At 34.5% G+C, this 115,343-nt stretch carries 100 protein-coding genes and 1 other annotated feature (2 of these 101 running past the window's edge); of the genes, 14 read left to right on the top strand and 86 right to left on the bottom strand.

Features of this window, described 5'->3' with window-relative positions; all coding sequences use genetic code 11:
* Positions 1–425 carry the 5' portion of a GTP pyrophosphokinase gene (locus CAR_RS03810; protein ID WP_041556806.1) on the bottom strand. 235 nt of this gene lie to the left of the window's left edge, so 425 of the gene's 660 nt are visible here — the first part of the coding sequence; its start codon is at positions 423–425; its stop codon lies off the left edge, out of view.
* Positions 426–584: 159 nt separating this feature from the next.
* Here CAR_RS03810 and CAR_RS03805 point away from each other — a divergent pair, with 159 nt between their 5' ends.
* Together CAR_RS03805 and CAR_RS03800 are read left to right on the top strand one after the other, a co-directional pair.
* Positions 585–1,157 carry a CYTH domain-containing protein gene (locus tag CAR_RS03805; protein WP_013710392.1) on the top strand — a complete coding sequence of 191 codons (573 nt, stop codon included), beginning with the start codon at positions 585–587 and terminating at the stop codon, positions 1,155–1,157.
* 185 nt (positions 1,158–1,342) lie between these two features.
* On the top strand, positions 1,343–2,032 hold the full coding sequence (locus CAR_RS03800; RefSeq protein WP_013710391.1) for a DsbA family protein: 690 nt from the start codon (positions 1,343–1,345) through the stop codon (positions 2,030–2,032).
* A 65-nt stretch (positions 2,033–2,097) separates the two neighbouring features.
* On the opposite strand, the gene pepF is transcribed toward CAR_RS03800, so the two are convergent.
* The 8 genes from pepF to opp3b all read right to left on the bottom strand — a co-directional run bounded on the left by pepF (position 2,098) and on the right by opp3b (position 10,996).
* Positions 2,098–3,912: an oligoendopeptidase F gene (gene pepF, locus CAR_RS03795; RefSeq protein ID WP_013710390.1), complete on the bottom strand. Its 1,815-nt coding sequence runs from the start codon at positions 3,910–3,912 to the stop codon at positions 2,098–2,100.
* Between the two features lie 83 nt (positions 3,913–3,995).
* Positions 3,996–5,171, bottom strand: coding sequence for a competence protein CoiA (locus CAR_RS03790; protein WP_013710389.1), 1,176 nt, complete (start codon positions 5,169–5,171; stop codon positions 3,996–3,998).
* A 127-nt stretch (positions 5,172–5,298) separates the two neighbouring features.
* Positions 5,299–5,970: an adaptor protein MecA gene (locus CAR_RS03785; RefSeq protein ID WP_013710388.1), complete on the bottom strand. Its 672-nt coding sequence runs from the start codon at positions 5,968–5,970 to the stop codon at positions 5,299–5,301.
* A 151-nt stretch (positions 5,971–6,121) separates the two neighbouring features.
* A complete protein-coding gene (gene spxA / locus CAR_RS03780) occupies positions 6,122–6,520 on the bottom strand; it encodes a transcriptional regulator SpxA (RefSeq protein ID WP_013710387.1) in 399 nt (132 codons plus the stop codon).
* Positions 6,521–6,956: 436 nt separating this feature from the next.
* Positions 6,957–7,898, bottom strand: a complete 942-nt coding sequence (locus tag CAR_RS03775; RefSeq protein ID WP_013710386.1) for an ABC transporter ATP-binding protein — start codon at positions 7,896–7,898, stop codon at positions 6,957–6,959.
* Entirely contained in the window at positions 7,888–8,985 is a 1,098-nt protein-coding gene (locus tag CAR_RS03770) for an ABC transporter ATP-binding protein (protein WP_013710385.1), read from the bottom strand. Before CAR_RS03770 ends, CAR_RS03775 begins: the two co-directional genes overlap by 11 nt.
* Positions 8,986–8,999: 14 nt before the next feature.
* Positions 9,000–10,049, bottom strand: coding sequence for an oligopeptide ABC transporter permease (opp3C, locus tag CAR_RS03765; protein WP_013710384.1), 1,050 nt, complete (start codon positions 10,047–10,049; stop codon positions 9,000–9,002).
* Positions 10,049–10,996 (bottom strand): oligopeptide ABC transporter permease, encoded by a 948-nt coding sequence (gene opp3b, locus CAR_RS03760; protein ID WP_013710383.1) that lies wholly within the window; start codon positions 10,994–10,996, stop codon positions 10,049–10,051. Before opp3b ends, opp3C begins: the two co-directional genes overlap by 1 nt.
* A gap of 277 nt (positions 10,997–11,273) precedes the next feature.
* Between opp3b and CAR_RS03755 the strand changes: the two genes are divergently transcribed.
* Together CAR_RS03755 and trpS are read left to right on the top strand one after the other, a co-directional pair.
* On the top strand, positions 11,274–11,645 hold the full coding sequence (locus tag CAR_RS03755; protein WP_013710382.1) for a DUF3899 domain-containing protein: 372 nt from the start codon (positions 11,274–11,276) through the stop codon (positions 11,643–11,645).
* A gap of 93 nt (positions 11,646–11,738) precedes the next feature.
* A complete protein-coding gene (trpS, locus tag CAR_RS03750) occupies positions 11,739–12,743 on the top strand; it encodes a tryptophan--tRNA ligase (RefSeq protein ID WP_013710381.1) in 1,005 nt (334 codons plus the stop codon).
* Between the two features lie 45 nt (positions 12,744–12,788).
* Here trpS and CAR_RS03745 read toward each other — a convergent pair whose 3' ends face one another.
* The 22 genes from CAR_RS03745 to pepA all read right to left on the bottom strand — a co-directional run bounded on the left by CAR_RS03745 (position 12,789) and on the right by pepA (position 40,459).
* Positions 12,789–13,808: a lipoate--protein ligase gene (locus tag CAR_RS03745; RefSeq protein ID WP_013710380.1), complete on the bottom strand. Its 1,020-nt coding sequence runs from the start codon at positions 13,806–13,808 to the stop codon at positions 12,789–12,791.
* A 51-nt stretch (positions 13,809–13,859) separates the two neighbouring features.
* Positions 13,860–14,606: an MBL fold metallo-hydrolase gene (locus CAR_RS03740; protein ID WP_013710379.1), complete on the bottom strand. Its 747-nt coding sequence runs from the start codon at positions 14,604–14,606 to the stop codon at positions 13,860–13,862.
* A 134-nt stretch (positions 14,607–14,740) separates the two neighbouring features.
* Positions 14,741–16,144 (bottom strand): protoporphyrinogen oxidase, encoded by a 1,404-nt coding sequence (gene hemG / locus CAR_RS03735; protein WP_013710378.1) that lies wholly within the window; start codon positions 16,142–16,144, stop codon positions 14,741–14,743.
* Positions 16,145–16,598: 454 nt separating this feature from the next.
* On the bottom strand, positions 16,599–17,684 hold the full coding sequence (locus CAR_RS03730) for a M42 family metallopeptidase (protein WP_013710377.1): 1,086 nt from the start codon (positions 17,682–17,684) through the stop codon (positions 16,599–16,601).
* A 176-nt stretch (positions 17,685–17,860) separates the two neighbouring features.
* A complete protein-coding gene (locus tag CAR_RS03725; RefSeq protein ID WP_013710376.1) occupies positions 17,861–19,519 on the bottom strand; it encodes a peptide ABC transporter substrate-binding protein in 1,659 nt (552 codons plus the stop codon).
* 180 nt (positions 19,520–19,699) lie between these two features.
* Positions 19,700–21,379: a peptide ABC transporter substrate-binding protein gene (locus CAR_RS03720; protein WP_013710375.1), complete on the bottom strand. Its 1,680-nt coding sequence runs from the start codon at positions 21,377–21,379 to the stop codon at positions 19,700–19,702.
* Between the two features lie 306 nt (positions 21,380–21,685).
* Positions 21,686–22,048 (bottom strand): 50S ribosomal protein L20, encoded by a 363-nt coding sequence (rplT, locus tag CAR_RS03715; protein ID WP_013710374.1) that lies wholly within the window; start codon positions 22,046–22,048, stop codon positions 21,686–21,688.
* 108 nt (positions 22,049–22,156) lie between these two features.
* The gene (rpmI, locus tag CAR_RS03710) at positions 22,157–22,354 is read right to left on the bottom strand and encodes a 50S ribosomal protein L35 (RefSeq protein ID WP_013710373.1); all 198 of its coding nucleotides are present in this window, start codon (positions 22,352–22,354) and stop codon (positions 22,157–22,159) included.
* A 25-nt stretch (positions 22,355–22,379) separates the two neighbouring features.
* Complete coding sequence (gene infC, locus CAR_RS03705; RefSeq protein ID WP_013710372.1) at positions 22,380–22,901, bottom strand: translation initiation factor IF-3; 522 nt, start codon at positions 22,899–22,901, stop codon at positions 22,380–22,382.
* A 28-nt stretch (positions 22,902–22,929) separates the two neighbouring features.
* Positions 22,930–23,072 (bottom strand) — a sequence feature (ribosomal protein L20 leader region).
* A 45-nt stretch (positions 23,073–23,117) separates the two neighbouring features.
* Positions 23,118–25,055 carry a threonine--tRNA ligase gene (gene thrS / locus CAR_RS03700; protein WP_013710371.1) on the bottom strand — a complete coding sequence of 646 codons (1,938 nt, stop codon included), beginning with the start codon at positions 25,053–25,055 and terminating at the stop codon, positions 23,118–23,120.
* A 382-nt stretch (positions 25,056–25,437) separates the two neighbouring features.
* Positions 25,438–26,367 (bottom strand): primosomal protein DnaI, encoded by a 930-nt coding sequence (dnaI, locus tag CAR_RS03695; protein WP_013710370.1) that lies wholly within the window; start codon positions 26,365–26,367, stop codon positions 25,438–25,440.
* Between the two features lie 2 nt (positions 26,368–26,369).
* Entirely contained in the window at positions 26,370–27,818 is a 1,449-nt protein-coding gene (locus tag CAR_RS03690) for a replication initiation and membrane attachment family protein (protein WP_041556151.1), read from the bottom strand.
* A 25-nt stretch (positions 27,819–27,843) separates the two neighbouring features.
* Complete coding sequence (gene nrdR / locus CAR_RS03685; RefSeq protein WP_013710368.1) at positions 27,844–28,311, bottom strand: transcriptional regulator NrdR; 468 nt, start codon at positions 28,309–28,311, stop codon at positions 27,844–27,846.
* A gap of 162 nt (positions 28,312–28,473) precedes the next feature.
* On the bottom strand, positions 28,474–29,073 hold the full coding sequence (coaE, locus tag CAR_RS03680; protein WP_013710367.1) for a dephospho-CoA kinase: 600 nt from the start codon (positions 29,071–29,073) through the stop codon (positions 28,474–28,476).
* A gap of 18 nt (positions 29,074–29,091) precedes the next feature.
* On the bottom strand, positions 29,092–29,928 hold the full coding sequence (gene mutM / locus CAR_RS03675; RefSeq protein WP_013710366.1) for a DNA-formamidopyrimidine glycosylase: 837 nt from the start codon (positions 29,926–29,928) through the stop codon (positions 29,092–29,094).
* Positions 29,929–29,998: 70 nt separating this feature from the next.
* Positions 29,999–32,659 carry a DNA polymerase I gene (polA, locus tag CAR_RS03670; protein WP_041556150.1) on the bottom strand — a complete coding sequence of 887 codons (2,661 nt, stop codon included), beginning with the start codon at positions 32,657–32,659 and terminating at the stop codon, positions 29,999–30,001.
* A gap of 258 nt (positions 32,660–32,917) precedes the next feature.
* Entirely contained in the window at positions 32,918–34,249 is a 1,332-nt protein-coding gene (murC, locus tag CAR_RS03665) for a UDP-N-acetylmuramate--L-alanine ligase (protein ID WP_013710364.1), read from the bottom strand.
* 405 nt (positions 34,250–34,654) lie between these two features.
* Positions 34,655–37,702, bottom strand: coding sequence for a DNA translocase FtsK (locus tag CAR_RS03660; RefSeq protein ID WP_013710363.1), 3,048 nt, complete (start codon positions 37,700–37,702; stop codon positions 34,655–34,657).
* Positions 37,703–37,905: 203 nt separating this feature from the next.
* A complete protein-coding gene (gene ytpR / locus CAR_RS03655; RefSeq protein WP_041556149.1) occupies positions 37,906–38,517 on the bottom strand; it encodes a YtpR family tRNA-binding protein in 612 nt (203 codons plus the stop codon).
* The gene (locus CAR_RS03650) at positions 38,510–39,004 is read right to left on the bottom strand and encodes a universal stress protein (protein ID WP_041556148.1); all 495 of its coding nucleotides are present in this window, start codon (positions 39,002–39,004) and stop codon (positions 38,510–38,512) included. Before CAR_RS03650 ends, ytpR begins: the two co-directional genes overlap by 8 nt.
* 33 nt (positions 39,005–39,037) lie before the next feature.
* Positions 39,038–39,355 carry a thioredoxin family protein gene (locus CAR_RS03645; protein WP_013710360.1) on the bottom strand — a complete coding sequence of 106 codons (318 nt, stop codon included), beginning with the start codon at positions 39,353–39,355 and terminating at the stop codon, positions 39,038–39,040.
* A 24-nt stretch (positions 39,356–39,379) separates the two neighbouring features.
* Entirely contained in the window at positions 39,380–40,459 is a 1,080-nt protein-coding gene (pepA, locus tag CAR_RS03640) for a glutamyl aminopeptidase (protein ID WP_013710359.1), read from the bottom strand.
* 177 nt (positions 40,460–40,636) lie between these two features.
* Here pepA and CAR_RS03635 point away from each other — a divergent pair, with 177 nt between their 5' ends.
* Entirely contained in the window at positions 40,637–40,975 is a 339-nt protein-coding gene (locus CAR_RS03635) for a PepSY domain-containing protein (RefSeq protein WP_013710358.1), read from the top strand.
* Positions 40,976–41,023: 48 nt separating this feature from the next.
* Here the strand turns inward: CAR_RS03635 and trmB are convergent, their stop codons facing one another.
* From trmB to CAR_RS03610, 5 genes are all read right to left on the bottom strand, one after another.
* Complete coding sequence (trmB, locus tag CAR_RS03630; RefSeq protein WP_041556147.1) at positions 41,024–41,674, bottom strand: tRNA (guanosine(46)-N7)-methyltransferase TrmB; 651 nt, start codon at positions 41,672–41,674, stop codon at positions 41,024–41,026.
* A gap of 122 nt (positions 41,675–41,796) precedes the next feature.
* Entirely contained in the window at positions 41,797–42,591 is a 795-nt protein-coding gene (locus CAR_RS03625) for a phosphotransferase family protein (RefSeq protein ID WP_013710356.1), read from the bottom strand.
* 418 nt (positions 42,592–43,009) lie between these two features.
* Entirely contained in the window at positions 43,010–43,870 is an 861-nt protein-coding gene (dat, locus tag CAR_RS03620) for a D-amino-acid transaminase (protein WP_013710355.1), read from the bottom strand.
* A 111-nt stretch (positions 43,871–43,981) separates the two neighbouring features.
* Positions 43,982–45,208, bottom strand: a complete 1,227-nt coding sequence (locus CAR_RS03615) for an ABC transporter permease (RefSeq protein WP_013710354.1) — start codon at positions 45,206–45,208, stop codon at positions 43,982–43,984.
* A complete protein-coding gene (locus CAR_RS03610; protein WP_013710353.1) occupies positions 45,205–45,942 on the bottom strand; it encodes an ABC transporter ATP-binding protein in 738 nt (245 codons plus the stop codon). The genes CAR_RS03615 and CAR_RS03610 overlap by 4 nt, the downstream gene beginning before the upstream one ends.
* Positions 45,943–46,135: 193 nt before the next feature.
* Between CAR_RS03610 and CAR_RS03605 the strand changes: the two genes are divergently transcribed.
* The 3 genes from CAR_RS03605 to CAR_RS03595 all read left to right on the top strand — a co-directional run bounded on the left by CAR_RS03605 (position 46,136) and on the right by CAR_RS03595 (position 48,226).
* On the top strand, positions 46,136–46,567 hold the full coding sequence (locus CAR_RS03605) for an HIT family protein (protein WP_013710352.1): 432 nt from the start codon (positions 46,136–46,138) through the stop codon (positions 46,565–46,567).
* Positions 46,567–46,920: a YtxH domain-containing protein gene (locus CAR_RS03600; protein ID WP_013710351.1), complete on the top strand. Its 354-nt coding sequence runs from the start codon at positions 46,567–46,569 to the stop codon at positions 46,918–46,920. The genes CAR_RS03605 and CAR_RS03600 overlap by 1 nt, the downstream gene beginning before the upstream one ends.
* 304 nt (positions 46,921–47,224) lie before the next feature.
* Positions 47,225–48,226, top strand: coding sequence for a peptidylprolyl isomerase (locus CAR_RS03595; protein ID WP_013710350.1), 1,002 nt, complete (start codon positions 47,225–47,227; stop codon positions 48,224–48,226).
* 73 nt (positions 48,227–48,299) lie between these two features.
* On the opposite strand, the gene CAR_RS03590 is transcribed toward CAR_RS03595, so the two are convergent.
* The 5 genes from CAR_RS03590 to CAR_RS03570 all read right to left on the bottom strand — a co-directional run bounded on the left by CAR_RS03590 (position 48,300) and on the right by CAR_RS03570 (position 56,093).
* Positions 48,300–49,268: a 3'-5' exoribonuclease YhaM family protein gene (locus CAR_RS03590; RefSeq protein WP_041556146.1), complete on the bottom strand. Its 969-nt coding sequence runs from the start codon at positions 49,266–49,268 to the stop codon at positions 48,300–48,302.
* Positions 49,269–49,302: 34 nt separating this feature from the next.
* Positions 49,303–52,146 (bottom strand): ATP-binding protein, encoded by a 2,844-nt coding sequence (locus tag CAR_RS03585; RefSeq protein WP_148229438.1) that lies wholly within the window; start codon positions 52,144–52,146, stop codon positions 49,303–49,305.
* Positions 52,130–53,374, bottom strand: a complete 1,245-nt coding sequence (locus tag CAR_RS03580) for a metallophosphoesterase family protein (RefSeq protein WP_041556145.1) — start codon at positions 53,372–53,374, stop codon at positions 52,130–52,132. The genes CAR_RS03585 and CAR_RS03580 overlap by 17 nt, the downstream gene beginning before the upstream one ends.
* Before the next feature lie 126 nt (positions 53,375–53,500).
* Complete coding sequence (locus tag CAR_RS03575) at positions 53,501–53,845, bottom strand: YlbF family regulator (RefSeq protein ID WP_013710346.1); 345 nt, start codon at positions 53,843–53,845, stop codon at positions 53,501–53,503.
* Positions 53,846–53,948: 103 nt separating this feature from the next.
* Entirely contained in the window at positions 53,949–56,093 is a 2,145-nt protein-coding gene (locus tag CAR_RS03570; RefSeq protein ID WP_041556144.1) for a PBP1A family penicillin-binding protein, read from the bottom strand.
* Between the two features lie 483 nt (positions 56,094–56,576).
* On the opposite strand from CAR_RS03570, the gene CAR_RS03565 reads away from it, so the two are divergent.
* Complete coding sequence (locus CAR_RS03565; RefSeq protein WP_013710344.1) at positions 56,577–57,914, top strand: hemolysin family protein; 1,338 nt, start codon at positions 56,577–56,579, stop codon at positions 57,912–57,914.
* Between the two features lie 79 nt (positions 57,915–57,993).
* Here the strand turns inward: CAR_RS03565 and CAR_RS03560 are convergent, their stop codons facing one another.
* From CAR_RS03560 to CAR_RS03390, 35 genes are all read right to left on the bottom strand, one after another.
* Positions 57,994–58,947 (bottom strand): DHH family phosphoesterase, encoded by a 954-nt coding sequence (locus CAR_RS03560; protein ID WP_013710343.1) that lies wholly within the window; start codon positions 58,945–58,947, stop codon positions 57,994–57,996.
* A gap of 12 nt (positions 58,948–58,959) precedes the next feature.
* A complete protein-coding gene (locus CAR_RS03555) occupies positions 58,960–60,291 on the bottom strand; it encodes a DRTGG domain-containing protein (RefSeq protein WP_013710342.1) in 1,332 nt (443 codons plus the stop codon).
* 15 nt (positions 60,292–60,306) lie between these two features.
* On the bottom strand, positions 60,307–60,996 hold the full coding sequence (locus CAR_RS03550; protein WP_013710341.1) for a metal-dependent hydrolase: 690 nt from the start codon (positions 60,994–60,996) through the stop codon (positions 60,307–60,309).
* Between the two features lie 103 nt (positions 60,997–61,099).
* Complete coding sequence (dinB, locus tag CAR_RS03545; protein ID WP_013710340.1) at positions 61,100–62,233, bottom strand: DNA polymerase IV; 1,134 nt, start codon at positions 62,231–62,233, stop codon at positions 61,100–61,102.
* A 159-nt stretch (positions 62,234–62,392) separates the two neighbouring features.
* Positions 62,393–63,307 (bottom strand): metal ABC transporter permease, encoded by a 915-nt coding sequence (locus CAR_RS03540; RefSeq protein WP_013710339.1) that lies wholly within the window; start codon positions 63,305–63,307, stop codon positions 62,393–62,395.
* A 2-nt stretch (positions 63,308–63,309) separates the two neighbouring features.
* On the bottom strand, positions 63,310–64,221 hold the full coding sequence (locus CAR_RS03535) for a metal ABC transporter permease (protein ID WP_013710338.1): 912 nt from the start codon (positions 64,219–64,221) through the stop codon (positions 63,310–63,312).
* Positions 64,222–64,992 (bottom strand): metal ABC transporter ATP-binding protein, encoded by a 771-nt coding sequence (locus CAR_RS03530; protein ID WP_013710337.1) that lies wholly within the window; start codon positions 64,990–64,992, stop codon positions 64,222–64,224.
* 26 nt (positions 64,993–65,018) lie between these two features.
* On the bottom strand, positions 65,019–65,951 hold the full coding sequence (locus CAR_RS03525; protein ID WP_013710336.1) for a metal ABC transporter solute-binding protein, Zn/Mn family: 933 nt from the start codon (positions 65,949–65,951) through the stop codon (positions 65,019–65,021).
* A gap of 14 nt (positions 65,952–65,965) precedes the next feature.
* Positions 65,966–66,613, bottom strand: coding sequence for a metal-dependent transcriptional regulator (locus tag CAR_RS03520; RefSeq protein ID WP_013710335.1), 648 nt, complete (start codon positions 66,611–66,613; stop codon positions 65,966–65,968).
* A 250-nt stretch (positions 66,614–66,863) separates the two neighbouring features.
* Complete coding sequence (gene adhE, locus CAR_RS03515; protein ID WP_041556143.1) at positions 66,864–69,494, bottom strand: bifunctional acetaldehyde-CoA/alcohol dehydrogenase; 2,631 nt, start codon at positions 69,492–69,494, stop codon at positions 66,864–66,866.
* A 222-nt stretch (positions 69,495–69,716) separates the two neighbouring features.
* Entirely contained in the window at positions 69,717–70,004 is a 288-nt protein-coding gene (locus CAR_RS03510; protein WP_041556142.1) for a post-transcriptional regulator, read from the bottom strand.
* 154 nt (positions 70,005–70,158) lie between these two features.
* Complete coding sequence (gene yajC, locus CAR_RS03505) at positions 70,159–70,503, bottom strand: preprotein translocase subunit YajC (RefSeq protein WP_041556141.1); 345 nt, start codon at positions 70,501–70,503, stop codon at positions 70,159–70,161.
* Between the two features lie 99 nt (positions 70,504–70,602).
* Positions 70,603–71,748, bottom strand: a complete 1,146-nt coding sequence (gene tgt / locus CAR_RS03500; RefSeq protein ID WP_013710331.1) for a tRNA guanosine(34) transglycosylase Tgt — start codon at positions 71,746–71,748, stop codon at positions 70,603–70,605.
* A 69-nt stretch (positions 71,749–71,817) separates the two neighbouring features.
* The gene (locus CAR_RS03495; protein ID WP_013710330.1) at positions 71,818–72,414 is read right to left on the bottom strand and encodes a TetR/AcrR family transcriptional regulator; all 597 of its coding nucleotides are present in this window, start codon (positions 72,412–72,414) and stop codon (positions 71,818–71,820) included.
* A 489-nt stretch (positions 72,415–72,903) separates the two neighbouring features.
* Positions 72,904–73,935: a tRNA preQ1(34) S-adenosylmethionine ribosyltransferase-isomerase QueA gene (gene queA / locus CAR_RS03490; protein WP_041556140.1), complete on the bottom strand. Its 1,032-nt coding sequence runs from the start codon at positions 73,933–73,935 to the stop codon at positions 72,904–72,906.
* Positions 73,936–73,945: 10 nt separating this feature from the next.
* A complete protein-coding gene (gene ruvB, locus CAR_RS03485; RefSeq protein WP_013710328.1) occupies positions 73,946–74,959 on the bottom strand; it encodes a Holliday junction branch migration DNA helicase RuvB in 1,014 nt (337 codons plus the stop codon).
* A gap of 34 nt (positions 74,960–74,993) precedes the next feature.
* Positions 74,994–75,608, bottom strand: a complete 615-nt coding sequence (ruvA, locus tag CAR_RS03480) for a Holliday junction branch migration protein RuvA (protein ID WP_041556139.1) — start codon at positions 75,606–75,608, stop codon at positions 74,994–74,996.
* 188 nt (positions 75,609–75,796) lie between these two features.
* Positions 75,797–76,234 (bottom strand): peptide-methionine (R)-S-oxide reductase MsrB, encoded by a 438-nt coding sequence (msrB, locus tag CAR_RS03475; RefSeq protein ID WP_041556138.1) that lies wholly within the window; start codon positions 76,232–76,234, stop codon positions 75,797–75,799.
* A gap of 81 nt (positions 76,235–76,315) precedes the next feature.
* Positions 76,316–78,298 carry a DNA mismatch repair endonuclease MutL gene (gene mutL / locus CAR_RS03470; RefSeq protein WP_041556137.1) on the bottom strand — a complete coding sequence of 661 codons (1,983 nt, stop codon included), beginning with the start codon at positions 78,296–78,298 and terminating at the stop codon, positions 76,316–76,318.
* A 28-nt stretch (positions 78,299–78,326) separates the two neighbouring features.
* Positions 78,327–80,951 carry a DNA mismatch repair protein MutS gene (gene mutS, locus CAR_RS03465; RefSeq protein ID WP_013710324.1) on the bottom strand — a complete coding sequence of 875 codons (2,625 nt, stop codon included), beginning with the start codon at positions 80,949–80,951 and terminating at the stop codon, positions 78,327–78,329.
* A gap of 50 nt (positions 80,952–81,001) precedes the next feature.
* A complete protein-coding gene (locus CAR_RS03460) occupies positions 81,002–81,808 on the bottom strand; it encodes a TIGR00282 family metallophosphoesterase (RefSeq protein WP_013710323.1) in 807 nt (268 codons plus the stop codon).
* 184 nt (positions 81,809–81,992) lie between these two features.
* A complete protein-coding gene (gene rny / locus CAR_RS03455) occupies positions 81,993–83,552 on the bottom strand; it encodes a ribonuclease Y (RefSeq protein ID WP_013710322.1) in 1,560 nt (519 codons plus the stop codon).
* Between the two features lie 306 nt (positions 83,553–83,858).
* The gene (gene recA, locus CAR_RS03450; RefSeq protein ID WP_013710321.1) at positions 83,859–84,902 is read right to left on the bottom strand and encodes a recombinase RecA; all 1,044 of its coding nucleotides are present in this window, start codon (positions 84,900–84,902) and stop codon (positions 83,859–83,861) included.
* 155 nt (positions 84,903–85,057) lie between these two features.
* The gene (locus CAR_RS03445; protein WP_013710320.1) at positions 85,058–86,320 is read right to left on the bottom strand and encodes a competence/damage-inducible protein A; all 1,263 of its coding nucleotides are present in this window, start codon (positions 86,318–86,320) and stop codon (positions 85,058–85,060) included.
* A gap of 179 nt (positions 86,321–86,499) precedes the next feature.
* Complete coding sequence (pgsA, locus tag CAR_RS03440; RefSeq protein ID WP_041556136.1) at positions 86,500–87,081, bottom strand: CDP-diacylglycerol--glycerol-3-phosphate 3-phosphatidyltransferase; 582 nt, start codon at positions 87,079–87,081, stop codon at positions 86,500–86,502.
* 90 nt (positions 87,082–87,171) lie between these two features.
* Positions 87,172–88,026: a helix-turn-helix domain-containing protein gene (locus CAR_RS03435; RefSeq protein WP_041556798.1), complete on the bottom strand. Its 855-nt coding sequence runs from the start codon at positions 88,024–88,026 to the stop codon at positions 87,172–87,174.
* A gap of 115 nt (positions 88,027–88,141) precedes the next feature.
* Complete coding sequence (gene ymfI / locus CAR_RS03430; protein ID WP_041556135.1) at positions 88,142–88,867, bottom strand: elongation factor P 5-aminopentanone reductase; 726 nt, start codon at positions 88,865–88,867, stop codon at positions 88,142–88,144.
* A complete protein-coding gene (gene yfmH, locus CAR_RS03425) occupies positions 88,864–90,165 on the bottom strand; it encodes an EF-P 5-aminopentanol modification-associated protein YfmH (RefSeq protein ID WP_013710316.1) in 1,302 nt (433 codons plus the stop codon). Before yfmH ends, ymfI begins: the two co-directional genes overlap by 4 nt.
* Positions 90,165–91,427, bottom strand: coding sequence for an EF-P 5-aminopentanol modification-associated protein YfmF (gene yfmF, locus CAR_RS03420; RefSeq protein WP_013710315.1), 1,263 nt, complete (start codon positions 91,425–91,427; stop codon positions 90,165–90,167). The genes yfmH and yfmF overlap by 1 nt, the downstream gene beginning before the upstream one ends.
* Positions 91,428–91,535: 108 nt before the next feature.
* Complete coding sequence (locus tag CAR_RS03415; protein WP_013710314.1) at positions 91,536–92,495, bottom strand: ABC transporter permease; 960 nt, start codon at positions 92,493–92,495, stop codon at positions 91,536–91,538.
* Between the two features lies 1 nt (position 92,496).
* Positions 92,497–93,564, bottom strand: coding sequence for an ABC transporter permease subunit (locus CAR_RS03410; protein WP_041556134.1), 1,068 nt, complete (start codon positions 93,562–93,564; stop codon positions 92,497–92,499).
* Entirely contained in the window at positions 93,554–95,104 is a 1,551-nt protein-coding gene (locus CAR_RS03405; RefSeq protein ID WP_443101009.1) for an ABC transporter ATP-binding protein, read from the bottom strand. Before CAR_RS03405 ends, CAR_RS03410 begins: the two co-directional genes overlap by 11 nt.
* A 240-nt stretch (positions 95,105–95,344) precedes the next feature.
* A complete protein-coding gene (locus tag CAR_RS03400; RefSeq protein WP_041556133.1) occupies positions 95,345–96,397 on the bottom strand; it encodes a BMP family lipoprotein in 1,053 nt (350 codons plus the stop codon).
* A gap of 260 nt (positions 96,398–96,657) precedes the next feature.
* On the bottom strand, positions 96,658–98,997 hold the full coding sequence (locus tag CAR_RS03395) for a DNA translocase FtsK (protein WP_013710310.1): 2,340 nt from the start codon (positions 98,995–98,997) through the stop codon (positions 96,658–96,660).
* Positions 98,998–99,121: 124 nt separating this feature from the next.
* Entirely contained in the window at positions 99,122–101,197 is a 2,076-nt protein-coding gene (locus CAR_RS03390) for a DNA topoisomerase 3 (RefSeq protein ID WP_013710309.1), read from the bottom strand.
* 207 nt (positions 101,198–101,404) lie between these two features.
* Here CAR_RS03390 and CAR_RS03385 point away from each other — a divergent pair, with 207 nt between their 5' ends.
* Complete coding sequence (locus CAR_RS03385; RefSeq protein ID WP_013710308.1) at positions 101,405–101,776, top strand: acylphosphatase; 372 nt, start codon at positions 101,405–101,407, stop codon at positions 101,774–101,776.
* 65 nt (positions 101,777–101,841) lie between these two features.
* Positions 101,842–102,765: a membrane protein insertase YidC gene (gene yidC / locus CAR_RS03380; RefSeq protein WP_013710307.1), complete on the top strand. Its 924-nt coding sequence runs from the start codon at positions 101,842–101,844 to the stop codon at positions 102,763–102,765.
* Between the two features lie 33 nt (positions 102,766–102,798).
* Here the strand turns inward: yidC and CAR_RS03375 are convergent, their stop codons facing one another.
* The 3 genes from CAR_RS03375 to gndA all read right to left on the bottom strand — a co-directional run bounded on the left by CAR_RS03375 (position 102,799) and on the right by gndA (position 106,756).
* Entirely contained in the window at positions 102,799–104,346 is a 1,548-nt protein-coding gene (locus tag CAR_RS03375) for a sensor histidine kinase (protein ID WP_041556132.1), read from the bottom strand.
* Positions 104,343–105,035 carry a response regulator transcription factor gene (locus CAR_RS03370; protein WP_013710305.1) on the bottom strand — a complete coding sequence of 231 codons (693 nt, stop codon included), beginning with the start codon at positions 105,033–105,035 and terminating at the stop codon, positions 104,343–104,345. The genes CAR_RS03375 and CAR_RS03370 overlap by 4 nt, the downstream gene beginning before the upstream one ends.
* A gap of 287 nt (positions 105,036–105,322) precedes the next feature.
* Positions 105,323–106,756: an NADP-dependent phosphogluconate dehydrogenase gene (gene gndA, locus CAR_RS03365; RefSeq protein WP_013710304.1), complete on the bottom strand. Its 1,434-nt coding sequence runs from the start codon at positions 106,754–106,756 to the stop codon at positions 105,323–105,325.
* Between the two features lie 338 nt (positions 106,757–107,094).
* Here gndA and CAR_RS03360 point away from each other — a divergent pair, with 338 nt between their 5' ends.
* The 3 genes from CAR_RS03360 to msrA all read left to right on the top strand — a co-directional run bounded on the left by CAR_RS03360 (position 107,095) and on the right by msrA (position 108,976).
* Positions 107,095–108,051 carry a magnesium transporter CorA family protein gene (locus CAR_RS03360; RefSeq protein WP_013710303.1) on the top strand — a complete coding sequence of 319 codons (957 nt, stop codon included), beginning with the start codon at positions 107,095–107,097 and terminating at the stop codon, positions 108,049–108,051.
* Between the two features lie 52 nt (positions 108,052–108,103).
* The gene (locus CAR_RS12890; RefSeq protein ID WP_238526708.1) at positions 108,104–108,256 is read left to right on the top strand and encodes a DUF4044 domain-containing protein; all 153 of its coding nucleotides are present in this window, start codon (positions 108,104–108,106) and stop codon (positions 108,254–108,256) included.
* Positions 108,257–108,325: 69 nt separating this feature from the next.
* On the top strand, positions 108,326–108,976 hold the full coding sequence (gene msrA, locus CAR_RS03355) for a peptide-methionine (S)-S-oxide reductase MsrA (RefSeq protein WP_013710302.1): 651 nt from the start codon (positions 108,326–108,328) through the stop codon (positions 108,974–108,976).
* A 91-nt stretch (positions 108,977–109,067) separates the two neighbouring features.
* Here msrA and recN read toward each other — a convergent pair whose 3' ends face one another.
* The 7 genes from recN to CAR_RS03320 form a co-directional block, all read right to left on the bottom strand.
* A complete protein-coding gene (recN, locus tag CAR_RS03350) occupies positions 109,068–110,786 on the bottom strand; it encodes a DNA repair protein RecN (protein WP_013710301.1) in 1,719 nt (572 codons plus the stop codon).
* 34 nt (positions 110,787–110,820) lie between these two features.
* Entirely contained in the window at positions 110,821–111,270 is a 450-nt protein-coding gene (gene argR / locus CAR_RS03345; RefSeq protein ID WP_013710300.1) for an arginine repressor, read from the bottom strand.
* 162 nt (positions 111,271–111,432) lie between these two features.
* A complete protein-coding gene (locus tag CAR_RS03340; RefSeq protein WP_013710299.1) occupies positions 111,433–112,260 on the bottom strand; it encodes a TlyA family RNA methyltransferase in 828 nt (275 codons plus the stop codon).
* 18 nt (positions 112,261–112,278) lie between these two features.
* Positions 112,279–113,178, bottom strand: coding sequence for a polyprenyl synthetase family protein (locus tag CAR_RS03335; RefSeq protein ID WP_013710298.1), 900 nt, complete (start codon positions 113,176–113,178; stop codon positions 112,279–112,281).
* Between the two features lie 15 nt (positions 113,179–113,193).
* On the bottom strand, positions 113,194–113,436 hold the full coding sequence (locus tag CAR_RS03330) for an exodeoxyribonuclease VII small subunit (RefSeq protein ID WP_013710297.1): 243 nt from the start codon (positions 113,434–113,436) through the stop codon (positions 113,194–113,196).
* Positions 113,433–114,773 (bottom strand): exodeoxyribonuclease VII large subunit, encoded by a 1,341-nt coding sequence (gene xseA / locus CAR_RS03325; protein WP_041556131.1) that lies wholly within the window; start codon positions 114,771–114,773, stop codon positions 113,433–113,435. The genes CAR_RS03330 and xseA overlap by 4 nt, the downstream gene beginning before the upstream one ends.
* A gap of 115 nt (positions 114,774–114,888) precedes the next feature.
* Positions 114,889–115,343, bottom strand: the 3' portion of a protein-coding gene (locus CAR_RS03320) for a bifunctional methylenetetrahydrofolate dehydrogenase/methenyltetrahydrofolate cyclohydrolase (RefSeq protein WP_041556130.1). The gene runs 412 nt beyond the window's last position; only the last 455 of its 867 coding nucleotides appear in the window; its start codon lies beyond the right edge, outside the window; its stop codon occupies positions 114,889–114,891.

The following is a 115,343-nucleotide window of genomic DNA, read 5'->3' as shown; positions in this document are numbered from 1 at the left end:
ACTTGTATCTCAACAAGGATTCTTTTTTCACCATGAATTAATTGCACTGGGTATTCGAACACAACATGATAGGAACGGTAACCACTTTCTTTCTTATTTGTGATATAATCTCGTTCTTCTATTATTTTCATGTCTTTCCGATTTCTTAACAAACTAACAACTTCATGAATATCCTCTACAAATTGACACATGATTCTTAGTCCTGCTATATCTTGCATTTCAGTCTCTAAATTTTCAAAAGAAATATTCCTTAATGCAGCTTTTCCAATAATACTATTCACTGGCTTTACTCTTCCAGTGACAAATTCAATTGGTACGTGCATGTTGCTTCTACTGTATTCTTTGCGAATACCTTTTAATTTAATTTTCAACTCTTCAACAGCCTGATTATAAGGTGTTAAAAATTTTTCCCAATTTTGATCCATCATTTTATACCCTCTTTTAGGAACTTATGATTTACACTATTTAAAGTGTGATACGGCTTCATTTTACCATATTTACCCTAAAAGAAGAAATATACTAAAATAGAAATTAAATGATAAAATAAATAGACTCACTAAATTGATTTAAAAGGAGAACAACTAATGGCTCAGCAAGTAGAAATTGAATTTAAAAATAGTTTAACAAAAAAAGAATATATCAATTTATTAAAGGATTTAAACCTGTCTGAAAATGATGGTTACGTTCAAGAAAATTATTATTACGATACTAAAGATTGGAAACTAAAAAATAGAAACTCGGCTTTACGTATTCGTTTATTTTCAACTTCTGCTGAATTAACCTTAAAAACACCTCTTGGGGAAGATTTATTAGAAACAACTGACTCTTTATCATTAAAAGAAGCAAAGCAATTTTTAAACTCGCAGTCTATTAAAACAGATGGCTATGTAGCAGCTAAACTTGCTGAACTACAGATTCATCCAGAAGATTTGTATGTATTCGGATCGTTAATAACAAAGCGGTGTGAAAAAAAGATTACTCAAGGACTTATCGTATTGGATGAGAGTTCATATGGTACAAAAAAGGATTATGAATTAGAATTTGAAGCGGCCTCTCGTAAAATGGGGAAAGTTTATTTTGAGCAGTTTTTAAAGAAGCATTCAATCAAAAAGAGACCCACCAAGAATAAAATTGTTCGAATGATGGAATCAATATAGTAGTTTATCAACGCTATTAAAGTATTTCATATAAAATGTGGCGACTTTGTTACAACTTATACGAAATTTTGTCCAAAATCAAGCCCCTTTATTATATTTTTTTAGCTATTTTTGATAAAGTGTATTTGTTAACAAAATAGACCACGTATATAAAAATCAAAATACTAAGGCTAAGGTGAAGATAAATGTTCTCAACTACAACACGTACTAAAAATGAATCCACTCATAATGAAATGATTGAAATTTATTTATTTATTAATCCAATTGACTCAAGTTGCTTACAAGCTGAAAAAGAAGTTTTAGACTTTGTTGAAAAATCTACTGGTAAAATACAAATTCACTTTATTCCAATTCATAATTTAAGTACCGTTACTCAGTATCTATCTACAAATAATTTATCAAAAAATGATTTAAAGTTACGTAATGCTATATGTTCTGTGACTTACGATATTTGTCTTTATTATTCTGCTGCTACTATGCAAGGAAAGAAAAAAGGACGCAATTTTTTACTAGAACTACAACATGCACTAATTGAACAAAATGAATCTTATTCAGAAACTCTTGTTTTAGAAGCAGCTAAAAAAGCTAAATTAGATATTCCAATGTTTCTTGAAGATAAAGAATTAGAATTCACAAAAACTTCTTTTGAAGCTGATCAAAAAGTAGCTCGTGAAATGAATGCTTTTAACGCTCCTTCTTGTGTACTATTTAGTGATCATCATAAAGATCATGGTTTCTTGATTGAAGAAGGTATCACAGTTGAATTACTTCAAGCCTTGCATAACCCTAACCCATTGATCGTCGAAGCAAGAAATCAAATGATTTCTAAAAAAGGTATTCGTTCAATTAATAAAGCTTCATTACAAGTACTGTAATCTTTAATTTTTCAATCTACACATCAAAAAAAACTGAGCCAGTTGGCTCAGTTTTTTTTCGTTTTTTACTTTAAGGTTTCAATAAGCTCTTCTAATTCATTTAATCTAGATTCAAAAACTTTCATAGCATCTTCTAGATAGGTTTTCTTAGTCATGTCTACCCCTGCTTTTTTCATTACCTCAATAGGATAATCACTGCTTCCAGATTTCAAATAATTTAAATAGTTGTCTAAAGCGCCTTCTTCACCTTTAACGATCTTATCGGCTAAAGCTGTAGCAGCTGAAAAGCCTGTTGAATATTGATAAACATAGTAATTGTAATAAAAATGAGGTATTCTAGTCCATTCGAAAGCAATTTCAGGATCTCTTACAACATCTGGCCCGTAATAACGGGCATTTAGATCACCGTAATAATTTGATAAAAACTCACTTGTTAAAGGTGTTCCCTTTGCATCTTCTTCATGAATAAAATGTTCGAATTCCGCGAACTGAGTTTGTCTAAATATAGTTCCTTTAAATCCATCTAAATAGTGATTCAGCACATAAGCTCTAACTTTTGGATCTTTTTGTGTTTCTAATAAATAATCTGTTAAAATATTTTCATTTGTAGTGGAGGCTATTTCTGCTAAGAAGATAGAATAATCACCATAGACATAGGGTTGATTCGTTCTTGTATAATAGCTGTGAACACTATGACCTAGTTCATGGACCAGCGTATACAAATGATTTAAAGAGTCATGCCAGTTTAATAAGATGTAAGGATTCGTATCGTATGATCCAGAAGAATAGGCACCGCTTCTTTTCCCTTCATTTTCAACACTATCGATCCAACGATTATTAAATGCTTTTTTCAGTACAGATAAGTACTCTTCACCAAGCGGTTCCAACGCTTTTAATGTTTCTGCTTCAGCATCTTTATACGTATATTTAATTCCTGCTTCACCACTTATTGGAGTATACATATCATACATATGAAGTTCTTCTACCTCTAGCAGCTCTTTTCTCAAAGCAACATAACGATGCAGCAAAGGTAAATGTTCATGAACAACATCTAATAATGTATCATGTACAGCTTCTGGTATATGATTGTTGCTTAATGCTTTCTCACGTGCAGATTGATAGTGATGAACTTTAGCATTGTAATTATGGTATTTAACATGTGAAGAGAGGGTACTTGAAAAAGTATTCTGTAAACCTTCATACACCTTATACAGGTGTTTGAAAGCTGATTCGCGAACAGAACGATCTGTACTTTCCATTAATTGTCCATATACACCGTGTGATAACTGAATATCGTTTCCTTCTTCGTCCTTAATGGTTGGGAAAGTTATATCTGCATTATTTAAAATGTTAAATGTGCGGCTTGAAGCATTAAAAATTTCTCCTGCCCCTGCTAACAATGCTTCTTCATTGGCACTCAAAACGTGTTTTCTAGCAGCTGTTAATTGCTCGATAAAATGTTTGTAAATTGCTAAATCTTCATTCTCACTAAAATAGTGGGCTATTTTTTCTTCTGACAATTCTAAAACTTCAGGTTCAAACCACGAAATGGCTTCGTTAGCCTGTGTAGCTAATTTACTGGCTTGTTCATACATTCCTTGATAGATTGAGTTTGTTGTGTCTTGATCATTTTTTAATTGAGCATAGACATACAATGTTTCCAATTGATTTGATAAATCTAAAATAGATTGAATAACTTTTAAAAACCTGTCTGATCCGTTATCAAGTGTTCCTTTATAAGATGTAACAAATCCTATTTTATCTTCAAGTTCTTTATAAGATTTTTTGAAGTCATCATCGGATTGAAAAATAACTTCTAGATTCCATGTCAATTCATTAGGTACTTCATTTCTTATTGGCAGTTTTTTTGATTTACTCATTAAAAGACCTCCTCGGAATTATCTTATCTTTAATCTTACCATAAACTGCCCTAAAATAAAGAAAATTCCTCTAGTCCTAATTCTTATGTATCCACAATAAGAGCCATATCTAACTTTAAAAATTCGGTAATCTTTTCATTTTCATTTTTATACCTCTGTGCCTCCTTTTGCACTATCCATTCTGAATGAGAAATAGCTATTAGTAAGCCGCGTTTGTTCAATAATGTGATAAAATGAGTGATGCACTTCCTTTTACTTTCATCGGAGATAAGAGGCATAATATAAAAATTAAGCTCATTATTTTTTATCATTGTTGTGGTTTTTTTGGCTATTTCTTTTTTGGATATAATTTCCCCACTATTTCTTTCCATTATCCATTCTAGAAACTGATATTTCCAAAAGTAAGAAAGTGTTTTAATAAATAATTGATTTTTCACGGGCAGATAAACTTCTAGAGGCAATGAAACCAATGAATCACCTTTTTTATAAATGTATTTTTGGAACGCCACTATTATCGGTACTTGATAGTTCCTCCCCCTATTTAAAAAATAATGACTTTGAATCAATTTTTTTTTAGGTTCTATTTGAGTAAATTTTGAGTAAACCATAAACTGGGGGATTATTGTATTTAAACTAGTGCTTTCATCCATCTTTAAATGACAACATTGAGAAATTATACATGATGAATTTCCTTCTTGACTGATACCATAATGGATGACAATATCGTTTGTTTCTACATGTAATTCTAAAAAGTAGCACCCTATTTTTTTATGTTCCTGTATGAATAGTCGTTGAAAACTTGTTAATTTATTTTTTAAATGGAAATTTTGTCCTAAGATCCAATAAACTCTATACCCATTTTTAGTATAGCCTAATGTTCGTTCCAGCATTCTTTCAGCAGAAAGAGCACTGCATTGAAACTCTATAGCTGTTGGTGTCTGTTCATCCAGCCAAATTAATAAATCTGGACGCTGCTTTAAATTTGGTAGATAGGCTTCAAGTTGACAAGGTATTTCTTGTTGTATGAACCAATGATAAAGTATTTTTTTACCTAAAATATGTTCTTCTGTTTCTCCTTCTGAAAAAATAGAGCAGTCATTTTTTTGAAAGTGAGTAAAATGAGCTTGTTTAATTAATCCTTTTTTAAGAAAAACCGGCTTTTTACAACTCGGACAGTAATAGTCCTTTTTTCGTTTTTTATTTTTCTGCTCATCTAATGCATTAACATACTGATTTCCCTTATTTACTGCAACTAGCATTATAATTAATCTCCTCTCTTTGCCTTCTATTTAAACTATCCGCAAAGAAGGTGAGAACTCTAATAACAAACAAAAAAAATCAAAGAAAGATGAACTTTCTTTGATTCCCAATTTAGTACTATTTAGTTTATTTAAAGTAATGACGTGTTAACTCTAAGGCATTTTTTTCCATGAGTATTTTCCCATGTTCTTCTAAAATCCCTTGAGTAACCGGTGTTTTTTCAGCAAACTCTAGTGCAAGAGCAATTTCTTCCTCAGCACTTCTTTCAGTCATTTCACTAATAAAAAAGACTAGATTTAAATAGTAGCTTTCTTTGTAAAGAAAGAGATTAGAGCGTGCCTTATCAACATGCATCATTTTTGATAATTCAATCATATCTTCAAATTGATTAAATCTCAAAACAACTTCTTTTGTTTCATCTTCAATGTGATTTACGGTTTCATCAATCTCAGCTTCGGATTTTTCTAAATTTTGTACCATTTGTTTTTTTATATATTGAGAGAATTCATCTGAGTTAAGATTCTCAGATGCTGAAGAAAAGTCTAATTGGTCGTTTAATGGACCACCTTTACTAATAAACAATTCTAGACCATTTCCATTTGGCAACACTTGAAATGTTATGGCATCAGATTCATGGAATTGTTCGTCAACATCCACTTCTTCTAAGATACTATAAAAGAAATTTTCAATTTGTTTGTGGTTTCCTAAAAGATCTAAAAATGTTACGCCTCTTTCTTCCAAATCAGCGTTCTCAATTAATACTCGGATGGTGTTTTCGTTAATGTGTTCCATTTCCATAGTCATACACCTCATTTCTCTTCTTCATCGTTAAAACATTTTAACTAATGAATAATCTATATAACCATTCTAAAGGAAATAAATAAAATGTAAAGTTAAAAGTGCCAAAAAAAACTACAACACCCTTGGGATGTGTAGTTTTACCTAATTGCTAATATCCAACTATCAGTTGTGCCTGTTTTAATTCAAGTGCTCTTACTTCACGAGGCAAGAAGCGACGGATTTCATCTTCGTTGTATCCAACCTGTAATCTCTTTTCATCTACCATGATTGGTCGACGTAAAAGTCCTGGGTTATCTTGAATCAAATCAAACAATTCATTTAAAGGTAAATCATCAAGATCAACATTTAGTTCTTGGAATACTTTAGAACGGGTCGAAATGATTTCTTCTGTACCATCTTCTGTCATTCTTAAGATCGATTTAATTTCACCAATCGTCAGTGGTTCTGAAAAAATATTTCTTTCTTTATAAGTAATATTGTTTTCCTCTAACCATGCTCTTGCTTTACGACATGATGTGCAACTAGGCGATGTATATAAAGTTACCATATGTTATTCTCTCCTTTTTTAATCAGATAGATCGTTCAAAAAAATTGAGGATTGTTAATGAAACTATGAAATGCCTTACAAGATTATTATAAAACATCCATTTTAAAATTACTACCCCTTTTGCCATTTTTTCGTCACTTGTTCTTAACTTTAACATTAATTTTACATAGTAAATTTTATTAGTTCACATTTGATCAAAGAAAACCCTTATTTAATAAAGCTTTTTTCCAAATAAGGATAATAATAATGAATATAAATAAGAATTCATTCTAAATAAAATAATGTTTTAAAACAAACATTGTTTTATTTAACTTGTATATCTCTACAAGTACTCTCTATTTCTAAAGTGCTTTTATGAAGTATTCATTCTATTTTAAAAACAACAAAAAAAGCTATAAATTAGACTTTATCAGTCTAATTTATAGCTTTTACTTAATTATTTAGCGTAGCTTGCTTTCTTTTCTTTCAAAGCAGCTACATCAGATTCTCTACAGTAAACATAATGTCCTTGAGAAATTTCACGTAACTCTTCAGGTTCTCCATTTGATTCACGAGGAATATAGGGAGTACGCACACGATTACGCTCATATTCAGGATCTGGTAAAGGTACAGCAGACAACAAACTTTCCGTATAAGGGTGCAATGGAGTATTGTATACTTCATCAGCAGGTGCTAACTCAAGTAATTTGCCGGTATTCATTACACCAATACGATCACTGATGTACTTAACCATTGATAAATCATGGGCAATAAACAAGAAAGTTAATTCTTGTGTTTTTTGTAACTCCATTAATAAATTGACAACTTGCGCTTGAATTGAAACATCTAATGCAGAAATCGGTTCATCAGCAATGATAAATTTAGGCTTAACTGCAAGAGCTCTAGCAATTCCAATACGTTGTCTTTGTCCACCTGAAAACTCATGTGGGTAACGAGAAGCATGGTCTGGATTTAAACCAACTGTTTTTAACAGTTCATTTACTTGGTTGTTTCTGTCTTCCGTAGAAGTAGCTAAACCATGAATATCGATACCTTCTGCGATAATATCGCGAACTTTCATTTTTGGATTCAAAGATGCATATGGATCTTGGAAGATCATTTGCATATCTCTTCTGAACTTCAACATATCTTTTTTACCAGAAATATCATGAACTTTGGTACCTTCAAAATCAATTTCTCCAGCTGTTGGATCATACAATCGAATGATTGAACGACCAGTTGTAGATTTACCTGAACCAGATTCACCAACTAAACCAAAAGTTTCACCTTTATAGATGTCAAAAGTAACATCATCTACGGCACGAACTTCATTTTTTGTTCCTTTGTTGAAATATTGTTTTAGACCTCTAACTTCTAAAATCTTTTCTCTATTTTCCATCTTCGTTTACCCCTCCTTTGACTTCAGTCTTAGCATTTTTTAAAGATGCATGGAGTGGGGCAAATTTTTCTTCATAAATTTTTTGACGTGCTTTAATTTCTGGTGGCGGTTCAACGGTAGGTGCATCGGGATGTAATAACCACGTTGCAGCTAGATGCGTTTCAGAAACTTTAAAGTATGGCGGTTCTAATTCTGTATCAATTTTCATTGCAAATGCATTTCGTGGAGCAAATGCATCCCCTTTTGGTGGGTCCAATAAATCTGGAGGAGTCCCTGGGATAGCATAAAGTGTTTCAGTAATTTCTAAGGTAGGCATAGAACTGATCAGTCCCCATGTATACGGGTGTTGAGGATTGTAAAAAATTTCATCCACTGTTCCAATTTCTATAATTTTACCTGCATACATAACTGCAACACGATCTGCAACGTTAGCTACTACGCCTAAATCATGTGTAATAAAAATAATAGAAGTCGCAATTTTCTTTTGTAGTTCTTTCATAAGATCTAAGATTTGCGCTTGAATCGTTACGTCTAAAGCTGTTGTTGGTTCATCAGCAATTAGTACTTCAGGATTACATGCAAGAGCAATCGCAATTACAATACGTTGTCTTTGCCCACCAGAAAATTGGTGAGGGTATTGTTTCATACGTCTTTCTGCATCAGGTAAACCAACTAAATTTAATAATTCTAACGCTCTTTTACTTGCATCTTCTTTGTTTAATTTTTGATGTAAACGAATAGGTTCAGAAATTTGTTTTCCAATGGTCATTGTTGGATTAAGAGATGTCATAGGATCTTGAAAAATCATCGCAATTTCTTTACCACGAATAGCTTGCATTTCTTTTTCAGATTTTTTTATAAGATCTTCACCATTAAAAAGGATTTCTCCATTTTCAACATTTGCATTTTGTGACAGCAATCGCATAATGCTACGAGTGGTAACTGATTTCCCTGAACCGGATTCCCCTACAATAGCTAATGTTTCGCCTTTTTTTAAATCGAAACTGACACCGCGGATAGCTTTTACTTTACCAGCATAGGTGTCGAACGTTATTTCTAAATCTTTAACTTCTAATACATTGCTCATTCATTTTCACCTCGCTAATCTTTCATTTTTGGATCAAATGCATCACGCAAACCATCTGCTAACAAGTTAAATGAAATCATTAAAATACAAATAACTGCTGCTGGATACCACATTAAATGAGGTAAGAAGCGGAATGTTTTGTATCCATCATTAATCAATGTTCCTAATGAAGCTGTTGGTGCAGGAATACCTATACCGATGAAACTCAAGAATGCCTCGAAGAAAATAGCAGACGGTATTGAGAACATGGTTTGAATAATGATAACACCTGATAAATTCGGAATTAAATGTTTAAATGCTATTTTTATTGAAGATTCACCTAAAGTACGGGCTGCTAAAATATATTCTTGATTCTTCAATTTCAACGTTTGTGCACGAACTACCCTGGCCATTGAAATCCACCCGGTAATAGCTAACGCAATAATAATAGACATAATACCTGGATCTAAAACCAAGAGCATCAAGATAACTACTACTAAGTTAGGAACGCCTGATAATATTTCTAAGACACGTTGCATGAAGTTATCAATTTTCCCGCCACACCATCCTGAAACTAAACCATAAGTTACACCTATCGTTAAGTCAAAAAATGCTGCAACAAACGCAATTATTAAGGAAACTCGAGTACCATAAAGAATACGTGAAAGTAAATCACGTCCTAAACTGTCTGTACCTAAAATATAGTACTGGCCTTCAGGAACGCCTTTTTCAGTATATTTATCGACACGTGTTTCGCCAACTGCTTGAGTTCCATTTAACCCATCAATTCCAATTCCTGGAATTTTAGGAGGTAAGCTTGCAAACTCTACTGTTTGAACATTTGGGTCATGCGGTGCAACAAGTGGTGCTGCAATTGTAAGAATAATCATAATTGTCAGAATAATCAGACTAACTACGGCCGCTTTATTTTTTTTCAATCTTCTCCATGAGTCTTGAATAAAACTTAATGAAGGTGCTGCAATTTTTTCGTTATCTTGAATACTTGACTCAGATGCTGGAGCAAACATGTCAGGAGACAGATTCTTTAGTTCATCTGCAACAGGAGTATTATCTTGATTATGCATTATTTGTCCCCTCCTTCTGTAGAAACACGAATACGTGGGTCAATTACTCCGTATAAAATATCTACAACTAAAATAATAAATACTAGCATAGCAGAATAAAGAATGGTTACACCCATAATAGTAGGGTAATCATTTGTCATAATTGATTTAACGAATTGTTCTCCAATTCCTGGAATAGCATAGATATTTTCTACAACCATTGAACCCGTCATTAAACCAACTGCCATAGGTCCTAAGATCGTAACTAATGGTATCAATGCATTACGAACACCATGTTTAAATGCTACTGTCCATCTGCTTAACCCTTTGGCTCTTGCCAATTCAACGTAATCACTACTCAATACATCTACCATTTCTGTTCTAATAAAACGAGCAGAATCGGCTAACGGAGATATCGTTAGAGCTAATGTTGGCAAAACAGATGAACTGAATCCGCCATCCCACAAAGCGATTGGGAACCATTGTAGATATACTCCAAAAATAAGTTGCAATAGTACGGCAATAACAAAGTTAGGAATAGATCTACCTAAAATTGCTGAAAATGTTGCTAATGTATCAATCCATGTGTTTTGATACATTGCTGCGATTACTCCTAAAACAATACCTAGTATTGTCCCAAGTGCGACTGCTTGAATACCTAGCTGCAAGGATGGCCCTATACGCGTAGATAGCAGTTTCGTTACGGGAGTATTGTTAAATTGGAATGACGTTCCTAGATCCCCTTTAAGTAATCCTCCGATGTACACTAAATACTGAACCGCAACCGGTTCATTTAATCCATATTGTTCATTCATAATATAGATTTGTTCTTCTGAAAGTTTATCCTGGTTACTATATGGAGTACCTGGTAAAAGCTTCATTAAGAAGAAAGTAATCGATGCAATTAAAAATAATGTCAATAACATGTATAATACACGTTTTCCTAAAAATCTCGCATAACTTTTCATCGATTAAAGCACCTCCAACAATTTTAATTTTAATTCTTCTACAAAAAAGAATATACTATATAGAATAGCTTGTCAAAAGCAATATTGCAAAACTTTTTTGAATTAAGCTATCATATTCCATCTAAAGATTAGAATATGATTAGAAAACAAGTAGAAAATGTGTTGTTTTACAAAAGATAAAGCATTACCTGTGCCTAATTTTATTCATACATTTTTCATTGTATTCCTTTATAATGGATTTAGAACGATTATTTATCTACTTCAAGGAGGAAATTAAGTGAAACAAAAATTTACACCTATCCGCATTTTTTTAGCTATACTCGTTTTATGTATACTATTAGAACTTATTATTTATAGAGAACTCTCATTCTATCATACTACAAATCTAACTTTTTACGGAGCTGCCTTCTTTCTTATTATTGGACTTTTTGGTGCATCTTTTTCTTCAGGATTTTTTGATTTTTTTAATTATAGTATGAGAAAAGCTGCTTTCAATATTCGAAAAGGTAGAAACTCAGATGAAGAATTAAATGTAGAACCACTTTCGAAAGTATTCGGAAAAGGGTATTACTTTTTTTTAAAAGTGGGCTCAGCCTTATTAATTGTCTGTATTCTTACTTTGTTAGCTTATTATCTTATTGAAAGATGATCATTTAGTAGTTGTTATGAACAAATTCTTTAATCCATCTTAAAATAGCGTATAATAATAGTAATGTATTTAGAATTAAGGGGTGTATAAATAATGAAGACAATTTTTTCAGGTATCCAGCCTAGTGGAACTCCTACTATTGGAAACTACATTGGAGCAATGAAACAGTTTATAGATTTACAAGAAAGTTATACGAGTTACTTTTGTATCGTGGATGAACATGCGATTACTGTACAACAAGAACCGTTGAAACTTAGACAACAAACGAAAAGTCTTGCTGCATTATACTTAGCTATCGGACTAGATCCAAAAAAAGCAACTATTTTTATTCAATCTGAAGTCTCTGCACACGCTGAAGCTGCTTGGATTGTCCAATGCAATACCAGTTTAGGTGAATTAGAACGGATGACTCAATTTAAAGATAAATCCGCAAAAAATAATCGTGCTGGCGTATCTGCTGGTTTATTGACTTATCCTCCTCTAATGGTAGCCGATATTATTCTTTACCAATCTGATTTAGTTCCTGTTGGGGATGACCAAAAACAACATTTAGAATTAACCAGAGATTTTGTTATTCGATTTAACAATAAATACGGTAATGGCAATCAATTGCTTACCATTCCAGAAGTAAACATACCAGAATCTGGTGGACGGATTATGAGTTTACAAGATCCCTTGAAAAAAATGAGTAAGTCTGATGAGAATAAAAAAAGTTTTATTTCAATGTTAGATGAACCCGCAATCATTCGCAAAAAAATCAAGAGTGCTGTAACAGATTCAAGTGGTGTGATTGAGTATGATCCTAAAAATAAACCTGGTATTTCTAATTTGTTAACCATCTATGCTTCGTTTACTAAGTTCAGTGTTGCTGAATTAGTAGATCGTTATCAAAATAGTGGGTATGGTCAATTTAAGGAAGACTTAGGAGAAGCCATTGTTTCAGTATTGGAACCTATTCAAAATAGACATGATGAATTGATCCATTCAGATGAGTTAGACTCTATTTTAGATGGTGGTGCAATTAAAGCAGGCACTGTAGCTAATAAAACACTTTTGAAAATGAGAAATGCTATTGGTTTAGGTAGAAAACGAAAATAGTAACCTAAAAAAAGTCGTTAGAATGAGTATTCTAACGACTTTTTTTTAGTATATTAAGTGAACTAATTCTTCTTTAGTGATATTTCCAAAGTAATTTTTAATATTTATTTCGTCAAGAGCCTCACCTATTGATGTTACATCATATTTAGTGCCGTTCAATTTTTCTTCAACATCGGATATATCTCCTAAACCAAAGAAATCTCCAAAAATACGGATATCTTGGATAAAACCTTTATCTACGTTCATTTTGAATTCTACTGAACCGATAGAAAAACGATGACGACGAACTAACTCAAATTTTGGTGATTTCCCATAGTTCCAATCCCAATTATTAAAATATTTTCCAGAAAGTTCTTCAATCTGTTTCCAGTCCTCATCCGTCAATTTGTACTCCTTAACTTCTGCAGGAGTATTGACATCAAAAATGTTCAGCAATAAACGGTCGCGGAATTCTTTTGTATTTAAGAATTGATAATCATCAGATAAATAGGGTTTTATATTTGTTACACGGCTTCTTATTGATTTAATTCCTTTTGACTCAATTTTATCTTTTCTCACTTTAAGAGCGTTCACGACTTCTTCGATATCGCTATCAAACATAATTGTACCATGTGCTGTCATTCGACCATTTTTTGAATACATAGCATTTCCAGAGAATTTTTGTCCATTAATCAACAAGTCATTTCTGCCTTCAAGCTTAGCACCTTCTACTCCCATTTTGTGTAAAGAATCAATTATAGGCTCTGTGAATTTTCCGAAATCGCGAAACGAATCCCCATCATCTTTTGTAATAAAACAAAAACAAAATACTCCGAAATCATGGTAAACGGCTCCACCACCTGAAAAACGACGGACTACGTGGATATTCTTTTTTTCAACGTAATCTGTATTAATTTCTTCGATCGTATTTTGATTTCTTCCAATTATAATAGAAGGTTCATTAATATAAAATAGTAAGATTGGTTCATCTAATACGACATTATTTAATAAGTGGTATTCAATCGCTAAGTTAATAGCAGGATCTGTTATTTCTTTTCCGTTGCGGACATTTTTAACATAATACATTTAATTTTCCTCATTCCTGACTTTAATCTTTATTTTCTATTGTTTCTTTTATTAAATTTCAATTGTAAGATCTTTTTTAGCCAACATGATTTCTGTCGCCGGCGTTTCATTAATAGCTTGAGCTTTTAAAAGCTGTAAGTCTCCTTCTTGAGGTAGATGCGTCAAAATAACTTTTTTCACATGAGCTTCCTTTGCAATCTTTCCTACTTCAGAAGCTGTCATGTGAACACGATGATTTTCCATTCCGTTAAAAAAATTCGTATCTGCTAATAAGACGTCAGCATCTTTACTAAAAGAAATAAAGTCAGATAAGTAACCAGAATCTGCGGTATAAATAAGAGTCTTTCCTGTTTTTATTTCCATGATTCTCATCGCGTAGCATTCTACTGGATGTAAAGTTTTCATAAAGTGGATTTCAAAAGGGCCAATATATATTTTTTCATTCTCTTCGTATTCTATCCCTTCGCTTACAAGGTCCATCGTTAATCGTTTAAAATTTTCCTTATCTCCTGCATGTCCATAAATTGGCAGCATTGGAGCCCGCTCAAGATCATTCTTCATCCGCTTCAATTGACGTGTAAATTGCAACACCCCTAAATCTGCAATATGATCATAGTGGTAATGTGATAAAATTACTGCATCTAACTGTAATGGATCTAAGTGATTTTCTAAAGCAATTAAAGAAGCACTTCCTGCATCAATTAATAGGTGATAATTTTCAGCTTCCAATAGATAAGAACTTGTTCCTGAATTATTCGTTGGATATCCGCCCCAAAAGCCTAAAATGGTTAATTTCATTTTTTATCCCTCGCTTCTGTTTTTTTTATCTTTTCTCTAATACCTTACACCAAGACAGCACAGTTTAAAATAAAAAAACCCTTTTTATAAAAAAAAGGAGTCTTTTATTTTATTATAAGCAATCTGATTTTATTTTAAACACAATTTTGTTTTTTTACAAGTTCAACTATGTTCTTACTTGTTTTATTTGCTTGGCCAATACACTGATTGATTCCAAAACCTTCTAGCCCAATCCCAGAAATATAAATGCCCGGATATTCATGGTTTAACATTTCTATCATTTCTTTTGTTTTTTCTTCTTGATCTACTGTGTACTGAGGTATCGCATCAGGCCAACGTTTTACAATTCGATTTATTGGCTTATCGGTAATACCAAGTATGATTTCCAAGTCTTTTAGTATCGATTTTTCTATTTCTTTATTACCCAATGTAACAAGTAGGTCTTCACCTTTTCTACCAAAACTTACTCCGATAAAGACATCTTCTTCATCTTTAAGAAATGGCCACTTCTTATTTAAAAAAACAATTGATGTTACGTAAGAATCATTTCTTCTAGGAGTCACTACACCAAAACCAGTTGGTTCATTTTTAATAGCTGATTTTTTAAATTTAAATAAAATATATCCAATAGACGCTGTTTCAACTTGGTCAAAAGTTTGTCCAAAAGTTTCATTTTTTATTAGTTTTGAATATTCGGTTACTGGTGTTGCAATACAAATTGCACCGACCCGCATCTGCTCTTTTCGATTAATATCAATAATATAAGTGCCTTCAGTATCTTCTTTAATTTCAAAAACTTTTTTACCTGTTTGAATATGTGGTTTTAGAATTTCAGTTAGTTTATCCGTTAAAACAGTTAATCCCTTTTGGAAAGTAACATAATTACCCGAACCATCCAATAATTCTGGATGGTGCTTAATACCATTCGATAAACTTCCATACTTTTGTTCTAATGAATAAATAACCTCTTTGGAAGATTTTATTCCCATTTCATCCAAATCACTAGCATAAACTTTTGAAAAGAAAGGCTCTACAATATGTTCTACTAATTCTTCTCCGAATCGATTTTTGAGATACCGACTCATTTGAATATCTTTATCTAAGGGTTTTAAGGGAAATAGATTGTCTTTAAAACTAGCCATTTTCCCATGGAATGTTAGTAAATCACTTTTCCAAATATCCATTTTCCTTACTGGAATACCTTTGTAAGTTGGGTAATTAAGATTATGCAACTTATTGTAAAAAAAGATATCTGGTTTATTTCCTTCACTATAAACTAACTGATCCATTAGACCTAGTTCTTTAATAAGATCCATTGCCTCGGGATAGCGAACATCGATTGATTCAGCACCTAGATCAAAGTAGTTGTCCCCAACCTTCATGGTGTAAATTTTACCACCTACTTTTAGAGCAGACTCTAATAAAATAAGTTCAAAAGGCAGCTGTTCATTTACAATTTGCTGTTTTATTCGATAAGCAGTAACTAGCCCTGTTATTCCGCCGCCTATTACTGCAATTCTCTTTTTGGCTCTCTTCATTTATTTCCCCCCTTTCGTATTTAATCCAATACTCTCATTTTACTTGTTATCCTAATAAAAAGAAACTTTATTCTAGTTTATCCATAAAAGATTAGTCAAAAGTTCATGAATCTGTCATAAAGAAAAGTGAATTTAGACGAAAAATAATAGGCTGGGACAAAAATCCCAGCCTATTATCTATATGCGAATGTTTATTCTAAAACGTGCTTCAAAAGCTGACCCGACGTCCACTTTGTCATGCCTGTAGTTGCTTTAGCTACGTACAGACATCATACACTTAGGCTTTAGCCTACAGTGCTTCTATTTAATGGTCGATGACCATACTGCGCTTATTCGCTTCAGTTGCCATAGCTCTTGCGAATTTATTCGCATTAGAGATATGGTGTGCGTTAGAAGATTCGGGCCTAAACACTTTTTATTCCACTCTCTTGTTTTTAAATCTCATCTTAAAATTTCAACTGTGGTATTTAATTTTTTCAACTGTATCGCTATCTAAACGCTTAATGACTTCTGTAACTAGTTTTACAGTATTCAAGTAATCGTCTTCATGAATAACTGAAGTATGAGAGTGTAAGTAACGCGTCGCAACCGTAATCGCTAATGCTGGTATACCATTTTTACTTACATGCTGACTTCCTGCATCTGTTCCTCCACCTGCAATCACAGTATATTGAAAAGGAATATTTAATTCTTCTGCAACTGAAACAACAAAGTCACGCAAGCCTTTGTGAGCTATCATGGAAGCATCATAAATGATAATTTGTGGGCCTTTTCCTAGTTTAGAATCTGCTTCTTTATCAGTCATTCCTGGAGTGTCTCCAGCTGTACCAGTGTCTAATGCAAAAGCAATATCTGGATCTACTAAATGAGTTGCTGTTTTTGCACCTCTTAACCCCACTTCTTCTTGTACATTTCCAACAGCAAATGCTTTATTAGGATGTCCTTCGGCTTTTAAATTTTCTAATACTTTTAAAGTAACAGCTGTTCCAATACGATTATCCCAAGCTTTAGCCAATATAAATTTAGATCCATTTAAGCGTCTAAACTCAGTATATGGCGTTACCATATCACCGGGCTTGATTCCCCATTGTGCGGCTTCTTCTTTTGATGAAGCTCCAATATCAATAAACATCTCTTGAACATCATATGCTTTATTGCGTACTTCGGCGGTTAAAACATGTGGTGGTTTACATCCAATTACTCCATGGATAACGTCATTTTTTCCTGTCGTAATTTGAACTTGTTGAGCCAACATCACTTGTGCCCACCAACCACCAATCGTTTGAAATTTAATAAAACCTTCTTCAGTGATGTTTGTTACCATAAAACCAACTTCATCTAGGTGTCCAGCGAACAATACTTTTGGGCCTGATTTATCTCCAACACTTTTGGCAATAACACTACCCAATCCATCAAAACTAACACTATCTGCATTAGGCTTTGCATACTTTACAAATACCTCTCTTACTTGTCCTTCGTTTCCTGAAATTCCTTTTGCATCTGTTAATTCTTTTAACATCTTTAGTTCTGTTTCTTCCATAATATAGGCCTCCAATTTAATTTATTCATTTTAATTATAACATTGTTTATAAAAATATAGTTTTCTTAAGCTGCTTTTTTGTATTGTACTACTTTCCATCGATAATAATAAAGAAAGAGCCAGGAACAGAAGTCCAGGCTCTTTCTTTTAATTGATATACTAATCTTCAACTTAAATTATTTTGTAACAGACGTCCATTTAAGCGACCATTCTGCTCCAACTAAATATGTTGTAAAATCTTGAACATATGGCTTTTCTAATACTGCATAAGCACGTTGATAAATTGGTGCAATACCAGCTTCATCCATTAATACTTTTTCTGCATCAAGCATATCTTGCCAACGTGATTCTAAATCAGTCACATTCGTTTGAGCACTTTCAATTAATGCATCATAATCAGCGCTGTTGTATCCAGACTTATTATTTCCATTTTCTGATTGGAACAACTCTAAGAAGTTAATAGGATCAGCATAATCTGCTCCCCACAATGCTAATTGAATGTCATAATCTTGATTGCTGTTAGCATCTAGACGTACTTTAAACGGTACATTTCTTAATGAGATATCTAATCCCGGTAAATTTTGTGTTAATTGTCCTTGTAAAAATTCAATTGATTTTTTAGCATTTTCAGTATCATCACTTAAAATTTCTAATGTTAAAGAATCTAATCCTAATTCTTGTAATCCTTTTTCCCAGTATTCTTGAGCTTTCTCAAGATCAAATGTCAATAAATCACCGTTTTGATCACGGTAGTCTTCTCCTGTTGATGGATCAACAGCTAATGATTGTGGAACAAGTCCGTTAGCTGGGATAGAACCGTTTTGAAGAACAGTATCAACATATGCTTGTTTATCAAAAGCCATCGCGATAGCTTTACGAATATTTTCATTAGCTAATGCGGTTTGTTCTCCATCACGTTCTTGGTTAAATTTAAGATAAGCTACAGTAGAAGTAGGTTGAGTTTTCAAATCTGGGTTACCTTGTTGTGTCTGAACATAATCACCTGATAGTATCATACGATCGATTGAACCTGTATCATATAAATTCAAAGCAGTTGAAGTTTCTTTGATAACATCAATATTAACTGCATCTAATTCAACAGTTTCTGCGTCCCAATAATCTTCGTTCTTGTTTAATACCCAGCTTAAGCCAGTTCCGTCCCATTCATCTAGTACAAAAGGTCCGTTATAAAGAACGTGATCACTATTTGATGCATAAGCATCACCCTGTTCTGTAACGTAAGCTTCATTTTGTGGGAAAAACATTGACAATGTTGTTAAACTTTCAAAATAAGGAACCGCTTTTTCTAATTGCACTTCAAATGTTTTATCATCAACAGCTGTTACACCTAGTTCAGATGGGTCCATTTCACCTTGTAAGACAGCAGTTGCGTTTAATACCACTCCATCAATCATATAAGAGTACTCTGCAGCTGTTTCAGGTGTTGCTAAGCGTGTCCATGCGAAAACAAAATCGTTAGCTGTTACAGGCTCATCATTTGACCACACTGCATCTTCTCTGATTTTAAATGTATAAGTTAATCCATCTTCGCTTATTTCTGGTTCTTCTGCTGCCATACCTAACACAAGTTCTCCATCTGGTCCTTGACGGTATAACCCTTCATTAACGTTATTCATTACATTGAAACTAACAGCATCCGTTGCTAGCACTGAGTCCATTGTTGGTAATTCAGCTGACTCAACTAGGTTTAATTCTTGTTTGTCGGTTCCATTTGTGTTTGTTGCCGATTCATCTTTGTTCCCACCGCAAGCTGCTAATAAACTAATAGAAGCTAGTGATAACCCCATTAACTGAAGATATTTTTTCTTTTCCACTTCTTTTCCTCCTAATGAATCATAATAAAGTTTAATTATAAAATATTCATAACTTCTTCATTTTATCATCATTTAAAAGAGAGAGAAATGAGTATTTACTTACTCTAATAGGAATCTTATCCTTCTCACATACTAAACACAAAAAAAGAGCGAATATACTTCGCTCTTTTTTTAAAAATTTTATTCTTTTCCGTCAATTGAAGCCCATTTGTATGAGTATTCTGCACCTGTTAAGTGACTTGAGAAATCTTTAAGATAATCTTTTTCTAAAACAGAGTATGCACGTTGATAAATTGGTGCAATTCCGCCTGTTTCCATTAAGATTTTTTCAGCTTCTAACATATCTTCCCAACGACCTTCTAAATCTGTTACATTTGTTTGAGCACTTTCAACTAATGCATCGTAATCAGGATTAGAGTAGCTAGATTTGTTGTTTCCATTTTCTGAATGGAATAATTCTAAGAAGTTGATTGGATCTGCGTAGTCAGCTCCCCAACCAGCCATTTCGATATCGTAATCTTGATTCGTATCTGCATCTAAACGAACTTTAAATGGAACATTTCTTAAGTTGATTTCTAAACCTGGTAGATTCGAAGTCAATTGTCCTTGCATAAATTCTAGAGATTTTTTAGCATTTTCAGTATCATCACCTAAAATTTCTAAAGTAAGAGAATCCACACCCAATTCGTCTAAACCTGCTGCAAAATACTCTTGCGCTTGTTCAACGTCATAAGTTAATAAATCTCCACTTTGTGCACGGAAATCTTCACCTGTTGCAGGATCAACAGCTAATTCAGCTGGAACTAACCCATTAGCTGGAATAGAACCGTTTTGAAGAACTGTGTCAGCAAAAGCTTGTTTATCATAAGCCATTGCAATAGCTTTACGAATATTTTCATTAGCTAAAGGAGTTTCTTCTCCATCACGTTCTTGGTTAAATTTAAAGTAGAAAACAGATGAAGTTGGTTGAGTTTTCAATTCAGGATCGCCTTGTTTTGTTTGTACATATTCACCTGATAATGTAATACGGTCAACTGCTCCTGTATCGTACAAGTTGATTGCAGTAGATGTTTCTTTAACTACATCAACATTTATTGCATCTAATACTACAGTTTCTGCATCCCAGTATTCTTCATTTTTATTTAATACCCAGCTTAAGCCAGTACCATCCCATTCGTCTAATACGAAAGGACCATTGTAAAGAACAGTATCACTATTTGTTGCATATTTTTCACCTTGTTCAGTTACAAAAGCTTCGTTTTGTGGTAAAAACATTGGAAGTGTTAGTAAATCTTTGAAGTAAGGCACAGCTTTTTCTAATTGAACTTCTAACGTTTTTTCATCAACAGCCGTAGCACCTAGTTCTGAAGGTTCCATTTCTCCCGTTAAAATTGCAGAAGCATTTTCAACAACACCATCAATCATGTATGAGTATTCAGCAGCTGTTTCAGGAGTTGCTAAACGCTGCCAAGCATAGACAAAATCACCGGCTGTTACAGGATCTCCATTAGACCAAACTGCATCTTCTTTAATTTTAAATGTATATGTTAAACCATCTTCACTCACTTCTGGTTCTTCAGCAGCCATTCCTAATTCAAGTTTATTCTCAGGATTTTGGCGATATAATCCTTCATTCACGTTATTTAAAACGGTACCACTTACTACATCTGTTGATTTTGCAGAATCCATATTTGGTAATTCAGCACTTTCAATCAGGTTCAGTACTTGCTCTTCAGAAGAGCCAGAAGTTGTTGATTCTGTATTTGCTGTTTCTCCATCGTTTCCACCACCACAAGCTGCTAAAACTAATGCAGATGTAGCTGTTAAACCTAATAAACTAACTAATTTACTCTTTTTCATATTAAATCCCCCTATTTCTTTTTCAATTCTTCTAATAATCAGTAACTCAATATTAGTTTACTCAAATTATATTATCATCTTATTATCACAATTTCAATACAAATTATTAAAATAGTGTAATAAAAAATTTATATTCTAATCCTATACTCATTCTTTTTCTAAAAAAAGCCTATACATATAGTTTTTCTAACTAGTTTTACTTATTAAAAATTTCGTTTTATTTGTTACAAATCTGACACATTTAATTTCAACATTATTCCATAAAAAAAAGCTATTTCACAGAATAGTGAAATAGCTTTTAGAATATTATTTGTTGTTCAATGCAGTTTTAGCTTGTTCAGCTAATGCTGTGAATGCAGCAGCATCTGTAACAGCGATTTCTGCTAACATTTTACGGTTAACATCGATTTCTGCTAATTTAAGACCATGCATAAATGTGCTGTAGCTCATGTTGTTTAAACGAGCAGCTGCATTAATACGAGCGATCCATAATTTACGGAAATCACGTTTCTTTTGACGACGGTCTCTGTAAGCATAAGTATATGATTTCATTACTTGTTGCTTAGCTGTTTTGAATAAAATATGTTTAGAACCGTAATACCCTTTTGCTAATTTTAATATTTTTTTACGACGTTTACGAGTAACCGTTCCACCTTTTACACGTGGCATATTAATTTCCTCCTCTAAGATGTTTTCTCTACAAGAAAACTCTTTTGACTAATTTAAACTACATTTGTTCATTTTTTTAAATGAACTAAAATACGCTAAGGTAAAAGATTACCATTTAGCTAATTGTTGACGGATACGTTTCATATCGCCAGAAGATACCATTGCTGATTTACGTAATTTACGTTTTTGTTTTTGTGATTTGTTTGCAAACATATGGCTTGTTTTAGCATGATGACGTTTTAATCCACCATTACCTGTTCTTTTGAACCGTTTTGCTGAACCACGGTGTGTTTTTTGTTTTGGCATTTGTTATTTCCTCCTCAAAATACTCTTACTTTTCATTCTTTGGTGCTAAAATTAAGAACATGCTGCGACCATCCATTTTAGCTGCTGATTCAATAGTTGAAATATCAGCTGTTTCTTTAGCTAAACGATCCAACACTTCTTTACCAATACTTTTATGAGTAATGGCACGACCTTTAAATCGGATTGAAGCCTTTACTTTATCTCCTTTTTCAAGGAACTTACGTGCGTTACGTAATTTAGTATTAAAATCATTTAAATCAATAGTAGGACTTAATCTTACTTCTTTGATACTAATGACTTTTTGATTTTTACGGGCTTCACGTTCTTTTTTCTGTTGCTCAAAACGGAATTTACCGTAGTCCATAATACGTGCTACAGGTGGTTTTGCTTTTGGAGCTACTAGTACTAAGTCTAAGTTTGCTTCTTCTGCAAGTTTTAACGCTTCACTTTTTGTAATTACACCAAGTTGTTCGCTATTACTACCAATAACGCGTAATTCACGTGCACGAATGCCGTCATTTACCATCATATCTTTTGCTATGGTCATACACCTCCATTAGATTTGAGAGAAAGAACAGCAGAAAAATAGACGAGTTCATTATGAACCCGCCTATAAATAATTTCTAACTCACACCGAATGCAAGTTATCATCGTTTATATCTAGCCCAGAGACACTTTCGTCAACTTAGGCGAGAAGCGGGTGCTTCTGCTTGATTTTCTCAACTTATTTATTATACTTTATTGAATCTATAATGTCAATCTATTAGTTGCTAAAGTTTTTTATTTCTGATGAAACTTTTTCTATATAATCATTTAACCCAATTGTTTCAGTCGCTTTTTCGCCATACTTACGTACCGCAACCGTATTATCTTGAACTTCGCTATCTCCAACAACTAATTGATAAGGTATTTTTTGTGTTTGAGAAGCACGTATTTTATACCCCATTTTTTCATTGCGTTCGTCAACATCTACGCGCATTCCAATACTTTCTAGTTGTTTTTTAATCTCATAAGCATAATCTGTATGCATATCTAAGTTAACTGGAATAATTGTCGCTTGAACTGGTGCTAACCAAGTAGGAAACGCTCCTTTGTACTCTTCAATCAAGTAAGCTACAAAACGCTCCATTGTAGAAACAATACCACGGTGAATAACCACAGGACGGTGATTATTTTCGCCATCTTCACCTACATATGTCAGGTCAAAACGTTCTGGAAGTAAAAAGTCTAGTTGGATTGTTGAAAGTGTCTCTTCAATTCCGATAGCTGTTTTTACTAATACATCTAGTTTAGGACCATAGAAAGCTGCTTCGCCTTCTGCTTCAAAATAGTCTAATTCCATGTCATCCATAGCTGCTTTAAGCATTGTTTGAGCTTTTTCCCACATACCATCATCATCATAGTATTTTTCTGTGTTATTAGGATCACGATAGCTTAATCGGAAACGGTAATCAGTAATGTTAAAATCACCGTAAACAGCTAACATCAACTCCAGTGTACGCTTGAATTCTTCTTCAATTTGATCTGGACGTACGAATGTATGTCCATCATTCAAAGTCATTTCACGTACTCGTTGTAATCCTGATAAAGCTCCACTCTTTTCATAGCGATGCATTTGTCCTAATTCAGCAATCCGAATAGGCAACTCACGGTAGCTGTGCACATCATTTTTGTATACCATCATATGGTGTGGGCAGTTCATTGGGCGCAAGACAAGCATTTCGCCATCACCCATATCCATAGGTGGGAACATATCTTCATGATAATGGTCCCAATGACCAGATGTTTTGTATAAGTTTACATCAGCCATAATAGGTGTGTAGACATGTTGGTAACCTAAACTGATTTCACGGTCAACGATGTAACGTTCAATTGTACGACGAATCGTAGCACCTTTTGGCAACCAGAACGGCAATCCAGATCCAACTTCAGGAGAAATCATGAATAAATCTAATTCTTTTCCTAATTTACGGTGATCACGTAACTTAGCTTCTTCACGCATTTTTATAAACTCTTTCAAGTCTTTTTTATCAAAGAATGCTGTTCCGTAAACCCGTTGCATCATTTTATTATCCGAGTTCCCTCTCCAGTAGGCACCTGCAAGAGATAACAGTTTAAACACTTGAATACGACCTGTAGATGGCACATGGACACCACGACATAAATCTACAAAATCGCCTTGGTCATATACTGTAATTTTTTCTGATTCAGGTAATGCTGTAATCAATTCTACTTTGTAAGGATCATCTTTGAAGATTTCTAACGCTTCTTCACGTGTAACTTCTTTACGAACAATAGGATTATTTTCTTTTACAATTGCCATCATTTCAGCTTCAATTTTTGGAATATCTTCATCTGTTATTGGTGCTTCAGAATCTGTGTCATAATAAAATCCAGTTGAAATGGCAGGACCCACTCCAAATTTTATATCTGGATACAAACGACGTAATGCATTTGCCATCAAGTGAGCAGTTGAATGACGCAAAATTTGTAATGCATCTTCATGATCTGGTGTAATGATTTCAATCTCACCATTTACTTCTAGCGGACGTACTAAATCCACTAATTCTCCGTTAAATTTACCAGCTAATGCTTTTTTGGCTAAACCTTTGCTGATACTTTCAGCAATATCTTTTGTAGATGAACCCATTGGAAACGATTTTACTGCTCCATCTGGAAACGTAATGTTAATTTCTGACATAGTTTATTCCTCCATATTCTAATTTTAAAATACCATCTTTGTTCAGCTAGAAAACAAAAAAGCCCCTTTTATAGTATATAAAATACCATAAAAGGGACGTTCATTACGTGGTTCCACCCAGATTCAGAATTTAGCAAACACTCTAAACTCACTCTAAGCTGTTAACGCTAGCTAAACGACCAACTGCTAATACGAAAAGGTTCACAGTGGCACTCGAAAGGGGTCAAAACAAGAACGAAATTAGAAAACTTTCAGCATTGTTTTCTTCTCTAAAAAAATCGTAACCAAGTTTTGGTGTCTTTCTCAATGATTTCTTTTATATCTATCATTAAAGCACTTTTTGATTCTAATTTCAAGGATAGGATGTGTATTTCTAATTTATTTATTGGAGATGACGTCGATTAGAACCCGTCATTTTCACTTCTTTAGCTAGATAACGAACTCTTTCCATAATTCTTTTTGCTTTTAATGGCTCATCTTCGCCTCTTTGCGTTACTCTTAAGTGTTCCTCTTCAAGTTGTTTCATATCAAAATTAGAAGAGAAAAAAGTAGGCCGTTGTTCTTGCATGCGGTACTGTAAAATAACTCCTAGTACATCATCTCTTATCCAACTAGACATAGAATCCGCACCAATATCGTCTAACATGAGTATTGGTGCTTTTTTTACAAACTCTAACTTTTCACCGGTATTATTCTTGCCAATAGACTGCTTCATTTCCACTGCAAATGACGGAAAGTGCATGAGCGTAGAAGGGAAACCGTTTTTAGCTAATTCATGTGCTAACGCACCTAAGAGATACGTTTTCCCTACACCAAATGATCCTTGTAAATACAAGCCTTTATGGTAGCCTTTAGGATTCGTCATATACGCATCAATAAAGTCATAAACCTCTGAAATCGCAAATCTTCGTTCATCAGTCAATTCAAAATCAGCTAGTTTTGCATTCCGAACATCTTTAGGCATATCCATGGAATAAATACGATTTTTAATTTCTAATTCTTTTTGCCTAGCGATCAACTCAGCAGAAGGCACATAAGTTACATCAATGTAATGGTAGTTTAAAATCAATTTAGGATGGTAACCTGGAGCCATCATACCTTTGTTTAAATGAAATTTCTTTTTTTCTTGTACATATTCATACAACTTAGCATAACTTTTTACAATAGCCTCATCGTTCAATTTTTGGCGATTGTCTTCAATAAATTGCATGACATCTGGATCATCTAATACTTCTTGGATTAATTCCTCATATTTATGATTCAAATTACGCTCTTTAATCATTCTTGTTAGACTTTCACCGATATCTTCCATCATTATTCACCTTCTTTGCCGAAATTTTGAATTCTTTTCAATCTTTCCATAAATGCATTTTGCTCTTCTTCACTCATCGGCTTTTCTTCCAATTGATTATTTCCTTCTTTAGCCCAATCGGGAAGCGTTTCTTTTCTTATAGTTGTTTGATTACCATAATTTGATTTGCCTCTGTTTTGCGTATACGATTTACTACGATTTTCTTGTTGTTGTCGTTTTTCAGCATTTTCAGAGTACATTTTTTTCACTTTTTGAATCGCTTCTTCAGGTGCAACAACTTTCTCTTGCGCCCAGTCATTCGCGATCTTATAGGCCAATTTTTGATCCAGTGTTGGGTTATTCCTTACAACTAGAATATAGTGAATCAAAATATTGATAACGGCCGTTGGCAAATTAGCTTTTTTGACAATTTCTTCTAATGTCCACTCTTCTGGTTTTGTGACAAACCCACCCTTTTGATCTTTAATAGAATTCATAAAATCAACCGGACTTATTTGCTCACTCACTTCAATAACGGCAATATCTTCTTTGGTTAACCCTCTATTAGTTAGCTCCGTTTCACGCATTTTTTGTTGGTTGGAATCTACTTCTATATCTTTTTCTACAACGTCTTTTAAAGAGATATTTTGTTGGTTTTTATTGTGGTAATCATCATACGCCAATTTTTTTAATCTTTTTTCGTCAATTTTACCCGTTTCGATATCCGAAGCATTTAATACGAATTGTTGCATAGCTAACTCATCTAAGCCATACAGCGTATGCAATACAAGTATTGTCTCTTCAATTTCTTTTGTGATCGAAGAACGGTTGACATATTGGTGATTTAATCCTGTATAAAAGAATTTCAAATCAAATGTTTTAGGATCAACTCTTGGTCTTGTAGAACTTGTATTACCAATATAAGAAACCGGCTGTTTAAGTAATTCTTTCTCTCTTTTTAGTAACTCAGCATCAAACTGAAAAACATCCAAGAAAGACTTTGTGATCTCTTGAAACTTATTTTTATCTATAGTTTCTACAACAAATCGATTTCTTAATTTTTTGAATTTTCGTTCTCCAACTTTTTCTAATAACAACAAACTTAATAAATCGTCCTTAAAAAAGACCTTACTCGTTTGAGGAGCTTGTAATTCGTAGACAATTAGCTTTGTCGGACTTGTTTGAAGATATGTTTTAATCAATCCTATTGCTTCCAATTTAATTCTAGCTTGATACAACTCAGGGATACCAATATTTAACAAAGCTAGCAATTCAGAATGTAAGATTCCTTCACTCCAGTAATTCTCTTCTTCTATCTCTGTCCACAAAGTCATATAAAGACTGTATGCAGCATTTCCTACTAAAGGTTGATACAAAAAAGTGAGAATTTTTTGATCGATATCCGAAAGCAATGCCTGTTGTTTTACTAAAAAACCATCCTTGGGACTTAAGTTTTTCCATGGATACCCCAAAACAACTCCCACCTTTCTATTTCAATTAATTTTTTCCAGCTTTTTTTCTTTCAAATTCTTGTAATTCTTTTAAAAAGACACTCATATCTTTAAATTGGCGATAAACACTAGCAAAACGTATATAAGCTACCTCATCTATGTCAGCTAATTTTTCCATAATGTATTCTCCGATAATAGCAGAAGCAATTTCATTTTCGCCTAGTCCTCTGATTTGATTTTCTACTTCATCAACTATTTTTTCAACTTGTTCCATTGCTACAGGTCGTTTTTCACACGAACGAATCAATCCTCTTAGAATTTTTTCGCGATTAAATTCTTCTCTGGTGCCATTTTTTTTAATAACTAAAAGCGGTGTTTTTTCTACTCGTTCAAACGTAGTAAAGCGGAATTTGCATGCTTCACATTCTCTCCTTCTGCGAATAGCACGCCCATCATCTGCTGGACGACTATCGACAACTTTAGAACCATTATTTTGACAGCGTGGACATTGCATGTTTATCATTCCTATCTTAAGTGTTATTCTTACTAACACTCTATTTGTACGCACTTATTTACACTATTATACCACACATAAACTAGAGATAAAACCGATTAAATAAGGCGCAAATTTGATCTAAAAAAAAAGAACAAGCTAAAATACTTGTTCTTACGTCTCTTATTTGGCTGTTATTTTGTCTATCCAGTCTATAACTTGCTGTTTCGTATTTTCAGTTGATCCGCTATTGTCAATAACGCTATCTCCAAGAACAATTTTTTCTGAAATTGGAAGTTGAGAGTTGATTTTTTGAATTGCATCTTCTTTTCCTATCTTATCTCTCTTCATCAATCGATCGATTTGAATTTCTTTGGTCGTAGCTACTACCATCACTTGATCCACTTCTTTTTCATAACCCGCCTCAAATAAAAGGGGGATATCCAACACAAGAATCGCAGGGTCTCGTTTCAAATACTCTTTTTTTTGGTCCATCACCCATTGATAAATGCGTTTAGATAAGATCATATTTAGCTTCTCTCTTTGTTTTTCATCTTTAAACACAATCTTCCCTAATGCCGCTCGGTTTAACGTACCGTCAGTCAAAATAACGTTATCGCCAAATTGTTTTTTTATTTCACTTAATCCTTCTGTTCCAGGTTTGACGACTTCTCTTGCTCCAACGTCTGCATCCACCACAGGAAATCCTTGTTCTTTAAATATTTTGCTAACAGTTGATTTACCCGTAGCAATACTTCCAGTTAATCCTAAGATCACAGTCATTCTATCGCCTCTTTTTTATTACTCAATCATTAATCGCTGACAATTAGGGCAAAAATGAGTCCCTCTTTGCGCAACTTTAATTTTTTCGATTGGTGTGCCGCAACGAATACATGGTAGGCCTTTTTTACCATAGACAGACAATTTCACTTGAAATGAACCCGCTTCTCCTAAAGCATTTTGATACGTACGAATAGTCGTCCCACCCGCTTCAACTGCGTCCCCAAGTACTTTTATGATGGCTTCATGTAGTAGAGAAACTTCATTTTTTTGTAAACTATTTGCCGTTCTTAAGGGATGCATTTTGGCTAAAAACAGTGCTTCATCTACATAGATATTTCCTAAACCTGCTACTATCTTTTGATCTAATAAAAGAGGCTTGATAGCTCTTTTTTTAGTTTGCAAGGTTTTATAAAAAATTGCTTCATCAAAGGTTTCTACCGTAGGCTCTGGGCCCAATAGTTTTATCCCAGTTGCAGTGAACTCTTCTCCTATCGGCACAAGCGTCATCCGTCCAAATTTGCGCACATCCAAATAACGTAAGTCTCTCCCATCCGCTAAATGAAAAACTACATGTGTATGTTTTTTTAGAGGTGCTGATGATTCTTCTACTTCATACTTCCCTTCCATACGTAAATGCGAGACCAATGCCCATTGTTTAAAACGAATGATAATGTATTTGCCTCGTCTGTCAAATTCCATAATTTTTTCACCCATTAAAATGCGCTTAAACTCAGTTGTTTCAATTGGACCTGAAATGATACGATCCCAGTATATATCAACGGATTCTATCGTTGCTTCTGACACAAGTTTTTCTAAACCTTTTCTAACTGTTTCAACTTCAGGTAATTCCGGCAACGTATTTCTTCCTTTCTAGATAAAATAAGTGCTTCTGCTATCAACAACCATAGCAGAAACACTTTCTTTATTATTTCGCTTCATACCAGCTTTTTCCACTGTTGCTATCAACTTTTAATGGAACAGATAATTCTACTGCACCTTCCATAACTTCAACAACTAATGCTCTTAATTGTTCAATTTCTTCTTTAGGTGCTTCAAAAATTAGTTCATCATGTACTTGTAGCAGCATAGTTGCTTTCATAGTTGATTCTTTTAATTTTTGGTCCATTTTAATCATAGCAATTTTTATAATATCTGCTGCACTACCTTGGATAGGTGTATTGATAGCTGTTCTTTCAGCAAATGAGCGCAAATTGAAATTTCGAGAATTGATTTCTGGTAAATAACGACGACGTTGGAAGAGCGTTTCAACAAACCCTTTATCTTTTGCCTCTCTCACTATATCTTCCATATACGTTTTTACACCAGGGTATTTTTCAAAGTACGTATCAATAAAATGCTGCGCTTCTTTTCGGCTAATTCCTAAGTTTTGTGATAAACCATAATCACTTATGCCATAAACAATCCCAAAGTTAACAGCTTTAGCTCTACGGCGCATTTCAGAAGAAACTTCTTCTGGAGATCCAATACCAAATACTTGCATAGCTGTACTTGAATGGATGTCTTGTCCCTCAATAAAGGCTTCTTTTAGTAATTTATCGTCTGAAACATGACCCAATACACGCAATTCAATTTGCGAGTAATCGGATGCAAATATTTCCCAACCTTCATGACTAGGAACAAACGCTTGTCTAATCTTTCGGCCTTCTTCTAATCGAATCGGAATATTTTGTAAGTTAGGATCAACTGAACTTAAACGTCCCGTTTGAGCAATTGTCTGCATGTATCGTGTATGAATTTTCCCGGTTTTTTTATCGATTACTTTCAATAAACCTTCTATATAAGTAGATTGTATTTTTGCGATTTGACGATAGTCTAGAATGTGCTCAACAATCGGAGCTTGTTCTCTTAATTGCTCTAAAACATCCACTGCAGTAGAATAACCCGTTTTAGTCTTTTTAATCACAGGATAGCCCATCTTCTCGAATAAAATAACACCTAATTGTTTTGGTGAGTTTAAATTGAATTTTTCACCGGCTAATTCATATACTCGTTGTTCAATATCTGTTAGACGAATGGCAAATTCTTCTTTCATTTCCATTAATCGTTTATCGTTTACTTTTACCCCAGTGAGTTCCATTTCAGCTAAAACCATAGATAAAGGCAATTCCATTTCATTAAACAACTTGGTTTGCTCATTCTTTTCTAAGTTTTCTCCTAATTGTTTACTTAATATACGAATCGCTTTTATCTTTCTTGCAATATGATCGTATATTATAGTTTTCTCTTCTGGAATAGCGATTTTTGCTCCTTTTCCATAAACACTTTCATCTGAGGAAACCTCATAATACTCATGTTCTGTAGCTACTTCAGATAGATCTTTACTGTTATCTTTTGTATTTAGCAAGTAAGAAGCCAACAAGATATCAAAGTCGATTGATGCGATATCCACATTTTGTCTCTTTAATGCAACATAGGTCCTTTTAGCATCAAATACTTGCTTTTGAGCTTCTTTATCTTTTGCCCAGTTTTTAAAATCATCTGATGCAAAAACTACTTCTGGTTCCGCAACATAAATCTGTTGGTCATCTCCCCATCCAATACAGAAAACAGGAGAAGTATGGTAGTTATCGCCTAACATTTCTACATAAAGAGCCATATTATCGTTAAACATATTCTCTGTAATTTCCGTAACGATCGTATATGAAATAGCTTCTTTTTGACTATTTTGTTCTGCATCATATTCCGCAGTATCAAGCTTACTTAAATGAGAATTAAAATCCATTTCTTTATAAAAAGAAATAAGTTTTTCCATGTTCGGTCCATTGAAACTCAACTCTTCAACGCTAATTTTTATAGGAGAGTCGGTATCAATAGTCGCAAGTCGTTTGCTTAGTAATGCTGTTTCTTTTTCATTTATTAGGTTTTCTTTCATTTTACTTTTCTTTAATAAATCAATATTTTCATAAATTCCTTCTACCGATCCATACTCTTTCAATAACTTAAGGGCTGTCTTTTCGCCAATCTTTGTAACACCTGGTATGTTATCTGATGCGTCCCCTGCTAAACCTTTCATATCAATGATTTGAAGCGGGCTAATACCCATCTCTTCATAAATTGATTCAGTGGTGTACTCTTTTAACTCACTAACACCTTTTACTGTAATATCCACTCGAACATTCTCTTTTGCCAATTGTGTTAAATCTCGATCACCAGATATAACCACTACATCATATATTGTTGGATCAACTTTTGTTGCCAAAGTTCCAATAATATCATCTGCCTCGAAGTTTTCTAATTCATAATGTCTAATTCCAAATCCATCCAATAACTCTCTAAGATAAGGCATTTGTTCTGAAAATTCTCTTGGTGTCTTTGACCGACCAGCTTTATATTCATCAAAGAAACTATGGCGAAAGGTTGTATTCCCAGCATCAAAAGCAACCAAAACATGTGTAGGCTTTTCTTTTGTTAACACACTATCAATCATATTATGAAACCCATATAGTGCATTCGTGTGTAAGCCATTTTTATTTTTCATTCTTTCTAATTGAGAATGTAATGCAAAAAAAGCTCTATATGCAACACTATTTCCATCAATCAATACTAATTTTTTTTTCTCACTCATCATAAAACTCCTTTAGCTGCTACTGTTTTGTTTATTTTTTTATTTAGTCATCTAATAATTCTTTTGAAAGCCTTACTTGTCGTTACTATTTTAACAAAAAAATAGAAGGATAGCGAACTTGATTATCCTTTCTACAATTTCTCCAGTATTGTAACTCTTGAGTTTGGTTTAGCAATTTTCAGATGGTCCGGTAATTAAAATAAGTTTGGATAAAAAGACCGAAAGCTATGGTCAATCTCATAGCTTTCGGTCTTTTTTCTATTCTTTTGTTAATGATGAATGACTTAGCAATGTCTCGTATGCTAGTTCAAATTTTTGAACATCTCCAGCTCCCATAAAAATAGCAACTGCATCATGGTGGTCCAACAATGGTGACATATTTTCTTCACTTAATATCGATGCTCCATTATCGATTTTGTTAACTAAATCTTGTATCGTAATGTCTCCTTGATTTTCACGTACTGATCCAAAGATATCACATAAATAAATAGAGTCAGCTAAATTCAACGATTCTGCAAAATCACTCAGCAATGCAACTGTCCGAGTAAAGGTATGTGGTTGAAAAATAGCAATAATTTCTTTATTTGGATATTTCTGACGAGCAGCATCAATCGTTGCGCGGATTTCAGATGGGTGATGTGCATAATCATCAATGATTACCATGTCCAACATTTGTTTTTCGCTAAATCTACGCTTAACGCCTTTAAATGTTTTCAAGTTTTCCATTACGCCTTCTTTATCAATATTTTCATATTGGCAAATAGCTATCACACTAAGTGCGTTAAGAATGTTGTGTTTACCAAACGTTGGAATTTCAAAATGTCCATAAAATTCATCTCTTACATAAACATCAAATGTAGAACCTGTAGTTGAACGAGTCATATTTTTAGCTTGAAAATCATTATGATCTTCAAAACCATAATACAGGATTGGTACATTAGCTTGGAGTTTTTGTAATTGTTCGTCATCTCCACAAGCCACAATAGCTTTCTTTACTTGAACTGCCATTGATTGGAAAGCATCAAAAACGTCACTAAGACTGCTATAATAGTCAGGATGATCAAAATCAATATTTGTCATAATTGCGTAATCAGGTTGATAAGCTAAAAAATGACGGCGGTATTCACATGCTTCTAAAATAAAGAAGTCTGCATCCGGTACACCATGACCGGTTCCATCTCCTATTAAGTAACTTGTGTTTTTAAGCGGACTTAACACATGTGCTAATAATCCTGTTGTACTTGTTTTTCCATGTGATCCTGTAACTGCAACACTAGTGAATTGACCAATAAATTGTGCCAAGAAATCATGGTAGCGAATAACGGTTAGGCCTAATTCATTAGCTGCAACGATTTCTTCATGAGTATCTGGAAAAGCATTCCCCGCAATAACCGTTAAACCTTGATGAATATTTTCTTTGTTAAAGTTTAACATTGGGATTTTAGCTTCTTCTATGTTTTTTTGTGTAAAGAAATACTTTTCGATATCTGATCCTTGAACTTTAAATCCTTTATCGTGCAAAATTAAAGCTAGAGCACTCATACCAGAACCTTTAATACCAACGAAATGATAAATTGTTTCTTTTTTCATTACTTTATTTCCTCCATATTCGTAAATTCAGCCTTATGCCTTTTGAATAGTTGTGTTTGAGAGAGACTATTTAATGTATCGTGTTCCAATACGTTCTTTAAAGTTGATATAGAACGATGCGTTAAAAAAAACCATCTTTGTATTTCTCGTTAAAATAAGATGATTCGTTTAGCGTTAGCTAAAAAGACAAAATTACAACGAAATTAGTATACCATGAATTAATTTAATAGCACACTTAAAAACTCGTTTTCATCTGACTCTTAGCAGAATGAAATATTGTGAACGGATTCAATTATACAATTGACATGCTTTTTTAATACTATCTTTGTAAATGAAATTTGCTACAAGTGTACTTTAAACTAATAAAAAAAAGAGAGAAATTATTTCCTCTCTTTTTTCAACTTGTTATAGAAATTTTTCTTCATAATCAGCTTTAGTCAAAAATACCTCACGTGGTTTAGAACCTTTATTTCCTGATATAAAATTTTCGTTTTCTAAGGATTCAATCAAATTAGCTGCTCGATTAAATCCTATTTTAAATTTCCGTTGAAGTGCTGACGCTGATATTTGCCCCTCAGAAACAATAAACGGAAGAACGTCTTCAAATAATTCATCTTTTCCTTCTACTGATTCTAATTTAGCCATCAATGACTCTGGCTCAAAAAGATACCTTGCAGGTCGTTGATCTTTTACATGTCTAACAATTCGTTCTATTTCTTTTTCAACATACGTTCCTTGAACACGTATTGGACGACCTGATCCATTTTCTTGGAATAGCATATCCCCTCTACCAAGAAGTTTTTCAGCTCCACCTGTATCTAAAATTGTCCGCGAGTCTACCTGACTAGATACCATAAAGGCTACTCTAGTTGGAATATTGTTTTTTATTGTTCCAGTAATAACGTCTACACTTGGACGTTGTGTAGCCACAATTAAGTGGATACCTGCTGCTCTAGCTTTTTGCGTAATTCTTGCAATAGAATCTTGCACATCGCTACTGGCCACCATCATTAAATCGGCTAATTCATCGATGACGATTACAATATAAGGCATTTTCAATCCGAAATCATTATGTTCTTCTGCTTTTTCATTAAAGCGTTGGATATTTCGAACTCCTGCAGCTGCTAATTTTTGGTAACGTTCTTCCATTTCATTTACTGCCCATTTTAAAGCTTCGCTTGCTGCTTTAGGTTCAGAAATAACAGGAGAAAGTAAATGTGGAATTTCATTATAAGGAGCTAGCTCAACTGCTTTTGGATCAATTAAAATCAACCTAACTTCGCTTGGTGTAGCTTTGTATAATAGACTCACTAAAAGAGAATTAATAAAGACACTTTTTCCTGAACCTGTTGCTCCCGCAATCAAACCATGAGGCATTTTATCAATAGTAGAAACAACTGCTTCTCCTGCTATATTAACCCCAAGTGCAACTGTTAAAGGAGAATGGCTCTCTTTAAATTCTTTACTTTCCATAACTTCCGATAGCATCACAGGTCTAGACTTTTTATTCGGAATTTCAATACCTACTGAACTTTTCCCAGGAATAGGAGCTTCTATACGAATATCCTTTGCCGCTAGCGAAAGTTTTAAATCATCAGATAGGTTCGTAATTTTGTTAACTTTTACGCCACGACCTAACTGAAGCTCAAATTGAGTGACTGCTGGGCCAATCGTCCAACCAATTACTTGAGCATGGATATTAAAAGCATCTAATGTCTCATTTAATATTTCTGCTTGTTCTAAAACCCAATCGTCAATTGCATTTGGTTCAAGTTTTACAGGACGAAGCAAAAGATCTACTGATGGGAACATATAATTTTCATCATATATTTCTTCAGTCATTTCCAATGATGGAGCGGTGATTTCACTGTTCATCTCTACAGTATTTTCTATTTCATCTTGGTTTGACTCTTCTAAATTGTTGCTAGAATTATTTTTTTCAATGGAATCGATAAGAGTTGTTTCTGGTTGTGTTTCTGGTTGTGTTTCTGGTTGTGTTTCTGGTTGTGTTTCTGGTTGTGTTTCTGGTTGTGTTTCTGGTTGTGTTTCAATGATTTCTTGAGATTGTTCTAGTTTTTCAGTTTGTTTTAAATCATTAGTTGGAAATGTTTGTTTATCTAGATAATTCATTCGACTTAGTGCTGCCATAAGTTCCATATTTTCTATTTCTTCAGAACTTTGAACTTTAGGTTTGCCAGAAATCCGGGTTGATTTAATAGAATGTTTTGCTTTTTTTGGTAAGGCTTCCCCTTCACCAAAATACCTTGCTACATTTTTCCCGCGATTAAGTCGAACATTTTGCTCTTCCTCGATCATGCCAGCTAAAGAACGAGATAACCCACGTTTTTTCTTTGTAGAATTTAACGAGCTCTCAACAACCGTTGATTCAGAACTACTAGTAGTAGCTTCTATATTTTCATCAGATACTTCTTGTGTTATTTCTACTTCTTGTATTACCTCTGTTTCTTGAATTACTTCTGCTTCTGATACTACTTCTACTTCTTGTATCGTTTCTACTGCTTGTAGTATTTCTACTTCTGGTAGTGCTTCTACTTCTTGTATCGTTTCTACTGCTTGTAGTACTTCTACTTCTGGTAGTGCTTCTGCTTCTGGTAGTGCTTCTGCTTCTGGTAGTGCTTCTGCTTCTGGTAGTACGTCTGCTTCTGGTAGTACGTCTGCTTCTGGTAGTACGTCTGCTTCTGGTAGTACGTCTGCTTCTGGTAGTACGTCTGCTTCTGGTAGTACGTCTGCTTCTGGTAGTACGTCTGCTTCTGGTAGTACGTCTGCTTCTGGTAGTACGTCTGCTTCTTGAAGTGCTTCTACTTCTTGTATCACTTCTACTTCCGGAAGTGCTTCTGCTTCTTGTATTGTTTCTACTTCTTGTTCCTCTTCTGTATGTACAAAAGACTGGTTTGATTCGTTCAATAAATGCTCTTCAAATAGCAAGAAATCTTCTGGTTTCTTTTCTAATTCTAAAAGAATAGTTGTGTAATTGGTTTCTTCACTTTTCTTATTGGATCTCTCTTGAAAGCCATAATAAGGAGAAGGAATCTTTTGAACTTTAAAAGGAGTCGAACTTCTCCCTTCTTGAAATGGTGTAGCTATATGTTTTAACGATTCTTTTGAATAAGTCGTTTGTTTAATTCTTTTCTCAACTTGTTTTTTCTGTTTCTTTAATTCATTTTGCTTTTGTTGTTCCTCTTTCCCAATAGTTGAAAGGTAATTTCTAACAGAATTATTGTCTTTTTGAAATGTTGTAAAATCAATCCTAGAACGTTTTTCTTCTTTTTTTATTGCTTGTTTAGTTGGTTGACTATCCTTATTTTTTAAATGGGAAGTTTTAAGAGACTCTTCCTTATTCGTTGCGTTTTCAGCATCACGATAGAAAGGGAATTTGAATTTTTTTTGGCGATCTTGATTTTTTTCATAACTAGGTCCATCATATTTGGGCATGATGACCCTCCTTTCCTACCTTACTACGAATCTTAGTTTACCATAAAAAATAGAGTGATTATAGGTACATTCTTTAAGAAACACATGATATCTTTTTAAAACAGACACAAAAAAAAGACTTTACAAAAAGCCCACTTTCAAAAAATACATTTCTTGTTTTTTTAAAAGTGGGCTTTTCAGTCTTTTTCAGAAATTAATTCAACTTAATTCAATTGAAATTGTTCACCTGTTACAGCAGAATCTGGCAAAACTAAAATACCTTTTTGTTCTGGAATACCTGTTAAGTTTAATTCTCGAGCTGAACAAATCATACCGTGACTCGGTTCTCCTCTTAACTCTCCATCCCATATAGCCATTCCGTTAGGCATCATAGCACCTACTTTAGCAACCACAACTTTTTGGCCTTTAGCAATATTAGATGCCCCACAAACTATTTGAAGCATTTCTCCATTATCTACCTCAGTTTGCGTAATAGATAAATGGTCTGAATCAGGATGTGCAACACATTCTTTTACTTCTCCGATTACAAATTTTGGAGATTCATCTGACTCCAAAGTATCAGAAAATCCAACCATAGCAATTGCTTCATTTAAACTGTTTATGTGTTCCTTAGTCAAAAATACTTGCCCAGTTCCCTCAATAGCAATAAATCTAGAACTATTGAAAAAATTATAACCAACTGTTTGATTGGTCTCTTCTTTAAAAATACGAACAACATCCTGATTTTTTTCAAAATTTTGTTCTTTAGGTTCACTATTGTCTAACATAACAATAAGAGTGTCCCCAATGCCTGCTTTATTATAAATACTAATCATTATTAACTTCCTCATCTTGTTTTTTATTTCGTACAACCAGAACATCGCATGGAGCATGTCGAATAATGTGTTCACTTACACTACCCATCATCCATCTTTCAACAGCATTCATACCCGTTTGCCCAACCACAATCAAATCTACATGATACTCATTCGGTATACCTTGAGTTAATTCTATTTTTGGAGCGCCTTGTACCATGATTGTTTCCACGTTTTTCAGATTATGTTTAGTAGCTCTTTGTTTATACTCTTTTAAAAGATTTTCCATAATTTCCTTGTCTGTATCAATTCCAATTGCATCTATAGCAGTTATACCCGCAGTATCTATCATTCCTAAAGCATAAGAGTTTACATCAAAAACGTGAGCAATAATTAATTCACTATTGTTTCTTTCCGCTATTTTAATAGCCTTTGTAAGTGCGTTTTCTGAAGATTCACTTCCATCTACTGCAATCAGTATACGTTGGTATTGTTGTGTATCTAACATAATCACATCTCCTCTTATCATTTTAGTTATTCATTAAAGGGCCGCTATAAACTGCTCTATTTCTTCTTTAGTTTTGCGGTCTTTGTTTACAAAGCGTCCAGTCTCTTCTCCATTTTCAAATGCCACAAAACTAGGAATTCCAAAAATAGACAAATCGCCACAAAGATCAATAAATTTATCACGGTCGACTTCTACAAAATCAATTTCAGAATGGTTTTCGATTATTTCAGGCATAATAGGTTTGATAAATTGACAATCCCCACACCAATCAGCAGTGAAAAAGAAAATCATTTTTCGTTTGCTTTCTTTAACCATTATATAAAATTCCTCAACGGTATTTAATGATTCCATTTTTTTACCCCTCTCTGTATTCAACTAATTATTTTTCATAATCGTTTCAAATGTACTACGATCTAATGTCCGTGCAACTTGCACCACCATCTCTTTTGCTGCTGCATAATCATCTATATGAAAGACCGTTTGATGCGTGTGGATATAACGAGCGCACACCCCAATGACTGCACTTGGAACCCCATTATTCATTTGATGAGCTGCACCAGCATCTGTACCGCCTTTAGAAACAAAATATTGATAAGGGATATTGTTTGTTGCTGCAGTATCCAGCAAGAACTCACGCATTCCTTTTAATGTAATCATTCCTGGATCTTGGATTCTCAATAAAAATCCTTCTCCAAGATGGCCAAATTTAGTTTTATCTCCTGTTAAGTCATCCGCAGGTGAACAGTCTACAGCAAAAAACAAATCTGGTTTAAATTGATGAACGGCTCCCTTTGCTCCACGCAAACCAACTTCTTCCTGAACGTTAGCGCCAGCAATTAGTGTGTTCGGAAGCTGCTCCCCTTGTAGTTCTTTTAAGGCTTCGATAACAACAGTTGTACCATAGCGATTATCCCAAGCTTTGCTTAGAATTTTTTTGCCATTAGCCATTTTTATCGTTTCCACATCAGGTACGATTGCATCTCCTGGACGTACACCAAATGCTTCAGCTTCTTCTTTAGAATCAAAACCTGCATCAAATAAAATATCAGCGATATCTAATTTGCTCCCAGCTCCATCTTTGCCTCTTAATAAGTGAGGCGGAACAGAGGAAGAAACACATGGATAGTCGCCTTTAGCTGTTTGAAGTGTAAAACGTTGTGCTGAAACTACATACGGATTCCATCCACCTAAAGGTACTACTCTAAATAAGCCTTGTTTTGAAATGCTAGCTATCATAAAACCAACTTCATCCATATGAGCTGCTACCATAATTTTCGGTGCATTTTCCGTTTTACTTTTGCGGATTCCAAAAATACCTCCAAGACCATCTTGCTGAACTTCATCTACTAATGGAGTCATTTCTTCACGCATAATGTCACGCACACGGTGTTCAAAACCACTCGTTCCTTGTGCTTCGGTTAATTTCTTGATTAAATCAAATGTATTATCTTCCATAAGTATTTTCCCATATAGGTTCTCTTTCTTCAACCTACATGATCTATCCCCCTTATAAACTCTATTTATTCTATTATACCTTAAATCAAATTAATTTTAAGAAGGAATGCTTTAATTTCATTTATTTTTAAACATGGTATACTATAAAAAATAATATTAGATTGGGGAGTTTATTAAATGGCATGTAAAACAAAAGAAACAACACCATATATTTTAGCTGGCGGCTTACTTCTTGGAGCTGGATTAACTTGCGGCTATTTTCTTCATAAACTAATCACTGCAAAAAAAGCGATCCATGGAGATACCATTCTAAATTACGTAAAAAAAATATTTCTAAAAGAAGGACCTGTAGAAGGTTCATGGATAGAATTACAAAAAGTTCCTTTACAAAAATTTGCGCTTAAAACAGATGTTTATTATGGTGGAATTTCAAGAATTGAAGAAGACCAATTAGTTCAATATGAATTTATCGCAGATGCTTACACAGGTAGTATTTTAGATTTATATCGCATCTAACAAAAAAAAGCGTTAAAACAAGAATCAATTCTTGTTTTAACGCTTTTTTTATTTGGTTTTTTTAGGAAATTTTGCTACAACACGGTAAATCCGACTGCCTCTCGAAGAAAACTTTTCTTCATATTCAGTCCTGACATTTCCTTCAAAGTCACTCTCATGTAAGTTTAGCCATACTTGTTCAAGTGTCATGCCATACTTTGAAAAACTGCTCAATGAATATTCGAACAAACCTTGGTTATCCGTTTTAAAATGAATTTCGCCTTCAGAAACAAGGATTGTCTCATAACTTTCTAAAAAGCTCTTATACGTTAGACGTCTTTTTTCATGACGTGTTTTTGGCCATGGATCAGAAAAGTTTAAATACACTTGATCAACTTCTCCTTCTGCAAAATATTGGGTTACAGAACCTCCATTAACGTGCAGCAATTGAAGATTCGGCAAATTTTCTTCAATCAATCTATCTAGTGCAACAACTATGACACTCATCTGAAGTTCAATACCAATGTAATTGATTTCGGGGTGCAGCTTTGCCATTTCAGTGATAAAACGACCTTTTCCTGTACCAACTTCAATATGAATGGGGTGATCATTGCCAAATCTTTCTTGCCATTTTCCTACCCAACTATCAGGTTGTCCTGGTATATACTGAGGAAATTCAGCAATTTTTTGTGGTGCATTTGGTTTATTTCTTAAACGCATATCCTTATTCTCCATTCTTTTTAGTATTCCATTATTTTTTTACTATTTACATAGAAAAATCCTCTTCAAAAACAGGAAGAGGATTTGAATAAATGCTAGAACTAGGTATAGTTAATCGTTAATTAAAAAAAGTAATTTTGACCTTGATAAAGAGTTTGTAACATAATAATGTCTTTATTCATTTCATGGAACCTGGTTTCGCTATGGTGTTTTTTTGTTTGAATCAAATAATTCATCAATGCATACCACATAATACGCGTTTTCAACTCTTCTGTTAGCTCCGTATCATAGTGAACTAACCAATCAACCCAGTTATCTTTTGGTACATATTGACAAAGCAACATACTCAGATCCATAGCTGGATCACATAGCATTGCTGAATCCCAATCAACTAGATAAAGACGGTTCTCATCTGATAAAAGCCAGTTTTTTCGGTAAATATCTCCATGACAAACTTGTGTTTCAACTATATTCATTAATTCTACTTCAGCTTTTAGTTTTTTTATTATTCGTGATAGTAACGGATGATTGTATAAATCTAAAGGCAAATTTTCTTCATACTTTTGAATTAATTGATCAGGAGTAACAATTTCACCGCCTACACGAGCAAGCATTCTTCTCAATGTTGCAGAATTATGTATTCGACTGATGAGTCTTGCTACCTCTGGTGAGGACATTTCTGTTTTAGAAAGTGCTCTTCCGTTTAACCACTCTTGAGCGGTTAGTACATCTCCATTACCAATGCGTTTTGTCCACATCAATCTTGGCGTAATTCCCTCAACAGATAATGCAGCTAAAAAAGGTGAAGAATTTCGCTTCAAAAAAAGCTTTTCTTCTGCCCTTGTACCCATATACGCTTGTCCGGTGTCACCACCAACGGGATGCAATTTCCATCCAGAATCTATTTCAAAATCCATACCAAATCATTCCTTGCTTTATATTCTGAAACATTTCTACACAGACGTGAAAAGCAAAACGGGATTGCAACATCTTATTCGAATAAGCGAAAAAAGTTTAAACCCGTTAAACCAATAGCACTAAATCATTTATAGTTTACCCGTAAAGCCAGACAAAAAAAGGACAGATATCACAAAAGACATCTATCTTTCTGTTCATTTTCTATTTTAGATAGAATTTCTTTCTACGTCAAGCGTATATACGTTCTTTTTCTACAATTATGTTTATTTTGTTTCTATGAAAACGGATGATAGAAGTTGGCACGAGCCGTTCATTACATTTTTATTTCAATTCTTAGCATCCTAGTTTTTTTAGTGTAATTTTTTCTACAAAGAAAATCAGCCAAACAAAACAGTTCAGCTGATTTCCTTATGATTTCTATCTTATTTGTCCACACTCTGCTTCAACGGCATCAACGTATAACTGTTGTAGTTTTTCAACAACGGCTCCACGTTTTCCATGTCCCACAGGATTTCCATCTATACTTATGATTGGCATAGCTTCCATCGTTGTACTTGAAGCAAATACTTCATCTGCCTCTTTCAAATCTTCTATAGTAAAGGCTTCTTCCTTAACTAACATTCCTGCTTTTCGAGCAACCTTTAACAACATTATTTTAGTAATTCCAGGTAGAACAAGATTACCATCTGGATGTGTATAAATAGTGTCATCTTTGATCATCCATACATTTGAAGAAGAACATTCTGTAACGATACCATCACGGTGCAAAATCGCTTCATCTCCACCTTTTTTATGGGCTTCATGCTTAGCCATTATGTTTCCCAGTAAACTAATTGATTTAATATCGCATCTCAACCATCTCATATCAGGTACGATAAAAGCAGTCATCCCTTGATCCATTTTTTCTTGATCTCGCGGAACAATCGTAGTTGTAGCCGTAAATACTGGCGGTACTAACTCTGGATCAGTATATGTGTGATTTCTGGGAATTCCAATTCCTCTAGTTAATTGCATGTATACATTACCTGTATCAATACCATTTTCTTCAATCAATTTACTTAAAAGCTGTTTTAATTCGTCTTTTGTAAAAGGCATATCCAGTTCGATTTTTTCAGCACTTGAAAACAACCGATCTACATGTTCATTTAATGTAAAGAACTTGCCATTATATGCTCTTACGACATCATAAATCCCATCTGCAAATTGATAACCTCTGTCTTCCATATCAATTTTAACTTCACTACGTTCCACAATTTTATCATTCCAAATAACTTTCATTCTTTAGCCTCTTCCTTTAAAAAAGTAATACCTGTTAAATTTTTTTCTATCATATCAAAAATCATGACACTTTGCATTCTTAACATTTAATTTTTTGAACTCACTTTATTATTAATGCTGTAATTTGATCATTTTATTTATCCGTAACGGTAAATAAAATTGACAAAACCCTAGATTAAATGCTGTAGCAATGACTCCTAAAATTAGTACTTCTATAAAGGATAGGTAAGAAACAGATACACCGATAATCAAAAAACCTTCAATCATCATAAGTATCAGCATCAATTTCTTTATAGCCTGAAGTTTGTTGGTTTTCTTTACAGGGTATACAACAGTTAATGACAGGTTATCAAAATGAAAATAAAGTGGCAGCAGTTGGAAGCCGGTCAAGTATAGGAATACAACCGTTAAAAAGAGACTTAGTATAAACGATTGTCCTAAACCACTGAGCAACATAGCAATAACAACCAAGCGAACGTACAAGCCACTATATTCAGTTCCCCTCACAAATGCTCTAGCATACAGATAATAAAAAACATTTTTGTGGTTTTTTTGGATTGGATTTAAAAAAATATCTAAATAAGCTCTTCTTTTAACAGATCCCTTTAATGCTGGAATATCAGTAAACAAGTTAATAAACTGATAAATCCGCTTCATTCGATTTGTTTCATCTTTTATCATTTTTTCCCACTGATAGGTTAATGCAACATTCTTTTGATTCGCTAAGAAGCGATAACTTACAGCTACGACAACAGCTCCTACTAATCCAACTATAGGACTAATAAATAGTGCAAGACTTGATACAATCAAATAAATGCCAAATAAAAGAAAGCGTACTTTAATCCATTCACTTGTTTCTTTTATTTTCAAATTGAGGACTTGAGCATTGAGATCAGTCTCTTTTAAAATAATCAACATCATTACAAAATAAAACATATCAGAAAAAGCAAATCCAGACATTGCAACTAGTAATGGCATTAATACAGCCACAGCTACTAGAATGACAAAACTAGGCAGCCACAAACTTCTCCATTTAGCCTGTTTAAAATACTCTTCCATAGCTTTTTCTTTAGGTAGCATAAATACAGCATCCGCTGGTTGAATAAGTGTCGCTAGCTTACCAATGCTTAATACTACTGTAAAAACGATAACGCCTATTAATTGCCCTCTTACATCATAAGACGTTAAGGTTTTCAGATAATTTGAATACGCGTATCCCATCGCACCGACTAAAAATAAACACACAATGACAAAATGATCATTAAATATATATTTTAAGTATTTCATCATTTTCTTTTGATGTTTTTTTACTCGTTGCTTCCAAATCTCTATCATCATTTACTATCCTCTTCTTTTGTTAATTGAATGTAAAGCTCATCTAACGTCGCATCGGGCATGTTAAAGGTATTTCTTAAATCCTCCAGAGTCCCTTCAGCTTTTACTTTACCTTCATGTAATAAAACAAATCCATCACATTGTCTTTCAGCTGTTGCAAGTATGTGAGTAGACATTAAAATAGACGCACCTTGTCTTTTCATCTCTTCCATAAGTTCCAAAAGGGCATTAATGCCCAGAGGGTCTAGTCCCACGAACGGTTCATCAATGATGTATAAGCTCGGTTCCACTAAAAAAGCGCAAAGAATCATAACTTTTTGCTTCATTCCTTTAGAGAAATTAGCTGGAAACCACTCTAACTTATTCTCTAATCTAAATGTTTTTAATAATTTATCGGCACGTTCATATGCTGTTTCGATTGGTATATCGTATGCCATTGCTGTAATTTCAATGTGCTCTTTTAAAGTTAATTCTTCATATAAAACTGGCGTTTCAGGAATGAAACCGAATTTTTTTCGATAGTTTTCTTTATCGTTCTTTAAGGTTAGACCATCAATACTGATTTCTCCTTTTTGAGACTGTAACAGACCAATAATATGTTTTATAGTTGTACTTTTGCCAGCTCCATTTAAACCGATTAATCCAATTAATTTACCAGCTCCTACTTCAAAAGATACATCTTTTAATACAGGAATCTGACTATAGCCTCCTGTAACATGCGATACCATTAAACTCATAATTAGTTTAGTCCCTTCTACACAATTTATTGTAGTTATTGTACCACAAGAACAAGAGAGAATCTTTTTGTTTTAATGTGTTACCGTTTCACTTTCCTTGACTTTTATGATACATTTATTAAATAAGAGAATGTATTTCTCTATTAATTGCGCCTTATATATAAAGATTTCGCAGTAGAAAGAAGGATTCTAAATGGCAGACTGTATTTTTTGTAAAATTATTAATAATGAAATACCGAGCAGAAAAGTTTATGAAGACAATGATGTAGTAGCTTTTTTAGATCTTACTCAAGTAACTCCAGGTCATACATTAGTTGTACCTAAAAAACATGTTGCAGATGTTTTTGAATTAGATGAAGAATTAGCGGCTACTATTGGCAGTAAAATTCCTAAAATTGCAACAGCGATCAAGAAATCCAATCCTGCTATTAAAGGAATGAATATCGTTAATAATAATGGAATCGTTGCTTACCAATCTGTTTTCCATTCACATATACATATCTTGCCTCGCTATGACGAACAAGATGATTTTTCTATTCATTTCGGTGATCATTCTGGTAATTTCACCACTGAAGAATTAGATAGTATTGCAATAAACATAAAAAGCAAATTGGAGGGATTTTAATGTCTAATCACTTTATGAATGGGTTAATTTTAGGTGCTGCAGCTGGAGGAATATATGGTCTTCTTAAGTCTCCGCGTACTGGTAAAGAAAATAGAGCTGTATTAAAAACGTATGTTGATGATACAACTGTATTAGTAAATGATGTATCTAGAAGTGTCAATGACTTAAAAGGAGCCATTGCTCAATTAACAAATGAAGGAAAAACATTAGCTGAAGAATTTACACAGGATGTAAAAGAATCTGTTGATGAATTTTCCTACGAAGCTGAACCTCGTATGCGTCGGATTCAAGAACATACTGAAAAACTAACCGCAGATATGGAAGATTTAACTCAAAGTATAAAACAAGCATAGTCCGTTACATTTAATAATGGAGTTGAGACCTAAAAGTCTCAGCTCCATTTGTTTACCTAAATACTACTTTAAAGAACTACTTTAATTATTTGCAAAAAAAGAACATTTTATAGCAGTACTTGTCTATTCCATCTGATTTTTTTCAAAAACTCGTTCGATTGTGTTTTTTTTGTGATTTTTAATTGACTTTAAACTAAATAATGGGATTTTAGTTTTTTTTATACAAATGAGTATGGTATATTTATATTTGTCATTAGGAAATAGTTTGGTAACGTAAAATAAAAGAAATGGATGTGTAAGGGAAATGAAAAAATTATTATTAGCTACAGCTACTATCTTAGCCGGATTAACAATTGCTGGTTGTTCTGATAGCACTGTTGCCTCATCAACTGCAGGGAAAATTACGGAAGATGAGTTTTATGAAGCAATGAAAGAAACCGTTGGAACAAGCATGCTTCAACAATTGATTATTGAAGATGTTTTAACTGATTTATATGGAGATAAAGTTACAGATGAAGTAGTAGACAAACAATACGCTACTGAAGAAGAAACTTATGGTGGTGCTGAAGCATTTGAATACATCATGCTACAACAAGGTTATACCGCTGAAAATTATAAAGACACGATCCGTTTAAACTTATTAATTGAAGAAGCAGTAAAAGACAAAACAGAATTTACTGAAGAAGAAATTCAAGCTGCTTACGACGCTTATGTCCCACCTGTAACAGCTGCTCATATTCTTGTAGAAGATGAAGAAACTGCAAAAGACCTTATCACTCAAATAAATGATGGTGCTGACTTTGCTGAACTTGCTACTGAAAACTCAGTAGATACCGCTACTGCTCCTAATGGTGGAGAAATAACGTTCTCATCTGGAGAAATGGTTCCTGAATTCGAAGAAGCAGCTTATGCTTTAGAAGAAGGCGAAATGACAACTGAACCAGTTGCTTCAGAATATGGTTTCCACGTTATCAAAATGATTGAAAAACCTGAAAAAGGAACACTTGAAGAAGAAACAGATACAATCAAAGATCAATTATTAACAGCTAAATTAGCTGATAGTGCTGCTATTCAAGAAGTAATTTCAGGTATTATGCAAGATGCAAATATCATTATTGATGATAAAGATCTAGCTACTGCAATGGATGCTTACTTGGCTCCTAAAGAAGACTCTGCTGTTGAGGAATCTACTACTGAGGAACCAGCTGCTGATAGCTCTGCTACTGAAGAGTCTACCACTGAAGAACCAGCTGCTGATAGCTCTGCTACTGAGGAATCAGCTGTAGAAGACTCTGCTGCTGAATAATCATTAGTGTCTCTAGCAACATTAAATAACTAAATAAAAAAAGGAGTTAGGATTAATATCCTAACTCCTTTTTTTATTTACTATCAGTTGTTTTTTCTGATTCATTAGGTTTGTAGAATGTCCGATTGTCTAATCCAAAAATTCTTTCTGTAAACATCCCTGGCTCTGTTCTATTTAATGTCGAATTTAACATGTTTATAGTCGCATCTAAATTATCGATCATATATAAAATTTCAGCTTCTCTTAACTTTGGCCTAACCGGAGAACCATACTCAAGTAGTCCGTGATGAGCTAATACCATATGCTTCAAAAGCAAAACATCTTCACTTTTTTCATCAATTTTTAGAGCAAGACAAGCTTTTGTAATTTCTTCATCTACTATCACAATATGTCCTAAAAGATTTCCTTCTAAAGTATACTCTGTAGATATTGGTCCTGACAGTTCAATAATTTTGCCCAAATCATGTAGGATAACACCAGCATAAAGTAAAGGTTTGTTGATATCTTCATATTGAGTCGCTATTGTTTTTGCAATTCTTAACATAGATACGGTATGGTAAGCTAGTCCACCAGTAAAAGCATGGTGAAATCGTTTAGCTGCTGGATGTTGAAAAAAAGGTTTTTGATAATGATTCAATAAATAACGTACAATCCGATTCATATTCGCATTTGTAATCTCAAATAATGTATCATTTATTTCTTCCATCATATCTTCTTTCTTTAATGGGGCTCTTTCAACATATAAATCTGGATTATCTGGATCTCCAGATTTTGTCACTGCAATTTTAAATAGTTTGATTTGAGGATTTCCTTGATAAAGTTCTCTTTTTCCTGAAACTTTTACTACTTTCCCAGCAGTAAATGCTGCAATATCATCTTCTGATGCATCCCAATATTTACCATCCATTTGACCACTTGTATCCTGAAACGTAAAAGCAATAAATTTTTTACCGTTTTTAGCAACTCGAATGTCCGCTGATTTGATTAATAAATAAATGTCGAAGGTTTCATCATTCGTATACTCAAATAATTTCTTTTCCATTTGACTCCCTCTTTCTATTTGCATCTTTACTTTATTATAACATTTCTATCTGCTCTTTTCGAAAAACATCTGTTACAGTTTCATCAAATGTAAAATAAAATACTTGTATGTCTTCACTAATTCTCTGTAATAGTTGATACATCTCTTTTTTTCTTTGCTGATCAAAATTCACAAAGCCATCATCTACTAACAACGGCAATTGAATTAAGTCATTAGCATTTTTTACGAATGAAAAACGCAGAGCTACGTACAGTTGTTCAGCTGTCGCTTGGGAAAGCTCAGAAGCTTCAAATAAAGTGCCATCTTTACGTTGAACCGTTATAGTTTGATCTTTTAAGAAGACTTTTTGATAATTTCTATTTGTCAAAATGGCAAAAAAGTAAGTCGTATCACGTATAGTTGCTGGAAAACGATCTTTCCTAGCTTCAGTTAACGTTCGCTCAATAAGTTCTGCGGCTATTTTATAAGTTGTCCATTCATCAACTAAAATTTGTGTTTCACTCTTTAAATTGGCATATTCTTGCAATAATTCAGAATAAGCTCCACCAACTTCTAAGTTTTTCAATGCGACTTCTGTTTTAATTTTTTTATTTAATTTGATTTCAATTGATTCTTTTAATTGTTGCAGTTTTGCTTTTAAACCTTGGATACTTTCAACTAAAGCAGCCTTATCACGATACTTTTCTAACAATGCACTGTACTCACCAACTTGCTGTTCTAACAAATTTAAACGAGCTTTTTTTGTTGTTAATTCTTCCTCTAATACATATTTTTTCCGGAATTCTTCTTCAGTTTTAACTTTAACAGCATGAAGAAGACGTCTTCTCTTTTGTTCAAACTCTTTTTGTTGCATAATGAGCTGCTCAATATGCTGATGGGATACTTTATGCTGCCTCGTAAGATCTTTTAATTTTTCCTCATCAGCTATGGCTTCTTTAAAAAATTGTTTTATTCCCTCAATTAGTTGTTCATTATTATTCCAATCAACAAAAATAACAGGCTGTAAATACATGATGGATTCTTTCCACTCAACTATTTCATTTTCCATCTGGCTTAATTGTGTTTGTTTTTCATAAATGTTATTCGCTTTTTCTCTTATTGCTTCGAAAATATCCGTTTCTTGCATCAATTCGCTTGTTGAATACTCTAGTGGATAACCACATAATTGTTTCCATGATCGAAATTCTTTTTCAGTTTGAAGTTGTTTATTTTCAGCCTCTTCATATTGAGCCTGTTTCTCATTTAATTCAAGAATGACTTGATCAATTTCTGCAAGTTTTTCTCTCCATTGTTTTCGAATTTCCGTTTGTTGAATATATTCTTCAAATGAATACGAAGTCTCTCTAATCTCTTCTATTTTATTTGGTATTTTAGTTTTTTTAACGATTGACCAAATACTATGGAAAATGAGCCCTAAACCAGCAGTTGTAAGAACTAAACCAATTCCATTAGACATATATAGGCCTAAAATACTTATCAATAACCCGCCTACTAAGTTCGTAAGTGTTCCTTTACTTAATTTTTGCTCACTTTGCTTATCTACTTTATTATACGCACGTGGATCAGGATTATTTTTTTCTAGTTGATCTTCTACTTCTTGATAGGTTTGATTATTCCATAGTCTTTTTTCTAATTTATCGAGTTGATCTCCTAAAGATTCTTGCTGGAAGTTCAAAAACGCTATTCGTTCTGTTAGTAGTTTTATTCTTTGCTCAACTTGAGCTTGTTTGACTTGTAAATCATTTAATTTCAAACGACTCTCCTCAGTCATAATAGCTGGTATAGCTTGTTGTTCCTCTAGACCTAATTGTTGTTTTTCACGCAAAAATTGATGTTGTGTAGCCAAAATGGTTTCTTTAATAAAAGTAGCTTCTTGTAACTTAGCTTGGATATGATCCAGATTGTCCATCAATAGGATCATTTCATCTCTATGTTCAATAAACACTTTAAGTTGCCTTGTTTCCTCTGTTTTATCTCTAAGATAATGCAATTTTTCTTGCTGTTGCGTAATAGTTAATTTAAGTTGATTTATTTCTTGATTGTAATGATTGAGCTGGTACAATCCATCTTTGGGCAATTCTTCGAGCTGTTCTTTTTTTATTTGATGTTGAATATCTTGCATCTCACTAAAAAGTACCCAATTTGATTCTAATTGGTTTAACTTGAATACTTTATCTTCATAATGTGTCCTTTGTTCTCGTAGGCTGATCAACTCTTTTTCAAGATTGTCTTTTTCAAGCAACCAATTCATGTACTGACTATTCTTTTCTTTTGCTAGTTTTACTTGTTTCCTTTTTGCTTCAACATCGGCCATTTTTTTATTAATAACGGTCACTCGTCCATTGGGCTTAAACAACTTACTTGCTTCCGTTTGAAACTTATCTGCAACCTTTAACAGCTGTTCGTTTCCAATTGTTCCTACACTTAAAAAATAACGATTCAATTTTTCACGATTTAATTGTTGGACTTTTTGAAGGCCAGCTAGATTAAAAGAAAATAACGCTTGATAAGTTGCCTTATCCAATCCAGATAATATTTTTTCAAGCCATTCTTCGCCACCCGTTTCTCCACTAGCAAAAGTTACCGTAACCGTGCCGTTTGCTTTTCCTCGTACACGCTCAATTTGAACATCCCCATATTGTGTACCAGTTAAAAAGAGCCTTCCTCCGTATTGGCTGCTACTCTTAGGTTCATATCTTAGCTCAGAACTAATCTTAGAAGGAAATCCAAAAAGAATACTATGAATAAACGACATTAAAGTTGTTTTTCCAGCTTCATTTTCTCCATAAAACACTTGCAAGTTAGTTATATCATCGATTTTGTGGTCTACCCATTTTCCATAACCATATATTTCCATTGATTTAATCTTCAAGGTCATCACTTCTTTCAAATCCAAGTTGATTACGAACCAACTCTTTAGCATCTTTTACAATTTTTTTTCGGTAATTTCCTTCACGTGTTTCTACAACTTCTTCCATTCCGGGGAAATCAAAAAGTGCATTCGTTATTTCATTAAATAAACTTTCTTTTTCAATTTCTTTTTGAATTTGTTCCCATTCATTTGGAAAAATCTTTTGGATAGCTGGTATCCGATTTTCAACTACTGTCTGCAATTCTATTTTGTGGACCCAAACGAAAGTATCGGTTTTTGGAATTTGTTGTAAAGCTTCTATTAATTCACCTTGCTTGATTTTTTTTAGGACTCCTTCAAGCAAATTCTCACTATCCACTAAATGAATGGAAAGGAATAGACTATAGAAATCATTTTTTTGTTCTTCGACAACAGTCTTCAAGACTTTGTAAAGCTCATCTAAACTCTTGATTTCTTTAATTGAAAGGTCAATTGTCTTCCATTGAATCGTTGAAGTCGGTCTAAATTCCATTGACACTCCAGATTCAGTCAATGTTACTAATTCAAAACCTTTTTCTCCACTTTCCTTGCTGCTTCTACCTTGAGTATTTCCAGGATAGATGACAGGTGGATTTTCAGCTAACTGCTGTCTCTTATGAATATGACCTAAAGCCCAGTAGTCGTATCTCTTGCTTCTCAACTCTCCTAATGAGAATGGGGCGTAGTTCCCGTGTTCTGAATCTAGGCCTTCAGAGAAGCCATGTAACAGTCCAATATGATACTTTGCACGTGGGTGTTTTTCTGGATACTCCTTAATTTTCCGTTCAAGGACCCATCTTTTATCGTAACTAAAACCACTAATGGCGACCTCATCCTTTTCCGTTGTCGTATACCATTTTGTCTCCACTGATTCTGTAAATACAACGACATTTCCAGGCATTTCTAAGTGTAACCCAGTATTTTCTATGTAATCATGATTTCCATGCAATAGATAGACTGGTATTTCGGCTTTATTCAATCTTTCCATTTCATTTCGTAAATATGCTTGAGCTTTCACACTGCGCTCATCATTATCATAAATATCTCCAACTAAGCAGATAAAATCCACCTTTTCTTGTATCGCACTATCCACGATTGTAGTCAAAGCTGAAAAAGTAGATAAATAAATAGCATTCCAAATAAAATCAGGTAACATTTTCAAGCCAATAAAAGGGCTGTCCAAATGCAGATCAGCTGCATGAATAAATTTGACCATTGTATCCACTCTCTTCTTTCTTTTTATAGCCTTCAGCTTATGAAGGGCACATACGTTCCTTTAATATCAGAAAAAAAGAACTCACTACTCTTTTATATTAGTGAGTTCTTTTTTGTCCTCTATTTCTTAACCTTGGTAAACATCTTGAACAGGTTTCATAATGATGCGGTTTAAATCTTCGATCAATGTGCTTAAACGTTGTTCAGCTTCCATCAATTTTTTGATAACATCATTTTCTCCAGAAGTTTGAGCTAAGTTTTGAGCTTCAGCGATTTCTTCCTCAGTAATTTGTTCACCCGACATTTGTTTTTGTTGTAATTTAATTTGAACTTCTTGGAAGTCAAAGTACATTTTGCTAGCTGCTTCATCTTTTTTTACTTCATCAAAAGCTGCTACTAAAACAGTGTATTCTTCACTGTCTCTTAATTCTTTTTCTAAAGCATTGGCTGTATCATAAATATTTGCACTCATAGTATATGTCACTCTCCAATTCAAATAATGGTTTCATCTTAATAACTATATCATTTCACACATTATTTTTCCAATATTCTCATCTAAATCACTGACTTTTTTTCTATTGTGTCACTTTATTTTTAAATTGATCAAGTAAGTTTCCAAATTTGTCTTTAACAATATCCGAACCTTCCTTTACTTTTCCGCCAATTGAATCAATTGTGTCTTTTACATCTTGTTTCCAGTCACTAGAACCCGCTTCATTTTCTGCTTCTGCAGCAACAATTTCTTGGGCACTCTCTGTATTGAAAGCTGTTAATTCAGTGTATGGAAGAATATTTTCCATTTGTTTTTTAAATAAAGGTCCTACACCAGTGGAACTACCCGTTGTCATATAATGTTCTTCATCAGTTGGGTCAAATCCCATCCAAGTTGCAACCACAATATCAGGTGTATAACCAACTGTCCATTGATCCGTTGTACCACCCTCGTCATTAAATGTCACTTCTGTACTACCTGTTTTTCCAGCTATCGTAAAACCGGATGGGTTATTGTTCTGTGCTGTTCCATTTGTAAATACACCCATCAGCATGCTCGTCATTTGATCTGCAACTTCTGGAGTAGTCACCTTTTTCATTTCGGGTTCTGTATTGTCCACAACGACTGCGCCTGTGGCATCAACGATTTTAGTAATAAAATGTCCTTCACTCATCACACCGCCATTAGCAAACGTTGTATAGGCACTCGCCATTTGAAGAGGAGAGACTCCTTTACTCAATCCACCTAAAGCTAGCCCTAGATATTCATCCCCTTCAGTTCCTTCTGTTAGAGGGATACCGAATTCTTCAACTTTTTTAAATCCTTTGTTTAAGCCGATCTCATTTAGAAGCCATACAGCTGAGGTATTTTTGCTCTCCGCCAATGCTTGATACATTGGTACTTCTCCTTCATACTCATGGTCAACATTTTCAGGAGTATACTTATCTTTACCATAAGAAATTGGCTCATCAGCTAGCATTGAATCAATGGTATATCCTTGTTCTAAAGCAACAGTATAAACAGCCAGCGGTTTGATGATAGAACCCGGTTGTCTAACCATTTGAGTCGCATAATTAAACCCTCTAAACGTATGCTCTTTTCGACCCCCAAAGATAGCGAAAACTCCACCAGTCTCAGGATCTAATGCGGCAGAACCACTTTCTAGCAATGTTCCATCTGCTGCATTTTGGAATAAATAATCATTTTCATAAGCTAAATCCATTGCGCGTTGGTAATCCTGATTTAATGAGGTGTAAATTTTATACCCTTTGTTTAAGATTTGTTCTTCACTTAAACCATAAGTATAAATGGCTTCATTTACTACCGCATCAAAGTAAGAAGGGTATTGATATCCTTCCTTTTCTGAGTACGCGTCAACTAGTGTTAATCCTTCAGCTTTAATATTATCTACTTCTTCTTGAGTAATGATTTCGTTTGTTGCCATTAAGTCCAAAACAACGTTTCTTCTTGAAATGGCATTATCGTAATCATCAATAGGATTATAATTTGTAGGTGCCTTCAACATACCTGCTATGGTAGCGGCTTCTGATAAAGTTACTTCTGCCGCAGATTTCCCAAAATATTTTTGAGACGCATCTTCGACTCCCCAAACTCCATTTCCAAAATAAGAATTGTTGAGGTACATTTCTAATATTTCATCTTTTGTATACACTTTTTCAATTTCGATAGCTAAAAAAAGTTCCTTTAATTTTCGAATAAACGTTTGATCCAATGTCAGATAAGCATTTTTAGCTAATTGCTGAGTGATTGTGCTCCCGCCTCCGACAATATTCCCGCCATTAATAACGTAACCAACCGCCGCTCTGGCAATTCCAATTGGATCAAATCCGGCGTGTTTATAAAAGCGTTTGTCTTCAGTCGAAATAACGGCTTGCTCAATCGAGTCAGATATATTATCAACAGAAATAAACGTTCCTTTTTGCGAGTACAGGGTTCCTGCTTCTTCATTATTGACATCATAGATCGTTGTTGTTTGTTCTAGACCTGCTTTTAACGTAGATACATTTGCTGTTTTTGCTAAGTACAACAAATAAACACTTGCAACTAAAGAAACAGTTAATATGACCAAAAGGATAATTTTATTTACATGGTATTTTTTCCAAATTCGTTGTCGTATTTTATGAAACTTTAGTAGATACGGTTTTGCCCATTTCCAAAAAGTGAGCAAAGCTTTTTTCAACTTCTCTAAAAAAGAAGATTTATTCATTCGCATTCATTCCTTATTCTTTTTATTCTAAATCATTCTCTATTATACTTAGTTTAGCAAATCAATAATGAAGACACATCCTCCTTAAGTAGGATATGCCTTCATTGACCAATTGTTTATTATTCACCATTTTACTATTTTTTTCTTTATCATTTTACCATATTGATGTAGAGTAAAGTTAAAGACTTTATTAAAATGGAAAAACTGACTGTTTTTTTAATACTAGTTAAAAAAAAAGGATGAGGTGAGACCTTGGGACAGAAAATAGAATAAAGGTACTGATCTATCAAAAGGATAGTTTTATTTATGCAACTATTTCTTTTGGTCGTTTTTCACCTTGTATTTCACCCTCATCCTGAGGAATTTACTAATAATGACCATTGAAATACTCTTTGTATGATGAACTATTTATAACTACAATTCATTGCAAACTATATTACAAGGAGGTGAAGTCTACGCTATAAATTTGGCGTAGACAATAATTTGTCAATTACAACTGGAATCATTGCATTCTTTATTATCTTATTTATCGCAGCATTATTCGTGATGTCAGAATTCGTACTGGTGCGTATTCGCCCTTCAAGGTTGGATTACTTAATTGAAAATGGTGACAACCGTGCAATTCTTTTAAAAGAAATGACACAAAAACTTGATACGTATCTTTCAGCAACTCAATTAGGGGTGACCATCACTTCGTTAGCTATTGGTTGGTTAGGTGACCCTACATTTGGGCGCTTGTTTAATCTTTTATTTTCATCCGTTGATATTCCCTCTTCTGTTTCAACGATTGCTTCAATTACTTTATCTTTTATTATTTTAACTTCTCTTCAAGTTATTATTGGAGAGCTAGTACCTAAAAATATTGCAATCAATAAAACGGAACAGATTGGTTTATTTATCGCTAAACCACTACAGATGTGGTTCCGGATCATGTACCCTTTAGTTTATATATTGAATCGAATCGCAAATAGTATTTCACGCCGAATCGGCATGAAAAATATCAGTGAACCCGAAGAAGGAGTTTCTGAAGAAGAACTTCGTATCATTATGGGTGAAAGTTTAAAGAGTGGCGAAATCAATCGCGATGAATATCAGTTCGTAGAAAATGTATTTGCATTTGATGATCGAATGAGTCGTGAAATCATGGTGCCTCGTACTGAAATGGTGACTGTGTCGACCTCAATGACTTTGAGAGAGATAGCTCAATTGGTAAGTAGAGAACGATTTACACGTTATCCAGTTATCAAAGATGGCGATAAAGACATTGTATTAGGCATCATAAACACAAAAGAAATATTCGCTGTTTATGTGGATGCCGTGGAAGCAAAATTATCTGAAACCTTTAGCTTTGCGGAATACATTAGACCCATCATTTCGGTTATCGAAACGATTCCTATTAAAGAGCTTCTCGTAAAAATGCAAAAAGAACGAAATCAAATTGCTGTTCTTGTAGATGAATATGGTGGAACCAGTGGAATTATTTCAATGGAAGATATCGTTGAAGAAATTGTTGGTGATATTAGCGACGATTACGAAGTAGTTGGTGAGCCAGAAATCAAGAAAATTGGCGATCATCACTACCGTGTTAGTGCTAGGATGTTGATTGATGATGTAAATGACATTTTTGGTCTTTCCATCGAAGAAGAAGATGTCGATACCATCGGCGGCTGGATGATGAATCAAAAATACGATATTTCCATCGATGAAGAATTAACTTTTAATAATTACATCTTTAAAGTTATTAAGTTAGGAAATGGTACCCTTGAAGTTATAGATATTTTAAAAAAGACCCCTCAAGTTGCTATGAATGAAATAGATTAACTTATAGATTTTAGAATAGACAAAAAGAGCCTAGATTAATCAATCTGGGCTCTTTTTATATGCTTTCATTTATCTTTTTTTATTGACTTTGTTCAACAACATGAATCAATTCATGAATGATTTGATCTACTTCAAGCAAATCTTTTGCGTTAGCTCCACTAGCTAATGGGTGACCGCCACCATCATGTTTTTTCGCTACTTCATTAATTACTGGTCCTTTAGACCGTAATCGACACCTGAAATGGCCATCTGACTGTTCAACAAAAATCCCCCATAAAACGACTTCTTCAAGTGAGCTAGGCAATGAAACCACTGCAGAAGTTTCAGCATCTGTTAAACCAAATTGATCCAAGATCGACTTAGTAAGAACGACTTTTCCTACACCAGATGGATGAACTTCTATGTTTTGTAAAACATAACCTGAAAGTTGTGCTACTTTTCGCGACATAGCATTCATTTTCCGATTAATTTCATCCGGTTTAAAAGGAAATTCCATTAAATCGGCAACAATGCGCATCGTTTTAGGTGTAGTTGCTGGATATAAGAAACGACCAGTGTCTCCAACAATACCTGCGTACAATAATTTAGCAGCTGTAGTTGTCATTTTCAATGTTTCTTTTTGTTGAAAACAGAAATCAGCAATTATTTCACTAGAGCTACTAGCATTCGTATCCACTAAAACAATATCTCCGTAAACATCATCATTAGGGTGATGATCTATTTTGACTAAGTTCTTTCCTTGACTGTAGCGTTCATCGCTAATGCGCGGTGTGTTTGCCGTATCAGTTACAATAACTAAAGCTTCTTGGTAATCTTCATCTGAAACATCATCCATTTCAGTTAAATAACTTAAATCTCCAACTGGTCCACCTGCTTTTAAAACTTTTTTAGTTGGAAAACTAGTTTTTATAATTTCTGCTAACCCACCTTGTGACCCAAGCGCGTCTGGATCGGGATTTTTGTGCCTATGAATAATAATTATTTCTGTTTCTTTAATTTTTTCAAGTATTTGATCGTATAAGTTTATAGCCATTCTTTTTCTCCTTTAATTTCTTTGCATCAATTGACATACTACGGTTGCTTTTGCTACTAAAACCGTATCAGTGTAAACCTCAATATCCAACTTAGCGGTTCTTCTACCAATTTCAAAGACACTTGGTCTGATTTCAATTTCACTTCCAAGTTGAACTAGTTTCAAGTAATATAAATTCATTTGTTCTACCATAGCATTTTTCTTTTGGTAAACAACCAAGGTATTTTTTGTTACGGTAGAAATCACTTCACTCAACAATCCAAATGAGAGCGTCCCAACATTATCGGTCATTTGCGGCGTCACTTTAAATTTATAATAAGGGATTTTAGAAGACCATTCTTCTGAAGAAGTTGTTAAAATCTCTATATTTTCATTTACCTGATCAGACAATGTGTCTCCCATTTGCGGCTGACGCTGAGATGATTGCATGGCTTTCATGACATCTTGACGTGAGACAATACCCATAAGTGTTAAATCATCTTCAACGATAGGCATCACTTCCAACCCATCCCAAATCATTAAATGGCCCACACTTGCTACACTCATATGTGTTTTGGCAAATGTAGGATTTTTTGTCATGACTCGTTCAATGCTGACATGATCCTGTTTACCAATAATATCTTTAGCGGTAACCATCCCAATTAAACGCCCTTTTTTATTCACAACAGGAAAACGAGTATGGTGGCTTTCATCATTTAATTTCCGATAATCTAGAACGACTTGATTAGCTGTTAAATACAGCGTTTTATCAGCTTTTGTATAAATATCATCAACGAGCATAATTTCTTTTTTTATTAGTTGATCTGTAATTGCACGGTTTATCAAAGTTGCTACCGTAAAAGAATCATATGTTGTACTTAATACAGGCATTTTTAATTTATTGGCTAATAAGATAATGTCTTCATTGGTTTTAAAGCCACCTGTAATCAAGACTGCCGCTCCACATTCAAGGGCCAATTTCTGTGCATTTTCACGATTCCCTACTATCATTAAGGAACCGGGTGTAATGTATCGCATCATTGCCTCTTCCGTCATAGCACCAATGATAAATTTGCTTAAATCTTTATCTAATCCTTCTTCGCCGCCCAAGATATCGCCGTCTATAATTTTTACGACTTCCCCATAAGTCAAGGTTTCGAAAGTCTCTTTCATTTTACGTTCGATACGAATCGTTCCAACTCGCTGAATCGTTGAAACCAATCCATCATTTTGTGCATCTTTAATAGCACGGTATGCTGTTCCTTCACTGACATTTAAATTTTTTGCAATTGACCTTACTGAAATTTTTTCTCCAACCGGTAATGTTTCAATGTACGTGATGATCTGATCGTGTTTAGTAGTCATTCAATTGCCTCCATACTACATATAAGATAAATCGATTACTTCTCCAATTTTCAATGCTAGACCTTGATCTTCAGACAAGTTTGTGCAAAACTCTTCTGCATTCTGTTCAATGAGTGGAAACGTATTATAATGAATAGGAACGACTTTTTTAGCTTGGATATAACTTGCAGCAATGATAGCATCTTCTGGTCCCATAGTATAATTGTCTCCTATAGGTAAAAAGGCTACATCTATTGTTTTATAGGCGCCTATTAATTTCATATCTGTAAACAATGCTGTATCACCAGCATGATAAATCGTTTGATCGTCCGCACTAAAAATGATACCAGCAGCAAGTCCTAAGGTAACAGCTTCCCCATCTATTTCATATGAAGATCCATGAATAGCAGGTGTCATCTTAATTTCACCAAAATCAAATTGATGTTTCCCACCCATTTGCATGCCATGCGTTTTAAAGCCCTTCCGTTTAAAAAAAGATGCTATTTCTACATTGGCTACAATTAATGCTCCTGTTCTTTTAGCGATAGGTTCCGTATCTCCGATATGATCATTATGTGCATGAGTTATAATAATTACATCTGCTTGAACTGTATCGGGGTCTAAATCACTTTCTGGATTTCCGGTAATAAAAGGATCCATTAAAATAGTCATTCCCGAATCAGTCAATAGTTGTAAACAAGATTGTCCGTGCCAAGAAATTTGCATCTTATTACTCCCCTTTCATTCGTTGAAACGAACTCTCGATAGAATAATTTTATTATACAGTTGTCAAAAATAGAATGCAATTAGTCTTGTTATATAACAAGACTCAATAATCGGTTTCTTTATCCCATAAAGGTAAAACAATATTTTCATAGGCTAAAGGATCTAAGTTAGTTACTGTAATCCCTAGTAACCGTATCCCTCTATCCAATACCCCAATTTCATCCCATAGGTTTTGAGCATGAAAGAATATTTCTTCCCCATTTTTTACATAATTAGGTAATGTTAGTCGTTTTGTAGCTGTTTCGAAATTTGAATACCGTACTTTTAACACAACTGTCTTCCCGTGTTTTTGATTTTTTTGAAGTGAGAGTTGCACTTTATTTGCGATAAATCTTAGTTCGCTCAAAACTTCTTGTTCAGTTGTAAGATTTTTTCCATAAGTTAACTCTCTGCCAACTGACTTTCTTTCACGACTTACTCGAACAGGTGAATTATCGATTCCTCTGACTTTACGATAAAGAGAATATCCCATTCTACCAAACCTTTGAATCAGTTCCATTTCATTTTTTTGAAATAAATCTTCTCCAGTATAAATAGAAAGGTCATGCATTTTTTCAACAGTCTTTTTTCCTACACCATAAAATTTTTCAATGGGTAGTTTCCGTAAAAAGTCTAGGGCTTCATCTGGTGGAATAACTGTTATTCCGGCAGGCTTATGGTAATCAGAAGCTAATTTTGCAATAAACTTGTTATAGGATACTCCAGCTGAACTAGTCAATTGAACTTCTTGCCAGATATCTCGTTGAATGAGTTTAGCAATATAAGTTGCACTTGTTAAGTTATGTTTATTTACAGTTACATCTAAATACGCTTCGTCTAAAGAAAGAGGTTCAATCGTATCGGTGTAACGTTCAAATATAGACCGAACTTCTGCAGAAATTTCACGGTATAAGTCATAATGTCCCGAGATAAAATTTCCGTGCGGGCATAGCTCATATGCTTTTTGGGCACTCATTGCAGAATGTACGCCATACTTACGTGCTTCATAATTAGCAGTAGCTACGACCCCTTTTCCCCCTGTTTCTTTTGGATGTCGTGCGATAATAACGGGCTTCCCTTTTAAATCAGGGTTTTCTCGTTCCTCTACTGAGGCAAAAAAGGCGTCCATATCAATGTGTATAATTTTCCTCGTTGTATCTCTTTTAGGTTCATCAAATCTCAACACACCAATGTCCATCCTTTTCCACCTCCTTTATCCTCATTATAAGGGAACGTACATTCTGAATCAAGATTTATAAGCTTAGCGCATTGAGTTTATATTTTCATATCTTCGTTTAAATAGGTATCTAAACATGCAAAAAAGGTCTCAGACTTTTGTCCAGACCCCTTCTACGTTTTAGCTTAAATGATTACTTTCAAGTGCTTTCTTTAATATCTTTTTCTGTCTTTTTTTACGATGCAATTCATAGATAAATCCTTTTTTTGGAGAAAATATAAAGATCACTATAAAGGTTAAACCAGTTACAACTGCGATCATACCCGCAATGGAAACATCAAAGTACATTGAAAGCTGAAAACCAATCAAACTATTTACAGCACCTAAGGCAGCACTAATGCCTAACATGTAACTTAACCGATTTGTTAACAGGTACGCTGAAACTGGAGGTCCTACCATAAACGCTACTACCAATATCGATCCGACTGCTTCGAAAGCCCCAACTGCTGTAACGGACACCAATGACATCAATGCATAGTGCAACAAGACCGGAGAAAAACCTAACGAAGCTGCCAACAAAGCATCAAACGAAGTCAATTTTAGTTCTTTGTAGAAAAAACCTATGAACAAAAGCAGCAGGATAAGGATAGCAGCCATCGAATAAATAGCCTGTGGACCAACATCAATCCCAAATAGAATCAATCGATCAAAAGGAGCAAAAGCTAATTCTCCTAATAACACTGAATCTGTATCCAAATGCACATCTCCAGCATAACGGGTAATGAGAATAATTGCGATACTAAACAACAACGGAAAAATAATTCCAATAGAGGCATCTTTATCCAGTAATTTTGTTTGATGAATCAATTCTGTCAACCAAACTGTAAGAATTCCTACAAGTGCAGCACCAACAATCAGTAATGGCGAATTTAAGTCTTGGGTGATAAAAAAAGCTACTACAATACCCAATAAAATCGTATGAGTAATGGCATCTGTCATCATAGCCATCCCGCGGATTACCAGAAAGACACCAGGTAATGCACAAGCAACAGAAACTAAAACTGCAATGAGTTGTATTTCAAAAACAGGGTTCATACTTATCCGCCTTTCTTTAATTGACTTGCAAACTCTTTTTTACGTTGCATATTTTTGATCAATTTCCAAATAATCCCTCTACTTGGAGCAAAAAGAATACTGATCAACACAATTGAACTGATAATTAGAACAATAGTTGGTCCTGTTGGAATTTGTTGGCCTAATGAACTAATCATAGTTCCAATAATTCCAGAAACACACCCAAAAATTGCTGCTAATACTACCATAATAGATAAATGATTCGTCCATTGTCTAGCTGCTACTGCTGGTCCAATCAATAGAGAACTCATTAAGATAACTCCAACCGATTGTAATCCCATCACGATAACGATCACCGTTAGAGTCGCTAAAAGACTATTCATCCAGTAGACTGGCAATCCAATACTGGTAGCAAATGAATGATCAAAAGCCATTAATTTAAATTCTTTCCAGAACGCGATGACCACGATCAACAACACAATCCCTACTAGGAACATGATTCTGACATCTCGCTCTAAAAGAGTAGAAGATTGTCCAAAAATAAATTTTTCCAAACCAGCTTGATTAGAGTTTGGACTTTTTTGGATAAAGGTCAATAAAACTAAACCAAGGCCAAAGAACACAGCTGTAGTCAGCGCCAATGCACTATCGAATTTAACTTTAGAGTGTTTAACGATAACCATAATCAACCAAGTAGCCAGCAAACCTGAAATAAGCGCTCCGAGCAACAAAATTTCCATTTGTTTATTTGAGGTAAGAATAAATGCTAGACAGATTCCTGGTAGAGCTGCATGACTTACCGCATCACCAAGTAAACTTTGTTTACGCAAAACTGCAAAACTTCCGATAACACCGCTTAATAAGCCTAAGATGCTCGAACCGAAAACGACTACTTGAAAAGTATAATCAAAGAAAAGAGCACTTAGTACATCCATTTATTCTTCCTCCCATGGTTTTGTTTGATTTTGACGATAAGTTTTAGCAATCAACTCTTTAGTAAAAGTTGTTTCAATTGGTCCACTTCCAATCAATTCGCGATTAATTAAAATAACTTCATCAAAATATTCTGGCACAGTTTGTAAGTCATGGTGAACAACGACAATCGTTTTCCCCTCTGTTTTCAATTCCTTTAGCAATTGAATAATAATTTTTTCTGTTTGCGCATCTACACCTTGGAAAGGTTCATCCATTAAGTAAATTTCCGCTTCTTGAACCAATGCACGAGCTAGAAAGACACGCTGTCTTTGTCCACCAGATAATTGACTGATTTGTTTATCTTTGAAGTCAGCCATCCCTACTTTTGCAAGCATCTCATTTGCTAAGGCTTTATCTTTCTTTTTAGGCCTTTTAAACCATCCTAAGTGACCATATCTTCCCATCACAACGACATCTAAAACAGTTGTTGGAAAATCCCAATCCACACTTCCATTTTGAGGTACATATGCGACTAAATTTTTATTTTTCCCATAATTTTCATCTTTTGTTTGTTCAAAAGTAAAATCTACTTCACCAGCAATTGGCTTTATTAAATTGATTAAAGATTTAATAAGTGTAGATTTACCCGCACCATTTGGTCCAACAATAGCTGTTAATGTGCCTTTAGGGATATTAACCGAAATATTCCACAAAACCGGTTGTGCTTCATAAGCTACAGTTAATTGATTTAAGCGTATTGCAGTCGTTTTTTCTATTTGTTCATTCTCCATGCTTTATGCACTCCAGTCTTTTTGATTTATTTCAACGCATCAACAATGGTATCTACATTAGATTTCACTGTCTTTATATAAGTTTCACTGTCGTTTTCTTTATCTCCAAGAGAATCTGAGTAGAGTTCTCCTCCGATTTCAACTTCAAAACCTTTTGCTTTAGTAGCTGCCTGTAAAGATTCAATGGTTCTTGTTGGAACAGAAGACTCGATAAAAATAGCTTTTATACCATTGTCTACAATATAATCTGCTAATTGGCTGATATCACCTGTCCCAGCTTCAGCATTTGTATTTAATCCTTGAAGCCCAATAACGTTAAATCCATATCCTTCACCAAAGTAACTAAAGGCATCATGAGCTGTTACCAAAACACGATCATCTTCTGGTATTTCATTTACACGATTGGTTACATATTGATCTAACTCTTCCAATTCAAGCAAATAACTTTCTAAGTTTGCTTGATAACTTGTTTCATTTTTAGGATCTGCAGAAATCAACCCTTTAGATACTTCTATTGCTGATTTTTTCCAAAGACCTACATCAAACCAAATATGCGGGTCAATGGAAGTACTTCCTTCTCCAGCAGAGAGAACATCATCTTCATTTAAACCATCTTCTAAAGCAATAACGGTCTTTTTCTGTTCTTCTAGTCCTTGAAATATTTCACCCATTTTCCCTTCAAGTTCTAGTCCGTTGTAAGCTACTACATCTGCAGACTGCATATAGATGACATCTCTTGCACTTGCTTTATACAAATGAGGGTCTACTCCCGCAGACATCAGTCCGGTTACATCAACATGTTCTCCACCTATTTCTTTCAATAAATCGGTTAACATAGTCGTTGTGGCTACGACTTGTAATTTATCCGAATCCTGATCTGACCCAAAATTATAACAACCTGTTAGAAAAATAAATGCAATAAACAGTGAACTGAAAAGAATGCGCTTAATAGTTTTCATCTTTCTCCTACTTTCTATGCCAATTCAATAAAAATACTCGTAGCAGCCTTATAACTGATTGCTAGCTGCTTACCTTCTGATTCAAGTATAATAGGTCCTTCATAAGCCCCAATATCTATTATTTTATATACATCACCTATGTTAACTTCTAGTGAAGCTAAATAATCCAGCAAGTCTTTCTCATCTGCGACTCTTTTAATTTTGACCACATCATAAACTTGTTTATCTACTAAATTCGGGAGTTTTTTTTCATCGATGATGCCTTTTTCAGTTGGAATCATTCCTCCATGAGGACAAACAGTGGGGAAATTTAAGTAATGATCTAATTTCCTTGCTAACTCAACTGAAGTAACGTGTTCCAACACCTCAGCTTCTTCATGAACCTCATTCCAGGCATACCCTAAATGGCTAACTAAAAAAACTTCCCATAAGCGATGTTTCCTTACCAAAGCACTTGCTTTTTGAAGGCCCTCTTGGGTTAATTGAATCCCTTGATAGGGCACATGTTCAACAAATCCCCCTTTTAATAACTTGGTCACCATTTCGCTGACAGATGCAGCAGATACCTTTAGTCCTGCAACGAGTTCTTTATTGGTTACTTTTTTAGTTGTACCACCAAGTTCATAAATCATTTTCAAGTAATCTTCTTTATTTGGCGTCATAATTTTCTCCTACCTTACTTTCTAGGTTTATAATTTTTAGTGCTGTGCTATAGATAAGTTAATTAAATTAACTTTCTTTTGACCGGTCATTTATATCCCGCTATCATTTAATTATTATTTTTAGGCTCACCTAACTTATATTAAAAGTATACCTTGATTTTTTTTTTTTCAAGTCTTTTATCAAACTAATTGCATTTTGAATACAAAAAAGAGAAGCTAGGGCAATTGCCTTAGCTTCTCTTTTTTGTTCTTAATGTACTTCTTCAAATGCATCAATAATAATTTGTTTCAATTCACTGATTAAGGGTTGTTTTGGATTAGCTGTGGTACATTGATCTTCAAATGCTAATTCTGCCAATTCGTCAACTGTGTTGTATAAATTCTCAGACGTTACACCTTGACCTTTCAAACTCATATCAATGCCAACATCTTTTCCTAATTTATTAATTTCTTGAACCAAAGATTCCACTAATTCTTCTGTAGTATTCCCTTTGAATCCTAAGAAACGTGCGATTTCAGCATAATCTTCATGTGCATGGAAATATTCATATTTTGGAAACAAAGCATGTTTTGCTGGATCTTTTGCATTGTAACGAACAACATGAGGCAGCAATATCGCATTAGTGCGTCCATGAGGAATATCATAAGCAGCTCCAATTTTATGTGCAATAGAATGATTGATACCTAAAAATGCATTAGCAAATGCCATCCCAGCCATAGTAGAAGCATTATGCATTTTTTCTCGAGCTTCTTCTGTACCATATTCGTATGATGCACGTAAATTTTCAAAAACAAGCTTGATTGCTTGAAGACTCAACCCTCTAGTGTAATCACTAGCCATCACAGAAACATATGATTCGATTGCATGTGTCAAAACATCCATACCTGTATCCGCTGTTACCGATTTTGGTACACTCATAACAAACTGTGGATCGATGATTGCTACATCTGGTGTTAGAGCATAATCAGCCAATGGGTATTTCACGTGTGTTTCACTATCTGTAATTACTGCAAATGGCGTCACTTCAGATCCCGTACCAGAAGTTGTTGGAATACAAACAAACTGTGTTTTTGTTAGATTCGGAATTTTGTAAGTTCTTTTTCGAATATCTAAAAACTTCTGTTTAGCTCCAAAGAAAATCGTCTCAGGTTTTTCATAGAACAACCACATTCCTTTAGCAGCATCCATCGCAGAACCGCCACCAATAGCGATAATCGTATCTGGTTGAAAACGAACCATAGCTTCTGTTCCAGCTTTAACTGTGTCAGTAGAAGGATTTGGTTCAACATCTGAAAAAATTTCAATTTGAACTTTGTTAGTTCGCTTCATTAACTCTTGTACAACTGTATCTGCATAACCAAATTTTACCATGCCAGGATCACAGACTAGAAAAACACGTTCGATATTTTCCATGTCTTGTAAATAAGCAAGAGAATTTTTCTCAAAATAAATTTTTGCTGGTAATTTAAACCACTGCATATTATTTCTCCGTTTCGCAATTGTTTTAACATTCATTAAGTTTACTGCCGTAACATTTTTAGAGATTGAATTTTTTCCATATGATCCGCAACCTAGTGTCAATGAAGGAATCATGTTGTTGTATAAATCACCTATTCCACCTTGAGCTGTTGGAGAGTTCACCAAAATACGACAAGCTTTCATTTCTACTCCAAATTTTTCTGCTAGTGCATCATTTTGAGTATGGATCGCTGCTGAATGACCTAATCCGCCCAATTCTAACATTTGTTGAGATAAATCAAATGCATGACGAGTAGAATCTGCTTTGATCATTGCAAGTACTGGAGATAATTTTTCGCGAGATAACGGATAATCTGCGCCAACTCCATTTATTTCTACTACAATCATTTTCGTTTCATGAGGTATTTCTATACCTGCGAGTGCTGCAATTTTGTAAGGAGCTTGCCCTACTATTTCTGGGTTTACAGCAACTTTTGCTTCATTCATAACAGCTTTTTCAAATTTTTCTATTTCGTTTGGTTTAGCAAAATAAATAGAATGTTTTTTAAACTCCTCTTTTACTTCTTGATAAATTTCTTTATCTACAATAACTGCTTGTTCTGAAGCACAAATCATTCCATTATCAAATGTTTTTGATGCAATAATATCATTAACTGCACGTTTGATTTTTGCAGATTTTTCAATGTAACTTGGGACATTCCCTGGTCCTACTCCTAAAGCTGGTTTGCCAGTAGAATAAGCTGATTTAACCATCGCAGATCCTCCAGTTGCTAACACAATCGCAACTCCCGGATGTTGCATCAAGTTATTCGTAGCTTCCAATGAAGGTTGCTCGATCCATTGAATACAGTTTTCTGGTGCTCCAGCTTTTATAGCCGCTTCTTTCAAAACAGTTGCTGCAGCTATAGAACATTTTTGTGCACTTGGATGAAAAGAGAAAATAATTGGGTTCCGTGTTTTTAAAGCAATTAAAGCTTTAAACATTGTTGTAGATGTTGGATTAGTAACAGGTGTTACACCACATACTACTCCGACTGGTGTGGCTACTTCTATCAGTTCAGTTTGATTATCTTTACTAATGATCCCAACTGTTTTATTGTCTTTTATAGAATTCCAAATAGATTCTGTAGCAAACATATTTTTAATGCATTTATCTTCATAGATTCCTCTACCTGTTTCTTCAACTGCCATTTTAGCCAAAGGCATATGTTGGCTTAAACCAGCCATTGCCATTTGATGAACGATAAAATCAACTTTTTCTTGATCAAATGTTTCTAAAACACTTAATGCTTCTTTCCCTCGGTTAACTAAGTTGTCGATTGCATCAACTACACTAACATTATTACTTACAGCACTTTTTTTATCTGTTTTGATTTTTTCTTTCATACCAACTTCCATCATTTTAAATCCTCCTAATGTTGTTATCTATTTCACAATCATCATACTTTATTTTTGTTTTTTTGTAAAGAAAAATAATCCTTTAAAATATAAATCCTTATTAAACAATTTAAAATAAAGGTTTGATAACTTTCTACATTTTAAATATTTTATTATTTTGATGTTAAAACATTCACAAATTAACTTTTAAAAAGAAGAATCAGTCAAATACACTGATTCTTCTTTTTAAAATAGATCGTCAAAGTTCATTTCTTCAAGTGAAGTAACTTTATAAACTTGAGCTTCTAAAGCAGCATAATCTAAGTACTGATTTGGTGTAATTTTCATAATATCATTAATTTGTTGGTAATAGTGTGTTGGTCTTATTTTTTTCCAACAGAAGCTTGTAACATAATTCCATAAATCTTCTTCATTTATTTGATGGTAACCCATTTGATTAAATTCTTGCATTTTTAATTTTAGCCACGGTTCGTACTTAGCATAGTAAGCAAAGGATTCATTAATCAACAGCATACACTCCTTATCTAAAACTGTCTTCATTCCTTTATGTAACTACTACAGAACTTTAAAACAAAGTAACATAATTTGTTTTAAAACACAACTATTGCATTAAAAAAAGTGCTATCAGTTTTAGTCTGATAGCACCCCTTATTCTTAAGTGTAACGATTAAAGTTTTTCGTCAGTATTGTTTTCTACTATATCTTGAGGTGGTGTGTTTGTTCCAAGATCTTCTATAGGAGTTGAAACTCCAGTAGTCACTATGCGAGCAATGGCTTTCTTTTCAAATGTTAAAAAGATTCCGTCACAATCAAGTACAACAGTATTATTGGTTGTATTCACTTCATCAATAATCCCATGTAGTCCACCAATTGTTACAATTGAATCACCTTTTTTCATAGCATCAAGCATATTTTGTGTTTTTGTAGCAGCTTTTTTTTGCGGGCGAATCATCATAAAATACATCAAACCCATAATCGCAATAAAAGGTACAAAATTAAGAATTAACTCCATTTTTCCACTCCATTCTCCGATTCAATCATCTTTACACTACTTACTTTACCAAACATCTAGTCTTTTTACTATCTCTTAAATAAGATTCTTATAAAACCTTTAGAAATTTCTAGCATTCGGTTTATTGTAACCATATTCTTCAAAAAAACTTTCTCTGTATTCCAATAAATTATCATCCATAATAGCCTGTCTTACATCTTTCATTACATTTAACAAGAAATACAAATTATGGTAACTAGTCAAACGTAACCCAAATGTTTCATCCGCTTTAATCAAATGACGGATATAAGCTCTTGTATAATTTCGACAAGTGTAGCAATCACATTTATCATCCAATGGCCCAAAATCGCGTTCATATTGTGCATTTTTGATAACCACTCGACCTTTACTGGTCATACATGTCCCATTACGAGCAATACGAGTAGGCAACACGCAATCAAACATATCGACTCCTCTAATGACACCATCAATCAATGAATCGGCAGTACCTACGCCCATCAAATAACGCGGTTTATCATCTGGAATAAGAGGTGTAGTATATTCAAGTACTTTATTCATACTTTCTTTTGGTTCTCCAACAGATAACCCTCCTATTGAATACCCTGGAAAATCCATTGATACCAAGTCACGAGCGCTTTGTTGACGAAGTTCTTTGAACCCAGCACCTTGAATAATCCCAAATAATCCTTGGCTATCCGGTTTTGCATGTGCTTTCAACCCTCTTTCAGCCCAACGACTTGTTCGTTCAACTGATTTTTTTACATAATCAAAACTTTCGTCAAAAGGTGGACATTCATCAAAACTCATCATAATATCCGGTCCTAGTTTATTTTGAATATTAATAGCTTTCTCTGGTGATAAGAACATTTTAGAGCCATTTAAATGATTCCTAAAATGAACCCCTTCTTCTTCAATTCTGCGCAGATCACTTAATGAAAATACTTGAAATCCACCTGAATCGGTTAAAATACCTTTGTCCCAGTTCATAAACTTGTGTAGTCCACCTGCTTCTTCAACGATATCTTCACCAGGGCGCAACCATAAATGATACGTATTGCTTAATATAATACTTGCTCCCATTGACTCTAATTCTTCAGGGGCAATACTTTTAACAGTTCCCAATGTCCCAACTGGCATAAACATCGGTGTTTGGAAAGTTCCATGAGGAGTAATAATTTCTCCTAGTCTTGCTCCTGTATGTTTTTCTTTTTTTATCAATCGGTATTTAATTGCTGGTTCGGTCATGCTTCTATTCCTACTTTCGTTCATCTTAGATTACAGATTCATTAAATCTTTTTTATACTTAATTATTCATTAACGCACTGTTTTTAGTGTCAACTCAATGACATCTTTCAAATGAATCGTCAGTCCTGGTTCTTCATCTGAATATTCTTTTCTAGCTTTATCAACTAAAAGGCTCATAATAGCACTATTAAACATAAAAACAATTGTTTCATATTGTTGATCAGTTAATAAATGTTCTTTCGAAAATTCTTTTAATTTTGTACACAATAATTGTTGGATGTATTCCTGTTTATAGTTAAAAATCGATTTTGTTTGTTCATTTCCTACTTCTTTAATTGTACTGAGAACAATTTGGCGATGCTTATCAAAAATATCCGCAATAAAACGACCGGACTGTTGCATTAAATCCGTTGTGTCTTTAAAACTCTGAGAGAAAAATTCATCTACTTCGTTAGTAATTTGTTTTGTATGTTGTTTAAAAGCGGTATCCATTAAAGCTTGTTTAGATTGAAAATTTTTAAAAATAGTTGTTTCATTAACTTCAGCTTTTTGTGCAATCATTTTTGTTGTAGTACTTTTATACCCCACATGTGAAACTAAATCTAATGCTGCATCAATAATACGTTGTTGCGTCTTCGTTAATGCTTCCGCGTTTACATTTGCCACTTAATTATGACCTCCAAATTCAACATACTTTTAAACAAGTATGTACTCACTCAATATAATAGTTTATCACACTAGTTTTAGAAAACAAGCTATTTTTTAACTTTAAGACACTTTATTGGTAACCGCTTTCTAATCGTGGTATATTATAGGTGGATAGAGAGACGCTTATATGAGTGAATTGGTTGAATTTCTTTAGTGTTTAGAAGTCGAAGAAGCAAAAAATCAACATTCTGTTTTGAGTTACAAGATTCACTGTCCGATTCGTTTAAAAATAAAGCTGTACCTTTAGCAACACCATATGTACCCTTTTTAAAGGTTTAAAGACAGTTTAACCAAAGTAGTACAGAAACTGTATGTCGTTTTAAAAGAAGTTCAAATAAATGTTTGTTTTAACAATTCGCTGATTCACTCCTATCCTCTCTAAAAACCAATAGAAGTTGGCCTGAAAAGCCAACTTCTATTTTTTTGTATGCAGATTAATGAAAGCCTTTATTTAACAAACATTGCATCTCCAAAACTAAAGAAACGATATTTTTCATCAACTGCATGTTGATACGCAGCTAAAACATGCTCTCTTCCTGCAAAAGCACTGACCAACATTACTAATGTTGATTTTGGCAAATGAAAGTTAGTTGAAAAAGCATCCACAACTTTGAATGTGTAGCCCGGTGAAATAAAAATATCCGTCCATCCGCTGTCTGCTTTTATTTCTCCATTAAATTTGGTACCAATCGTTTCTAACGTACGAATAGAGGTTGTCCCCACAGCAACAATTCTACCGCCATTGTTTCGAACAGCTGTTAATTCTGTGGCAGATTCTTCTGTTAAACGGTAAAATTCTGAATGCATCTCATGGTCTTCAATCGAATCTACACTCACGGGTCTGAAAGTACCTAGCCCTACATGTAGCGTTAAGAAAATCAATTTTACACCTTTTGACTTGATTTTTTCTAGTAATTCTTCTGTAAAATGCAAGCCAGCTGTAGGGGCAGCAGCAGAACCGTTTTCTTTTGCATAGACAGTTTGATAACGTTCACTATCTTCTAATCGCTCTTTGATGTATGGAGGAAGGGGCATTTCTCCTAATGATTCCAAAACTTCTAAAAAGATGCCATCATAAGAAAAATCAATGATCCTTCCCCCATGATTTAATTCTTCCGTTACAGTCGCAGTCAATCTCCCATCTCCAAAAGAAATAACCGTGCCCACGGTAGCTTTTTTAGCTGGTTTAACAAGCGTTTCCCATTGATCTTTTTCTGTATTTTTTAATAACAATATTTCAAGATGTGCGCCAGTTTCTGGTTTTACTCCGTGTAACCGTGCTGGCAATACACGTGTATCATTCATGACCAACGCATCACCTTCATTAAGTTCCTCAAGGATATCCGTGAAGTGTTTATCGTCAACTTCGCCAGTTTCTTTGTTTAAAATCAATAATTTTGAACTTGAGCGATTTTCTAAAGGGGTTTGAGCAATTAGTTCTTCTGGTAAATCAAAATCAAAATCTTTTGTTGTTAACATAGTCATACTCCTAATCTGTATAAGTAGTTGGATAACCTAGATGAGTGTAGCCCATATGAGTTACAATTCTTCCACGTGGGGTCCGTTGAAGGAAGCCTGCTTGCAACAAATAAGGCTCAACCATATCTTCAATTGTTTCAATTTCTTCTCCGATATTAGCTGCAATCGTAGACAATCCAACTGGTCCACCATGATAATTTTCAATCATCGTTTTTAATAATTTTTGATCAACAAAATCTAAGCCTTCTTGATCGATTCGCAGCATCGCCAATGCTTCATCTGCTATTTGTTTTTTTATCACACCGTTGGATTCTACTTGAGCATAATCCCTTACACGTTTTAACAAGCGGTTTGCTACCCGAGGAGTCCCTCTCGATCGTCTGGCAATTTCGATTGCACCTGATTCGATTATTTCAGTATTAAAGATATCTGCTGAACGCAAAACAATATCACTCAGTTCTTCTACTGTGTAATATTCCATATGCGAGACAATTCCAAAACGGTCCCTTAAAGGAGCTGATAACAATCCTGCTCTGGTTGTTGCACCCACAAGAGTAAAAGGTGGCAACGGGAAGTGAACAGGGTGTGCAGTTGGCCCTTGTCCTACAATGATGTCTACAAAGTAATCCTCCATAGCAGAATACAACATTTCTTCAACTAGTCTTGGCATACGATGGATTTCATCTATAAATAGAACGTCACCAGCTTCCAACTCATTCAAAAGAGCAACTAAATCTCCTGCTTTCTCGATTGCAGGACCACTTGTTGTTCGTATGGCTACGCCCATTTCATTTGAGATCACCATTGCCATTGTTGTTTTCCCTAAACCAGGTGGGCCATAAAGTAAGACGTGGTCTAGCGCTTCTTCACGATTCTTTGCTGCTTCTATATAAATCGACAATTCTCTTTTTACTTTTTCTTGGCCGATGTATTCCGCTAAATAATGCGGGCGTAATGACTTTTCTAACGAAATTTCTTCAGTCGTGCTGCTATCACCGGAAATTATGCGTTCTTCTGGATTCATTGTTTTTCACCACTTTTCTTTTTTTGCACTTTGCTTACTTCTTCATCAATAATCGCAAAGCTTCTCGTAAATAAGCATCTGTTGATTCTTTATTTAATTTACGAATTTGCGGTTCAATTTTTTTAATTTCTTTCGCACTGTACCCTAACGCTTCTAGAGCTTCCATTGCTTCAGTAACATGATTGTAATTAGTGGACAATACTAATTCCTGTTGATAATCAGCTGCATTTTCTAATGGTGCAACTGTCAAGTCAGCTAATTTCCCTTTTAGATCCAAAACGATCTGTGATGCCGTTTTTTTACCCACTCCTGGAAATTTTGTTAAATAAGCTGCGTCTTCATTTTCAATTGCTTGTACTAGACCTTGATGATTATCATTAGCTAAAATAGCTAATCCACTTTTTGGACCAATACCTGAAACGCTAAGCAATTTTAAATACAATTGTTTTTCAGTATAATCTTTAAAACCATATAACGTAATCGCATCTTCTCGAACAGCTTGGTGTACATAAATTGTTATTTCCTCATTTAATTTACTTGAAAAGCGAAAAGGGTTAGCTATAAATAATTGGTACCCTATCCCATTTGTTTCAAGGACAATGTACGCAGGACTAACAAAGGTCACTATCCCTTTAATATATTCATACATATTATTTTCTCCATTCACTCATTCTATCGTTTTACTAGATGCAAAAAGGCACACCTGTTCGCTATTTATTTTACCACATTTGCATCCATAAAAGGAGCTGCTGCCTAAAAAATCCTAGACAAAATATAAAAGCACCCTCTAAACTGTGTAAACAGTTAGAGAGTGCTTTTCCTATTTAACTTACTACATTAAGCAAATAATTTTCGGTAACTGTCGTACCCTTCTTCTTCTAATTTATCCACTGGTACAAATCTTAAAGCTGCTGAATTGATACAGTAGCGTAAACCACCCTTATCTTGAGGACCATCCGGAAAGACATGTCCTAAATGAGAGTTCGCATCTGAACTTCTCACTTCAGTGCGTTGCATACCAAATTTCACATCCATTTTTTCAATAACTTCTTCTTCTTCAATTGGTTTTGTGAATGATGGCCAACCGCATCCTGCATCATATTTATCATTTGAAGAGAATAATGGTTTTCCACTGATAATGTCTACAAAAATACCATCTTTATAAAAGTCGTCGTACTCACCTGTAAATGGACGTTCAGTAGCTTCATTTTGAGTTACTTCATATTGAATATCAGTTAACTTATTTTTCAATTCGTTTTTATCATAGGTGCTCATGAAAATCCTCCTTTTTGATTCTACTTTCATTCTACACTTTTTAAAGAATTGCTTCAATTTATTGAATTTAATTTATTGAATTCAATGAGGGTCTTGGATACGTTTGAACATTTTTTCCATATCTTTATTAGTAAAATGAATCAATACTGGTCTTCCATGCGGGCAATTATATGGATTTTCTGTCTTCTTTAAGTCTTTTAATAATGCTCTAGCTTCTGCATCATTCAAATAATGATTTGCTTTGATCGAGCCTTTACAACTCATCATTATTGCTGTAGCTTCTCTAAACTTAGCAACACTTATGCTGCCTTGCTCCAATAACAAATCAATCATTTCTCTTACGATGCTCTCTTCTTCGCCTTGGTTAAACCATACAGGATGACTTCTTAGCAGAAAGCTATTTTGGCCAAATGGTTCTAAGAAAATACCCACAGTCTCCAATGCATCATTATTTTCTTTGATCTTGATTGCATCGCTATTCGGGTAATCCAGCATTATAGGTACCAATAAATCCTGTAGATCATTACTGACTTCGCCAATCTTTTTCCGGAAGTATTCGTATTTTATTCGTTCTTGAGCGGCATGCTGATCCAAGATATACAACCCTTTATCATTTTGCGCAAATAAGTACGTTCCATGCATTTGACCAACATATTCTAGCGTTGGAAATTGGTCAACGGATTCAGTAGGGATCTTTTTTTTCTCCATTAATTTACTTGCTGTTTTTAATGGCGATTCTTGGTGATAATCAACTAATTCACTGACTAGTTTATTTGGGACTTCTCCAATATGACTTTCTTGCGGAGCATATCCAAAGGGAGTCTCTTGAGTATTTTCTTTCAAGAAAAACGAATCTTTTTCTTCCTCATCTACACTATCCTTTTCAAAAGATCTAGATTGATGATGAGCATTATAAGAGGTTGAAGATGAATAATTATTTTCGGACTCTTTATTGTTTTCATTTTTTACTTCTGGGTTTCTTTCTTGATGAAACTGAAACGTTGTCTGTTCAGTTTCCACCATCGGCAAGTCTGTTTTCTTTTTAAAAGATAAATTTTCTAAAGCATCCGGGATAAGTTGTTCTTTACTTAGACTCTCATGAATAGCGGACTCTATCAATTGCATCAATTCTTTTTCTTTACTAATACGAACTTCTTGCTTTGTCGGATGTACATTTACATCTACTAACAAAGGATCCATATCAATTTCAATAGCAGCAACCGGATAGCGTCCAACCATAAGTTTAGACCGGTAACCCGAGATAATAGCTTTATTCAATAAATAATTCTTAATATAGCGTCCATTTATAATAATAGAGATGTAATTTCGACTTGCTCTTGTGAGTTCGGGTAATGAAATAAAACCCGACACTCTAAAATCCAAATCTTCTTTCTTTATTTCTCTCATTTTTTTGGCTGTAGCAACTCCATAAATACCTGCTAGAGTTTGTTTCAGATCGCCATTCCCAGCTGTTCGCAACAACTGATTGCCATCATGAACCAAGCGAAAAGCAATATTCGGGTGACTGATAGCCATTCGATTGACAATATCTGTCACATTCGACAGTTCTGTTTGCAAGCTCTTTACGTATTTTAATCGTGCAGGCGTATTGAAAAAAAGGTTTTCTATTGTGATCTTACTTCCTTTTCTTGCTTCATTCGCTCTTTCCTCAATAATTTTACCGCCTTTTAAAGAAAGATACGTTCCACGTTCTCCACCGATCGATGTTTCTAGCGTAACCTCTGACACGGAGGCAATACTGGGCAGAGCCTCTCCACGAAACCCAAGTGTACGAATTCGGAAAAGATCATCACGAGAATAAATTTTACTTGTTGCATGTCGCTTGAATGCATTTTGAACTTCTTCTGGTTCGATACCTAGTCCATTATCAATGATCTGTATTTTTTTCAATCCAGCTTCTTCGATAAGAATGTCAATCTGGCTGCTTTCTGCATCAATTGCATTTTCAATCAATTCTTTCACTACTGAAGCAGGTCGCTCAATTACTTCGCCAGCCGCAATTTGATTAGCTAATACATCTGAGAGTTCTTGAATTTTTGCCATCTCTTCCATTCCTTCCCACTAACTAAAATCAGTTCAATTTCTGTTGCCATTCACTAATGCAATTCAATGCTTCTAGAGGGGTCATTGTTAATAAATTCATCTTTCGAACAGCTTTAACGACTTCAGTTTCAGAATCTTCCAGCAGTCCGAATAAAGAAAGCTGTCCTTCATCCTTCTCTTCAACTTTTTCTTTCTGAGAAGATTTACTTGGAATTGACGTTTCTTTAGCTGAAGCTATTTGAGTAGAGCGGTTTAACACAATTTCTTCTTTTTGTTCCAGTTGTTCTAAAATAACAGCTGCACGTGAAAGCAAATCATCAGGAAGTCCAGCAAGTTTAGCTACTTGAATCCCATAACTCTTATCTGCAGGACCAGGAAGCATTTTGTGTAAAAAGACTAATTCTCCCTCTTCTTCTACTGCACCTACATGAACATTTGTTAAACGAGTCAGTCGCTCATCTAACACTGTTAACTCATGGTAATGTGTTGAAAATAACGTTTTTGCGTGAACATTTTCATGAATGTATTCAATGATAGCTTCCGCTAAAGCCATACCGTCATAAGTGGCTGTTCCACGTCCAATTTCGTCAAATAAAATCAAGCTGTTCTTTGAAGCGTACCGCAAAGCTTCATTCGCTTCCATCATTTCAACCATAAAGGTACTTTGACCTGCAATTAAATCATCTGCTGCTCCAATTCGGGTAAATATTTGATCAAATATCGGCATTATTGCTTTATCAGCAGGAACAAAACAGCCCATTTGAGCCATAATAACGGTTAACGCTAATTGCCTCATATACGTACTTTTACCAGACATATTCGGTCCAGTAATAAGTAAGATTTCATTATCTTGATCCATTTCAACACTATTTGGCACATACGTTTGTTGTCCCAGAACTTTTTCAACAACAGGATGTCTTCCTTCTATCAAACTGATTTCTTGACTATTAGCAGCCATTAAAGGACGAGTATAATGGTATTTTTCGCTTATCGTTGCAAAACTCTGCAACACATCAATGGCGGCTACTGTTTTGGCCAAGTTTTGCAATCGTTCAATATAGTCTTTAATCGTTTCTCTAACTTCAGCAAATAAGGTGTATTCTAGAAGCATGGATTTTTCTTCAGCTTCTAGAATTAAAACTTCTTTTTCCTTTAATTCTGGAGTAATAAACCGTTCAGCATTTGCTAAAGTTTGTTTCCGTTCATAACGCCCTTCAGGCAAATTAGCAAGGTTGGCTTTAGTTATCTCAATATAGTAACCAAAGATTCGGTTGTAGCCAATTTTCAAGTTTCTAATGCCTGTTGCTGCTTTTTCTTCAGCCTCTAACTGAGCGATCCATTTTTTACCGTTACGCATAGCATCACGGTAAATATCCAACTGTTCATTGAATCCATCTTTAATGACTCCACCATCTTTTATAGAAAGAGGAGCATTTTCATCTATTGCTTGATCAATCAGCTGAACGACTTCAGGAACTTGGTCTAATTCAGTAATCAATTGATCCCATTCACCTTTGTTCATCAACTGAATAATCTCAATTAACTGAGGGATTTGAAGCAACGACGTTTGGAGTTGAATTAAGTCGCGTCCATTAACATTACCAAATGCTACCCTACCAGCTAACCTTTCTAAATCATACACTCTCGTTAACGCTTCATTTAGATCTGTTCTTTCAAAGAAATGATTGATTAAACTTTCAACAATATTCTGTCTCATCATGATCTGTTGTTCTTGAATGAGAGGTCGATCAATCCATTGCTTTAAAAGCCTTCCACCCATGGCTGTTTTGGTTTCATCCAACAACCACAAAAGAGTCCCCTTTTTTTGTCCTGTACGAATCGAAGAAACTAATTCTAAATTATGCTTAGAATAATGATCCATTTTCAAATAATTAGTAGGAGAATAAACTTCTACTTTTTGTAGGTGACCTAAATTTCGTTTTTGGGTAACATATAAATAAGAAAATAATAACTTAACAACATCAATCAAGTCGCTGTTCTCAATCTCACTTGTCAGGTAAGAAAATTCTGCGCGTTCAATCATTTCTTTTTGAGTAGATACCATAATGCCTAACTTTGTTTCTAATTCCGCTTGTACATCTACTTCCATCGCTTCTTTAAAAACAACTTCTTTTGCTTTCAAACTCATTAATTCGCTCATTACCGCTTCTAATGAATTTAACTTTGTTGTTTTTAATTCTCCTGTACTTAAATCAGCATACGCTAAATGATAGTGATCTGTATTTGTACCCATTATAGCAGCCAAATAATTATTTGTTTTAGCGTCCATAGACTTCGTATCCATAGCTGTTCCGGGTGTAATTAACTGAACGACTTCTCTTTTCACCATACCTTTTGCTGTTTTTGGATCCTCTACTTGTTCACAAATGGCTACTTTGTATCCTCGTTCTATTAAGCTGTCAATGTACCCTTTTGCTGCATGATACGGAACACCACACATTGGAATCGGTTCATCTGCATTACGGTTTCGACTCGTTAACGTAACTTCTAAAAGTTGCGAAGCTTTAATAGCATCTTCATTAAATAGTTCATAAAAATCGCCTAAACGATAAAACAAAAAAGCATCTGGGTAATTTGCCTTTATCCCTAGATACTGTTCCATCATAGGCGTTTGTTTTGTTTTTTGTGGCACTTTTCCCGCCTCCTTGTGGTTAATTAGTGTTCAGCAATCTTGTATTCTGCTTATTCAAAACCGCCATTAAACGGACGATCTTCATTGATCACAATATTTTCAATTTTTTTAGCTTCGCCTGTACTATCGTCAATATCAATAAAACAACCCGATAGAATTTTTCTTCCTTCTTTTGGCACTTCAAAACGTGTTGGCATCTGTGTCAAGAATTTTCTTAAAACAGCATCACGATCCATACCTAATGATTCATCATACGGTCCAGTCATCCCAGCATCCGTTAAATAAGCTGTTCCATTTGGTAAAATACGTGCATCATTCGTTTGCACATGAGTATGTGTTCCAACTACTGCCGATACTCTACCATCTAAATACCATCCCATTGACTGCTTCTCACTAGTCGTTTCGGCATGGAAATCAACAAAGATCAATGGTGTGCGTTTTAACGCTTCTTCCACTAGTTCATCAGCTTTTCTAAAGGGATCATCAACATCCGTCATGAACACTCGGCCATGTAAATTAATAACAGCCAACTCAAGTTGATTGACCTTTATATAGGAAATCCCTTTTCCGGGTGTTCCTTCTGGGTAATTAGCCGGTCTAATCATTTTTTTAGCATCTTCAATAAACTCAAAAATATCTCGGTTATCCCAAGTATGATTTCCCATTGTTACAATATCCACACCATCTTGTAAAAAACCTTTATAAATTTTTTCTGTAATTCCACGACCTGCTGCTGCATTTTCTCCATTTAAAATAGTGACTTGTGGTTTATACATCTTTTTCAATTTAGGTAAGTAATCATGAACCATTTCGCGGCCCATCGAACCTACAACATCTCCAATAAATAATAATTTCATTCAAATATTCCTCTTCTCTTTATCATCCTCTATATTTTAACAATAAACGGACCGAAATAAAAGCTGGCCTTTCCATTTTTATTTACCAGTTCACTTGTTTAACATTAATTTTTGGCAACTTGCAACAAAAAAACCGATACAAGTCGGATTTGTCATCGACTCATATCGGTTTCTACACTACTATTTACTTAGCGTATTCTATTGTTCTTGTTTCGCGAATAACCGTGATTTTAATGTGTCCTGGATAATCAAGTTCACTTTCAATGCGGTTTCTAACATCACGCGCTAGCTTACTTGCAGCTAAATCATCAAGTTTTTCAGGTTTGACCATAATGCGGATTTCACGACCAGCTTGTATTGCAAAACTTTGTTCCACTCCTTCGAAATCATTAGAAATACTTTCTAATTTTTCAAGTCGGTGAATATAATTTTCAAGTGATTCGCTTCTTGCACCTGGACGCGCCGCAGATATTGCGTCGGCTGAAGCAACTAAAACAGAAATGACAGATGTCGCTTCTACATCACCATGATGTGAAGCAATTGCATTTACAACTGTTTCATTCTCTTTATACTTCATACCAATCTCTGCACCAATTTCAACATGTGACCCTTCAACTTCATGATCTAGTGCTTTACCAATATCGTGAAGTAGACCTGCTCGCTTAGCTAATGTAACATCTTCTCCTAGTTCAGCAGCCATCACACCAGCTAATTTAGCCACTTCAATAGAATGACTCAAAACATTTTGTCCATAACTTGTTCTAAATTTCAGACGTCCTAAAATTTTGATCAAATCTGGGTGTAATGAATGTACTCCTACATCAAAAGTAGCTTGTTCTCCAATTTCTCTGATTCTTTCATCCATTTCCTTACGTGATTTTTCTACCATCTCTTCAATTCGAGCTGGATGAATCCGTCCGTCTTGGATTAATTTTTCAAGAGTCATTCGAGCAATTTCACGACGTATTGGATCAAATCCACTAAGTACTACTGCTTCTGGTGTATCATCTATAATTAAATCCATACCAGTCAGTGTCTCTAGTGCTCTGATGTTACGCCCTTCACGGCCTATGATACGACCTTTCATTTCATCGTTAGGCAATGTTACCACGGATACTGTCGTTTCTGAAACTTGATCCGCTGCAGAACGTTGAATGGCTAACGCAATTAAATTTTTAGCTTTTCGATCTGCTTCTTCTTTTGCTTTTTGTTCAGAATCTTTTACCATTACGGCTACTTCATGAGACAATTCATTTTCTGTTTCTTTCAAAATTAATTGTCTTGCTTCTTCTCGTGACAAAGCCGCAACTCGTTCCAATTCATTTTCTTGTTGTTCGACTAACTCAATGGCTTTCTTCTCTAAATCGTTAACATGTAGTTGTCTAGAACTTAATTTTTCTTCATTCGCCTCGAGTGTGTGTTCACGCTTTTCTAAGCTGTCGTTTTTACGATCAATATTATCTTCGCGTTGCAGCAAACGATTTTCTTGTCTTAGAACTTCATTTCTTCTCTCTTTCAGCTCAGCTTCAATTTCAGTTCGATATTTGTGGCTTTCATCCTTCGCTTCTAACATCGCTTCCTTTTTCATGGTTTCTGCTTCTCTTTTTGCTTCTTCCAATATTCCAGTTGCGGTGTTTCTAGCACCAGCTAGTTCTTTTTCGTGGTTTGCTTTGCGGACGAGATATCCAACAATAAGACCGACAACTAAAGTAACGATAGCGAAGGCAACACTTTTAAAATCCATTCTTCCACCTCCGTATCATTTATTTAATTTGTCATTTAATATTTATCCATTATTTGGTAGAACAAGAATAGCTTTATACCAATAAAACCTACCCGATATCTAATTTTAAATTAATAGATATCTTAATTTTAATTGTAGTGAAGAGACATGTCAACTTAAATAATGGTTTTGTAGCCCTTTCATAAACTTTCATTGTGTTGCCTAATTCATTCAAGAATCCTTTTTCATACATTTTCAGTATAATTTTTTTAAAAAAAAGCCAATAAGCATCTAAGCTTATTGGCTTTTCTCAATTTTTTAGTTCTTTTAATCTTCTAGTAAGTCCGTTTCAGACGCTTCTACTACTTCTTCAGCACCTGCTTCTCCAATACCATAAGCTGCACGAACTTTTTGTTCTACTTCAGCTCTTAATTCAGGATTGTTTTTGAAGAATTTTTTTGCATTTTCTCGCCCTTGGCCAATTCGTTCGCCACCATAAGAATACCATGCACCTGCTTTATCAATGATATCTTTATCTGATCCCATATCTACAAGTTCTCCTACTTGAGAGATACCTTCACCATACATGATATCTACTTCAGCTACTCTAAAAGGTGGAGCAACTTTATTCTTAACCACTTTAATTTTTGTACGATTACCCATAATATCTGTACCTTGTTTAATTTGTTCAGCTCTTCTAACTTCTAAACGAATCGTAGCATAAAATTTCAAAGCACGTCCACCTGGTGTAATTTCTGGGTTACCAAACATAACACCAACTTTTTCACGAATCTGGTTGATAAATAGAGCAATAGTTTTTGTTTTGTTGATTGAACCAGATAATTTACGTAAAGCCTGAGACATCAAACGAGCTTGTAACCCTACATGAGAGTCTCCCATTTCTCCTTCAATTTCCGCACGTGGTACTAATGCAGCAACTGAGTCAATAACAACAATATCCACTGCTCCACTGGAAACCAATGCATCTGCAATTTCCAACCCTTGTTCACCTGTATCCGGTTGCGATAATAGCAATTCGTCAATATCTACTCCAAGTGCAGCTGCGTATTTTGGATCCAATGCATTTTCAGCATCAATAAATGCAGCAATTCCGCCTTGTTTTTGAACCTCAGCAACAGCATGCAAAGCTACCGTTGTTTTACCTGAGCTCTCAGGACCATATACTTCAATAATTCTTCCTCTAGGAAATCCACCGACTCCCAATGCAACATCTAATGCTAATGATCCACTAGGGACTGTAGAAATACGCGTATCAACTTTTTCTCCAAGTTTCATAACGGAACCTTTACCAAAGTTCTTTTCAATCTTTTTTAACGCTGCGTCTAATGCTTGTTTACGATCGTCTGCCATTAAATAAATCCTCCTCAAGTCTCTTTTATTATTTAATTAATCATTCATATTTTCATCTGCTACAAAGATTATCATACCTTTTTTTTATAAAAAAAGCAAGAAAAAAGCGAACAAACATTCGGTCTTTTTTTAATCAATTAATCTCTTTTCTCATTTCACAAAACTTTTTGTTCTATAGGCAAATTTAGTAACACTCTTCGAATCAATTCTAATCCAGACATAATCGATTTTTCTCGATTATTTTCACGCCCTTTACCAAAATGGTATTCTTTAGCAAATGTTGTTTCTTTAGTAGCAATACCAATCCATACGGTTCCTACTTCTTTATTATCCAACTTATCTGGACCTGCAACCCCTGTAAATGAGATAGCCAAATCTGTATCAAACATTCCTTGTGCTTTTTTTGCCATTTCTATTGCACACTCAGCACTGACTACACCAAACTCTTCAATTGATCTTTTTGCAACACCTAAAATAGTTGTTTTTGCTTCATTACTATAAGTTACGATTCCACCTTTGAAATAGTTACTTGCACCTGAAACACTTGTTATAAGGTTTTGAAAAGCACCACCAGTCAAGCTCTCAGCTGCTGTAAGTGTCAGATTTTGTTCATTTAATAAATCTGTAACTACATTTACTAATCGTCTATCCTCTCCATACCCATAAAAATAGCCACCTATGCGTTGCTGGATGATAGCTTCCATCTTATCCAATAATAATTGACATGCTTCCTCAGTGGTTCCGTTTGCTGTTAAACGCAAGGTTACTTCATGCTTTCCAGCATACGTTGCAAGAGTAGGATTTTTTTGCTCTTCAATCAAATCATCTAATTCAGCAGCTAATTGAGATTCTCCAATACCAAAGAAACGTAAAATTCTTGATACAAGGTGGTTTTCATTTGGACGCCCGTCCATTAATAATGGCCTTACTTCTTTTATAAACATGGGTTCTAACTCGCTAGGTGGGCCTGGTAATAATAAAAAAGCTTGTTTGTCTTGTTTTAAAAACATTCCTGCTGCAAGTCCTGTTTCATTTTTTAAAACAGTAGACCCTTCAATTACCATAGCTTGTAATCGATTGTTTTCTGTCATTACTCGTTTGCTATTTTTAAAATAGCTACTTATTTTTTCCATAGTACTCATATCTAAAATTAGTTTTTTATTTAAATGTTCAGCTAATACTTGTTTTGTAATGTCATCTTTCGTAGGTCCAAGACCACCTGAAAGGATAACTAGATCACTTCTTTGTTCTGCCACTTGTATTGCTTCTAATAATCGTTTCGGATTATCTCCAACCACTACTTGGTGATAAACATCTAACCCTAATAACGATAGTTCGCGAGAGAGAAAAGAAGCATTGGTGTTTACTACTTGTCCCATTAAAAGTTCTGTTCCAACTGCTATGATTTCAGCGTTCATCTTACTTCACTCCTACTTCTATAATACGCGAATTCTTTTCCGCAACTTTTATTTTCTTTACCTTAATAATCATAAAAGACTAGTTATTGTATTCCTAACTTTACCATACTTTTTAAGTGGTAAAAAAAAAGAAGACCTATTAAAACAGTCTTCTCTATCATTTATATGTTAACGTCTTGTTATTTTGGACCTCTAAATACTGCACTATTTTTAACAAAATAATCTACACCAGAATAAATGGTAAAGAATAAACAAATGTATAACATGATAGAAGCCACTGGCAGACCTATCCCTTCAAATGGTAAATTATCAACCAGTAATAAAATAATGGCAACCATTTGAGTAGCTGTTTTGATTTTTCCTGGCCAATCAGCTGCTAAAACAGTTCCGCCTTGCTCCACCAGTAGCAATCTTAATCCAGTAACAGCTAACTCTCTACAAACAATAATAGATACGACCCAAGAAGGAGCTAAGTCTTGCCCTACTAGAATAATTAAAGCTGTCATTACCAACATTTTGTCAGCTAAAGGATCGGCAAATTTACCAAAATTTGTTACTAATCCTCGATCACGCGCAATTTTACCGTCTAACCAATCCGTAAAACTTGCTAAAGCAAATAGAACTGCCCCTACCAATTGTGTAACTTCAATTGTTGATCCTAAAAATTGAAAAACGCCCCAATCAAATGGTGCCAATACTACAATAACAAATATTGGAATCATAAATATTCTCAATACTGTAAGCTTATTCGGTAAGTTCAATTTTTTGCTTCCTCTCTCCAATAATATCTACCCATTGTTGCTAAGAAGAATTTTACCAAAAATTCTTCTTAGCCTGTTCTCTTAAAGGGTTTACTCAAATTGAAATTCAATTTCTTGTCGAACAGAATTTTCTGCTTCCGGAGCATATGAAATATCTTCGCCATTAAGATTAACTTCCGTTGCAGGAGCATTTCCAATGATAACCAGTAATGATGAAGTACCTTCTGGAATTTCTGTTTCTAAATTAGAGCCCTCTGTTATTAATTGAGCATCAATTGTTGAACCATCTGCTTCAACACTGATCCAAGAATCTCCACCTGCCGCCGTTAAGGTTAAAATACTGCCTTCAGAACTTCCTGTAACAGAATAAGTTGTGGCAGATCCAGTAGAAGATACAATTTCTATTCCTTGATTTTCTTCACTTTCCTCAGATTCTGAGGATTCCATTGCAGATTCAGACTCTTCATTTGCTGTAGAATCTGCACTAGAAACAGTTATTTCTTCAGATTCTTTGGTGATCATTTCTTCATCACCCTGATTATTCGTTTTGATTACTGCAAAGTAAATGGCTGCTATTATAGCTACAGCTATAATACCAATTAGAATTGTAGGTAGATACTCTTGGACTTTTGTTAAGAATGCATTTTCTGTATTCTTTCCAACACGGGTTTGATCCGTAGAAATTTTTTCTACGGATTCTTCATCATGAGTATGAGGTACCGCATCTGTATATTCTTCTAATAGTTGGTCTCCGTTTAAGCCAACAGTATCCGCATATTGTTTAATAAATGCACGAGCATAAAATTTCCCCGGCATAACATCATAGTTGCCTTCTTCAATAGCAATTAGGTAACGTTTTTGAATTTTAGTCATTTGTTGCAAATCATCTAATGTATAGCCTTTTGATTTTCTTGCTTCTTTTAATTTTTCACCTATTTCATTCAATTGTCTCACCTACCTGTTCTCTTTTTTAGAGAGAAAATCTCATATCATTTGAATTATAACATACCTGATACTTTAGAAACATTAATTTTTCTTTATACTGCATAACTAATTTTTCTTATTTTAGCCAACCACCGCTGATGACAATAGATTGACCGGTCATATATGCACTTCTTTTATCCACTAGTTGCATAACCCAAAAACTGATTTCAGATACACTTCCTAAACGCCCCAAGGGAATTTCATTTTCTAGTTCTTTTACTTCAGTTGAAGTGAATTCTTGATTCATTTTTGTAGCAATAGCTCCTGGAGAAATAGCATTTACTGTTATCCCTAAACTAGCTATTTCTTTACTATATGCTTTCACAAAAGCCAATTGAGCGCCTTTTGTTGTACTGTAAAGAACTTCCATTGCACTACCTGTTTCACCATAAATTGAACTGATAAAAATGATTCTTCCATTTCTAGAATGAGCTAATTTAGACTGTAGATGTTGAAGCAATACAATTGGTGTCTTAACATGTACTGCCCACATATGATCCATATCCACAGTAGAGACTTCGGTTAACAATTGATACGTCGTAAACCCGCTTGCAAATATCACAGCATCCAACTGAAAAATGGATTTCAGGAATAGAGGAATCCCCTCTTCTTGAGTCATATCTAAAGACAATGCATAAAAATCTTGTTTAGGGTAGCGTTCTTGATACTCCTGCAACTGTTCTTCAGCACTTTTGATATTTGAATGATAATGCAGATACAGCGACCAACCTTTTTCAGCTAATTCTTGTGCAATTTTTTTCCCAATATCTCCACTTGCTCCCATTATCAAGGCAAATTTCACGCGTCTTTGTCTCCTTTTGGCAAAATATGAAACGTAGTCATATGATCTTCAATCATAAACTCTTCAGCCACTTTTTTTATCTCATCTAATGTAATACTTTCTATGATGGGAACAACATCAAATAAAGTTGCTTCGCCATATATAGGTTGACTATATTGATTGGCAATATACTCTAGTGAATTTAACGATTGTAGTTCTTGGCCAATGGTTCTCTTCTTAACTATTGCTAAGTTCTCATCAGTAAATTCTGAACTCATTTTTGCTTCAAGTAACAATTTTTTGATTTCGGCACTGAAAACTGCAGAGTCCTTCGTATCTCCACTAACATCAATAAAATGGAACGTACGATCTAAGTTAAATTCAAACGAAAAACTATCATCTATAACGCCTTTATCGTATAATTTTAAATAATTTGCTGATGTAGGACCAAATAATAGCGTTAGCAATAAATCCATCGTTGTTTTGTATTTTAAGGCTTCAATACCACTTGGAATTTCTTTTATTCCTTTTACTCCTACAATACTCTTTGGTCGATTCACAGTCATATTAATAAAATTATACGGTTTAATGTCTTTAATCGTTTCTTCTGGAAAAATTCGCTTAATGGCTTCGGCTGGAGCATATTCTTTCTGTGCTTGATTCTCTCGAATCAACTTCATCATTTCTTCAGGGTCTAACTTCCCTACAACAAACAAATTCATATTACTAGGATGATAAAAAGTTGCATGATTTTCATATAATAATTCAGGTGTGATGTCCATAATGCTATCTACAGTTCCCGCAATATCGATGTGTAAAGGGTGTTTAGGATACATATTTCCTAAAATTCCAAAAAATAAGCGCCAATCTGGCTCGTCCTCGTACATTTGAATCTCTTGAGCAATGATTCCTTTTTCTTTGTTCACTGTTTCCTCTGTAAAATAAGGTTCTTGAACAAAGTCTAATAAAGTTGTTAAGCTTTCCGAAACATGACTAGTGCTAGAAAAAAGATACGCTGTTCGAGTAAAACTGGTAAATGCATTGGCAGAAGCACCCAAACGGCCAAACTTGTTAAATACATCTCCATCTTCTTTTTCAAATAGTTTATGTTCTAAGAAATGAGCGATTCCATCTGGTGCAGTAACCATTTCTGTTTTGCCGTTCGGTACAAATTGATTATCAATTGAACCAAAGTTTGTGGAAAACAATCCATATGTTTTATGGAAATCATTTTTAGGTAACAATGTAACCTTTAATCCATTATCTAACGTTTCGGTATAAATTATTTCTTGCAATTGTTCGTAAACTTTTTTCTCCATTATTTCGCCTCCGCTGTCAAAAAGAATGTTGCCTTTAACTTCACTTGGTTGGCCACTTCAATTATTTCTTCTTTAGTAACTTTTTCAATTCTTTTTACCCATTCATCAATGGTAAGGATTTTCCCTTTGGTCAATTGTAACGCATAAATACGCTCAATAACGGATCCAGGATTATCTTCTGATTGGAAAAGTTGATTCTTCAGCATTTCTTTTGTTTGAGAAACTGCTTCCTCAGTAAAATTGCCCGCTTGCATCTCTTTTAATTGTAAGGCAATAATTTCTTTAACCTGATCTACTTTTTTATTATCAATTCCTGTTTGAACTGTCATCATTCCTCTAAACGTATCCAATGAACTAGAAGCATAATAAGCTAAACTTTCCTTTTCACGGACGTTCATAAATAATTTCGAATGCGGAAATCCACCAAACAAACCATTGAATACTTGTGCAGCGTAATAAGAAGGTTCGTGATAAAAAACTGAGGTTGTGTAGCCAAGATTAAATTTTGCTTGAATAATGTCTTGTTCTTCAGTCTTATTTTCCACTTCATTGGGTTCCATTTCAGCGTAAAAACTGCTTGTTGGCGCGATTTCACGAGACGAAAAATTAAATTGTTCAAAGGCTGATTGAATTTCACTCTCATCAACATCCCCCATTAGATAAATATCAATTTTGTCTTGATCTAACAGCTCTTGATAATAGTCATATAATGATGTAGGAGTTAGTTCTTCCAAATCTTCTTTTGAACCCACACTAGGTATTTGTTGATTAACATCTTCAAATAAGAGCTCTTGCAAAGCAAGACTAGCATAAGTCTGTTTATCATCAAAGAGTGAATCGTAATAATCTACTAAATTTTCTTTTTCTCTCTTAAAGGTTTGTTCATGGAAATGTCCATTCTCTGTATTTGGTTGAAATATAATTTCTTTTAAAAAGTCGATACTTTCTTGTAATACATTATCGCCTTTTGAAAGATACTTTTCATTTACTAAGTTCAAACTGATAGAAAAAATATGAGTGTTTCCTTTTTTACTGACACCTGTTCCAAAACTAGCTCCATACATATTTGATAGAGCACTTCTTAGTGCTGTTTGTGTAGGGTATTTTTTACTGTTTGTTTCTAATAAATTCGCTAACATAGCTCGTTTAGTAATCGTTTTCTTATTTAATGGAGCACGAAATTTCATCATGATTCGAATGGTTTTATATTTTTTAGTGGGGAGAACATGTAAATGAACTCCTTCGTTTAATTGAATGGACATACTTTTTCCTCCTCTAACTTAAAAAGTGTTCATTGTCTATCTTAAAATAAATAATGAAAAAAAGAAAGCAGCAACGGACATGAATGTCCGTTACTGCCAACAAAATGATTATTTTGATTTAATATACGTTTTACCACCAGCTGCTGGTCCTTCTGATTTACCGATTACTCCAACCAATACAATAATAGTGATAACATATGGTGCGACTTGCAACCATACACTTGGAATATCTTGGATAATTGGAATATAGTTTCCGATAACCCCTAAACTTTGAGCAAAACCAAAGAAAATAGCTGCTCCCATTGCACCAAGAGGATTCCACTTACCAAAGATCATTGCCGCCATAGCAATAAACCCTTGTCCAGCAATTGTTGAAGCTTGGAAACTCAACGAAATAGATTGAGCTTGGATTGCTCCACCCATACCACCTAGCAAACCAGATAGCATAACTCCAGCATACTTCATTAAGTAAACATTGATTCCTAATGTATCTGCTGCTTGAGGATGCTCTCCAACAGATCTCAAACGTAGACCAAAACGAGTTTTAAAGACGACTACCCAGCAAATAATCGCAATTAAAATACCTGCAAATGCGGGTGCAGAAGTTCCTTTAAAGAGGATATCGCCAATAATTGGAATACGATTTAGCAAAGGTATCGTTACTTTACCAAAACTTTCAGTAATACGATCCGTTTGTCCAGCACCATTATACAGTACACGTGTAAAGAATATAGCTAATGCTGGAGCCATTAAGTTAATAACAGTACCAGAAATTATGTGATCTGCTCTTAGATTAACAGTTGCTACTGCGTGGATCATTGAAAAAATCGTCCCCACAAGTCCACCAACTAAAGCAGCAATCCAAGGAGTCCAATCACCAAAAGTTCCAGCAAATGTTAAGTTAAAAACAATTGAACTAAATGCTCCCATAACCATTATTCCTTCAAGTCCTACGTTGACGATACCACTGCGCTCAGAAAAGGTTCCACCAAGGGCCGTCAACACAAGAGGAGCTGAATAAACAAGCGATGATGAAATAATAAGTTGTAGTAAATTTGTAATATCCATCCTATTTTACTCCTCCTTTATTCACTCTAGCTCGTTTGTCAATAAAGTAACGAATTAAGTAATTAGCTCCAACGAAGAAGATAATAGATGCTATTACAATATCTACAACTTCGGTTGGTACACCTGAAATCATCGGCATACTGTTCCCACCAATTTTCAATGCACCAAACAATATAGCTGAGAAGATGATTCCTACAGGATTACTTAGTCCTAACAAGGCAACCGCCATGCCGTCAAAACCAATCGTTGGCATTGCACCTTGCGTGAAAATATTTTGGAAATTTCCTAAACCTTCCATTACTCCTCCTAAACCAGCTAAACCACCACTGATCAACATTGAAATAATGATATTTCGTTTAGTACTCATACCAGCATATTCAGAAGCACTTGGGTTTAATCCAACTGTTCTAATTTCAAATCCAGTAGTGGTTTTTTTCATTAAGAACCATACAATGACAGCCATGGCTAACGAAATAAATATCCCAGTATGCAGTGTAGAATTACTTGTTAATTCAGTAATCCATCCAGCTCGCAGACTAGCACCTTCTGAAATACGTGGTGTTGCATCAGCTGACTCAGTCAAAACGTTACGAATTAAATAATTAGTTGTATAAAGAGCAGTATAATTTAACATGATGGTTACAATAACTTCACTTGTATTAAAATAGGCTCTTAAAAATCCAGCGATTCCAGCCCAGATCGCACCAGCTAAAACTCCACCCAATATGCTTAAAGGGAGTAAAATAATGCTAGGCAAATCTATCAAACTATTTGCAACCCATACCGAACATAACCACCCTAATAGTGCTTGTCCTGCAACTCCGATATTAAAGAATCCTGCATTATAGGCCACAGAAAAACCTAACGCTGTTAGAATAAGTGGTGTAGCTTGTCTTAAGGTTTCACCAATGTAAAATGAAGAACCAAAAGCCCCATTGATCATTGCAGTATAGCCCGAAATAGGATTATATCCAAAAATAACCATGATAATAGCACCAAGAACAAATCCCAAAACTACAGATAATATTGGCACTAATAAATTATTAAGCGTATCTTTTTTATTCGTCAATGTGAACACCTTCCTTCCCATTTCCTTGTTTGATCAAAGAACGGGCTTTTTCAAGAGAAGTACCAGCCATTAATAAGCCAAGTTCTTGTTCTGTTGTTTCTTTTGGATTTACAATAGCAACAATGTTTCCTTCATACATAACAGCGATTCGATCTGAAACATTTAAAATTTCATCCAACTCAAAACTCATTAATAAAACTGCTTTTCCATTATCACGTTGTTCGATCAAACGTGAGTGGATGTATTCAATTGCTCCAACATCAAGTCCACGTGTTGGTTGAGCAGCAATCAACAATGAAGGATTACGGTTAATTTCTCTAGCGATAATCGCTTTTTGTTGATTCCCTCCTGATAGTGAGCCAGCAGGAGTCGTTTCATTTTGTGTACGTACATCAAATTCTTCAATTAATTTTAACGCGAAATTCTTTATTTCTTTCTGATTTAGAATGCCATAATTGCTTAAAGGCTTTTTATAATAAGTTTGCAATGCCATATTTTCTTCTAAGGACATTGGTAAAACCAAACCATATTTATGGCGATCTTCTGGGATATGACCTAAGCCTATTTCTGTAATTTTACGTGGAGGTTTATTTTGGATCTCTTGCCCATTTAATGTAATTTTTCCACTTTCAGTCTTCGCTAAGCCTGTTATTGCATGAATCAGTTCACTTTGTCCATTCCCATCGATACCTGCTATACCAACAACTTCACCAGCTCGTACTTCCAAACTCAAGGATTTTACAGCGTCTAAACCACGATGTTCCTTTACAACAAGGTTCTCAATCGCCAATACAGTTTCTTTTGGCTGAGGAGCTTTCTTAACTGTTTTAAAGGAAACCGAACGTCCAACCATCATATCTGCCAATTCCTGTGGAGAAGTAGTTGAAACATCTACCGTGTCAATACTTTTTCCTCGACGAATAACTGTACAGCGATCTGCAACTGCTTTGATTTCGTCAAGTTTATGAGTGATTAAGATAATAGATTTCCCTTCTTTTGTTAGGGCTCTCATTATATTGATCAATTCATCAATTTCTTGAGGGGTCAATACTGCTGTTGGTTCGTCAAAAATCAGAATATCTGCTCCACGGTAAAGTGTCTTTAAAATCTCTACCCGTTGCTCCATTCCTACTGAAATAGATTCAACTTTTGCACTAGGATCAACTAATAGACCATATTTCTCAGACAATTCTTTGATGTCTTTTTTAGCAGAGTTCCTGTCCAGAAAACCATTCTTAGTTTTTTCCATTCCTAAAATGATATTTTCAGTTACGGTAAATTTCTTCACTAACATAAAATGTTGGTGAACCATTCCAATACCTAATTTGTTTGCTGCGCTAGGTGAACTTATGTTTACCACCTGTCCATTAACTAGAATTTCTCCAGAAGTTGGCTCTAGTAGCCCTGAAAGAATATTCATTAAAGTGGATTTTCCTGCACCATTTTCTCCTAAAAGAGCATGAATTTCTCCCTTTTTAAGCTGCAAATTGATATTGTCATTCGCTTTGAAAGTCCCAAATTGTTTTGTAATGCCCTTCATTTCAATGACGTTTACTGATTCTGACACGATGGTTTCACTCCTTTTCTATTGCTCAATCCATTATCCATTATAGTTCTTTTACAGACAAGTGATTATCTAGTTTTCTCTTGTAATTTTAATAGAAAGTCTATTTATCAAATCGCAGAAAAAGTGCTAGCTCATAAGAGAGTAAAAGACCGGTATAAGTTACCGGTCCTTTACCTTTATTTATTCATAAGAAGTAATTAGTATAAATTACAATTATGGTGCTTCTGGGACTGTAATATCGCCGTCAATAATTTGTTGTTTGTAACCTTCAACAACTTCAATTGTTTCTTCAGACAAAGCTCCATCAGTAATGCCTACACTATCTTCAGCTAAACCAAAGTTGCTGATTTCTCCACCTGGGAAATTGCCTTCCATTGATTCATTTGCGATATCTTGAACAGCTTGCCCCACTCCTTTAAGAGTTGAAGTAAGTGTTAAGTTCCCGCCATCATATGCACCTTCAGCAGTTTGATCACGGTCAACTCCGATTACCCATAATTGTTGATCTGGGTTAGAATTCATACGGTCAATAGCTTCTGAGAATACTCCGTTACCTGTATCACCTGACGCATGATAAATTACATCTGCTCCTGAACTGTACATAGCAGCTGCTAATTGTTTACCTAGTGCAGCGTCTCCGAATGAACCTGCATATTCAACGTCGATTGTAATATCTGGGTTAACAGCTTCTACACCTGCAACAAAACCAGCTTCAAAACGGTCGATAACAGCACTTTCTTGTCCACCGATGAATCCAACATGGTCTGTTTCAGTTGTTTCAGCAGCTGCAACACCTGCTAAAAATGCAGCTTCATGATCTTTAAACAATACAGAAGCAACATTGTCTGCTTCGATCTGTTCATCAATAATAACAAAATTTTGATCAGGGTTTTGAGCAGCAACGTCTGCCATTGCTGGTTGTAATTTAAATCCAATTCCATAAATTAAATCAAAATTACTATTTAGAGCAGTATTTAAGTTTGTAACAAATTGAGAATCTTCGTCAGATTGAATGTAGTTGTAGCCATCCGGTCCTTTTTCAAGTCCGTGCTCTTCTCCCCAAGCTTCCATGCCTTCCCAAGCAGATTGGTTAAATGATTTATCATCTACTCCACCTACATCGGTAACCATGACAATTGAAAAATCTTCACCCGAACCTGAAGTGGATGATGCACTTTCGCTTCCTTCATCAGCACCACATGCTGCCAATGTTAAACTTGACAATAAACCTAGAGTTAATAAACTCTTAAAATTTCTACTCTTCACTCAAAAAACCCCCAATAATTTTTTAGTATGAATTAAATTAGCATCAATTCATCCTCGCATTTATAGTACCACCTTTAATTTAAAAAATAAACAACAAAAATGATTATTGAAAACGTTTTAGCTTAAAATCGTTCAGTTTTTAATTGATTTCTAATGTATTAGCGCTCGTTTCGTTTGCATATGGACCAAATGACTAACAAAAAGTGCACATTCCAAAAAAACACTCGTTAAATAGATTGCTTTTCAACGAGTGTTATCTATTAATATTGCTCTGTATCTGCTTCTGCCAAATGATCCTCACCAGGAAGTTGAGTAATGTTTACCTTACGAGGTTTACTTCCTTCCGATGGTCCAACAATGCCTCGCATTTCCATTTCATCAATCAATCGAGCCGCGCGATTATATCCAATCCTAAAACGACGTTGCAATAATGAAATACTTGCTGTCTGCATTTCAACAATCAAAGCCACAGCATCATCATAGACATCATCTTGTACTTCACTTTCCATAGCCTTAGTTTCTTCAGTAGGCATCATTTCTTCTACATAATTTGCACCTTGTTGATCCGTCACAAAAGTCACTATATGTTCAACTTCTTCATCTGAAATAAACGCCCCTTGTACACGAACAGGCTTATTTTCGCCCATTGGTAAAAATAGCATATCTCCTCTACCCAACAATTTTTCTGCTCCACTGCCATCGATTATCGTTCTAGAATCAACACCACTTGAAACAGCAAAAGCAATACGTGAAGGTACATTCGCTTTGATAATGCCGGTAATGACATCTACACTAGGTCTTTGAGTTGCTAAGATCATATGAATGCCAGCTGCTCTGGCCATTTGAGCTAACCGAATGATGGCATCTTCAACTTCATTACTAGCTACCATCATCAAGTCGGCTAATTCATCCACTATTACTACGATAAAAGGTAGTATAGGATAATTTTCGGCATTTTCATCGTTATGACTTTGTAGATACTGGTTGTATCCAGTAATATTTCGCATTCCACTGGCCGCAAATAGCTCATATCTTCTTTCCATTTCAGTAACGACTTTTTGCAACGCTTGAGCTGCCTTTTTAGGATTCGTTACAACAGGAGTCAACAAATGTGGAATCCCATTGTATACATTTAACTCTACCATTTTAGGATCGATCATCATTAATTTCACTTCGTTTGGTTTAGCTTTCATCAATAAACTAGTGATGATACCATTAATACAAACTGACTTCCCACTACCCGTAGACCCTGCAACAAGCAAGTGAGGCATTTTAGATAAATCTGCCATAGTGATGTTTCCGGATATGTCTCTTCCAAGCGGAACTTCTAGCATTTTTTCTTTATTATGAACTTGACCTTCAATAACATCTCTAAACGAAACCAAGCTCACTTCGCTATTTGGAACTTCAATTCCAATAAATGATTTCCCAGGAATAGGCGCTTCAATTCGGATATCTTTTGCTGCTAATGCCAAAGCGATGTCATCACTGAGATTGACTATTTTACTCACTTTTACTCCAACAGCCGGTTGAACTTCATATTTTGTTACAGCTGGACCTAAGTTTGCTTTAGTAACTTTAGCATCCACTCCGAAACTTTGGAATGTTTCTTCTAATTTTTTCACATTTTTTTGGATAAGCGCATACTCATTTGTTTGATCATTTTGTGGTATTTCATTCAACAAATCTGAAGGTGGCAATTGATAATCTTTATTTTCTTTTTCAGACCCTATCTCAAAATCGATCGTTTCGCTCTCATTCTCTTCAAAAGTAGCATCTGCTGCTTCCTTAGTCACCGGTTTTTCAACACGATTTTGATAGCTGTCAATTTCTAGCTGCAATTGCTCATTTTTATCTTTTGTGACTGATTGATCGATTTCATTTGTAGTTGATGCTGCTTTAACTGTATTTTCTTTATTTTTCTTACTAACTTTTACTCCCTCAGCCTTGGAAGTCTCTTTTAACTTACTTGTTTTTTGATGGATAGACGTCTTAAAATGATTTAAAGCTGATTTTAATTTCTCCCAAATCATTAGAAATACCTGACCAGTTTTTTTCAAAAAAGTTTTAAACGATAGTTGAAATAATAAAAATAGTCCAAAAAAGCAACTAAGTACTGCTATAAAATAAGTACCCCATTGAGAAAATAAAAAATAGCTGATTGCATAAAAAACGGATCCAATCATACCACCACCAAGCGACTGGGTAATTTCGTTATTTGCCATGTCTGTCATGAAAAAACGAAAAGTAGCAGAAATGATGTTCATATCTGAATGGACAATAGGTGCAAATAAACGGGCATGTAATACTAGCAGTAAGCTGCTGTAAATAAGTAAAAATCCCGTAATCCGTTTATTTTTAAAAGGTGGTTCTTTACCTTTAAATACTAGATACACGCCATAGATCCCTACTAAAATGGATGCCACGATAAATGTGTTTCCTACAAAAAAACGAAATAGATTTGCACTAAAAACACCCGCAAAGCCAGTTTTTGAAGCTGAAAAAATACTTAGAATAATAAATATCAAACCAATAATTTCAAAAGAGAAACGATAATTTGCGTTCTTTTTAGTTGTGCTAGTCTTTTTTTTCACTGCCACGATTTTCTTCCCTCCTTATACTCTTCTTTGATTATACACAAAATTACTCTTAAACGGAATGTAGTAAAAGGATGAAACAGACAATCATTCTTGTCCTATTCCATCCCTTCCTAGATTTAATTTATTACTCTTTTTTTGCCATCGCAGCTTTCATGGCTAATGCCAACGGACTTTCTACTTCTTCTTGTTGATTGTTTATTTTTTGCATTAATTTCTTTGTTTCGTGTTTGCTAGGTTTCTTACTACTTTTTCCTTCTAATTTTTCAGTAATGTTACAATATTTGCACTTAAAATAATTTCCATTTTTACCTTCATGGATTTCCATTTTCCGATGGCACTGTGCACAACGGTGATTAGATACTTTCGGATCTTTTCTACGTTTGTACGAACAAGTCGAACTGCTACAAATGAGTAATTTCCAATCACGGCCGCTTCGTTCTTTCAACAATTCACCACATTCAGGACAGATTTTGCTGGTTAATGCATGATCTTTATACGTTTGCGTACTCGTTTTAATTTCTGTCACTAAGCGAGCAGTTTCCTGCTTTATGTTCTTTAAGAAATCCTCTTTTTTTAAACCACCATTTGAAATTTCTTCCAACGACTTCTCCCATTTACTTGTTAGCTCAGGAGTCACTAGTGCAGGGTTTACTAACGTTAGCAACTGCTGCCCTTTAGGTGTGGTGCTTAGTTTATTTTGGTTTCGTTCCATTAACTCGCTGCTAATCAGTTTTTCAATAATCTCAGCACGAGTTGCAGGTGTTCCTAACCCATTCTTTTCCATATTTTGTAGCAAGGTGCCTTCAGACAATCGTGTTGGAGCTTCAGTCAACTGTTTTTGAATGGTATAAGCTGTACGCATTAGTTGTTCGTTTAGTTTATACACATTTTCTGATTGTTTCGGAACGTCCTTTTTCCACCCTTTTTCAAGTACTGTTTCTTGTTGTAGACTAAATAAGACATCTGCTGCTGAAAAAACAATCGTTGTCTTAGAGACTTTATAAGCTGGTAAAAATAGTCCAATAAAACGTTCCACAACCATGCGATAAATTTTCAACTCGTCTGCTTCCATTTTTTCTGGACGCGGGCGTTCTTCCGTAGGAATAATACCATGGTGATCTGTCACTTTAGCAGTATTAAAAACACCTTTTTGAGTTACTTGAGCTCCTCTTTTCAAAATCCCTTTAGCTTCTTCAGGAGCAAATCCTTGAATTGCCATAACTCGTTCTTTCAAAGTTCCTACCATGTCTTGAGTCAAATATTTTGAATCTGTTCTTGGATAAGATAGCACTTTATGACGTTCATATAAGGTCTGCATCAAACTAAGTGTTTTCTTTGCTGAAAATTGGTAGCGTTGGTTAGCTTCGCGTTGAAGTTCTGTTAAATCATATGGCATTGGCGCTTGTTGAACTGACTGCTTTTCTTTTATATCCACAACTGTTATTGGTTTGTCTTTTAACGAAGACACTAAGGCCTCAGCTTTTTCTCGGTCATTGAACTTACGGGGAGCACCTTCTTGCAACACAGCTTTTTTTCCATCAACTGTCAATTGCACCGTATAAAAAGTTTCTGGAACGAAAGACTGTATTTTTGCTTCTTGCTTACGTACCATGGCTAATGTAGGTGTTTGTACTCGTCCAGCTGATAAATTATCTTGATACTTTACAGTCAATGCTCTAGTAACGTTTAAACCAATTAGCCAATCTGCTTCTGAACGTGCAACTGCAGAATCGTATAATGTATCGTATTTTTTGCTTGGTTGCAATTGATTAAAGCCATCTTTAATAGCCTTATCGGTTTGCGATGAGATCCACAGCCTTTTTACTGGTTTATTAAAATTTACATACTCTAGTATCCATCTTGCGACCAATTCTCCTTCACGTCCGGCATCCGTCGCAATCACTGCTGAACCAATGTCTTTTCGATTAGCCAGCTGTTTGATTGCTTTTAATTGGCCTCTAGTATTCGTTAACGGCTTAGTTGTCATTTTTTCTGGAATAAGCGGTAAGGCATTTAAGTCCCATGTTGCCCACTCTGCTTTATAATCTTCTGGCATTTTCAACCCCAATAAATGGCCTAATGCCCACGTTACAATAACATCTTTTCCTTCAATGTGTGTCTTACTTTTTTGAGTTGCTCCTAATACTCGTGCAATTTCTTTTCCTACACTTGGTTTTTCGGCAATAATTAATGTCTTCATGATTATTCCTTTCTATACTTAAAAATGCTGATGCTTTCACTTTTCTCTGTAACCATTGTGCATCCATTGTAAGGTATCTCTATACTCAATGCAATAAGACCAAAAGTTTGTTCTTTTTTACTATTTAGCATCAAGAATGATTGACCAAATTTAAGTCACTCGTTACAATAACTTAAATAAGCAACTATTTTATTAAGGAGGCATAAGATGAGTTCTTTTTTTTCAGTAATCAAAGAGTTTCTTTTTCCAGCAAATAAACCAATAGAATCTTCAATGGATAACAACAGTAATGGAGGGATTTCTATGAAAAAAGTTTCGATCCGTGTAGCAGGTCTTGTTCAAGGAGTTGGCTTTCGTTATTCAACTAAATTAGTAGCTGATCAAATCGGTGTCTACGGCATTGTTCGTAATGAATCAGATGGAAGCGTTTATATAGAAGCTAATGGCGATGAAGAAAAAATAGACAAATTTATAGAAAAAATAAGAAATTCCCCTTCGCCCAGTGGGCAAGTTGATTCTATAACTGTAGAAGAACTTTCATCTTTGCCTGTTAGAGATAAGTTCATAATAAGCAATTGAAAACCATTCCTGAATCCTGTATAGTAAGTAATGCTACTTACTTTAAAAATGAAGGATTGTGAACAATGAAAAATTTTAAGAAATTACTTTTATCAGGAACGCTATTAAGCGTTATGGTTTTTTTGTCTGGTTGTATGGGTCATGATTCAGATGGAAATCCTAGTGGTTTTATTTACGAATTTCTAGTGGTTCCAACGCAACAAGTGATCATTCAACTTGCTGAATTATTAGGAGGTAGTTATGGACTAGCTATTATTGTCATTACATTAGTTGTCCGCTTAATTATTTTACCTTTAAATTTAAGCCAGTCAAAAAAATCCATTATCCAACAAGAAAAAATGGCCTTAATCAAACCAGAAATGGAAGAAGTTCAGAAGAAACAAAAATCTGCTGTTACAGCTGAAGAAAAAGCTGCTGCTCAACAAGAACTCATGAGTCTCTATAAAGATAACAACATGAGTATGTTAGGTGGTATCGGATGTTTACCATTGTTGATTCAAATGCCGATATTTACAGCTATGTTCCAAGCAATCAATTTGTCTAAAGAAATAGGAAATAGTACATTCTTAGGCTTTAGTTTAGGAGATCAAAATATTGCTCTTGCTATCGCAGCCGGTGCTGTCTATTTTGTTCAATCTTATGTCTCAATGATCGGACTTCCTGATGAACAAAAGAAACAGATGCGTACAATGATGTATGTTAGTCCAATTATGATCTTAATGGTTTCATTTACATCACCTGCTGGATTAGGGTTGTATTGGTTTGTTGGAGGAATTTTTGCAGTCTTCCAAACACTTATTACTAATTTTATCTATAAACCTAGAATCAAGGCACAAGTTGAAGCAGAAGCTAAAAAACGTCCTGTTAAACCAAAACGGACGATTAAACAAGCTGAACCTGTTGCACAACAATCTAAAGTTCTAAATCAGCCTTCAAATAAAATGAATGGCCGCGGTAGAAATGCCGGCAAACAACAAAAAAATCGTTAAAAAAAATACCTACTCAAACGAGTAGGTATTTTTTTATACTTCATCTTTATAGATAGGCAATGTGATTCTAAATATTGAACCATAGTCTAAAACACTTTCTACAGTAATTGTGCCATTGTATCCACTTAATAATTCTCTTGCTATCGCTAGACCAAGACCGTTTCCGCCTTTATGTCTGCTACGTGCTTTGTCAATACGATAAAAACGATTAAAAATCTTTTCAGCGTCTTCTGGAGTCATCCCTTCACCAAAATCTTGAATGGCAATTTGGACTTCTCGATCATCATTTGAAACTGATATATGGACTTCTCTACGTTCAGTAGAATATTTCACTGCATTATCCAGTAAAATAATCAAGATTTGTTCGATATGATTTCGGTAAATGGAAACATATACCTCTTCTTTAATATCATCGTCCAAATTAAAAACAAATTCTGGATGAATCATTTTAAAATTATTATAAGTTTGTTGAATAATCGGTTTTATAGCCGTTTTTTCATTTTTATAATGGATTTCTACTTGCTCAGCTCTAGATAAATCTAACATTTCTTGAACCAAACTTTTCATCCTTGTAATTTCTTGCAATGAAGCAGAAAGCGATTCATCTAGGATCTCAGGATCATTTTTACCCCAGCGATCTAACAGCTTCAAATGACCTTCCATCACAGCAACTGGTGTTCTTAATTCATGAGAAACATCTTCAACGAATTGTTTCTGTTGCTCAATATACTTTTGCATCTTGTCCAGCATGTCATTAAATACAATGGATAGATGATCCAATTCATCGTTTCCTTCAACTACTTCAATTCTAGAAGTCGATTGCGTATCTTGTCGAAGATCATTCATTGTTTTTGTAATGTTTTTTATCGGCTTCAAAAAATTAGATGCCAAGAAGTAACCTAGAATACCACTAAAAATAAGCGCAGCAGAACTCATAGCTACTAAACTAATAAACGTGACCTCTATCATATTATGGTAATCTGACATCCCATCTATAACTTGTACATATCCAATGATTTGTTGTGTCTCGTCAGAAATAACAGGCGCAACTCCATAATAGCCCTCTTCACCATTTACTTCGATCATCTTAATAACGGGTTCCGAGCTTTCTTCAAAAGAAAAATCGCCTAATTTTGATTCAAAAAGCAAACGCGATGTTGGAGTATACACTCTTACGATGACATCTTCTTCATTCATTTTGGCATATAAGGTATCTTCGTAATTTCCAGAATCTTCAAAGGTTGTATTTCTCTGATCATATTCCCCATTTAGCTCCATAATATCTGGAAAGTAAGAGGGATTAAATGCAGAGTAAACCGTTGCCTTTGATAAAGCTGAGGAATCGCTATCTGTTATTTTATTTTCATCAACTAGTCGACTAGTTGATGAAAATAAGACTTCTCTAAAATTTTCTTCCTCTTGTGTGAACATAATTTGTCTAAAACCTACAAAAATAGCAATAGAAAAAATCGAAAACGTTAAGAATATTGCAAGTGTAGCTCCAATAGTCCATTTCCATTTTAAGGATAATCGTTTTCTTTTCTTTCCTTCCTTATTTTTGTCATAGAACGAGAATCTCACGAACGCATCACATAACCTGTCCCGCGAACGGTTTGAATGTAGCTGTCAACATTCGGAACGTCAATTTTATTTCTTAGGTAACGAATATATACATCTACAACATTTGTTTCAACTTCAGTTTCGTATCCCCAAACTTTATTCAATAATACATCACGAGCTAAAACAACGTTCACATTTTCCATTAACTCTAGCAATAATTCATATTCACGCTTCGTTAATTCAATAACTTCATCACCACGACGTACGACACGGTTTTCTTTTTCAACCGTTAAATCTCTATACGTAACTGTTGTTTGTTTTGTGATATTTTGTTCGCTTTCAATTTCAATACGGCGGAATAACGCGCGTAAACGTGCGAGTAATTCTTCAATAGCGAATGGTTTAACAATATAGTCATCTGCACCATGATCTAATCCAGATACGCGGTCAATAACTGAGTCTCTAGCAGTCATCATAATAATAGGCACATTACTTACTTGTCTAATACGACGACAAACATCTATTCCATTTAATTCTGGTAGCATTAAGTCTAATAAAATAACATCCCAATGTGCGTCTTCTGCAACTGCAGCTTCTAATCCTGTACGTCCGTTGTAACGAACCTCTGTTGCGTAGCCTTCATGTTTTAATTCTAGTTCTACAAAACGAGCCAGATTTTTTTCATCTTCAATAATTAAAATTTTGTTCATGTTAGTGTACACCTGCTCCTCTAAAATCCCTATTTTTATCTCTTTTGCTCTTGTTACGATACCATGATAAGTATTTTTTCACAATCAATTTTTAATGTGTCCGTTATCATTTTACCATAAATTAAAAAAAAATGAGAACCTTAAAATTCATCTTTAAGAGTTTCTTAAGCAATTCGACAGTTGTCTATTATTTATTAGATAATTTCATTAATTTTTGGTCATACAAAAAGAGACTGAAAATATAATCTCAGTCTCTTTTTTACGATCTATTTTAGAAAAACAATGTCTTACAGTTGTTCTTCTCCTTCATTTCCATACCAGTCAAAGTGGAAGGTTCCAGCTTTATCTGTTCTTTCGTAAGTGTGTGCTCCGAAATAATCACGTTGTGCTTGAATGATATTTGCAGGCAGATCAGCAGTACGATATGAATCATAATAAGCAATTGCTGAAGAGAATGTTGGGATAGGTACACCTGATTTAACAGCAATACCAATCACATCACGAACAGAGTCTTGGTAATTTTTTGTGATATCCATAAAGTAATCGTCCAACATCAAGTTTTTAAGATCTGCTTTGCGATCATAAGCATCTGTGATTTTTTGCAAGAATCGAGCACGAATAATACAACCGGCACGGAAAATTTTAGCTATTTCACCGTATTGTAAATTCCAATCATACTCCTCACTAGCTGTACGCATTTGTGCAAATCCTTGAGCATAACTCATAATTTTACTGAAGTATAAAGCTTGTCTAATTTTTTCGACTAATTCAGCTTTTTCGCCTTCAAATGAATAACTAGCAGGTTTGGGTAAAACTTTGCTTGCTTCAACACGTTCTTCTTTTAAAGCTGAAATATAACGTGCGAAAACAGATTCTGTGATTAATGGAAGTGGCACACCTAGATCTAATGCACTTTGCGATGTCCATTTACCAGTACCCTTATTACCAGCACGGTCTAAAATGATATCAACCATTGGTTTGCCTGTTTCAGGATCTTTTTTAGTTAAAGCTGTTGCTGTGATTTCAATTAAGAAACTATCTAATTCGCCTTTGTTCCATTCAGCAAATACTTCAGCAATTTCTTCAACTGATAAACCTGCAACGTTACGCAACAAGTGATAAGATTCAGCAATCAATTGCATATCGCCATACTCAATACCATTATGAACCATTTTAACGTAATGTCCTGCTCCATTTGGTCCAATGTAAGTAACACAAGCTTCACCATCTTCAGCTACAGCAGCAATTTGTTCAAGGATAGGTGCAACAAGATCGTAAGCTTCTTTTTGCCCACCAGGCATAATAGCCGGTCCTTTAAGTGCACCCTCTTCTCCACCAGAAACACCTGTTCCAATAAAGTTCACACCTGATTCTGCTAACTCTTCACTACGGCGAATTGTATCTTTAAAGAAGGTATTTCCTCCATCAATCAATACATCTCCTTCATCAAGATGCGGCAATAAAGATTGGATGGTTGCATCCGTTCCTTTACCTGCTTGTACCATTAACAAAATACGTCTTGGTTTTTCAAGAGAATCCACAAATTCTTCAACTGTGCGAGTCAATACTAATTTTTTACCTGGATTTTCTGCAATAACTGCTTCTGTTTTAGATGTCGTACGGTTATAAACTGACACGGAATATCCTCTGCTTTCAATGTTTAAAGCCAAATTTTTCCCCATGACAGCCATTCCAACTACACCAATTTGTTGCTTACTCATATTTATTTGAACTCCCTTCTCTTCAACCTCTATTTAACTAATATTATTTCTTTGTCCTTTACTATCCTAGCAAAAAAAACAAGAAATGAAAAGTTGTTTCATATATTCTGTTAAGTTATTTATCTTCTCACTCAAGTTACAACCACTTTTAAGTTAAAAATATGATTTATACACTTTTATTTAAAAAATGTTGTACCAATTAAATAAAAGTGCAGTTTTCCTTTTAACAAAAAACATTTTCTAACTTTTTTCACCCTGCTTAGTGTAAACTAAGGAATAGAGTAGAGTTTATTTCTTAATCGTATCTTCTATTAATCTTATTTCAAGGAGCGTTTGCCATGATTCATTCTTATTATACAACAACCAAAGGTGAAGTTATCCATGACACTGAATTTACTCATGTGGAATGGCTGCACCTATCTAATCCAACACCTGATGAAATCAATCGAGTAGTTAAACATTTTGGATTTCCAAAAGACTACCTTTCTAGTGTTTTGGATCCAGATGAGGTTTCAAGACATGAAAATTTAGAATTAGATGAAAGCGAGAGTTCTTCATTGGCTATGTTTCTTTATCCATTAAAAATATCGAGTAACCCAAATGATAGTGAATATGTTACCAGACCTTTAGCTGTTATTATGACATCGAAAACCGTTATTACAGCTGCGGTTCATACACCTGATTTTATTTCAAAAATGATTGAGAATAAACCGAATTTCCCAATATCTAGTACAAATCAAGAAAATTTTTTGTTAGATATCGCTTGGCACATTTCTTCTGATTACATTACTTACTTAAAAGATATCAATGCTAAAATAGAAAAATTAGAAGACACCATTACAAAGACTTCTAAAAACCGCCAGTTATTTGTCTTAATGTCTCTACAAAAAAGTTTAGTTTATTTTAGTACTGCCATTGAAAGTAATCACCCGATTTTCAAACGTTTAAAAGCTATTGAGCGTTTTAATACAAATAAAAATATTCTTTCCTTTTTACATGACGTTGTTATTGAAAATCAACAAGCCGAAGCAATGATTCGCCAGTCTAATAAAATGTTGGAACAAATCAGTGCTATCTTTTCTTCAGTTATTTCAAACAATTTAAATAATATTATGAAAGTATTAACATCCATCACCATTGTTTTGACTATCCCAAATATTATCGGAGCGCTTTGGGGTATGAATGTGACACTCCCATTTGAAGACACTCCAGGTGCTTTTTGGATACTTTGCTTCATCAGTCTTGCAATATGCGTATTAACCGTTTGGATATTGAGAAAAAAAGATTATTTTTAATAGCCTATTGATTCTTTCTGCTTATTTGATGTAAACTGTAAGAAATATCCATATGAAAGTGGGGGATTACCTCGTGGCTACAAAAAACAAAAAATCAGTCTCTAAAACACAACGCTTCACTAAAGTGTTTGTCTGGATTATGCTAATCGCAATGTTAAGCACAGCATTTCTAACGCTTATTTCCACACTAATTACTATTAATTAAAGCCCACCACATCAATTGATTGAGTAAATCGATTGATGTGGTTTTTATTTTAACTTTGGAGGTCACAACATGACAAATTTTGATAGACAATCGAATAGCATTCAAACCGCTACTTTTAGTATGGGATGCTTTTGGGGACCTGATAGTCGTTTTGGTCATCTTCCTGGTGTCATTCGAACACGCGTAGGTTATGCTGGCGGTGCTTTACCTAATCCTACCTATAGATCCATTGGAGACCATTCTGAGACGCTAGAGATTGATTTTGATCCTGAGGTTATTAGTTATTCAGATATTTTAAATTTATTTTGGGACAGTCATGATGCTGTTAAAGACCGCAACTATAAGGGGCGCCAGTATCTTTCAATTGTGTTTTATCATAATGCTGAACAACAAAAGACTGCTAATCAGGTCAAAAATAACTGGGAAAAGAAATACAATAAACAAATACAGACTGAATTTCTCCCATACACTCACTTTTATCGAGCAGAAGATCACCATCAAAAATATTTTATGAAACGTTACCCTAAAGCTCTTGAGGCAGTAAGCAATCTTTTTCCAACCTATACTGACTATGTTGATTCAACTATTGCTGCACGTCTGAATGGTTTTGTTCGAGAATACGGTCTTTTAACTAATATCAAAAAAGAACTCGAATTTTGGGGATTGAGTGACAATGAAAAAAACATTTTAGAGAAGCTGCTTGCAACTATTCGGTGGTAAACTACTGCTTTATATTTTTAAATTAGTTTTTATAAAAAGAATCCCGTAACCAACAGACTTTTCAGTCCATTGATTACAGGATTCTTTACTTTTAACTCAATTGCTTTTGCTTTTGTTTTTCTGTTTCAGCTAAAATAGTTAATTCTTTAGCATGTTCTAAAGTCAATTTTGTGATTTCAGTACCTGCTAACATACGGGCAATTTCTTCAATTTTTTCTAAAGACACTAAAGAATTGACATGCGTTTTTGTACGATCATTTTCCACACTTTTTGAAATATATAAATGGTTATCTGCCATCGCAGCTACTTGAGGCAAATGCGTAATGCAGAGGACTTGCGAATGAACAGCTACCATATAAATCTTATTTGCAATCGCTTGAGCGACTCGTCCGCTGACACCGGTATCTACCTCATCAAATATAATACTAGTAATACCCTGAGATTTAGAAAAAATGGTTTTCATCGCTAACATCATACGAGATAATTCTCCTCCAGAGGCTACCCTAGCCAAAGGTTTTAACGGTTCACCCATATTTGTAGCAATATAGAATTCTACCTCATCAAAGCCAGACTCGTGTGCAGTTTCACTCGTAAAATCTTGAACCGGTTTAAAAAATTGAACTTCAAATACCACTTTTTCCATATACAATTCTTTTAACTGTTCATGAATGGCTTGTTCAATATTTTTGGCTACCACTCTACGTTTTTCAGAAAGTTCGTTACCTCGCTTAATCAATTCTTTCGATAAACTGGATAACTCTTTTGTCATATTCGTCAGGTGATTTTCACGATTTAAAATTTGATTTAATTCTGCTGCAATTTTTTCATAATACATCTTGATTTCTACAATAGACTCGCCATATTTACGTTTTAATTGTTTGATGGTTTCAAGTCTTTTTTCAATTTCATTAAGGCGATCCTCATCATATGCTGTTTGATCCATTTCTCTTAAAATGTCACTAGCAGCTTCTTGAAGCTGAAAGTAACTACTTGAAATTGCTTCTGACAAGATTTTGTATTTTTCATCTATTTCTTCAATAGAATTCATTTCAGTCATGGCATTTCCAATCAAGTCAATTCCATTGACTTCATCTCCTTGCAAAGCATCATAGCTCATTGATAATGCAGACATAATTTTTTGATAATTAGCTAACAAATTTTTTTCTTCTAACAGCTCTTCTTCCTCACCATCAAGAAGTTCAGCCATTTCAATTTCATTTGTTTGGTACTGAAGCATATCTAATCGTTGTGCTAGTTCTTGTTCTCCATTTTGCCATTTATCAAAAGCTTTTTTTACTTTTTTATAGTCTGCATAAGTTTCTTGATAATTCTTTTTTAATCTCACTAATTCCTGATCACCAAAATGATCTAACATACTTAAATGACGTTCTGGATTCATTAATTCTTGATGTTCATTTTGTCCGTGAATATCAATAATCGATTCTCCAATTAGACGCAAGGTAGCGATCGTTACTAAACGACCGTTGATTCGACAAACATTTTTACCACTACGATGAATGTCTCGCTGAATAATCACACTATCTTCTTCACTGTCTATATCATAGTCTTTTAGTAACTTATAAGTAGTGGAATTTCCTTCTAATGAAAACAACGCTTCTAGGACACACTTAGTTGCACCATGACGAATAAATTCACTGGATCCTCTTCCACCTGCAAGCAGCCCAACCGCATCAATAATAATCGATTTCCCTGCCCCTGTTTCTCCGGTTAAAACAGTCATACCACGATTAAAACTAAGATTCAAATCTTGTATGATTGCAAAATCCTTAATTGTTAATTCCTGAAGCACTGTTTAACACCTCCAATACTTCCATCTTGATTGCTTAAATTAATTGTATAAAATGATTTTTCAACTGGAGTGCTTCTTCATTTGAACGACAAATAATAAGTACTGTATCATCTCCTGAGATAGCTCCAAAGACACTGTCAAAATTTGAAGTATCAATTAAACTCCCTAGAGCAAAAGCATTTCCAGGAATGGTTCGAATGAGCAGAAAACAATCTTGCGTATCCATAGAAACAAAAGCATCTTTAAATAAACGTTCCAACTTTTTCGATGTATCGTATTGAATATCAGGCGGTAAACTATATTGATATCCTCCTGTTTGAGAGGGAACTTTAACTAATTGAAGTTCTTTAATATCACGCGAAATAGTTGCTTGCGTTACTTCTATACCCTTTTCTTCTAATATACGTACAAAGTCTTCTTGTTTTTCAATAACATGTTCTTTAATCAACTCTTGTAACAAATGATGACGTTCTCTCTTTTTCATGTTTCCACCTCATTTTCATAACCACTATTATTCATTTAATACTCCTATCATAGCGCACTTAATTCAGATAGAAAAGAAAAAATAAAAGAAATTAAAACAAAAAGCCCTAAAAATTAAAAATAAAATACGAATGTACCAATTTTAGTTGGTACATTCGTTATCTTATTTTTTTTCATTTTTTAGTGTAGCGTATGCCTCACTTAAAACAGATTCTATCTCGACAGATTCAGCAAGATTACCCTTTATTTTATCATTCCATTTTAAATGAGCTAAAAATTCAATGTTTCCTTCTCCACCAGTAATAGGGGAAAATGTCAAATTCAATACATCGTATCCAATGTTTGTTGCAAATGAAAGCATGTCTGTCAAAACTTGTTCATGAACTTGTTTATCACTGACAATTCCTTTTTCACCAACATCTTCACGATGTGCCTCAAATTGAGGTTTGATTAAGGCCAGTACATCTCCACCAGAAGCAATAATATTCTTTAAAACGGGGAGAATCATGCGTAGCGAAATAAAAGAAACATCAATAGATGACAGATTGGGTCTGCCATTTGAGAAATCTTCTGGTTTACAATACCTAAAATTCGTTTGCTCCATTACTACGACCCTTGGATCTTGACGTAATTTCCAGGCTAACTGATTCGTACCTACATCTAAAGCATAACTCAATTTAGCTCCGTGTTGCAAAGCAGCATCTGTAAATCCGCCAGTAGAAGAACCAATATCTAACATGATTTTGTCTTTAATTGTCACATCAAAAACTTTCATAGCTTTTTCTAATTTGAATCCACCACGACTGACATACCGAGATTTTTTCCCTTTTAAGTGGAGCTTCGTCTCAGAAGGAATTTTTTCTCCAGCAGTATCAATCCGCTCTTCTTTTTCTGTGTATACCTGACCAGCCATAATAACGCTTTTAGCTTTTTCAATAGACTCTACAAGGCCTTGTTCGACTAAGAGGATATCTACTCGTTCTTTTTTCATGTGACGGTTCCCACCTTTTTAATCGATTACTAAAAGATCAATAATTTCTACCAGTAAATTAATTTGGACCGGTCTAGCTGAGTCTCGACTAATTTGTTCTACAGTCATTAAGTTTAATTTTGCAGCTGTTAACTCTTGATTCAAAGCTTTTTTAGCTCCTTCAAGTGTTAGCAAACCAGGATAAGTACTTTTATTGTGTGCTGCATCCATCCCAATATTTTTACCGATTTCTTCTACATTTCCGATCACATCCAAAATGTCATCGCGAATTTGATAAGCTAATCCGATATGTTCAGCGTACCCCATCAATTGTTCTTCTACTTCTGTTGCTGCGTCAGCAATCACACATGCGGCATAAATAGGAAATTTTAACAATTCACCTGTTTTGTTTCGATGAATAAATTGCAATTCTTCCAAGCTTAAGTCTTTTGTTTCACCTTGGATATCCGCCATTTGCCCCAAAATCATACCTTCTGGACCAGCTGATTTTGCTAATGCTAGAATTAATTTCACTTTTTTTTCTGGAGAAGCATCTGATACAGCAATAATTTCAAAAGCTTGTGTTAGCAAAGCATCACCAGCTAAAATTGCTGTATCTTCACCATAAACAATATGACTTGTCGGTTTTCCTCTACGCAAATCATCATTATCCATAGCTGGTAAATCATCATGAATCAAGGAATACGTGTGAATAAACTCTAAAGCAGCACTCACGGCATATCCTTTTCTAATATCGCCGCCCAACGATTGAATCGTTGCTAAAAGAAGCAAAGGTCGAATTCTTTTTCCACCAGCTTCCAAGGAATAAAACATGGCTTCATGCAATGGGGCTTTTTTAATGCCATTTTCCCCAATATATCCGAGCATTTCCTCTTCAAATGATGGAATCACTTTATCTTTAAATGACTTTAAATTCATATTGACCCTCTTTTCTTAATTACTTTCACTTTCATTTTCATCTTCAAATAATTTTTCTTTGCCGTTTTCATCTACTATTTTCGTTAGGGTTTGTTCTGCATTTTGTAGAGTTTCCTTACAAAATTTACTTAAACTAACTCCTTTTTGAAATTGATCCAACGCTTCTTCCAACGGAACATCTCCACGCTCCAAGTTTGTTACGATTTCTTCTAATTGCTGCATTGCTTCTTCGAATTTTAATTTCTTTGCTGTACTCATTTAGATTCCTCTTCTTTCTTTATCACTTTTGCCTCAAAAGTTCCCTTGTGCAAATGAATGTGTATCTTATCTTCTACTTCCACTTGTTTACTGTCTTTAATAACTTTTCCATCTTTTGTTGCATAACTGTATCCACGATTCATAATTTTTAAAGGACTTAAATAATCCAGCGATTGAACAGCATATTGAAATCGTTTAGTCTGATTTTCCATATACCATTCCATTTGAGTCGTCAATTGCTTGTTCATCACATTTAAGTCACTATGCTTTTGTTTAACTAACTGTGTCGGATTTTGTGCGTTTAATTGAAGCATATGAACATTAAGGTCGTTTTTTAATTGCTGGTTTTTTTCTTCCATTGCTCGAACGAGCCTCTCAGTTAACAAATCTAGCTTTTGAGCATACCCCTCATATAACCGCTGCGGTTGATTAAAAATATAAGAATTTAATTGGCTCGTTAACCGTTGATTTAATATTTCCACTTTTCGCGCATAGCTTTGAACAAGACGCAATTTTAATTGTTCAATTTTGATCAATTCTTCAGACAACAAAGGAACAGAAATTTCTGCTGCTGCAGTTGGAGTTGCTGCACGCACATCTGCCACTAAATCAGCAATGGTCGTATCTGTTTCATGCCCTACAGAAGAAATGATCGGTGTTTGAGCTTCAAATATCGCACGTGCAACTTTCTCCTCATTGAAAGGCCATAGATCTTCAATCGAACCTCCACCACGTGCAAGGATCATTGTGTCAAAATCACCTTTTTCTTCTACCATACGGATGCTCGCTACAATTGCATCTGCCGCTTTATTTCCTTGTACAAGAGTAGGGTAAATAACCAATTGAACAATAGGAAATCGTCTTTTTATTGTAGTCATAATATCCCTTATAACTGCGCCGCTTGGGCTCGTTACTACTGCAATTCGTTTAGGAAAAGTAGGGATCAATTGTTTTGGTGCATCAAAAAGTCCTTCATTTTTTAATTTTTTCTTCATCTCTTCTAAAGCTTGGTAGAGAGCACCAACTCCATCTGGCTCCATATGTTCAATCGTTATTTGATAATTTCCGCTTGCCTCATATAACGAAATTCGTCCAATGACCAATACTTTCATTCCTTCTTCAGGAGTGAATTTAAGTTTTTGGAACGCTGCTTTAAACATAATTGCAGAAATTTTGGCATGATCATCTTTTAAACTGAAGTATTGATGGGCATTTGCCCTATTTCGAAAGTTAGAAATTTCTCCTGTCAAATAGATTCGTTCTAAATAAGGGTCACGTTCAAATTTTCGTTTAATGTATTTAGTCAATGCGGTGACCGTCAAGTAATCATTTGACAATTTATTCACTCCTCTTAGCAGCATTGCATAAATTGAAAACAGCTCTTTATTTGTTGTTTTTAATTATCGTTAAATTTGGCTTATTCTCAGCCATTTAAAGAACGATTCTTATGCCTTACATTTTTTTTGGTAATGCGTTAATCTTTTTTGCACTTTCAATCGTTTGATATAGCAGCATAGTGATAGTCATGGGTCCTACTCCTTTAGGAACAGGAGTTAAGTAACCTGCAACTTCAGCTACTTCGTCACTTTTGACATCACCAATTAATTTCCCGTTTTTATCACGGTTCATTCCTACATCAATTACTGCAGCACCAGGTTTGATAAACTCTTTTGTTACAAAATGACCTCTACCGATTGCTACAACTAAAATATCAGCTGTACGGGCTAGTGCAGCTAAATCTTTTGTTCTAGAATGAGCAATAGTTACTGTTGCATTCTTCATCATTAAAAGTTGAGCCATTGGTTTTCCAACGATATTGCTACGTCCTATCATTACTGCTGTTTTACCATCAATTTCTACCTGATAACGTTCCAACAATTTCATAATACCGTAAGGTGTACACGGTA

This window comes from Carnobacterium sp. 17-4 (assembly GCF_000195575.1).
Taxonomy (GTDB): Bacteria; Bacillota; Bacilli; order Lactobacillales; family Carnobacteriaceae; genus Carnobacterium_B.
Note: the sequence above shows the minus strand (reverse complement) of the source record. Positions and strands in the feature narration are given on the sequence as shown.

What these genes read in the sequence shown, in the direction of transcription:
- opp3C (WP_013710384.1), bottom strand. Translation starts at nt 10,049, where the DNA reads ATGCATAATCAAGATAATACTCCTGTTGCAGATGAACTAAAGAATCTG.
- CAR_RS03390 (WP_013710309.1), bottom strand. Translation starts at nt 101,197, where the DNA reads ATGAAGACATTAATTATTGCCGAAAAACCAAGTGTAGGAAAAGAAATT.
- CAR_RS03775 (WP_013710386.1), bottom strand. Translation starts at nt 7,898, where the DNA reads ATGGAAAATAGAGAAAAGATTTTAGAAGTTAGAGGTCTAAAACAATAT.
- CAR_RS03805 (WP_013710392.1), top strand. Translation starts at nt 585, where the DNA reads ATGGCTCAGCAAGTAGAAATTGAATTTAAAAATAGTTTAACAAAAAAA.
- spxA (WP_013710387.1), bottom strand. Translation starts at nt 6,520, where the DNA reads ATGGTAACTTTATATACATCGCCTAGTTGCACATCATGTCGTAAAGCA.
- CAR_RS03600 (WP_013710351.1), top strand. Translation starts at nt 46,567, where the DNA reads ATGTCTAATCACTTTATGAATGGGTTAATTTTAGGTGCTGCAGCTGGA.
- msrA (WP_013710302.1), top strand. Translation starts at nt 108,326, where the DNA reads ATGACAAATTTTGATAGACAATCGAATAGCATTCAAACCGCTACTTTT.
- CAR_RS03605 (WP_013710352.1), top strand. Translation starts at nt 46,136, where the DNA reads ATGGCAGACTGTATTTTTTGTAAAATTATTAATAATGAAATACCGAGC.
- CAR_RS03580 (WP_041556145.1), bottom strand. Translation starts at nt 53,374, where the DNA reads ATGGTCAAATTTATTCATGCAGCTGATCTGCATTTGGACAGCCCTTTT.
- CAR_RS03610 (WP_013710353.1), bottom strand. Translation starts at nt 45,942, where the DNA reads ATGAGTTTAATGGTATCGCATGTTACAGGAGGCTATAGTCAGATTCCT.
- hemG (WP_013710378.1), bottom strand. Translation starts at nt 16,144, where the DNA reads ATGAAGAGAGCCAAAAAGAGAATTGCAGTAATAGGCGGCGGAATAACA.
- polA (WP_041556150.1), bottom strand. Translation starts at nt 32,659, where the DNA reads ATGAGTGAGAAAAAAAAATTAGTATTGATTGATGGAAATAGTGTTGCA.
- CAR_RS03550 (WP_013710341.1), bottom strand. Translation starts at nt 60,996, where the DNA reads ATGCAAATTTCTTGGCACGGACAATCTTGTTTACAACTATTGACTGAT.
- CAR_RS03535 (WP_013710338.1), bottom strand. Translation starts at nt 64,221, where the DNA reads ATGGATGTACTAAGTGCTCTTTTCTTTGATTATACTTTTCAAGTAGTC.
- dnaI (WP_013710370.1), bottom strand. Translation starts at nt 26,367, where the DNA reads ATGGAAGATATCGGTGAAAGTCTAACAAGAATGATTAAAGAGCGTAAT.
- CAR_RS03720 (WP_013710375.1), bottom strand. Translation starts at nt 21,379, where the DNA reads ATGAAAAAGAGTAAATTAGTTAGTTTATTAGGTTTAACAGCTACATCT.
- queA (WP_041556140.1), bottom strand. Translation starts at nt 73,935, where the DNA reads ATGTTAACAACAAAAGATTTTGATTTTGATTTACCAGAAGAACTAATT.
- trpS (WP_013710381.1), top strand. Translation starts at nt 11,739, where the DNA reads ATGAAGACAATTTTTTCAGGTATCCAGCCTAGTGGAACTCCTACTATT.
- nrdR (WP_013710368.1), bottom strand. Translation starts at nt 28,311, where the DNA reads ATGCAATGTCCACGCTGTCAAAATAATGGTTCTAAAGTTGTCGATAGT.
- pepF (WP_013710390.1), bottom strand. Translation starts at nt 3,912, where the DNA reads ATGAGTAAATCAAAAAAACTGCCAATAAGAAATGAAGTACCTAATGAA.
- CAR_RS03555 (WP_013710342.1), bottom strand. Translation starts at nt 60,291, where the DNA reads ATGACTACTAAACACGATCAGATCATCACGTACATTGAAACATTACCG.
- CAR_RS03595 (WP_013710350.1), top strand. Translation starts at nt 47,225, where the DNA reads ATGAAAAAATTATTATTAGCTACAGCTACTATCTTAGCCGGATTAACA.
- CAR_RS03360 (WP_013710303.1), top strand. Translation starts at nt 107,095, where the DNA reads ATGATTCATTCTTATTATACAACAACCAAAGGTGAAGTTATCCATGAC.
- CAR_RS03570 (WP_041556144.1), bottom strand. Translation starts at nt 56,093, where the DNA reads ATGAATAAATCTTCTTTTTTAGAGAAGTTGAAAAAAGCTTTGCTCACT.
- CAR_RS03785 (WP_013710388.1), bottom strand. Translation starts at nt 5,970, where the DNA reads ATGGAAATGGAACACATTAACGAAAACACCATCCGAGTATTAATTGAG.
- CAR_RS03330 (WP_013710297.1), bottom strand. Translation starts at nt 113,436, where the DNA reads ATGAGTACAGCAAAGAAATTAAAATTCGAAGAAGCAATGCAGCAATTA.
- murC (WP_013710364.1), bottom strand. Translation starts at nt 34,249, where the DNA reads ATGAAAAAAGAAACAATTTATCATTTCGTTGGTATTAAAGGTTCTGGT.
- trmB (WP_041556147.1), bottom strand. Translation starts at nt 41,674, where the DNA reads ATGCGTTTAAGAAATAAACCAAATGCACCACAAAAAATTGCTGAATTT.
- rny (WP_013710322.1), bottom strand. Translation starts at nt 83,552, where the DNA reads ATGGATTTTAAAAGTGTTGCCTTCGCTATCGTTACTTTAGTTGTCGGT.
- CAR_RS03520 (WP_013710335.1), bottom strand. Translation starts at nt 66,613, where the DNA reads ATGACGCCAAATAAAGAAGATTACTTGAAAATGATTTATGAACTTGGT.
- CAR_RS03575 (WP_013710346.1), bottom strand. Translation starts at nt 53,845, where the DNA reads ATGAGTGCAAATATTTATGATACAGCCAATGCTTTAGAAAAAGAATTA.
- CAR_RS03525 (WP_013710336.1), bottom strand. Translation starts at nt 65,951, where the DNA reads ATGAAAACTATTAAGCGCATTCTTTTCAGTTCACTGTTTATTGCATTT.
- opp3b (WP_013710383.1), bottom strand. Translation starts at nt 10,996, where the DNA reads ATGAAAAGTTATGCGAGATTTTTAGGAAAACGTGTATTATACATGTTA.
- CAR_RS03540 (WP_013710339.1), bottom strand. Translation starts at nt 63,307, where the DNA reads ATGAACCCTGTTTTTGAAATACAACTCATTGCAGTTTTAGTTTCTGTT.
- CAR_RS03740 (WP_013710379.1), bottom strand. Translation starts at nt 14,606, where the DNA reads ATGAAATTAACCATTTTAGGCTTTTGGGGCGGATATCCAACGAATAAT.
- recA (WP_013710321.1), bottom strand. Translation starts at nt 84,902, where the DNA reads ATGGCAGACGATCGTAAACAAGCATTAGACGCAGCGTTAAAAAAGATT.
- CAR_RS03585 (WP_148229438.1), bottom strand. Translation starts at nt 52,146, where the DNA reads ATGACCTTGAAGATTAAATCAATGGAAATATATGGTTATGGAAAATGG.
- dinB (WP_013710340.1), bottom strand. Translation starts at nt 62,233, where the DNA reads ATGGACATTGGTGTGTTGAGATTTGATGAACCTAAAAGAGATACAACG.
- yfmF (WP_013710315.1), bottom strand. Translation starts at nt 91,427, where the DNA reads ATGTCCATTCAATTAAACGAAGGAGTTCATTTACATGTTCTCCCCACT.
- dat (WP_013710355.1), bottom strand. Translation starts at nt 43,870, where the DNA reads ATGAAAGTTATTTGGAATGATAAAATTGTGGAACGTAGTGAAGTTAAA.
- yfmH (WP_013710316.1), bottom strand. Translation starts at nt 90,165, where the DNA reads ATGGAGAAAAAAGTTTACGAACAATTGCAAGAAATAATTTATACCGAA.
- thrS (WP_013710371.1), bottom strand. Translation starts at nt 25,055, where the DNA reads ATGTCAGAAATTAACATTACGTTTCCAGATGGAGCAGTAAAATCGTTT.
- CAR_RS03510 (WP_041556142.1), bottom strand. Translation starts at nt 70,004, where the DNA reads ATGCTGTTGATTAATGAATCCTTTGCTTACTATGCTAAGTACGAACCG.
- CAR_RS03615 (WP_013710354.1), bottom strand. Translation starts at nt 45,208, where the DNA reads ATGATGATAGAGATTTGGAAGCAACGAGTAAAAAAACATCAAAAGAAA.
- CAR_RS03635 (WP_013710358.1), top strand. Translation starts at nt 40,637, where the DNA reads ATGGCATGTAAAACAAAAGAAACAACACCATATATTTTAGCTGGCGGC.
- CAR_RS03645 (WP_013710360.1), bottom strand. Translation starts at nt 39,355, where the DNA reads ATGGAATCATTAAATACCGTTGAGGAATTTTATATAATGGTTAAAGAA.
- CAR_RS03405 (WP_443101009.1), bottom strand. Translation starts at nt 95,104, where the DNA reads ATGAAGGGCATTACAAAACAATTTGGGACTTTCAAAGCGAATGACAAT.
- argR (WP_013710300.1), bottom strand. Translation starts at nt 111,270, where the DNA reads ATGAAAAAGAGAGAACGTCATCATTTGTTACAAGAGTTGATTAAAGAA.
- CAR_RS03560 (WP_013710343.1), bottom strand. Translation starts at nt 58,947, where the DNA reads ATGGCTATAAACTTATACGATCAAATACTTGAAAAAATTAAAGAAACA.
- gndA (WP_013710304.1), bottom strand. Translation starts at nt 106,756, where the DNA reads ATGAGTAAGCAACAAATTGGTGTAGTTGGAATGGCTGTCATGGGGAAA.
- ruvB (WP_013710328.1), bottom strand. Translation starts at nt 74,959, where the DNA reads ATGAATCCAGAAGAACGCATAATTTCCGGTGATAGCAGCACGACTGAA.
- CAR_RS03790 (WP_013710389.1), bottom strand. Translation starts at nt 5,171, where the DNA reads ATGCTAGTTGCAGTAAATAAGGGAAATCAGTATGTTAATGCATTAGAT.
- CAR_RS03370 (WP_013710305.1), bottom strand. Translation starts at nt 105,035, where the DNA reads ATGAACAAAATTTTAATTATTGAAGATGAAAAAAATCTGGCTCGTTTT.
- CAR_RS03625 (WP_013710356.1), bottom strand. Translation starts at nt 42,591, where the DNA reads ATGGATTTTGAAATAGATTCTGGATGGAAATTGCATCCCGTTGGTGGT.
- ruvA (WP_041556139.1), bottom strand. Translation starts at nt 75,608, where the DNA reads ATGTATGAATATATTAAAGGGATAGTGACCTTTGTTAGTCCTGCGTAC.
- CAR_RS03335 (WP_013710298.1), bottom strand. Translation starts at nt 113,178, where the DNA reads ATGAATTTAAAGTCATTTAAAGATAAAGTGATTCCATCATTTGAAGAG.
- CAR_RS03460 (WP_013710323.1), bottom strand. Translation starts at nt 81,808, where the DNA reads ATGAAATTATTATTTATTGGAGATGTTGTAGGTTCGATGGGCCGCGAA.
- ytpR (WP_041556149.1), bottom strand. Translation starts at nt 38,517, where the DNA reads ATGATTAGTATTTATAATAAAGCAGGCATTGGGGACACTCTTATTGTT.
- CAR_RS03445 (WP_013710320.1), bottom strand. Translation starts at nt 86,320, where the DNA reads ATGAACGCTGAAATCATAGCAGTTGGAACAGAACTTTTAATGGGACAA.
- adhE (WP_041556143.1), bottom strand. Translation starts at nt 69,494, where the DNA reads ATGATGGAAGTTGGTATGAAAGAAAAAATCAAAACAGATAAAAAAAGT.
- msrB (WP_041556138.1), bottom strand. Translation starts at nt 76,234, where the DNA reads ATGAGCACCTATGATAAAAACGAATTGAAAAATAAGTTAACTGATATT.
- CAR_RS03530 (WP_013710337.1), bottom strand. Translation starts at nt 64,992, where the DNA reads ATGGAGAATGAACAAATAGAAAAAACGACTGCAATACGCTTAAATCAA.
- yidC (WP_013710307.1), top strand. Translation starts at nt 101,842, where the DNA reads ATGAAAAATTTTAAGAAATTACTTTTATCAGGAACGCTATTAAGCGTT.
- tgt (WP_013710331.1), bottom strand. Translation starts at nt 71,748, where the DNA reads ATGACCGAACCAGCAATTAAATACCGATTGATAAAAAAAGAAAAACAT.
- CAR_RS03340 (WP_013710299.1), bottom strand. Translation starts at nt 112,260, where the DNA reads ATGAAAAAAGAACGAGTAGATATCCTCTTAGTCGAACAAGGCCTTGTA.
- CAR_RS03415 (WP_013710314.1), bottom strand. Translation starts at nt 92,495, where the DNA reads ATGGATATTACAAATTTACTACAACTTATTATTTCATCATCGCTTGTT.
- CAR_RS03770 (WP_013710385.1), bottom strand. Translation starts at nt 8,985, where the DNA reads ATGAGCAATGTATTAGAAGTTAAAGATTTAGAAATAACGTTCGACACC.
- pepA (WP_013710359.1), bottom strand. Translation starts at nt 40,459, where the DNA reads ATGGAAGATAATACATTTGATTTAATCAAGAAATTAACCGAAGCACAA.
- CAR_RS03730 (WP_013710377.1), bottom strand. Translation starts at nt 17,684, where the DNA reads ATGGAAGAAACAGAACTAAAGATGTTAAAAGAATTAACAGATGCAAAA.
- yajC (WP_041556141.1), bottom strand. Translation starts at nt 70,503, where the DNA reads ATGGAGTTAATTCTTAATTTTGTACCTTTTATTGCGATTATGGGTTTG.
- CAR_RS03590 (WP_041556146.1), bottom strand. Translation starts at nt 49,268, where the DNA reads ATGGAAAAGAAATTATTTGAGTATACGAATGATGAAACCTTCGACATT.
- CAR_RS03800 (WP_013710391.1), top strand. Translation starts at nt 1,343, where the DNA reads ATGTTCTCAACTACAACACGTACTAAAAATGAATCCACTCATAATGAA.
- CAR_RS03660 (WP_013710363.1), bottom strand. Translation starts at nt 37,702, where the DNA reads ATGCCCAAATATGATGGACCTAGTTATGAAAAAAATCAAGATCGCCAA.
- CAR_RS03385 (WP_013710308.1), top strand. Translation starts at nt 101,405, where the DNA reads ATGAGTTCTTTTTTTTCAGTAATCAAAGAGTTTCTTTTTCCAGCAAAT.
- CAR_RS03745 (WP_013710380.1), bottom strand. Translation starts at nt 13,808, where the DNA reads ATGTATTATGTTAAAAATGTCCGCAACGGAAAAGAAATAACAGATCCT.
- mutL (WP_041556137.1), bottom strand. Translation starts at nt 78,298, where the DNA reads ATGGCAAAAATTCAAGAACTCTCAGATGTATTAGCTAATCAAATTGCG.
- CAR_RS12890 (WP_238526708.1), top strand. Translation starts at nt 108,104, where the DNA reads ATGAAAGTGGGGGATTACCTCGTGGCTACAAAAAACAAAAAATCAGTC.
- infC (WP_013710372.1), bottom strand. Translation starts at nt 22,901, where the DNA reads ATGACCATAGCAAAAGATATGATGGTAAATGACGGCATTCGTGCACGT.
- rplT (WP_013710374.1), bottom strand. Translation starts at nt 22,048, where the DNA reads ATGCCACGTGTAAAAGGTGGAACGGTTACTCGTAAACGTCGTAAAAAA.
- rpmI (WP_013710373.1), bottom strand. Translation starts at nt 22,354, where the DNA reads ATGCCAAAACAAAAAACACACCGTGGTTCAGCAAAACGGTTCAAAAGA.
- CAR_RS03650 (WP_041556148.1), bottom strand. Translation starts at nt 39,004, where the DNA reads ATGTTAGATACACAACAATACCAACGTATACTGATTGCAGTAGATGGA.
- coaE (WP_013710367.1), bottom strand. Translation starts at nt 29,073, where the DNA reads ATGACTGTGATCTTAGGATTAACTGGAAGTATTGCTACGGGTAAATCA.